Source organism: Emticicia aquatica (assembly GCF_923079645.1).
Classification (GTDB): domain Bacteria; phylum Bacteroidota; class Bacteroidia; order Cytophagales; family Spirosomataceae; genus Emticicia; species Emticicia aquatica.
Map to the genome: position 1 here is coordinate 57,672 of NZ_CAKLPY010000004.1, position 115,343 is coordinate 173,014.

The 115,343-nt window shown below is 34.4% G+C and carries 102 protein-coding genes and 1 pseudogene (2 of these 103 cut by a window edge); 60 read left to right on the top strand and 43 right to left on the bottom strand.

The genetic code is table 11. The features are described from left to right. Both lacZ and MJQ71_RS18255 read left to right on the top strand, forming a co-directional pair. On the top strand, positions 1–2,577 hold the 3' portion of the coding sequence (lacZ, locus tag MJQ71_RS18250; RefSeq protein ID WP_238808322.1) for a beta-galactosidase, LacZ type. Its footprint begins 603 nt before the window's first position; 2,577 of the gene's 3,180 nt are visible here — the last part of the coding sequence; its start codon lies off the left edge, out of view; its stop codon occupies positions 2,575–2,577. 54 nt (positions 2,578–2,631) lie between these two features. Beyond that, on the top strand, positions 2,632–4,263 hold the full coding sequence (locus MJQ71_RS18255; RefSeq protein ID WP_238808324.1) for a glycerol-3-phosphate dehydrogenase/oxidase: 1,632 nt from the start codon (positions 2,632–2,634) through the stop codon (positions 4,261–4,263). A gap of 49 nt (positions 4,264–4,312) precedes the next feature. Here MJQ71_RS18255 and MJQ71_RS18260 read toward each other — a convergent pair whose 3' ends face one another. The 10 genes from MJQ71_RS18260 to nusB form a co-directional block, all read right to left on the bottom strand. Continuing rightward, entirely contained in the window at positions 4,313–4,828 is a 516-nt protein-coding gene (locus tag MJQ71_RS18260; protein ID WP_238808326.1) for a hypothetical protein, read from the bottom strand. Between the two features lie 318 nt (positions 4,829–5,146). Further along, positions 5,147–7,294, bottom strand: a complete 2,148-nt coding sequence (locus tag MJQ71_RS18265; RefSeq protein WP_238808327.1) for a 3-hydroxyacyl-CoA dehydrogenase NAD-binding domain-containing protein — start codon at positions 7,292–7,294, stop codon at positions 5,147–5,149. A gap of 231 nt (positions 7,295–7,525) precedes the next feature. Then, on the bottom strand, positions 7,526–8,440 hold the full coding sequence (locus tag MJQ71_RS18270) for a S66 peptidase family protein (RefSeq protein ID WP_238808328.1): 915 nt from the start codon (positions 8,438–8,440) through the stop codon (positions 7,526–7,528). Positions 8,441–8,483: 43 nt separating this feature from the next. Then, positions 8,484–9,440 carry an ion channel gene (locus MJQ71_RS18275; protein ID WP_238808330.1) on the bottom strand — a complete coding sequence of 319 codons (957 nt, stop codon included), beginning with the start codon at positions 9,438–9,440 and terminating at the stop codon, positions 8,484–8,486. A 58-nt stretch (positions 9,441–9,498) separates the two neighbouring features. Further along, complete coding sequence (locus tag MJQ71_RS18280) at positions 9,499–9,804, bottom strand: DciA family protein (RefSeq protein WP_238808332.1); 306 nt, start codon at positions 9,802–9,804, stop codon at positions 9,499–9,501. Positions 9,805–9,884: 80 nt separating this feature from the next. Continuing rightward, the gene (locus MJQ71_RS18285; RefSeq protein WP_238808334.1) at positions 9,885–10,538 is read right to left on the bottom strand and encodes a YbbR-like domain-containing protein; all 654 of its coding nucleotides are present in this window, start codon (positions 10,536–10,538) and stop codon (positions 9,885–9,887) included. A 101-nt stretch (positions 10,539–10,639) separates the two neighbouring features. Further along, on the bottom strand, positions 10,640–10,918 hold the full coding sequence (gene yajC / locus MJQ71_RS18290) for a preprotein translocase subunit YajC (RefSeq protein WP_238808338.1): 279 nt from the start codon (positions 10,916–10,918) through the stop codon (positions 10,640–10,642). A gap of 38 nt (positions 10,919–10,956) precedes the next feature. Next, positions 10,957–11,448: a DUF1573 domain-containing protein gene (locus MJQ71_RS18295; protein WP_238808339.1), complete on the bottom strand. Its 492-nt coding sequence runs from the start codon at positions 11,446–11,448 to the stop codon at positions 10,957–10,959. 88 nt (positions 11,449–11,536) lie between these two features. Then, positions 11,537–11,857, bottom strand: coding sequence for a YtxH domain-containing protein (locus MJQ71_RS18300; protein WP_238808341.1), 321 nt, complete (start codon positions 11,855–11,857; stop codon positions 11,537–11,539). Between the two features lie 63 nt (positions 11,858–11,920). Further along, positions 11,921–13,057 carry a transcription antitermination factor NusB gene (nusB, locus tag MJQ71_RS18305; protein WP_238808342.1) on the bottom strand — a complete coding sequence of 379 codons (1,137 nt, stop codon included), beginning with the start codon at positions 13,055–13,057 and terminating at the stop codon, positions 11,921–11,923. A 164-nt stretch (positions 13,058–13,221) separates the two neighbouring features. Here nusB and MJQ71_RS18310 point away from each other — a divergent pair, with 164 nt between their 5' ends. Together MJQ71_RS18310 and MJQ71_RS18315 are read left to right on the top strand one after the other, a co-directional pair. Continuing rightward, complete coding sequence (locus MJQ71_RS18310) at positions 13,222–14,715, top strand: S41 family peptidase (RefSeq protein ID WP_238808345.1); 1,494 nt, start codon at positions 13,222–13,224, stop codon at positions 14,713–14,715. A gap of 29 nt (positions 14,716–14,744) precedes the next feature. Beyond that, the gene (locus MJQ71_RS18315) at positions 14,745–16,202 is read left to right on the top strand and encodes a S41 family peptidase (protein WP_238808346.1); all 1,458 of its coding nucleotides are present in this window, start codon (positions 14,745–14,747) and stop codon (positions 16,200–16,202) included. Between the two features lie 3 nt (positions 16,203–16,205). Here the strand turns inward: MJQ71_RS18315 and MJQ71_RS18320 are convergent, their stop codons facing one another. Both MJQ71_RS18320 and MJQ71_RS18325 read right to left on the bottom strand, forming a co-directional pair. Next, positions 16,206–16,823 (bottom strand): 2OG-Fe(II) oxygenase, encoded by a 618-nt coding sequence (locus MJQ71_RS18320; RefSeq protein WP_238808348.1) that lies wholly within the window; start codon positions 16,821–16,823, stop codon positions 16,206–16,208. Between the two features lie 193 nt (positions 16,824–17,016). Then, on the bottom strand, positions 17,017–17,658 hold the full coding sequence (locus MJQ71_RS18325) for a carbonic anhydrase family protein (protein WP_238808349.1): 642 nt from the start codon (positions 17,656–17,658) through the stop codon (positions 17,017–17,019). Positions 17,659–17,970: 312 nt separating this feature from the next. Here MJQ71_RS18325 and MJQ71_RS18330 point away from each other — a divergent pair, with 312 nt between their 5' ends. The 3 genes from MJQ71_RS18330 (at position 17,971) to MJQ71_RS18340 (ending at position 22,408) form a co-directional block, all read left to right on the top strand. Continuing rightward, complete coding sequence (locus MJQ71_RS18330; protein ID WP_238808351.1) at positions 17,971–20,466, top strand: DEAD/DEAH box helicase; 2,496 nt, start codon at positions 17,971–17,973, stop codon at positions 20,464–20,466. A 124-nt stretch (positions 20,467–20,590) separates the two neighbouring features. Next, entirely contained in the window at positions 20,591–21,886 is a 1,296-nt protein-coding gene (locus tag MJQ71_RS18335; protein WP_238808353.1) for an OmpA family protein, read from the top strand. A gap of 15 nt (positions 21,887–21,901) precedes the next feature. Then, positions 21,902–22,408: a GNAT family N-acetyltransferase gene (locus tag MJQ71_RS18340; RefSeq protein ID WP_238808354.1), complete on the top strand. Its 507-nt coding sequence runs from the start codon at positions 21,902–21,904 to the stop codon at positions 22,406–22,408. A gap of 37 nt (positions 22,409–22,445) precedes the next feature. Here the strand turns inward: MJQ71_RS18340 and MJQ71_RS18345 are convergent, their stop codons facing one another. Beyond that, entirely contained in the window at positions 22,446–23,945 is a 1,500-nt protein-coding gene (locus tag MJQ71_RS18345; RefSeq protein WP_238808355.1) for an aminotransferase-like domain-containing protein, read from the bottom strand. Positions 23,946–24,021: 76 nt separating this feature from the next. On the opposite strand from MJQ71_RS18345, the gene MJQ71_RS18350 reads away from it, so the two are divergent. Both MJQ71_RS18350 and MJQ71_RS18355 read left to right on the top strand, forming a co-directional pair. Next, complete coding sequence (locus tag MJQ71_RS18350; RefSeq protein WP_238808356.1) at positions 24,022–24,441, top strand: GNAT family N-acetyltransferase; 420 nt, start codon at positions 24,022–24,024, stop codon at positions 24,439–24,441. Continuing rightward, a complete protein-coding gene (locus tag MJQ71_RS18355; protein WP_238808357.1) occupies positions 24,438–25,073 on the top strand; it encodes a pyridoxamine 5'-phosphate oxidase family protein in 636 nt (211 codons plus the stop codon). The genes MJQ71_RS18350 and MJQ71_RS18355 overlap by 4 nt, the downstream gene beginning before the upstream one ends. Before the next feature lie 65 nt (positions 25,074–25,138). Here MJQ71_RS18355 and MJQ71_RS18360 read toward each other — a convergent pair whose 3' ends face one another. After that, positions 25,139–26,392 carry an alkaline phosphatase family protein gene (locus MJQ71_RS18360; RefSeq protein WP_238808358.1) on the bottom strand — a complete coding sequence of 418 codons (1,254 nt, stop codon included), beginning with the start codon at positions 26,390–26,392 and terminating at the stop codon, positions 25,139–25,141. Between the two features lie 74 nt (positions 26,393–26,466). Beyond that, on the bottom strand, positions 26,467–27,945 hold the full coding sequence (locus MJQ71_RS18365) for a hypothetical protein (protein ID WP_238808359.1): 1,479 nt from the start codon (positions 27,943–27,945) through the stop codon (positions 26,467–26,469). A 192-nt stretch (positions 27,946–28,137) separates the two neighbouring features. Between MJQ71_RS18365 and MJQ71_RS18370 the strand changes: the two genes are divergently transcribed. The 5 genes from MJQ71_RS18370 (at position 28,138) to MJQ71_RS18390 (ending at position 34,532) form a co-directional block, all read left to right on the top strand. Then, positions 28,138–29,085: a nucleoside hydrolase gene (locus MJQ71_RS18370; protein WP_238808361.1), complete on the top strand. Its 948-nt coding sequence runs from the start codon at positions 28,138–28,140 to the stop codon at positions 29,083–29,085. Then, complete coding sequence (rbsK, locus tag MJQ71_RS18375) at positions 29,082–29,984, top strand: ribokinase (protein ID WP_238808363.1); 903 nt, start codon at positions 29,082–29,084, stop codon at positions 29,982–29,984. The genes MJQ71_RS18370 and rbsK overlap by 4 nt, the downstream gene beginning before the upstream one ends. Before the next feature lie 42 nt (positions 29,985–30,026). Continuing rightward, positions 30,027–31,589 carry an ADP-ribosylglycohydrolase family protein gene (locus MJQ71_RS18380; protein ID WP_238808364.1) on the top strand — a complete coding sequence of 521 codons (1,563 nt, stop codon included), beginning with the start codon at positions 30,027–30,029 and terminating at the stop codon, positions 31,587–31,589. A gap of 67 nt (positions 31,590–31,656) precedes the next feature. Continuing rightward, entirely contained in the window at positions 31,657–32,652 is a 996-nt protein-coding gene (locus MJQ71_RS18385; RefSeq protein WP_238808365.1) for a GRP family sugar transporter, read from the top strand. Positions 32,653–32,750: 98 nt separating this feature from the next. Next, a complete protein-coding gene (locus MJQ71_RS18390) occupies positions 32,751–34,532 on the top strand; it encodes an ABC transporter ATP-binding protein (RefSeq protein WP_238808367.1) in 1,782 nt (593 codons plus the stop codon). Between the two features lie 81 nt (positions 34,533–34,613). Here the strand turns inward: MJQ71_RS18390 and MJQ71_RS18395 are convergent, their stop codons facing one another. Continuing rightward, positions 34,614–35,075 (bottom strand): hypothetical protein, encoded by a 462-nt coding sequence (locus tag MJQ71_RS18395; protein ID WP_238808369.1) that lies wholly within the window; start codon positions 35,073–35,075, stop codon positions 34,614–34,616. A 264-nt stretch (positions 35,076–35,339) separates the two neighbouring features. On the opposite strand from MJQ71_RS18395, the gene MJQ71_RS18400 reads away from it, so the two are divergent. The 4 genes from MJQ71_RS18400 (at position 35,340) to MJQ71_RS18415 (ending at position 39,695) form a co-directional block, all read left to right on the top strand. Next, the gene (locus MJQ71_RS18400; protein ID WP_238808371.1) at positions 35,340–36,026 is read left to right on the top strand and encodes an ABC transporter ATP-binding protein; all 687 of its coding nucleotides are present in this window, start codon (positions 35,340–35,342) and stop codon (positions 36,024–36,026) included. Between the two features lie 50 nt (positions 36,027–36,076). Then, complete coding sequence (locus tag MJQ71_RS18405; protein ID WP_238808373.1) at positions 36,077–37,024, top strand: HlyD family secretion protein; 948 nt, start codon at positions 36,077–36,079, stop codon at positions 37,022–37,024. Positions 37,025–37,122: 98 nt separating this feature from the next. After that, the gene (locus MJQ71_RS18410) at positions 37,123–38,241 is read left to right on the top strand and encodes an ABC transporter permease (RefSeq protein ID WP_238808375.1); all 1,119 of its coding nucleotides are present in this window, start codon (positions 37,123–37,125) and stop codon (positions 38,239–38,241) included. A gap of 137 nt (positions 38,242–38,378) precedes the next feature. Then, entirely contained in the window at positions 38,379–39,695 is a 1,317-nt protein-coding gene (locus MJQ71_RS18415; RefSeq protein WP_238808376.1) for a TolC family protein, read from the top strand. Positions 39,696–39,747: 52 nt separating this feature from the next. On the opposite strand, the gene MJQ71_RS18420 is transcribed toward MJQ71_RS18415, so the two are convergent. The 4 genes from MJQ71_RS18420 to MJQ71_RS18435 form a co-directional block, all read right to left on the bottom strand. Continuing rightward, positions 39,748–40,905 carry an MFS transporter gene (locus MJQ71_RS18420; RefSeq protein ID WP_238808377.1) on the bottom strand — a complete coding sequence of 386 codons (1,158 nt, stop codon included), beginning with the start codon at positions 40,903–40,905 and terminating at the stop codon, positions 39,748–39,750. A gap of 116 nt (positions 40,906–41,021) precedes the next feature. Next, a complete protein-coding gene (locus MJQ71_RS18425; RefSeq protein ID WP_238808378.1) occupies positions 41,022–41,480 on the bottom strand; it encodes a DUF1569 domain-containing protein in 459 nt (152 codons plus the stop codon). Between the two features lie 175 nt (positions 41,481–41,655). Beyond that, positions 41,656–42,258 carry a T9SS type A sorting domain-containing protein gene (locus MJQ71_RS18430; RefSeq protein ID WP_238808379.1) on the bottom strand — a complete coding sequence of 201 codons (603 nt, stop codon included), beginning with the start codon at positions 42,256–42,258 and terminating at the stop codon, positions 41,656–41,658. A 184-nt stretch (positions 42,259–42,442) separates the two neighbouring features. Continuing rightward, positions 42,443–44,077: an OstA-like protein gene (locus MJQ71_RS18435; RefSeq protein WP_238808380.1), complete on the bottom strand. Its 1,635-nt coding sequence runs from the start codon at positions 44,075–44,077 to the stop codon at positions 42,443–42,445. A gap of 91 nt (positions 44,078–44,168) precedes the next feature. Here MJQ71_RS18435 and tilS point away from each other — a divergent pair, with 91 nt between their 5' ends. The 9 genes from tilS (at position 44,169) to MJQ71_RS18480 (ending at position 55,682) form a co-directional block, all read left to right on the top strand. Then, the gene (gene tilS, locus MJQ71_RS18440; protein WP_238808381.1) at positions 44,169–45,539 is read left to right on the top strand and encodes a tRNA lysidine(34) synthetase TilS; all 1,371 of its coding nucleotides are present in this window, start codon (positions 44,169–44,171) and stop codon (positions 45,537–45,539) included. Positions 45,540–45,727: 188 nt separating this feature from the next. After that, positions 45,728–48,049, top strand: a complete 2,322-nt coding sequence (locus MJQ71_RS18445; RefSeq protein ID WP_238808382.1) for an OmpA family protein — start codon at positions 45,728–45,730, stop codon at positions 48,047–48,049. 247 nt (positions 48,050–48,296) lie between these two features. Next, positions 48,297–49,367 carry a M42 family metallopeptidase gene (locus MJQ71_RS18450; protein ID WP_238808384.1) on the top strand — a complete coding sequence of 357 codons (1,071 nt, stop codon included), beginning with the start codon at positions 48,297–48,299 and terminating at the stop codon, positions 49,365–49,367. A 95-nt stretch (positions 49,368–49,462) separates the two neighbouring features. Then, positions 49,463–50,593, top strand: coding sequence for a glycoside hydrolase family 26 protein (locus MJQ71_RS18455; RefSeq protein ID WP_238808386.1), 1,131 nt, complete (start codon positions 49,463–49,465; stop codon positions 50,591–50,593). A gap of 17 nt (positions 50,594–50,610) precedes the next feature. Beyond that, complete coding sequence (locus MJQ71_RS18460) at positions 50,611–52,809, top strand: B12-binding domain-containing radical SAM protein (RefSeq protein WP_238808388.1); 2,199 nt, start codon at positions 50,611–50,613, stop codon at positions 52,807–52,809. A gap of 63 nt (positions 52,810–52,872) precedes the next feature. Beyond that, positions 52,873–53,760 (top strand): S1 family serine peptidase, encoded by an 888-nt coding sequence (locus MJQ71_RS18465; RefSeq protein ID WP_238808390.1) that lies wholly within the window; start codon positions 52,873–52,875, stop codon positions 53,758–53,760. Positions 53,761–53,861: 101 nt separating this feature from the next. Further along, positions 53,862–54,206 carry an RNA recognition motif domain-containing protein gene (locus tag MJQ71_RS18470; RefSeq protein ID WP_238808392.1) on the top strand — a complete coding sequence of 115 codons (345 nt, stop codon included), beginning with the start codon at positions 53,862–53,864 and terminating at the stop codon, positions 54,204–54,206. Beyond that, on the top strand, positions 54,203–55,447 hold the full coding sequence (locus MJQ71_RS18475; RefSeq protein WP_238808395.1) for a DEAD/DEAH box helicase: 1,245 nt from the start codon (positions 54,203–54,205) through the stop codon (positions 55,445–55,447). The genes MJQ71_RS18470 and MJQ71_RS18475 overlap by 4 nt, the downstream gene beginning before the upstream one ends. Before the next feature lie 4 nt (positions 55,448–55,451). Next, on the top strand, positions 55,452–55,682 hold the full coding sequence (locus tag MJQ71_RS18480; RefSeq protein ID WP_238808397.1) for a VF530 family protein: 231 nt from the start codon (positions 55,452–55,454) through the stop codon (positions 55,680–55,682). A 53-nt stretch (positions 55,683–55,735) separates the two neighbouring features. Here the strand turns inward: MJQ71_RS18480 and MJQ71_RS18485 are convergent, their stop codons facing one another. Next, positions 55,736–56,683, bottom strand: coding sequence for a WG repeat-containing protein (locus MJQ71_RS18485; protein ID WP_238808398.1), 948 nt, complete (start codon positions 56,681–56,683; stop codon positions 55,736–55,738). Between the two features lie 508 nt (positions 56,684–57,191). On the opposite strand from MJQ71_RS18485, the gene MJQ71_RS18490 reads away from it, so the two are divergent. After that, complete coding sequence (locus MJQ71_RS18490; protein WP_238808399.1) at positions 57,192–57,383, top strand: cold-shock protein; 192 nt, start codon at positions 57,192–57,194, stop codon at positions 57,381–57,383. Between the two features lie 77 nt (positions 57,384–57,460). Here MJQ71_RS18490 and MJQ71_RS18495 read toward each other — a convergent pair whose 3' ends face one another. From MJQ71_RS18495 to MJQ71_RS18505, 3 genes are all read right to left on the bottom strand, one after another. Continuing rightward, positions 57,461–59,788, bottom strand: coding sequence for a WD40/YVTN/BNR-like repeat-containing protein (locus MJQ71_RS18495; protein WP_238808400.1), 2,328 nt, complete (start codon positions 59,786–59,788; stop codon positions 57,461–57,463). A gap of 99 nt (positions 59,789–59,887) precedes the next feature. Further along, positions 59,888–62,038, bottom strand: a complete 2,151-nt coding sequence (locus tag MJQ71_RS18500; RefSeq protein ID WP_238808401.1) for a glycoside hydrolase family 97 protein — start codon at positions 62,036–62,038, stop codon at positions 59,888–59,890. Positions 62,039–62,085: 47 nt separating this feature from the next. Beyond that, positions 62,086–63,861: an ABC transporter ATP-binding protein gene (locus MJQ71_RS18505; RefSeq protein WP_238808402.1), complete on the bottom strand. Its 1,776-nt coding sequence runs from the start codon at positions 63,859–63,861 to the stop codon at positions 62,086–62,088. A 125-nt stretch (positions 63,862–63,986) separates the two neighbouring features. On the opposite strand from MJQ71_RS18505, the gene MJQ71_RS18510 reads away from it, so the two are divergent. From MJQ71_RS18510 to MJQ71_RS18520, 3 genes are all read left to right on the top strand, one after another. Then, on the top strand, positions 63,987–64,553 hold the full coding sequence (locus tag MJQ71_RS18510) for a DUF4126 domain-containing protein (RefSeq protein WP_238808403.1): 567 nt from the start codon (positions 63,987–63,989) through the stop codon (positions 64,551–64,553). Positions 64,554–64,644: 91 nt separating this feature from the next. Then, positions 64,645–65,970 (top strand): spinster family MFS transporter, encoded by a 1,326-nt coding sequence (locus tag MJQ71_RS18515; RefSeq protein WP_238808404.1) that lies wholly within the window; start codon positions 64,645–64,647, stop codon positions 65,968–65,970. Between the two features lie 45 nt (positions 65,971–66,015). Continuing rightward, positions 66,016–66,285, top strand: coding sequence for a hypothetical protein (locus MJQ71_RS18520; protein WP_238808406.1), 270 nt, complete (start codon positions 66,016–66,018; stop codon positions 66,283–66,285). Here MJQ71_RS18520 and MJQ71_RS18525 read toward each other — a convergent pair. The 6 genes from MJQ71_RS18525 to MJQ71_RS18550 all read right to left on the bottom strand — a co-directional run bounded on the left by MJQ71_RS18525 (position 66,278) and on the right by MJQ71_RS18550 (position 74,811). Further along, complete coding sequence (locus tag MJQ71_RS18525) at positions 66,278–67,231, bottom strand: glycosyltransferase family 2 protein (protein ID WP_238808408.1); 954 nt, start codon at positions 67,229–67,231, stop codon at positions 66,278–66,280. The two genes, MJQ71_RS18520 and MJQ71_RS18525, sit on opposite strands and share 8 nt — an antisense overlap. Before the next feature lie 66 nt (positions 67,232–67,297). Then, positions 67,298–68,584, bottom strand: a complete 1,287-nt coding sequence (gene hemL, locus MJQ71_RS18530) for a glutamate-1-semialdehyde 2,1-aminomutase (protein ID WP_238808410.1) — start codon at positions 68,582–68,584, stop codon at positions 67,298–67,300. Positions 68,585–68,843: 259 nt separating this feature from the next. Next, a complete protein-coding gene (locus MJQ71_RS18535) occupies positions 68,844–71,453 on the bottom strand; it encodes a DUF5686 and carboxypeptidase regulatory-like domain-containing protein (protein WP_238808412.1) in 2,610 nt (869 codons plus the stop codon). A gap of 233 nt (positions 71,454–71,686) precedes the next feature. Further along, positions 71,687–73,822, bottom strand: a complete 2,136-nt coding sequence (gene scpA / locus MJQ71_RS18540; protein WP_238808414.1) for a methylmalonyl-CoA mutase — start codon at positions 73,820–73,822, stop codon at positions 71,687–71,689. Between the two features lie 155 nt (positions 73,823–73,977). Then, positions 73,978–74,256: a helix-turn-helix domain-containing protein gene (locus MJQ71_RS18545; RefSeq protein ID WP_238808415.1), complete on the bottom strand. Its 279-nt coding sequence runs from the start codon at positions 74,254–74,256 to the stop codon at positions 73,978–73,980. A gap of 186 nt (positions 74,257–74,442) precedes the next feature. After that, the gene (locus tag MJQ71_RS18550; RefSeq protein WP_238808417.1) at positions 74,443–74,811 is read right to left on the bottom strand and encodes a winged helix-turn-helix transcriptional regulator; all 369 of its coding nucleotides are present in this window, start codon (positions 74,809–74,811) and stop codon (positions 74,443–74,445) included. A 95-nt stretch (positions 74,812–74,906) separates the two neighbouring features. Here MJQ71_RS18550 and MJQ71_RS18555 point away from each other — a divergent pair, with 95 nt between their 5' ends. Then, the gene (locus MJQ71_RS18555) at positions 74,907–75,173 is read left to right on the top strand and encodes a hypothetical protein (protein WP_238808419.1); all 267 of its coding nucleotides are present in this window, start codon (positions 74,907–74,909) and stop codon (positions 75,171–75,173) included. Positions 75,174–75,270: 97 nt separating this feature from the next. On the opposite strand, the gene MJQ71_RS18560 is transcribed toward MJQ71_RS18555, so the two are convergent. The 5 genes from MJQ71_RS18560 to MJQ71_RS18580 form a co-directional block, all read right to left on the bottom strand. Further along, entirely contained in the window at positions 75,271–75,819 is a 549-nt protein-coding gene (locus tag MJQ71_RS18560) for a toxin-antitoxin system YwqK family antitoxin (RefSeq protein WP_238808421.1), read from the bottom strand. Positions 75,820–75,830: 11 nt separating this feature from the next. Continuing rightward, on the bottom strand, positions 75,831–77,297 hold the full coding sequence (locus tag MJQ71_RS18565; RefSeq protein ID WP_238808422.1) for a multicopper oxidase family protein: 1,467 nt from the start codon (positions 77,295–77,297) through the stop codon (positions 75,831–75,833). A 72-nt stretch (positions 77,298–77,369) separates the two neighbouring features. Continuing rightward, entirely contained in the window at positions 77,370–78,254 is an 885-nt protein-coding gene (locus MJQ71_RS18570; RefSeq protein ID WP_238808424.1) for a serine hydrolase, read from the bottom strand. A gap of 131 nt (positions 78,255–78,385) precedes the next feature. Next, positions 78,386–80,032, bottom strand: a complete 1,647-nt coding sequence (locus tag MJQ71_RS18575) for a lamin tail domain-containing protein (protein WP_238808426.1) — start codon at positions 80,030–80,032, stop codon at positions 78,386–78,388. Between the two features lie 84 nt (positions 80,033–80,116). Continuing rightward, a complete protein-coding gene (locus tag MJQ71_RS18580; protein WP_238808428.1) occupies positions 80,117–80,590 on the bottom strand; it encodes a hypothetical protein in 474 nt (157 codons plus the stop codon). A gap of 192 nt (positions 80,591–80,782) precedes the next feature. On the opposite strand from MJQ71_RS18580, the gene MJQ71_RS18585 reads away from it, so the two are divergent. The 4 genes from MJQ71_RS18585 to MJQ71_RS18600 all read left to right on the top strand — a co-directional run bounded on the left by MJQ71_RS18585 (position 80,783) and on the right by MJQ71_RS18600 (position 82,564). Further along, a complete protein-coding gene (locus MJQ71_RS18585; RefSeq protein WP_238808430.1) occupies positions 80,783–81,424 on the top strand; it encodes an MgtC/SapB family protein in 642 nt (213 codons plus the stop codon). Between the two features lie 55 nt (positions 81,425–81,479). Continuing rightward, on the top strand, positions 81,480–81,872 hold the full coding sequence (locus MJQ71_RS18590; protein ID WP_238808431.1) for a hypothetical protein: 393 nt from the start codon (positions 81,480–81,482) through the stop codon (positions 81,870–81,872). Further along, complete coding sequence (locus MJQ71_RS18595; protein WP_238808433.1) at positions 81,869–82,315, top strand: hypothetical protein; 447 nt, start codon at positions 81,869–81,871, stop codon at positions 82,313–82,315. The genes MJQ71_RS18590 and MJQ71_RS18595 overlap by 4 nt, the downstream gene beginning before the upstream one ends. A gap of 66 nt (positions 82,316–82,381) precedes the next feature. Continuing rightward, on the top strand, positions 82,382–82,564 hold the full coding sequence (locus MJQ71_RS18600) for a hypothetical protein (protein ID WP_238808435.1): 183 nt from the start codon (positions 82,382–82,384) through the stop codon (positions 82,562–82,564). A gap of 51 nt (positions 82,565–82,615) precedes the next feature. Here the strand turns inward: MJQ71_RS18600 and thrC are convergent, their stop codons facing one another. The 5 genes from thrC to MJQ71_RS18625 all read right to left on the bottom strand — a co-directional run bounded on the left by thrC (position 82,616) and on the right by MJQ71_RS18625 (position 87,080). Further along, positions 82,616–83,926, bottom strand: a complete 1,311-nt coding sequence (gene thrC, locus MJQ71_RS18605; protein WP_238808437.1) for a threonine synthase — start codon at positions 83,924–83,926, stop codon at positions 82,616–82,618. A gap of 70 nt (positions 83,927–83,996) precedes the next feature. Further along, the gene (carA, locus tag MJQ71_RS18610; protein WP_238808439.1) at positions 83,997–85,091 is read right to left on the bottom strand and encodes a glutamine-hydrolyzing carbamoyl-phosphate synthase small subunit; all 1,095 of its coding nucleotides are present in this window, start codon (positions 85,089–85,091) and stop codon (positions 83,997–83,999) included. Between the two features lie 232 nt (positions 85,092–85,323). Further along, complete coding sequence (locus tag MJQ71_RS18615) at positions 85,324–86,037, bottom strand: carboxypeptidase-like regulatory domain-containing protein (protein WP_238808441.1); 714 nt, start codon at positions 86,035–86,037, stop codon at positions 85,324–85,326. A gap of 10 nt (positions 86,038–86,047) precedes the next feature. Beyond that, a complete protein-coding gene (locus tag MJQ71_RS18620; RefSeq protein WP_238808443.1) occupies positions 86,048–86,881 on the bottom strand; it encodes a phosphatidate cytidylyltransferase in 834 nt (277 codons plus the stop codon). After that, complete coding sequence (locus MJQ71_RS18625) at positions 86,853–87,080, bottom strand: putative signal transducing protein (RefSeq protein WP_238808444.1); 228 nt, start codon at positions 87,078–87,080, stop codon at positions 86,853–86,855. The genes MJQ71_RS18620 and MJQ71_RS18625 overlap by 29 nt, the downstream gene beginning before the upstream one ends. 138 nt (positions 87,081–87,218) lie before the next feature. Between MJQ71_RS18625 and MJQ71_RS18630 the strand changes: the two genes are divergently transcribed. The 18 genes and pseudogenes from MJQ71_RS18630 (at position 87,219) to MJQ71_RS18710 (ending at position 106,686) form a co-directional block, all read left to right on the top strand. Then, positions 87,219–87,416: a hypothetical protein gene (locus MJQ71_RS18630; RefSeq protein WP_238808445.1), complete on the top strand. Its 198-nt coding sequence runs from the start codon at positions 87,219–87,221 to the stop codon at positions 87,414–87,416. Between the two features lie 278 nt (positions 87,417–87,694). Next, complete coding sequence (locus MJQ71_RS18635; protein ID WP_238808446.1) at positions 87,695–87,841, top strand: hypothetical protein; 147 nt, start codon at positions 87,695–87,697, stop codon at positions 87,839–87,841. A gap of 229 nt (positions 87,842–88,070) precedes the next feature. Beyond that, positions 88,071–88,232: pseudogene (locus MJQ71_RS20980) on the top strand (response regulator transcription factor); the annotation flags it as partial. 254 nt (positions 88,233–88,486) lie between these two features. Further along, a complete protein-coding gene (locus MJQ71_RS18640) occupies positions 88,487–91,051 on the top strand; it encodes a phage tail-like protein (RefSeq protein ID WP_238808447.1) in 2,565 nt (854 codons plus the stop codon). Positions 91,052–91,058: 7 nt separating this feature from the next. Further along, positions 91,059–93,542 carry a WD40/YVTN/BNR-like repeat-containing protein gene (locus tag MJQ71_RS18645; RefSeq protein ID WP_238808448.1) on the top strand — a complete coding sequence of 828 codons (2,484 nt, stop codon included), beginning with the start codon at positions 91,059–91,061 and terminating at the stop codon, positions 93,540–93,542. 17 nt (positions 93,543–93,559) lie between these two features. Next, positions 93,560–93,913 (top strand): LytR/AlgR family response regulator transcription factor, encoded by a 354-nt coding sequence (locus MJQ71_RS18650; protein WP_238808449.1) that lies wholly within the window; start codon positions 93,560–93,562, stop codon positions 93,911–93,913. A 43-nt stretch (positions 93,914–93,956) separates the two neighbouring features. After that, the gene (locus MJQ71_RS18655) at positions 93,957–94,961 is read left to right on the top strand and encodes a Gfo/Idh/MocA family oxidoreductase (RefSeq protein WP_238808450.1); all 1,005 of its coding nucleotides are present in this window, start codon (positions 93,957–93,959) and stop codon (positions 94,959–94,961) included. A gap of 173 nt (positions 94,962–95,134) precedes the next feature. After that, positions 95,135–96,181 (top strand): acetate and sugar kinases/Hsc70/actin family protein, encoded by a 1,047-nt coding sequence (locus MJQ71_RS18660; RefSeq protein WP_238808451.1) that lies wholly within the window; start codon positions 95,135–95,137, stop codon positions 96,179–96,181. Positions 96,182–96,336: 155 nt separating this feature from the next. Next, the gene (locus MJQ71_RS18665; protein ID WP_238808452.1) at positions 96,337–96,912 is read left to right on the top strand and encodes an RNA polymerase sigma factor; all 576 of its coding nucleotides are present in this window, start codon (positions 96,337–96,339) and stop codon (positions 96,910–96,912) included. 4 nt (positions 96,913–96,916) lie between these two features. Then, entirely contained in the window at positions 96,917–97,222 is a 306-nt protein-coding gene (locus tag MJQ71_RS18670) for a hypothetical protein (protein ID WP_238808453.1), read from the top strand. A 4-nt stretch (positions 97,223–97,226) separates the two neighbouring features. Next, positions 97,227–97,751 carry a Spy/CpxP family protein refolding chaperone gene (locus tag MJQ71_RS18675; protein ID WP_238808454.1) on the top strand — a complete coding sequence of 175 codons (525 nt, stop codon included), beginning with the start codon at positions 97,227–97,229 and terminating at the stop codon, positions 97,749–97,751. A gap of 148 nt (positions 97,752–97,899) precedes the next feature. Next, positions 97,900–98,679 carry a YHYH protein gene (locus tag MJQ71_RS18680; RefSeq protein WP_238808455.1) on the top strand — a complete coding sequence of 260 codons (780 nt, stop codon included), beginning with the start codon at positions 97,900–97,902 and terminating at the stop codon, positions 98,677–98,679. Further along, positions 98,651–99,232, top strand: coding sequence for a toxin-antitoxin system YwqK family antitoxin (locus tag MJQ71_RS18685; RefSeq protein ID WP_238808456.1), 582 nt, complete (start codon positions 98,651–98,653; stop codon positions 99,230–99,232). Before MJQ71_RS18680 ends, MJQ71_RS18685 begins: the two co-directional genes overlap by 29 nt. Then, positions 99,229–99,891 (top strand): SCO family protein, encoded by a 663-nt coding sequence (locus MJQ71_RS18690; protein WP_238808457.1) that lies wholly within the window; start codon positions 99,229–99,231, stop codon positions 99,889–99,891. Before MJQ71_RS18685 ends, MJQ71_RS18690 begins: the two co-directional genes overlap by 4 nt. A gap of 62 nt (positions 99,892–99,953) precedes the next feature. After that, positions 99,954–103,163, top strand: coding sequence for a S41 family peptidase (locus MJQ71_RS18695; RefSeq protein ID WP_238808458.1), 3,210 nt, complete (start codon positions 99,954–99,956; stop codon positions 103,161–103,163). A gap of 466 nt (positions 103,164–103,629) precedes the next feature. Beyond that, the gene (nhaD, locus tag MJQ71_RS18700) at positions 103,630–104,892 is read left to right on the top strand and encodes a sodium:proton antiporter NhaD (protein ID WP_238808459.1); all 1,263 of its coding nucleotides are present in this window, start codon (positions 103,630–103,632) and stop codon (positions 104,890–104,892) included. A gap of 156 nt (positions 104,893–105,048) precedes the next feature. After that, the gene (locus MJQ71_RS18705; protein WP_238808460.1) at positions 105,049–105,747 is read left to right on the top strand and encodes a LolA-like protein; all 699 of its coding nucleotides are present in this window, start codon (positions 105,049–105,051) and stop codon (positions 105,745–105,747) included. 123 nt (positions 105,748–105,870) lie between these two features. Further along, a complete protein-coding gene (locus MJQ71_RS18710) occupies positions 105,871–106,686 on the top strand; it encodes an FAD:protein FMN transferase (RefSeq protein ID WP_238808461.1) in 816 nt (271 codons plus the stop codon). Here the strand turns inward: MJQ71_RS18710 and MJQ71_RS18715 are convergent. The 3 genes from MJQ71_RS18715 to MJQ71_RS18725 are packed head-to-tail and all read right to left on the bottom strand — an operon-like array spanning position 106,683 to position 109,526. Then, the gene (locus MJQ71_RS18715) at positions 106,683–108,197 is read right to left on the bottom strand and encodes a hypothetical protein (RefSeq protein WP_238808462.1); all 1,515 of its coding nucleotides are present in this window, start codon (positions 108,195–108,197) and stop codon (positions 106,683–106,685) included. The genes MJQ71_RS18710 and MJQ71_RS18715 overlap by 4 nt on opposite strands. Positions 108,198–108,212: 15 nt before the next feature. Then, complete coding sequence (locus MJQ71_RS18720) at positions 108,213–108,716, bottom strand: metallophosphoesterase family protein (protein WP_238808463.1); 504 nt, start codon at positions 108,714–108,716, stop codon at positions 108,213–108,215. Positions 108,717–108,722: 6 nt separating this feature from the next. After that, on the bottom strand, positions 108,723–109,526 hold the full coding sequence (locus tag MJQ71_RS18725) for a glycosyltransferase family 2 protein (protein ID WP_238808464.1): 804 nt from the start codon (positions 109,524–109,526) through the stop codon (positions 108,723–108,725). 71 nt (positions 109,527–109,597) lie between these two features. On the opposite strand from MJQ71_RS18725, the gene MJQ71_RS18730 reads away from it, so the two are divergent. The 6 genes from MJQ71_RS18730 to MJQ71_RS18755 form a co-directional block, all read left to right on the top strand. Beyond that, positions 109,598–110,383 carry a TatD family hydrolase gene (locus MJQ71_RS18730; protein WP_238808465.1) on the top strand — a complete coding sequence of 262 codons (786 nt, stop codon included), beginning with the start codon at positions 109,598–109,600 and terminating at the stop codon, positions 110,381–110,383. Positions 110,384–110,410: 27 nt separating this feature from the next. Continuing rightward, positions 110,411–111,277, top strand: a complete 867-nt coding sequence (locus tag MJQ71_RS18735; protein WP_238808466.1) for a DMT family transporter — start codon at positions 110,411–110,413, stop codon at positions 111,275–111,277. An 84-nt stretch (positions 111,278–111,361) separates the two neighbouring features. Further along, entirely contained in the window at positions 111,362–112,711 is a 1,350-nt protein-coding gene (locus MJQ71_RS18740) for a monooxygenase (protein ID WP_238808467.1), read from the top strand. A 44-nt stretch (positions 112,712–112,755) separates the two neighbouring features. Then, positions 112,756–113,145, top strand: coding sequence for a DUF7793 family protein (locus tag MJQ71_RS18745; RefSeq protein ID WP_238808468.1), 390 nt, complete (start codon positions 112,756–112,758; stop codon positions 113,143–113,145). 140 nt (positions 113,146–113,285) lie between these two features. Continuing rightward, the gene (locus MJQ71_RS18750; protein ID WP_238808469.1) at positions 113,286–114,650 is read left to right on the top strand and encodes a CotH kinase family protein; all 1,365 of its coding nucleotides are present in this window, start codon (positions 113,286–113,288) and stop codon (positions 114,648–114,650) included. A gap of 107 nt (positions 114,651–114,757) precedes the next feature. Further along, positions 114,758–115,343: the start of a Gfo/Idh/MocA family protein gene (locus MJQ71_RS18755; protein ID WP_238808470.1), read on the top strand. It continues 698 nt past the right edge of the window; 586 of the gene's 1,284 nt are visible here — the first part of the coding sequence; its start codon is at positions 114,758–114,760; the stop codon falls past the right edge of the window.

Below are 115,343 nucleotides of genomic sequence, written 5' to 3' on the forward strand. Positions count from 1 at the left end.
GCTGTTCAGGTTTTGCGTTGGCACGATGGAAGTTATTTGGAAGACCAAGATTTTTGGCGTTTAAGTGGTATTGAGCGAGATGTTTTTTTGTTCGCTCGTAATACAACCGCCATTCAAGATTTTTTCTCAAAAGCTGATTTAGAAAACAACTACAAAGATGGTAAGTTTGGGTTAGTGGTTGATATAAAAACTACAAATAACCCTGCCCCAAATCTCAATGTAGAAGTATGTATTTTTGACAAAAATCATCAGAAGATTTTCACACAAAAGAAAGTACCAACATTAAAAAATGGGTTATACCAAGTAAATTTTGAAGGTTTATTACCAAATATTAACCGTTGGAGTGGCGAAAACCCATATCTGCATACAATGACTGTTGCTTTGTACGACGCAAAAAACCAATTATTGGAAGCAACAGGTGGAAAAATTGGTTTCCGAAAAATAGAAATAAAAAATGGCAGTTTCCTCATCAATGGCGTTCGCAGCTATGTAAAAGGCGTCAATCGCCATGAGCATGACCCAATTGAAGGCCATGTGCCTAATCTAGAATTAATGAAAGAAGATTTGAGATTAATGAAGCAATTTAATATCAATACTTGCCGTAGTTCTCATTATCCGAATGACCCAATGTGGTTGAAACTTTGCGACGAATACGGAATGTATGTCATTGACGAAGCCAATATTGAAAGCCACGGAATGGGTGCCGAATTACAAGGTTGGGTAGATAAAACAAAACACGTCGCCTATTTACCTGAATGGGAAGCCGCACACATTGACCGTACAAAAAGAGTAGTCGAACGAGATAAAAATCATGCTTGCGTAGTTGTATGGTCTCTTGGAAATGAATGCGGAAACGGTCCTGTTTTTTTTAAAAATTATTCTTGGATAAAACAACGTGACGAAAACCGACCTGTACAATCTGAACAAGCAGATGAGGCCGATAATACTGATATCGTAACACCAATGTACCCTACAATAAGTCACATGAAAGAGTATGCTTATGACTGGAAAATAAGCGAAGATGGTACTTTGAGTAGTAAAAGTGGTAAAAGAGGTAAAGCTCGTCCATTTATTATGTGTGAATATTCGCATGCAATGGGTAATAGTAGCGGTAATTTTCAGGAATATTGGGATATCATTTACGACAGTCCTGTGATGCAAGGTGGTTGTATTTGGGATTGGGTTGACCAAGGCATAAAAACGACTGACAAATATGGTCGAATGTTTTATGCTTATGGTGGAGATTTGGGGAGTCAAGACCTTAGAAATGATGAAAATTTTGTTTGCAATGGATTAGTAGCAGCAAATCGTACACCACATCCAGGGCTTTTTGAGGTAAAAAAAGTTTATCAAAATGTTATTTTCAAAAATGAAGATTGGCAAAATGGCAAAATTAATATTACCAATCTATTCGATTTCACCAATCTTAGTGAATATGATTTCCGTTGGGTTTTAACAAAAAATGGCTCAGTTATAGCTGAAAATACTATAAATATTGATTTAGAGCCTCGTCAACAGAAGAGTGTTTCACTCGATTTACCAAAATTCACTGTCAATAATGGTGAAGAATATTTACTCAATATTTTCGCTTATCAACGTCAAGCATCCATAGCAATTCCAGCTGGACATGAACTTGCTAGTGAACAATTTGGGGTAAAGGAGAGCAAATATTTCACACAAAATCTTCCTTCTCAAAATAACCTTAAAATCGAACGTAATGACAATTCGATAAAATTTTCAGCAGGAAATATTAATGGCATTTTCAACACCAATTCTGGACAATTGACTGAATATACCTTCAAAGGTCAATCTATCATTAATCAATTTCCTGAACCATATTTTTGGCGTGCCACCACTGATAACGATTATGGACACGACTTTGCTCGTACTGCAGGCATTTGGCGAGCAGCCCACAGCAATCGAAAAGTAAAAAACATCGTTGTTGGTGAAAAGAAAAATGACGGAATTTCAATAAAAGTAGTTTACAGATTGCCCGATGTAATGTCAGACTATACATTAGATTATACAATTTTGAACGATGGAGCAATAAAAATTGAGGCAAATATTGATATTCAGCACAATGAATTGCCAGAAATGCCACGTTTTGGAATGAGATTGGAATTGGCCAAAGAATTTGATAATCTAAATTATTATGGACGTGGGCCTTTTGAAAACTATAACGATCGTAATTCAGCTTCGTTAATTGGCATTTACAGCGATAAAACCGAAAATCAGTTTACACAAAATTATGTTCGTCCACAAGAAAATGGCTATAAAACCGACACTCGTTGGCTAACACTCACCAATATAAACGGTATAGGATTACAAGTACAAGGTATGCAACCATTGTGTTTTAGTGCAATGCCTTACCTAAATGAGCAATTTGACGAAGGTACAATCAAGAAAAACCGACACCCGATTGACATTATCAAAAAACCATTGGTTTCATTACATATAGACCTCAAGCAAAGAGGCGTTGGTGGTGATAACAGTTGGGGTTATCTCCCTCATGACGAATACCGTTTGATGGCCAAAAAATATACTTATAGTTATATCATTAGAGCGATTGGCAAGTAGTTTTTTGTAAAAAAAGGTTAAATTGCATCTTGAAGATTACAACAAAATTAATCCATGAACAGAATTACAAACCTCGAAAAATTAAATAAAGAAGAATTTGATATTTGCATCATCGGTGGTGGTGCTAGCGGAGCTGGATGTGCTTTAGATGCTACATTGAGAGGTTTCAAAGTTGCTTTAATCGAAAAAGAAGATTTTGCCGCAGAAACTTCTTCAAAATCAACTAAATTGATTCATGGGGGGGTCCGATATTTGGAGCAAGCATTCAAAAACTTAGATTTCGCTCAACTTCGCCAAGTAAAGCATGGTTTAGAAGAACGCCATACTGTAATCAGAAACGCACCACATTTGGCTCATCCATTGGCTTTAATCACACCTGTTTTTAGTTGGTTTGAAGGGTTTTATTTTACAATTGGACTAACAATTTATGGTTTTTTTGCCAAAAATGATTCTATGCCAAAGGCTCAATGGCTTAACAAAAAGGAAACATTTGAGCACATTCCAACCCTCACTCCAAAGTTACATAGTTCGGTTATGTATTATGATGGACAATTAGACGATGCTCGTTATTGTCTGGCATTGGCTCATTCTGCAAATAAAGCAGGTGCTGCAGTCGTAAATCATATTTCGGTTACAGGTTTTGAAAAAGATAAAACTGGTAAGTTGACTGCCGCTATCGTGCAAGATAATTTATCAGGAAAAACTACCAATGTCAAAGCTAAACTTTTTATTAACTGCACAGGTCCGTTTGGCGATAGTATACGACTTTTAGCAAATTCGTCGCTTGAAAAACGACTTAGGCCAAGTAAAGGCGTACATATTATGCTTCCTCCTGAGGTTTTGAAAAGCCAAGATGCCATGTTAATCCCAAAAACAAAAGATGGTCGTGTAGTTTTTGTGATTCCATTTGAAGGAGAAGTGATGGTCGGTACTACGGATGACGAATACAGAGATTTAGAAAAAGAACCAATTTTAATTAGTCAAGAAATTGATTTTTTAATTGATACACTTCGCCCTTATATTGCCAAAGTTCCCGATAAGTCTCAAATTAAATCTGGCTTCGGAGGCTTGCGTCCACTAATTGCATCTTCTGGCTCAAAAGCCACAAAAAAACTTGTCCGTGACCATGAAGTTGAATTTGATGAAACCTCAAATCTTTTAAGTTTACTCGGAGGAAAATGGACAACATACCGATTAATGGCAAAAGATACGATTGATGAAGCTTGTAAATTACTTAACAAAAATGTTGATTGTAAAACTGAATTGCACTATTTGGTAGGAGGAGAAAACTACCATTTTGAGCAATGGAAAACAATTCAAGAAAAATATAATTTAGAAGAAGATATTTGCCAACACTTATTAAAAAAATACGGTTCTGAAGTTGAAAATATCCTCAAAATAATTGAAAATAAAGACCTAAAAAACAGAATTCACCCAGATTATCCATTTATAAAAGCCGAAGTTATATATACTATTAGGCACGAAATGGTTTGTAGCTTACGAGATTTTTTTGCTAGACGTACTCGCCTTGAGTTAATGGATTGGAAAGCTACATCGGGTTCAATCAAAGTTGTGGCTGAATTAATGTCCGAAGAATTAAATTGGTCTTCAGCAGAAATGCAACGAAATATTGCTGGTTATCAAAATTTGGTAAAAAATTTCATGGAAAATGCTGGTATTCAATAGTTTAGAAATCTTAAATCGGATTTTAATTTGGTTTAAGATTTCATATATTTTATAATGAAACGCCTAAACTAACACCTCCACGAAGTTCATATTTTCCAACTGAATAGGAAGGAGTTACATTCAGTCTCAAAAAAACTACCCTTGGATGTGGTGGAATATCAAAAATAACTTGCTGTCTTAAACCCAAAATTCCGAAAACAAAACTCCTAGTATCAGCACTTCGATAAGCCGCTAAAGTATGACCTGCACCTATTTCAGTAAACCATTCTGAAGCAATTTTTGAAGGTGCAGATTTGCATCGAACAGTAACTCGTTTGTTGATTCCTTTACGAAGATTATTAATCAAATAATTGTAAGTAACAGATGTCGGTACAGAAACCCCTCCTCCGTTAGCAATATTTCCAGGCCCAGTATTACTACCGCCAGGCATAAAACCAAAACCTCCACGTAAAGCTAAAAAAGCATGCTGCCATCGAATAGGTAAATACTCCACATTTATCGAACCCAAAGGACTTATGGCAAATGTTTCAGCCATAATTGCTGTTCGATAACGCGTACGATACATTATCTGAGAATGGCTATTCTCAAATAAAAAAAAGGTAAGTATGAGGGCTAGAAGGTATTTCACACAGCTAATAGGATTGCATTAATTAACATTGATAAAAACGTGCCAAAACGCATCCATTTATTTATTTTTTTAGTTTTAGGCTAATTTTGTTCGTTTGAAAACGAATTTTAGTAGGGTAAAATTACATAAACTAATGATTATTCACGTAAAAACATGCAATTTAATAAAAAAAGGTTTTTAGGTAGCTGAAATGAAATTCACAAAAAAAGACGGTAAAATTCCGTCTTTTTTCAAATTACTTTAAAAATCTCAATTTTATAGTGATTTTACTAACTCTTTTTGCTTATCAGTTAATCTGAATCTTTCACCATAAGTATCAGCTAAACGGTCAACTTCTTTCAAGAAAGTCTCCTTTCCGACAAATTCTGGAAAATTGAGCGTTCCACCCGCATACGGAGGAAATCCCCAAGCCAAAATTGAACCGATATTTGCATCCAACTTTGAGATTAAAACTCCTTCATCCATACAACGAATCGTTTCTACGACTTGCCTGTAAAGTAAACGTTTTTTTACTTCTTCAACTTCTGGTTGAACTTCCGAAACAGGGAAATATTGTGACAAACCTTCCCACAAATGTTTCTTTGCTCCATCAGGATATTCATAAAAACCTTTTTTGTTCTTTTTTCCCAGCCTACCCAAATCTTCTACCATTAATTTTGTTGCTTGGTAAGTCGTATCATCTTCGGTCAACGCTCCATCAGCAATAGCTTGTTTCGATATTTTCAGAGCCAAATCTAAAGCAACTTCATCAGAAACCGCCAAAGCACCTACTGGCATTCCTGCATTTTTTCCTGCATTTTCAATCAAAATCGGATTTACGCCATCTTTCAATAAAGCAATTCCTTCGGTTGTGTAAGTTCCAAAACAACGAGAAGTATAAAATCCACGAGAATCATTGACTACAATTGGCGTTTTTCTAATTTTTTTGACGTAATCAACAGCCACAGCCACAGCATAATCTGATGTTTCTTTCCCTCTAATCAATTCAACTAACATCATTTTATCAACTGGTGAAAAGAAATGAATACCTATAAAATTTTCGGGTTTTGAAGAAGCTTTTGCCAAGCCTGTAATTGGCAAAGTCGATGTATTTGAGCCAAAAACGCCTAAATTCTCAACCAACATTGGTTCTGATTCTTTCGTAACATTCGCTTTTAATTCTCTGTTTTCAAAAACAGCTTCAATAATTAAATCACAGCCTTTTAAATCCGCAACATCGGCCGTCGGATGAATCAAACTTAATAATTTTTCACCTTTCTCAGTTGTTGTTTTATTTCTTTCAATGCCTTTCTGCACCAAACTTCTCGAATAATCTTTACCTTTTTCAGCTGCATCCAAAGTAACATCTTTCAAAACAACTTCAATTCCAGCCATTGCAGATACATAAGCAATACCCGCACCCATAAATCCTGCTCCTAAAATTCCAAGTTTTTTAACATCAGTTGCTGGAATATTTTTTGGGCGACTGGCTCCTTTATCAGCATCATTTTTCCCTAAAAACATTACACTAATTAAATTTTTAGCTTCTTTTGATGTTGCCACTTTCACAAAATAACGAGCTTCAATCGGAATTGCTCGGTCAATATTTACTTGTAAACCTTCATAAACACACGACAAAATAGCAATTGGAGCAGGATAATTCCCTTTGGTTTTATCCATTATCATGGCTGTTCCTCCCGCAAAAGTTCTCATTCCTGTTGGAGACTGCACATTTCCTCCTGGTACTTTATAATTTTCACGTGCTTTGATTGCTCCTGTTTTTTTATCAAATTCATCCCACGGCTGAATCGCTCTTGGATTGGCTAATACCCATTTCATGGCTTTTTCCATCATTTCTTCACGAGAAGCAGCCATATCATTAACCATTCCGTAACCTAAAGCTTCTTTGGGAGTAATTCTTTTACCTTCAATCATCAACATTAAAGCTGCTTCCATACCAATCAAACGTGGTAAACGTTGCGTACCACCGCCACCTGGCAACAAACCTAATTGTACTTCTGGCAAGCCGATTTGTGCTTTCGGATTATCCAATGCAATGCGATAATGACACGACAAACAAACTTCATAACCACCACCTAAGGCTGTACCATTCATGGCGGCTACAACTGGCTTACCACAAGTTTCAAGTCGGCGGAAAATATGATTAAAATCCAAAGAAAATTTGTGCATTTCGCTTCGGTCTTTGTCATTATTTCGTAAAATCATTTTTACATCCGCACCCGCAATAAACTCATTCTTTTCGGAAGTTATGATAATTCCTTTCACTTCTGGGTCAGCGTAAGCCGTTTCAAGATGCCCTGCAAATTCGGGAATCGAAATGTCATTCATTACGTTCATTGGCGAAGTTGTCATATTCCAACTGATAATCGCTACGCTGTTCTCTACTTTATAGTTAATTTCCATTAGATGGTTGAATATTTTAGTTTGAAAATAAAGTATGCAAGCATACTATTATGCAAATATAAAAAATTTATGATTTTATTTGTTGAAATGACAATAGTTTTCAATTCTAGATTTAAAAATCAGTTTAAGAACCAAGAAAAAACAAATATTACGAAGAATTAAGGGCAAAATAAAAACCCACTTCTCATAAATTTAGAAATGGGTTTTCAGAGCTAAAATCAATAATAGCAATTATGCTATTACACCAAAATCCAACTTAACTTCTTCATTATCAATATTTAGTGAAGCAAAACGTCCACAAGGAATTGCCCAATTGATGGCTTCATGCCCAACTGGAAAATCATAACAAATCGGATAATTGTATTCGGCGGTATGCTCAGCTATGATTTCGTAGAAGGTTTTTCCAAAAGGCTCGTCGTTTTCTTTAACATCCGAAAAATCTCCTACAATTAAACCCGCCAAGTTTTTTAATTTTCCCGCACGTTTCAGTTGAATCATCATGCGGTCAATATTATATAGATATTCAGAAACATCTTCAATAAAAAGTATTTTTCCATCGGTGTCTAAATCTGAAATTGAACCTATCAGATGAGCTAATAAACATAAATTCCCACCTACAACTTGCCCTTCTCCCCTACCTAATTTGTTGATTGTTTTTGAAGGAATTTTATATGCTAAAGTTTTACCAAAAAGGAAATTTTCAAGTGTTTGAACCGAGTAATAATCACGCATGAAAGTTTTAGGCATCGGAGCATGCAGACTCTGAAATCCCATTGCTTGTACATGGCAATGAACAGCCGTAATATCGGAAAAGCCGATGAGCCATTTAGGGTTTTTCTTGAATTCAGTAAAATCAACACTATCAATTATCCTTGAACTTCCATAACCGCCTCTCGCCGAAAATATTGCTTTAATAGATTGATTATCAAGCTGTTTCTGAAAATCTGCTAGTCGGAGTTCATCAGTTCCAGCGAAATTAAAATAGGCTGAATTGACCGATTCACCAATAATCACCTCCAAACCCCACTGCTCTTGCATGATATTGATTGCTGGTTGAATATCGTTCAAATGAAGTTTACTGGCTAAAGCAACAATAGCGACTTTATCGCCTTTTTTAAGAGCGGGAGGAATAATTAAAGAGTTCAAATTTGATTCTTTTTGGTTAATATTAACTTAAAAAATATTTTTTTCAATTCAAGGCGACTAAATCATAATCATGAATTTTTCTTAAATCCAATATATAACTTTCCTCGCCATCATTTTCTAGCATCGGTTTAAACTTCCCGCCCCACACAAGTTCGTCATGAAAATATGAATGACGTTTATGTACAGCATCCGCAAAAGTATCATCAATTCCTTGCGTTGCTATCATAAATTCGGCATCTGCAGCAGCTAAAGTTTCGGGCGTTTCACCATAAAAAGGGCTATCTTCCGTAATTGCATGAACAATTGTCCAATTTGTAGGGAAGAAATTTACCTTCGAGCGTTCGAGCGTTAGTCCGTAATATTGTCTGTTTCTAACTCCGTTTTTTTCTTCAACCTTTGAAAAAACCAAACTTACTTCCATATTGATGATTTGGTTACTTTTTTCGTTAACCATTCTAAACATCAATGCATTTGTATCTAAATATGGAGCTATGAGTGCATTTTTACTAAATAAAATACGAGGATTGGGTCTAGAAAATCGCCCATAAAGTAAACCTGTAATGATTGCAAACATCATCAAACCCGCCAAAGATTCAAGTCCAGCAACAAAACTAGCGGCAAAGCCTATCGGTGCGATACGTCCATAACCAACAGTAGTGAGTGATTGTGCTGAGAAAAAGAAAGCATCCCAAAACTGAGAATGGGTATTTGTCATATCAACACCCGCCAAATGCTCTACACCAATCAAATAATACAAATAGGCAAAGCTAAGATTTAAGAGAAGATAGACAAAAAGTACTAAAAAGAAGAATTTTATCCATGAAATTGTAATAAGTCGATTATATGTATTAAGCCAAGCATCAAACGATTGCCCTACTCGCTTTACATTGAATTGACCATTTTTAGTGATGAGACGTGTGCGACGGTCGGTCATTTTTGTGCCAAAGCCCAAATCCTGACGATTACGTTCTTTCTCTACAAGGGTATTTTTTTTTTGCATATTGTACCGAAGTCTTCGTTAGTGTTTATGTAACAAGATTTCACCACAAAAAAGTTTATTACAAAAACACCACATCATCAACTACTGACTCACCTACATCTTTATTGATAAGGTCGAGCAATTTGGTTTTTGCCATAAAAAGTTCTTGTCGAAGAGGAGAAGAGTCAATTCGGAGATAAAGTACTCTATTTTTTACGTAGATTTCACGGGTACGAGAAGCAATTGATTTTCCCATCATTCGTTCCCAAAACGCAATAAGATAGGTTTCATTAAACCTTGTTTTTAGGTCAAATGTCTTCAAAAATGCGTCAATTGCATCTTTCAAAGGTGTTGCCTGCGAGCGACGAGAGGTTTCTGATGCCATATTTTATTGACTAATTAATGTTAGGCATTAGGAGACAAAGGCTATTTATATGAGCTAGGTATTAAAACTTCAACCTAACTTTATTTAAGCAATTCTGCTACTTCAAAACTTACTAGAACTTTTTCAGTCGTTGATTTAACCAAACCATTTTGTGGCAAAGGTATAGATATTTTATCATCAAAATTTGTTCCCAAACGTTTGGCTGGTACTTTAATGAAAATTGTATCGTCGTAATTTTTAAGTACTGATTCAGGGCCTTCTAAAATTATTTCCGATGGAGCAATGTTTATTAAACTTGCAACCACAAAATTTTTTTGTAAATCTATGGCTAAACTATCTACTTTTAAAGTTACTTTTTTTCGGTATCTTTTTTCAAAATGTAATGTAGTAGTATCCGAAATTATATAATTAAGTTTAGACTTTTTAAGTACTGAAACTAAAGATTCTACTAATAAAGAATTATCTAATCTACTAATAATCAGTGGATTATGAACTTCATAAACTACTGGATTAACATTTGATGATAAACGCTGTTTCAATAAATCCCAACCTGTACTAGATAAACTAACACTAATTTTTTTTGGCAAAGGTTTAGTAGAAATGTAGAGCGAATCATCGTATTTGATTACTAATGGATAATTGATTTTAGTCGTATATCCTGATTTATTCAAAGAATTTAACAGCCAAAATACAAAGGCTGTCAAAAAGCACAATATTAATGTTTTTAAATTCATCTTTTGAAGTCGATGGGCAATGGTCGATGGTCGATACCAACAAATATTAGTGGTTAAGTTTGAAAACTATCGACAACGGTCATTCGACCATCGACTATTAATTATTTTTTTCTTGCAACTGCAGTTTTGTCAAAAGTCAATCTTGCTCCGCCACCTGCTGAAAGTGTCACAGTTGATTCATCTTTAGCGACAACTTTACCGTGCATTCCTCCGAAAGTAACGATTTCGTCACCTTCTTTTAATTCATCTACCATTTTCTTTTGTTCAGCAGTCTTTTTTTGTTGCGGACGAATCATGAAAAAATAAAATACCGCAATCATTCCGACCATCATTATAATCGAAAACATACCATTTCCGCCTTGAGCTTGTAAAAGAATCATTATTATTAGAGTTTTGGTTTATTATTAAAAGAGATTACTTATAGTTTGGGTATTTTACTTAAAGCTGCTTTTGCTGTATCAGGCATATCTTTTCCATGCACAACTGCCGTAAAAGCAAGCACTGTTTGAGTTGGATTTGCGTTAGAGTAAATCGTAACAAATTTCTTATTTGTACCTACTTTTCCTGTACTATTGAAACGAACTGAAATTTTAGCTGATTGACCCACACCTACTGGATATTCTGGTTTTGAAGCAACTGTACAACCACATTGTACTTGAACATCTGTGATTTGCAAAGCACTTTTACCAACGTTTTTGAATTTAAAATCATGCTGAACAGTATCTCCTTCGGTAAGAACACCAAAATCAAATACTTCTTCATCAAATTCAAGAATTGGAGCATTTGCAACCGCAATCAATGAATCTTCTTTGCTCATGCTCGTTTGATTTTTTGAATCAATCAGGTTACAAGAAAAGTTGAGTCCTGCCAAAATAATTGTTGATGCAAGGGTTAAAAATACTTTTTTCATAAGAATTAGAAAATTACCCATCGACTTAAGCCGATGACATTTTGATTAATTGTTTTAAATTAAAATCTTGTTAATCTTAAAATCCTAATTAGTTTTTTGACTTGATTTGGCTCATCAAAGACTCTACGTCTTCCAATAATTTTTCTGCTTTTTGGCGAGCTTCGCTCACAACTTTTTGTCCCTCAGCTTTTGCCGAGCTATCGCCACCAACTACTTCCATTGCTACTTCATCACCTCTTTCGATAAGGTCATTGATGAATTTTTGAAGTTGCTCACGGTATTTCGACAAACGAAATGAGAGTTTATCACGAGTAACTTCACCTTTATCGGGTGCATACAAAATACCAATGGCAGCTCCTGTTGCTACACCAGCCAAAAATGAAATAAAAGTTCTTGTTGAATTGCTCATAACATCTAAATGAATAAATTATTAATTGAGTGAATAAATTTCTCACCCCTAAATTATGTGTAATTATTTATTATCTAGCATTCCTCGACCACTTTTTCGGAGTTGTCCAGATTCTTTCAAATCCTTAGAAACGCCATCCAAAATACCATTAACAAACTGTCCGCTTTTTGGCGTGCTATAATCTTTGGCAATTTCGATGATTTCATTGATGGTAACTTTTACTGGAATACTCGGATAATTAAGCATTTCAACCAAAGCCATTTTCAACAAAATATAGTCTGTTCCTGAAATTCTATCAATTTCCCAATTTTTCAGTTTCGGAATCAAAATATCTTCCAAATCTTTCGATTCAAGGATACTTTTTTGATACAAAGTTTGCAAAAATTCTTTTCTTTCGTCCCATTCATCATCTAAAAGACTTATTTTTAATTTTCCGTCTTCAACCAATGCCTGAAAAGTATGCGTTACGGCTGCTCTTAGGGTTTCGATATCGTCAATCCAATAAAGGTCTTGTTTCTCAAAATACTCCCATGCAATTTCCTGCTTCAATATTACGTTTTTGAGTAAATATTTCAAAATCGCAAAATCTTCTTCGAGTGTATGATTACTTTTTGAGATGTATTCTTTGTATCTTTCATTGGAACGAATTACTTCACGGTAAAGTTTAGCAACGAATACTTGTTCATTATTTAAACTTACACTTCTGCGGATACATTGTGTTTCAAAAGTTTTTTCAAGTCGAAGGGCTTTAATGATTTGATTTTCTGCAAATTTTGATTTATCCTCATTGCTACCATCTTGATTTGCACGGTCGGCAAGTTCAATAAAAAGCAATAAAATTTGAAGATATAATTCATAAACTCTTTCGGCCTCAATTACCATGCGTGTGGCATAATGCTGAACATCCTTTTTGTTTTTGAGTAGATAATATTCTTTTGCTTTTTCAACCATTCGTAAAACTTCGGGAGGAGAATCAAAAGTTTCAGCATTTTGTCGAGAAAATGCTTCTTGAAAAAGGGTTTGACCTAATTTTTTATATCCTTCTAATTTTTCTTTATCTTGAAATTCCATAGAATTCAAATCTGGAGAAAAATTATCTGCGATAAGGTCTAAAGCTAATTGGAAATTTGCACCCTCTGCTTGCTTATAAGCAAAAAGGGCTTGCATCGCACGTATCCGTATGAGGCGTCTGTTAAGCATAGGCGTTCAAAGAACTGAAGTTTATTAAGATGCAAAATTAATAAAAAAAAGCGTAACCTCTACTCCCTAATCAGGGATTTTGTTTTTATCTAGCTTATTTATTTATAACTTGTGGAGGAAAAAGCTATAAAAATGATGGATGCTAATAGATTGATTGAGTCACAATGAAAAAAAGAACACAATATATCTGCATAATTTTACTGATAGTCAATCAATTATCAGGATTTTCACAATCTTACTCTTCTGAGCAAGTGAAAGAAGACCTCGTCAGTCTTAAAAATGAAATAGAAAGATACCACCCCGACCCTTACAAATATATTTCTAAAGAGAAACTTACGCATTTGCACGATTCCCTGCTTCAAAAAGTTTCGGGAAGGTATTCGCTGCGAGAAGCATATTTTATGTATTTACCTTTTGTGCAGGCTGTTGGATGTGGACATACACACATGAATCCTGACCGTCGTTTGCTTTCAAAAAGTAGTTCTTTTACCGAACGACCTAAGTTTTTCCCATTTAGTGTGCGGTATATCAATAATCAGTTATTGGTTTCACGCAATTATTCAGCCGACCGAAAAATCACACGTGGCACCGAAATTTTAGCAATTGATGGACAACCTGTAAAGAAAGTTTTAGAACATTTAGAAAACATTTCTTATTATAACGGTGACGGTATTAATCCAAATGCAAGAAAATATTATGCTATTCGTGAATTTAGAAAATTGTATTATTTGTGGAAAGGTGAATCAGAAAGTTTCTTGATAACTTATCAAAAACAAGGACAGAACAAACCAAAAACAAGTAAAATTGAAGGGCAAAGTGCTGATTTTATGGAGAAAATGCTTGAAATCCGTTATCCTGATGTTGATGAAGATACCACGGGAATTGTATCTTATCGTGTAATTGATTCGAGTCAAAAAGTAGCAATGGTTGATATTCGCTCGTTTATGTACGATATGAAAAAATTTGGTAAAGGGAATTTTGAAGGCGAAACTCGTAAGATTTTCAGAAAATTGGAAGAAAATAAAATTGAAAACTTGATTCTTGATTTAAGAGGAAATTCGGGAGGAATTATTGATTATTCTATTTTCTTTTTGCGGTATTTCGTCAACCAGCCATTTGATGCTTACAAATTAGGTTTTCGTGATGAAGGCTTACAAAGGCTTAAACAAGATTATAAAAAATACGACTCCTATTTAGCGAAAGAAGCCACTTCCAGAATTAATCGAGAATTTACAATTCGTGACAAAGATGGCTATTTAGAGAGCAAATATCAACAAAAACAACGTCCACACGACGAGTTTCGATACAATAAAAATGTGTATGTTTTGATGAATGGTGGAACATTTTCGGCAGCAGCATTACTTGTCTCTAAACTACATAATTTGGGCGTTGGAACTTTCATCGGCATGACTTGTGGCGGAGCTTATGATGGTTGTTCGGCCGCACAATTTTCGTCCATTAAGCTTCCGAATACTGAATTAGAAATTTCATTACCTTTGGGTAGAATTCTCTACAATGTTGATGCTCAAAAATATGGTCAGCCCATTTTACAACCCGATTTTGAAGTAAATCCAAACCTAGAAGATTTCTTAAAAAACGAAGATACTGTTTTAAAATACACACTAAATTTGATAAAAAATAAGGTTAAAATTCGATGATTTCAACACTAAATCCATTTCATTATTTCATGCAAAAACTGCTCTTCATTTTACTTATTTCATTTTCACTTCAAGCACAAAATCAAAAAAACACTTTTACTGCCGAAGAAATTAAGCGTGATATGGCTTTCTTGAAAAATCGGTTCGAGAAAATTCACCCTGGTATGTATTATTACATCAGCAAAGACGCCTACAATCAAATGTATGATTCGTTGTATAATACTATCAATCAGCCAATTAACTATTTAGAAGCATTCAAAATTCTTTCTAAATTAGTCACTAATGTAAAAGATGGTCATACAAATATTAGGTTTAACAAGAAGAGATTTGACAAGAAAAGCACGAAGCATGTTCCGTTTTATCTGCGAAAAATCAATAATAAATATTATTTAGCGTTGAACTATTCACGAGATTCAACCATTATTAGAGGTTCGGAAGTTTTGCAAATAAATGACGAACCTATTGAGCATTTGATGACTCAACTCAAGGATTTTGTTTCGAGCGATAACGGTAATATCACTACCAAAGATTACTATACAACTGGGGTTTTCCCTAATTATTATTTGAAACTCTATGGCGAGTTAGATTCGATTAAAATCACTTATCGTTTGCCAAAAACTGATGTTATTTACATCAAAAAAGTAGCATGTTTAACAACAGCCGAAATCAATAAAACTTCAGTTAAACGTTATAAATCGCTCACAAGACCTAATTTAGCACTAAAAATAATTGATAGTGTAAATCATATTGCCAAGCTTGATATTACCGAATTTTCAATGACAGGAAAGTTCCTCGATGTCAGTAATCAAAAATTTAAAAGAGTTTTAAAAGCAAGATTTATTGATATAAAAAAGCATAAAATTGAGCATTTAATAGTTGATTTCAGAGGAAATGGCGGCGGTTATATCCCTAATATTACAAGGTTTTTAAAATACTTTTCTCCAAAACCTTTTACTTTGGTTGATTCACTCGCTTTCAAGAAAAAGGCTTATTTTACATTATTTAAACCCCAATGGATTGGGCCGCCGTTAGTTATGTGGGCTGGTTTCATGAAACGTAAAGGTGAGTTTTTATACCATGTAAACACAAAGAATGATAAACAAAAGCCTGAAAAAGAGCTATTATATCAAGGAAAAACCTATTTTATTACTGACCCTGGCTGCTATTCTGCTACTACTTTTACACTTAATTTGGCCAAAGATATGGGAATTCCTGAAAAAATTATTGGACAACAAGTTGGCGGAGCAACATGGGGCAGTTTTGCGGTTAATTGGCAAGATTTTAAGCTCCCAAATACAAAATTCATTATTCACACGCCACTAATGAAAATCAACCATCGTTTACCAAATCAGATAAACAAGGATTTTTTCTTACAACCCGACTACGAGGTAAATCGAAATTTAGACGAATTGCTAAAAAATAATACGAGTGTTACTGATTTTACGGTTGAAATGATTCGCCAAAGTAAGGCTGCAAGATTGCGATAAAAACTACTTCCGATTCAGAAGCCAACCTGTAATACTTAATCGTTCCACGAAAGTTTCAGTTACTTCGTGGTCGAGTTTTTCGCTTTCAAAACAAACCAAACGTCCAGCAATTGGAGCAACAATTACGCTTTTTTCTAAGCCATTTTCTTGTGTATAAATAATTAAATTCCCTCCATTTTCAGGAACCCAATTAGTATTCAAATAATAAATTACAGATAATATTCTGCCTTTTTGAGCTTGAAAAGTGTCTCGATGACGGCGATAAAATTTCCCAATATCATATTTTGCAAAATGAATTTCGGCATCGATAATTCCTAAATAACACGTTTGATTAAGATAATTGACAAATGCTTGGTTTTTATCCAAAAACATTCGTTCAGTTGGGTCAGTTGAGTTGCTTTCGAGCCATAAAATCTCATCGCCTCTCACAAGTGTAGCTTTGTGAACTTCGCTTTGTTTACCGATACTGGCTTCTTTAAATTTGCCTGCTTGGTAGCGAACTGAGAATATTTTTAAGAGATTTTCGACTTCGTCAGGTGCTAAAAAATCATCACAAATTGCATAACCGTTTGTCACAACTCCTTCAATTAGTTGCTCAAACTTTTGTTCTTGTGTAGTCATTTACAAAAAAAACCTTGTAATTCTTGCAGAATTACAAGGTTTTTTGGGTTTGCAATAAAGGTAGTCAATTCTTCAATGCCTTTTATTTCTTTAGTATATTTTTTCTAATAACTACAAAATATCCTCATAAACTAACCGTGAATTTAAGGGCTGTGCTGGTCTTGCATAATGGTCATATTTGGCCTTAAATTTGTCAAGCTGTGTACTTGAAGCTTCCATTTTTTACCCCTTGCGAGCAAGGTGGCGTAGTGAGCGAACCAATGTAGGTATAATATTTTCTATCGGTTGGCAAAATTGTATTCATATCAATGGTTGTACTTGTGATTATTTCTTTTTCAGCAGTCCAATTGGTCAAAACTGCATCAAACAATGGATTATTTGCTCCGTTTGTCATAAAAAAACCAACAACTAATAAAGCTCCAGAAGTAGCATTTTGGTGAACTAAGTGAACTTCCATATCAGAAGCAGTTCGATCCAATTTATGTTCGCTGTGATAATAAAATTGATTAAAATCGTATTTAATACCATTATAAGTTACACTATTTGTGCCGTTGTTTACCACTTGCAAAGTGTGGCCATTGTCAACGATTTTCATTTGAAATGGACTATAAGAAAAAGTTAAATTGGGTAAATCAGTCTTGATTGTATTCGAAGTAATAATATCGACTGGTGATTGAATTGTACCTGCACATTCAGAATAGCCTTCGTTTACCCAGTCAGTATTTTCATAGTCCCAATGTGCAGATTGTGGTTCAATTTCTTCAGTTTTAGAACACGAGAAAATAAATAATGGAACAGCAATACCAATTGCCTTTAATGGTAGTTGTATTTTCACTTTTTGAGTAATCTAGGTTAGTAAAAAATTATAAAAAACTCTGTTTTAAGCCTTAATACAGAGTTAAAATCAAAATTAAAAACTCTTTTCTTCTTCTAAAATATATTATACATATTTGTCAGCAAATTCTTTCAACGATTACCTATTTTTTCAAGCAAAAAAGTTAAATCAAACAAAAAAATCATAACTAATCTTCTCCCTTTTTCATGAATATCTGCTTCTTTAAAAACTATGAATTCATGCAAAACTTTTCAAATCACGAAAAATTCGTAAATTCGGGCAGTTTTTTAGATACTCGCAAAAAACATCCCAATGGCAACCCAAAAATCTTCCAAAAGCAAATCTGCTAAGAAAAAAAAAGTAGAAACGCCTAAGAAAATCCCATATTACCGAAAACCAGACGAACTAACGCTCGACCAATGGCAAATTGCTCTCAGAAAACAGTTTGGGCAAGATAACGAGTTTGTGATTAATAATATTGGGACAGAAAAGTTTTTTTCGGATTTTCAGGTCACCAATAATGCCACCAACAATTCCTACAAAGTTGCTATCAGAAGTGCCGATGATTCTCAAAATTTTTGCGAATGCCTAGATTTTAAAACAAATCGTTTGGGGGTTTGTAAACACATAAGTGCAACAATGCTTTATCTAAGTCGGATTCATGGCTCAAAAAAAGCATTTAAAGATGGTGGATTTCAACCTCATTATTCTTCTGTTTACCTTGATTACCGTAACGGACGGCAAATTAAAATTCGGATTGGCTCCGAAAATCAAGAAGCTTATCTTTCTTTAGCAAAAACATATTTTGACCAAAACTTTGTTCTGAAACCAGCTTCTTTTAGTGTTTTTGAGCTTTTTTTGGAAGAAGCAAATAAATTAGGCGAAAGCTTTAGATGTTATCCTGATGCCCTTGATTTCGTGATTGGCGAGCGAGATAAAATTCGCCGACGTGATTATTTATGGCGAATTATGCCTGATGGAGAAGAAGACAAAGCATTCAACGGTCTCGTAAAAACTGAACTTTTCCCTTATCAAAAAAAAGGGGTGTTTTTTGCTGCATTGGCAGGTCGAAGCCTCATTGCTGACGAAATGGGTCTTGGTAAAACACTCCAAGCCATCGCCACAGCCGAACTTTATAGAAAAGAATTGGGTATCAATCAAGTGCTAATTGTTTGCCCGACTTCACTAAAATATCAATGGAAATCTGAAATTGAAAAATTTACAGATAGCAATGTTCATGTCATTGAAGGCACGCTACTTAAACGAAAAGCTCAGTACGAATTTGTGGATGCATTTTACGTCATTGTTAGTTACCATACAATGACAAATGACCTTGATTTGCTCAACAAAATGGAAGCAGATTTGGTCATTTTAGATGAAGCCCAACGTATCAAAAACTGGAAAACGAAGGTTTCGCAGCAAATAAAAAAACTCATCACTCCTTATGCAATTGTATTAACTGGTACACCGTTGGAAAATAAGTTGGAGGAATTATATTCAATTACCCAATTTATTGATGTCTTCCGAATGGGGCCAATTTATAGATTCCTGAATCAATATCAAACAACTGATGATGCAGGAAAAGTAGTTGGCTACAAAAATTTGCACGAAATTTCAAAATTGCTGGCAGATATACTTATTCGGAGAACGAAAAAAGAGGTTTTGTCGCAATTACCGAAACGAATGGATAAAAATTTGTTTGTGCCAATGACACAAGAACAGATGGATATTCATAACGAATTGGGCGATAATGTAGCAAAATTGGTTAATAAATGGCGTCGATATGGCTTTTTGAATGAAACAGACCGCAAACGTTTGATTCTTTCGTTGAGTCAGATGAGAATGGTTTGCGATAGTTCTTATATCCTCGACCAAAAAACCCGTCATGATACAAAAATTGATGAAGTAATGAATATTTTGGACGAGTTTTTTGAAAATTCGGACGAAAAAGTAGTTATTTTCAGTCAATGGGAACGAATGACCCGATTGGTTGCTCAAGAATTGGATAACCGCGGTGTTAAATTTGAAAATTTACACGGCGGAGTAGAAAGTTCTAAGCGAAAAGATTTGTTAGAAAATTTCAGAAATGACCCAAAAAGTAGGGTTTTTCTTTCGACTGATGCAGGTGGTGTCGGACTAAATTTGCAATCGGCCTCGTTATTAATTAACCTTGATATTCCTTGGAATCCAGCGGTTTTGGAGCAACGAATTGCCCGAATTTATCGCCTCGGACAAGAGCGAAATGTCTCCATTATCAACTTAGTTTCGACTGGCACAATTGAGCATAAAATGCTTGATGTCTTGAAATTTAAAGGTGCAATGGCTGAAGGCGTGCTGGATGGCGGTGAAGATACTATCTTCATGGGTGACGACAGATTTAAGCAATTTATGAGTTCGGTTGAGAACTTAACTGACGCCCCTCAAGAAGAAAACACGATTATTGATGTTATTGAAGAGCATGAAATTGAAGAGCAAGAATTTGTGAATGCTTTCGATAGTTCATCGACAGAAATACCTGAAAATAACGCAACATTTTTCGGTGATGATGATGTAAATGAAGAAGAAATATCGACAAATACACCAACTGTAAACCAAAATGATGCATTGATTCAAAGTGGTGTTCAGTTTTTTACACAATTAGCCCAAACATTGAAAAGCCCAGAAGAAACAAAAATTTTGATTGAACATCTCGTTCAAAGAGACGATTCTGGCAAACTTTACCTAAAAATTCCTATCGAAAATGAAGAAGTCGTGGCAGAAGCTTTACAAAGTTTAGGAGCTATATTTGGTGCATTTTTAAAATCATAAAACACAATTTAAGCCAATAAAAAATACTTTAATCAAACGTTATTACCCATATAATACACTAACCCCATTTATGAAAAGTTGTTCTCTGATATTAATTTTACTTACCATAATAAACACCTTGGCGATGAGCCAAGAAACCAAAAAAGTAACTTTAAAAGGAATAGTAAAAGACCAAAAAAGCAAAATGCCATTAGCGGCTCAAATCAAAATTATTTATAAAGATGTTCAACTCGGAATGCAAGAAGTAACAGCAAAAGCTGATGGAAGTTTTGAGGTTAGTACACTTCAGAAATCGTTGATTTTACAAGCGAGAGTAAGTGGTTATATTGTTTCAAATATTATGATGAACCTCGAAAATATCAATATTCCAAGTATTATTGCTGAAATCCCTTTGGTATTTAATGGAAGAGCTAAACGAAACCAACTTCTACTAGAATTTGCCGCTCAAAAAAAAGAATCTGAAAATAATGAGCCAATAAATAAACAAGTTTTTCAAGCAACTGATGCCATAGATGGTAGCAGTATTGCTGCAAAATTTCGCTTTATTGATACAAATAATAAAGAATTTTTAACACATAAAACCAGTCTTGAAACACCCGTTTTTGAGCATAATTTTGTAAAAAAAGAAAACTTTACGGTTGAGGTTACGGCCAATGGTTTTCAAAAATTTTTGAGTGATATTTCCATAGAAACATTTGATGCAACGATTCATGAAAACACAGCAAAACTCATAAAAAACATTTCTTTCCTTAATTTAATCGTTCAAAATGAAGCAGAATTACAGAATATTAATTTATTTCAAATTACTGACTTAGGACGAAAATCTGTGCTTTTGACTAAAAATAGTGATACATATTATGGCTCGCTTGTTGAAGGAGCAACTTACAGAGTTACTTTAAATACACATGTAGGCGAAGAAATTTCAAAAGAATTTGTTGCGTTTGAAGGGATTAATCAAGTTGTTATTGCTCTTCAACCAAAAAAACCAAAACCAACAAACACCGAGATTTCAAACAATAACCAATCAGTTGAAACGAAAGTTGTGCAAGTTCAGAAGCAAACATATCTAGTTGAAAATAAAACTGCAAATTTGGCTGCTCAAACCATTTTTTTCGACCAAAGTAGCTGCTCATTGAACAAAGAATCGAAAATATTATTGGAAGAAATCAGTAAAAAAATGTTGGAATCGCCAGAACTGACCGTAGAAATCACAGGACATACCGACAATATAGGCGACTTTCGACAAAACCAATATTTGTCTGAGTTTAGAGCAAAAGTAATTTCGAGTTTTTTGTTCAATAAAGGCATAAAAGACAGTCGAATAAAGCTAAAAGGGAATGGTAGCAATGACCCAAATAGCAGCAATGACAATGAAGAAAATCGTCAAAAAAATAGACGAGCTGAATTACGATTTTATTGATTTAATGATTGGAAAATGGAAATTATTCTCGAAATAGAAAGGTTAATTTTACGAAAATTCACACTTGACGATGCTACATTTGTAATTGAGTTATTGAATACGCCAACTTGGTTACAATATATCGGCGATAGAGGAGTTCATACGATCGAAGATGCAGAAAATTATCTATTAAATGGCAGCTTAAAAAGTTACCAAGAAAACGGCTTTGGGTTTTATGTTGTAATTGAAAAAGATAGTGGTTCATCTATCGGAATGTGTGGATTAATCAAAAGAGATACATTAGATGATATTGATATTGGCTTTGCTTTTTTGCCAAATTTATTGAGCAAAGGTTACGGTTTTGAAGCAGCATCAGCTACGCTAAAATATGCCCATGAAACGCTTAAAATACAGCGAATAATTGCTATCGTGAATCCAGATAATCATCGGTCAATTGGGTTAATTAAGAAAATTGGTCTAAAATTTGAAAAAATGATTCTTTTTCCACCCAAAAATGAAGAATTAATGCTTTTCGGAAATTGACCTTGTTTTCAGTCAAAACCAATTGTTAATCAACTATTTATGTGTTTTTTACTAGGCTTTTTTTCAATATATTAACACATTTTTCTAACTCATTAATGGTCGAAGAAGCAAAACCTAAACGAGTGGCATTGGCATTTCTATCTCTCAAATTATGCTGCAAACCATTAGAAAAATAAAGACCATATTTTAGTGCATTTTCTGCCGTTTTCACTAAATCAATTTGATTATCAAATTTTGTCCAAACTGCCATTCCTCCTTCAGGAATTTGAAAACTAACTTCATTTTTAAGGTCATTTTGTAATAATTCACAAAAAAAATCTCGTCTTTCTCTGTATTCTCGCAATGATTTCCGTAAATGCTTTTGAATAATTCCGTTCTGTAAAAGTTCGGCAATCGTATTTTCAAGAATTAAATCTCCTTGACGGTCAATAATTCGTCGAAAATGAGATAAATGCTCAACTATTTCTTCAGGGGCAATCAAATATCCTACCCTAAAAGCAGGTGAAATACTTTTGGTAAAAGAGCCTGAATACAACACAACGCCTGCTTTATCAGCACTAGCAAGTGGTAAAAGTGGTTTACTTAAATAATGAAAATCGTAGTCGTAATCATCCTCAAAAACTATAAAACGGTATTTTTGAGCCAAGTTAAGTAACTTTATGCGTCTGTCAGCTTTTAAAGTGACCGTTGTCGGATAATCATGGTGTGACGTTATGTAAATCAATCTGATGGTTTGTTGTTTGCAAATTTCTTCCAATAAATCAACTCTCATGCCATTTTCATCGCTTGGAATCGTCAAAATATTAGCTCCTGCGTGCTGAAAATTAATCTTTGCACTCGACCAACTCATTTCTCCAAGAACAACAAAATCACCTTTTTTTATAAAAGCCGTTGTGAGTAAATACATTGCCATCATTGTACCTCGTACAATCAAAATATTATTTTCTGTAATGCTTAACCCACGGCTTTCATTAAGGTATTTTGCCAATTCTTGACGCAGCCAATTTGACCCTTTCGTATCGCCATAACCTAACTTGACATACGAATTTCCATGAATTAAATTACTCCGATAAGCCCTTGACAAATCAAGTAAAGGAGCTAAACGAGGGTCAGGAAAACCATCATCCAAATGTAATTTATCAGAAGCTTTTATGACTTCTCTCTGTAAAACTGGTTTCGATTCAAAACTAAAACCTGCTTTTTTTACCGAAAAATATTCCGTCGAAGAGAGTTCCGTTTCTTTCAATCTTTGTGGTTTTATTTCTGGCAAATTATTGGCTACAAATGTGCCACTTCCTTGCTTAGTTTCGAGCCAACCTTGAGCCAATAAATCGTCTAAAACAACAACAATTGTTTTTCGATGTACGCCAAGCATTTCACTGAATTGTCTTGAACTTAATATTTTTTGACCCGATTTTAAAGTGCCATTCCGAATCAAATGAATTAATTGATTGCTTATTTGCTGATAAATCGGCATTTTAAGACTTTTATCAATCGATAAAAGTGATTTAAAAGGAATTAAAATTGGACTACTCATTTTCTATAAATTGGCTGATTATTTCCATCCAGTAAAAGTATAATTTTGTTTAATAATTATCAAAACAAAAGATTTTATGGAAATAAAAATCGCTCAAACCGAAGAACAATTTTCAAAATGTTTTAAAGTAATGCAAGCGTTACGTCCACATCTGACAAAAGCGTTGTTTTTGGAATTATTACCAAAAATGTACGCCGAAAACTATACTTTGATTTACATTGAAGAAAACAATGAAGCTATTTCTGCTTGCGGATTTCGGTATCTCACTTCATTATTTGATGAACGCTACATTTATATTGATGACCTTTCTACTTTGTCAGAAGCACGTGGAAAAGGACATGCAGGGAAATTGTTTGATTATGTAGTTGAAAAAGCAAAAAATGAAGGTTTGAAGGCCGTTCATTTAGATTCAGGGCATCAACGATATGATGCTCATCGTTTATATTTAAACAAAAAAATGAAAATTGTTTATCACCATTTTAGATTGGAATTATGATACAGCAAACTCCACGTACGACCACGAGCAGAATGCCTAAGCGTACAAATTATGATGAAACCTTAATCTATTCAATTTTAGATGAGGCTTTATTCTGCACAATCAGCTATTCGGTTGATAATCAGCCTTTTTCTATCCCAACTGCTTTTGTTCGTAAAGAAAACAAACTTTATATTCACGGGTCGGTTGGAAGTCATTTTTTAAGAGAAATCGAAAAAGGAATTCCTGTTTGTATGACTGTCATGCTAACCGATGCACTGGTTGTGGCAAAATCAGCTTTTAGCCATTCGGTTAATTATCGCTCTGTGATAGTTTTTTCAAATGCTGTTAGAATTGATGATTTTGATAAAAAATACGCTTTTTTCAAGGAATTAACCGAAAAAATAGTTCCAAATAGTTGGGAATATCTGCGACCAATGAAAGCCACTGAAGTGAATAAAACAATGCTTTTGGAATTTGACATTTCGGAGGCTTCGGCTAGAACTCGAAGTGGAATGCCAAACGATGAAGAAGAAGATAAAATATTGCCAATTTGGTCAGGAATTATTCCGATTCCAAGTAAAAGACTAACTCCAATTGCCGATGAATTGAGTGAAAAAATTGCTTTGCCCGAACATCTGAAAAATGGATAATCTCTCAAATTCACATCAAATGCAGTAAGCTATTTGTAACTACATTTGATGTGAATTATTAACGATTATTTTTTCAAAATTCCTTCTAAAACTTTAATATCTCCGTCAATTTTAGGCGGTGTAATTCCTAAAATTGCGGTTACAAAAGGATAAACGTGTATATTTTCAAATGTTGGAATCTTTTTGCCTTTCTTAATATTTGGGCCATTCGCATAGAATATTGCTCCCATTTCGGTCGTAATATATGGGTCAAAACCATGAACGCCCCAAACTTTGCGGGATTCTGGTTTTTTTGCCAAAGTTTCTTTTGAATAAAAACTGTAGCCTGGTTCGGCTATAAAAAACAAATCTCCAATGCGTGGATGCTCATTGAAGTGTAAATTTTCGGGAATGTCAGCTTTTTTATATATCTTAAAATGAATTTGTTTGGCAGCAATGGCATTGAAAACTTCCTTTTCTTTTGCTTTATTTTTCATGAAAATATTGGCGTGCGTACCATTATTTACAAAAATAAAATCGTTTTTCGACAAACCTTCAAGCAAGTCTTCTTGAAAAATAAAATACTCAAGTTTGTTTTGCATTTCGTACATTCCATGGTCAGAAACCAAGATTACATTTACTGGTAAATCCATTTTTTTCAAGCCATTCATCAACAATCCTACCAAACTATCGGCTTCCATAACTGCTTCTTTGGTTTTATCGCTGTTCGGGCCATATTCGTGACCTTGAGTATCAACCATTGAGAAATAAATCGTAATTAAATGAGGACGATCAACTTCGGGTAATTTTAGCCAATCGAAAACAGCATTTACTCGTTTTGTATGTGGTACCGTATCATCAAATCTGTGGTAATAACTCGGAAAAACGCCACCAATCGGCGTTTCAGAACCTACCCAAAAAAACGAAGCCGATTTCATGCCGTTCTGTTGAACCAATTGCCAAAGAGGTAACCCACCATAATAATAAGGGTCTTCTACTTTTTCACGCTGACGAATGGAATAAAATGTATCTCTACCTTTATCATAAAAAGTATTATCAACCAGGCCATGATGACTAGGGTAAAGCCCCGTTACTAAAGTATAATGATTTGGAAATGTTTTACTCGGAAATGAAGGCAACATTTTCTCGGCTGCTGCCCCTTTTTTGATAAATTTCTTAATATTTTTAGCATTGTACTTTTCAACATAATCATGCCTAAAACCATCAAAAGAAACCATTACAACATAAGGTACATTTTTGGTGATTTTTTGAGCGAAAGTTGCTAAAGAAAATAAAGAAAAAAATAAAATGGGTAATATTCTTTTAGAGATGAAGTGCATAACTTTTTTGATAAAATGACAATAAACTTCAAAATTAGAGTAAATAATTCTATTTGATAAAAATCCAATGTTATTTAATCAGTCAAATTTGCATTTATTATTTTCTTTTTCATCCATTGCTCAATTTGAAGAGATTTTAATAACTTATGTTGACTTGAAGAATCATTTAATTCATGAATTTTTTCTAAATAGCTCTCAAAAATACGCAATGGATTTATGGTTTTCTGAGTTACTTTTTTCAAAAAATCAAATAATAGATTTTCGAGAAAACCTTCTTGTTTATCAGCTTTTAGTTTTCGCTCAAATGAACGAATTTCATAGCGTAAATAATCAAAATTTGTTAATTCGTATTGCGTTATTAAAAACAAAAGTCTTGACTGAACGTAAATCTGATAAGAAAACGTACTTCGATAATTGTTGAGCATAAAATTCAAAAAACGCAAAGTTTCTTTGTAGTTTTCGCTCCAAAAATAAGTTATCGCAATGGTCAAACACAATTGTGCTTGCGAATTAAATGGCGTATTGCCGATAAGTTTTCCAATAGTTTGTTGCTGAGTTTCTAAAAATTTGGTGGCATTATCAAACTGATTTGTGTGGTTAAAAATCGTCAATTGATGATATGAAGTCAGAAGTTCAATTTGCAAATTCAAATCTTGCGAATCGGATGGAATATTTCTCAAACGATTAACAAAAAAAGGCATTTCAACATAGCGTTCCATGGCACATAAATCAGTCAAAATTCCATCTAACAAATAAATATAATAAGTCGGAGAATCGACCCAATGTTGTGCATTCTTCTGAAAAAGTGTATCTAATTCATAAAATATTTTCAAACTTCCTTCATGGTCTCCAATCATCATAAAATACGCTGATTGAAAATTAAGGTGAAGCTTTTGTGATTCAAATGAACGATAATTTCGGTTGTTTAAAATATTGTATTCCTCTAGTAATAAGTCGTTTAGCTTTGTTTTATCCTTTAAATTGTTCACTGTTCCTGTTCGCCAATATCGAATCAATAATATTTCATGCAAACTCGAATGACGATGAACTTGCATTTCGTGTTCTAGAATTTCTTCTATTTTTCGTTGTTTTTTTATCAATTCAAATTCATCCAAACCTGCCAACTGTAAGCGTGTCAAAAACTGCAATTCTAACTTTGCTGCCATCAAAAAATAAGTATATAATTCATTATCTAAAGCGGTTTGTTTTATTTTAGACAAATACTCGATACTTTCTTTTATGAAGCCTTTTCGGTGCAAAATTTGGGCATTTTTCAAGTCATTTATCAAACGATTTTCAAGATTTTTGTCATTTTCAACTTGTCTAAGGGCTTTCAAAAGATTATAAGTCAAGTGTTTTCGGGCAGCTTCCAAACCATGTTTTGTGAATGTTTTTTCGAGATTTCCAGCATCAATATTTTTCGTGGTCAACAAATATTCATACAATTTCAAGTACTTTTTATCACCTTCGTGCAAACTAGTCAATTGAGTAAAATATTTTTTTTCTGCCTTAGATAGGGTCTGAATGAGGTTTTGTAATATTAATATGTTCATCGAAAGGCAGTCTTTTTTAACTTTAGCTAATTATTATTACTAAACAATTAATTATCAATCTTTTAATTCAATTAAACTTATTTTACAATTAGCCAAATTTATATAATATTGGCTAATTTAATATTATTAAACAATGAAAAAATTGTATTTAATTTGAGTAGAATTTCAAACTCAGCAATCGTCTTCTTAACTATGAAAAAAATATTTTTAATTATTTTCCTTTACTTGACATTTTTCTCTTTACAAGCACAAAAGCAAAAGGTGATTCTAGACTGCGATTTAGGCGACGACATTGACGATGCATACGCCGTAGCTTTAATGCTTTCGAGTACCGATAAATTTGATATTTTAGGTATTACAACTTGCTATGGGCGAACCAATGATAGAGCCGAAATGGCCTGTAAAATGCTTTACGAAACAGGTTTGGAGAAGATTCCCGTAGCAATCGGACGAAATACTTCCAATAAAAATGAGCGAGCAAATTGGTATGCCGACCAATTTTATTGGTCAAAAGGCTTTGATAAAATCAAGCCGATTCAGCAATCTGGAGCAGATTTTATAATTGAACAACTCCATAAATATCCGAATGAAATCATTTTGTTTTCGGTTGGGCCTGTTACCAACATGAAAGACATTATTGAAAAAGACCCACAAGCCTTGAAATTGGCAAAGAAAGTGATTGCAATGTTTGGTTCATTTTATATTGGTTATAATGGAAGTCCAACCATTAACGCCGAATGGAATGTTGTGGTTGATGTTGAAGCCTCCAAAAAATTTGTCAATTCTGGAGCAAATATTGTTTATGCTGGATTGGATATTACGGCTTTTGTAAAATGGAATAAGGCAAATCAAGAACGGTTATTGTATCGTCAAAGTACTTTGACAAACACACTTTGTGGCCTCACTACACTATGGTCAAATAATGCAACCCCTACACTTTTTGATGCAGTGGCTATCGGAATGGCTCTTTATCCCGAGCTTTTCAAAACCGAAAAAGTATTTATAGAAGTGGATGATAAGGGCTTTACCCGAATTGATAAAACTAAAACCCCCAATGCCGAAATTGGCGTTAGTATCAATACCGAAGAGTTTTTAAAACGAATAATGGAAGTTTATTTAAGACAAAATTTAGGTCGATGAAACAAAAAATATTTATAATCGGTAGTTCTAACACCGATATGGTTATAAAATCACAGAAACTTCCAGCTCCTGGAGAAACTATCATTGGTGGTACATTTTTGATGAATCCAGGTGGAAAAGGTGCAAATCAAGCTGTTGCTGCAGCCAAATTGGGTGCAACCGTTACATTTATTAGTAAAACTGGAAACGACATTTTTGGAAAGCAAGCAATTCAGGGATTTCAAAGAGAAGGAATAAATACGGATTTTGTTTTTACTGACCTCGAAAACCCCTCGGGCGTTGCATTAATTTTGGTCGATGCTAAGGGCGAAAATAGTATTGCGGTTGCATCTGGTGCAAACGCAAATCTACAAATAACCGAAGTTGAAACGGCAATTCAACAAATTACTGCAGATGACACTGTTTTGTTGCAATTAGAAATACCTATTCCTACGGTTGAGTTTTCAATTAAAAAATGTTTTGAAAAAGGGGCAAAAGTTATTTTAAATCCTGCTCCCGCTCAAGTTTTAGACGAGTCTGTTTTTAAATACCTCGACATCATCACACCTAATGAAACTGAAGCCGAATTATTAACGGGAATTAAAGTTACCGACTTATCAACTGCCGAACAAGCTGCACTGAAATTCCATGAAAAAGGCGTTAAAAATGTTATTATTACTTTGGGTTCGCGTGGAGCATATTTGCACAATGAAAACGTTAATCGCCTAATTCCTTCACCGATTGTTGATGCAATGGACACTACGGCGGCTGGCGATGTTTTCAATGGAGCATTGGCAGTAGCTTTGTCTGAAGGACAAGATTTAGAACAATCTATAAGTTTTGCTTGTCGAGCAGCGGCAATTTCGGTTACTCGTATGGGAGCTCAGGCCTCTGCTCCTTTGCGAAGTGAGGTAAATTAATTTCATCAAAATAAAAACCCATTCACAAAAATAAATTTTACTATGAAAAACAGAATCTTACTTATTGTTTTCTTCTTACTACCTACTCTTGCAAATGCTCAAAAAATGATTAACATGAGCAAAGAACAACTTAAAGATAAAATTAAAGGTGGCTGGGCTGGGCAAACCATCGGTGTTACTTTTGGCGGGCCAGTTGAATTCAAATTTAACGGAACAATGATAAATGATTATCAAAAACTTCCGTGGTATGATGGTTTATTGAAAAAAGCAATGGTTAATAATCCTGGTCTTTATGATGACCTTTATATGGATTTAACTTTTGTGGAAGTTTTTGAGCGTGAAGGCCTCGACGCTCCTGTCGAATCACATGCAAAAGCTTATGCTAATGCTGGATATATGCTTTGGCACGCCAATCAAGCGGGAAGATATAATATTTTGCAAGGCATCATGCCGCCAGCTTCTGGTCATTGGCTCAACAACCCTCATGCGGATTGCATTGACTATCAAATTGAAGCTGACTTTGCGGGTTTGATGTCTCCAGGAATGCCCAATACAGCGTCCAAAATTTCAGATAAAATTGGACATATCATGAATTATGGCGACGGTTGGTATGGTGGCGTTTATATCGGAGCAATGTATTCGTTGGCTATGACTTCCAACAATATTAACTACGTGGTAAATGAAGCATTAAAAACCATTCCGAAGCAATCGCAATATTATAAATGTATGTCAGATGTTATCAAATGGCATAAAATGTATCCTGATAATTGGAAAAAAACTTGGTTTGAATTACAACAAAAATGGACAAATGATATTGGTTGCCCTGATGGCGTTTTTGCTCCATTTAATATTGATGCCACCATTAATTCGGCTTATGTAGTACTAGGTTTGCTTTATGGAAATGGCGATTTTACTCAAACGATGGAAATCACAACTCGCTGCGGACAAGATGCAGACTGTAATCCTTCGTCGGCAGGTGGAATTTTAGGATCAATGTTGGGCTATAAAGCTATTCCTGAGTATTGGAAATTAGGATTGAAAGACATCGAAGATTTGGATTTCAAATATACTTCCACTTCGCTCAATGATGTGTATGAAATTGGTACTAAACATGCTTTACAGAACATCGAACACAACGGTGGAAAAATTTCAGGCAATAACATTTCAATTAAAACTCAATTGCCTGCTACTGTTCGTTTTGAACAAAGCTTTGAAGGACATTATCCATTAGATAAAAAATGGATTGGTAAAAATCTAGAAGATGAAATTGAACTCGATTTTGATGGAAACGGCTTTGTAATTAAAGGAGAAAGTAAACCAAAAGGTGGTAGTTCGTGGGATTCAAAAAGTGAAAAATCTGCTGTCGTTGAAGTTTATATTGATGGAAAATTGAATGAAACCGTTAAACTTCCAGCCAAATTTACTACTCGTCGCCACGAAATTTGCTGGAAATATCAACTTTCTGACTCAAACCACAAAATACGACTAAAACTGATAAACCCAGACCCCGAAATCAACTGTTATTTGTCCGAATTGATTTGGTATTCGAGCAAACCACAACAGCAAATGACAATCGGCACATTTGGCCCATATAAGAAAAAATGATAAAATTTGATTGATTTTATTTGATTCAACACTTGTTTTCGTAAAAACCCTAACCTTATTTTTAACTATGTTCATCATTCAAGATTATACACTCGCTGTTGCTTTTACTGTCGTAACGATGCTCTGTTGGGGTTCGTGGGCAAATATGCAAAAATTAGCTTCAAAAGATTGGCGTTTTGAAACTTTTTACTGGGATTATGTACTCGGAATCTTACTCATGTCGCTCGTTTTTGCTTTTACTTTTGGAAATATCGGCGAAGGCGGTCGAGGCTTCATAGCCGACATTCAACAAGCTGATAATCAAAGCATTCAATCAGCAATTATTGGCGGTGTCATCTTCAATGCAGCTAATATTTTGCTAGTTGCTGCCATCACCATTGCAGGTATGTCGGTTGCATTTCCAGTAGGTATTGGTTTGGCACTTGTGATAGGTATAATTGTCAATTATCTTGACAATCCAGTTGGTGATAAAACTTTACTTTTCGGTGGAATGGCTCTTATTGTTTTGGCTATTTTATTGAATGCTAACGCTTATCGAAAAATGCAAAGTGGGCAAGGAAGCGTTTCAACCAAAGGCTTGGTTTTATCTGTTGTGGCGGGTATTTTGATGGGATATTTTTATAAATATGTTGCCGCATCAATGTTTCCCGACTTTAACACGCCCGAAGTTGGCAAATTAAGCCCTTATACCGCTGTTTTCTTTTTTGCGATTGGTGTTTTATTGAGCAATTTCTTGTTCAACACTTTACTTATGAAACGACCTTTTGAAGGAAAACCCGTCAGTTACAGCGATTACTTTAAGGGTTCATTCAAAAACCATTTGATGGGAATATTGGGTGGAATGATTTGGTGCAAAGGAATGTCCTTTAATATCATCGCATCTGGAAAAGCGGGGCCAGCCATTTCATACGGTTTAGGACAAGGAGCAACAATTGTAGCCGCTATTTGGGGAATTTATATTTGGAAAGAATTCCGAAATGCTCCAAAAGGCACTTCAATGATTTTAAATCTGATGTTACTTTGCTATATTATTGGTTTAGGAATGATTATCGCAGCGAGATGATTTGAAATTTTGAGGAAAAACTCAATTCTTGCAACAATTTTCAAAAAATCGTTGTTAAAAATTAAGAGTAGTAGCTAACCAATAACATATCATTCAGTTTGAAACACCTCGCTTATCTCAACAAATACTTTCTAAAATATAAATGGTACTTAATTTTGGGTATCATTTTCACAATCGTTTCCAACCTTTTTGGCATTTTACCCGCCCAAATTGTGCGTCATGCTCTTGATTTGGTAAAGGAAACGATTGATATTTATTTTCTTTTTGATAATTCGCAGACACAAAAAAACATGTACGATGTCTTTACAACAAGCATCGGCATTTACGGTTTGTTGATTTTGGCAATGGCAATTTTGAAAGGAATTTTCCTTTTCGCCGTTCGTCAAACCATTATTGTCATGTCTCGCCACATCGAATTTGATTTAAAAAACGAAATTTATGCTCATTATCAAAGCCTTCCGTTGAGCTTTTATCGCCAAAATAACACTGGCGATTTAATGGCTAGAATTTCGGAAGATGTTGGAAAAGTAAGGATGTACGTCGGGCCATCGCTCATGTATTTGATGAATATGTTTGTGTTGGTCGTTTTGGTTTTAAGCTATATGTTTTCGGTCAATACTCGTCTTACTTGGTGGGTTTTGCTACCAATGCCTGTGCTTTCAGCAAGTATTTTTATGGTAAGTACAACCATGAATAAACGTTCTGAAGAAATTCAAAAAAGCCTCTCAAATCTTTCTACTTTTGTGCAGGAAGCATTTTCGGGAATTCGGGTTTTGAAGGCCTTCGCACGTGAAGATGATTCAGCAAAACGTTTTACAACTGAAAGTGATGTATATAAATCAAAATCGTTGGCTTTGACACGGGTTGATTCGCTTTTTTCTCCAACAACTGCTTTATTGATTGGTTTGAGTACAGTTTTGTGCGTTTACGTTGGTGGACAAGAAATTATCGCTGGCCGATTGACTCCTGGAAACGTGACCGAATTTATTATGTATGTTTTTATGCTTACTTGGCCGCTCATTGCTCTTGGTTGGACTTCGAGTCAAATACAGCGAGCAGCAGCTTCACAAAAACGTATCAATGAGTTCTTAAATATTAAATCAGAAATTGTATCCAAGAAAAATATTATCCAAGAAATTGAAGGTAATATTAGCTTCCAAAACATTAATTTTGTTTACCCTGACTCGGGTATTCAAGCCCTTAAAAACTTCAATCTTGAGATAAAAGCTGGTGAATCAGTAGCGATTCTCGGTACAACTGGGTCAGGGAAAAGTACAATTGCGAATCTCATAGTAAGAATGTATGATACCACTAGTGGAGATATTTTATTTGATGGAACTTCGATAAAAGATTACAATGTTCAATACCTCCGTAGTCAAATGGGTTATGTTCCGCAAGAAGTATTTTTATTCTCGGATTCCATTATGAATAATGCCAAATTTGGCTCGCCAAATTTATCCGAAGAGCAAATCATTCAAGCTACAAAAGATGCCGATTTGTACGACAATATCATGAGTTTTCCTGATAAATTTCAAACAAAGCTTGGAGAAAGAGGTATCACACTTTCGGGTGGTCAAAAGCAAAGACTCTCGATTGCCCGTGCGATTGCCCGTGAACCAAAGATTTTAATTTTGGACGATTGTCTTTCAGCCGTTGATACAAATACTGAAAACATTATTTTAAATAATTTGCAAAGAATTATGCAAAACCGTACTTCGGTTATTATTTCTCACCGAGTTTCATCAGCAAAATTGGCAGACAAAATCTTGGTTTTAGACAATGGAGAAGTAGTGGAAGAAGGCACACATGATGTTCTTTATGAAAAAGGTGGAAGTTACCGTGAGCTTTACGAAAAACAACTACAAACGGAAGAAGTTTAGTTTATTTCGATTAATCAATAAAAAAAGCTTGCATGATTGAGTAATCATGCAAGCTTTTTACTTTTTTATCCAAAACAAAGATTAATATCTTCTACCATAACGGTCATCATAGCGTCCATTGTCACGGTGTCCTCGACTGAAATCATCATAAGATACACGGTCACCATCACGTTTTTCACGATTTATCCAACGATTCAAAACCGTTAAATCTTCTATCAAATCTTTACGTTCACGAGGATCAAGCACACCATCACGTTTGTAACGATTTTCTTTGTACTCAATTTGCTCTACTTCACGCAATAATCGCTTTGATTCACGAGAAGTAATACGACCTGTTTCGATTCCAAAAGCAATTTGACGACGGGCTTCACGTTGATAACTATCAATTTTATCATAGCCACCTCTACCATAATTATCGTTTCTATCGTAGCGTCCATTATCGTTACCACGTCGTCCATAAGCATCATCACGGTCATTTCCTCTTTGTGCGTTGGCCACGGCAGCACTTGCTACCAACATTGCCACAATCATTAGTTTTCTCATAGTTTTGGGCGGCGACCCGCTAGTTTTGGTTTTCTAATATTAAAGTTTCCTATTTATTGAAATTTAATACTTAGATATAAATCCTTATGAAAAGGTTTACTCCTCATTTTGTTAATGATTGTTAATGAGAAAAAATCCTAAAACTATGGATATTTAATAATACTATTCAATCTCATAATAATGACTATATTTATAAGTTACATTTGAGAATAAAATTAACAATTACGCTCAAAAGCAGTTTTATATAAAAAGGTTTCTAAAATAATGATTGCAGAACTAAAAGGTGCTGGAAAACAATACCAAACTGGCGACCAAACCATTGTAGCACTTCAGGCAACAACTTTAAAACTCAACGAAGGCGAATTGATGCTTATCATTGGCCCTTCTGGTTCGGGTAAAACAACACTTCTTTCCTTGTTGGGTTGTGTTATTTATCCTTCTTTCGGTGATTTATGGGTTGATGGAAAACATATCAACGACCTTAAAACCAATGATTTAGCCAAACTTCGCCTCAATACAATCGGTTTTGTATTTCAAAGTTTCAATTTATTAGCTCCACTTAATGCCGAAGATAATGTAGGTTTACCGCTAAAACTTCAAGGTGTGTCGAGTTCAGAAATAAAAAAAAGAGTGCAAAAAGCCTTAGAAATTGTTGATATGACCGACCGTCGCAAAAATTTACCAAAAGAACTTTCAGGAGGACAACAACAACGCATCGCTATTGCAAGAGCTTTGGTGACCAATCCAAAACTAATTCTTTGTGACGAACCAACTGCTTCGCTCGACAAAGACTCTTTGAGTATTGTTATGAACGAACTCCGTAACCTAGCTAGACAAGGAAAATCAGTCGCAGTTGTAACCCATGACCCACGTTTGCAAGAATATGCCGACAGAGTTGTAGAAGTTAAAAATGGTTTTGCAGCTGAAATTTTTAAACAACAAGCACATTAAAAAATAAAAAAACTTTCGTTCCCGTAATGGGAATAATCGACATTAATTTTATGAAAAAATATCTTTTATTATTCGTAACTATCACATTATTAGCTTCTTGTAATAAAAAAGAGAAAGAAGATGCTGAAAAAGTAAAGGCTGATTCGCTCGCAAAATTACCTACAACTAACAATCAAATTTTAGGTGTTGCCCGCATCGAGCCAGAAGATGGAATCTTGAATTTGACTGCTGGAACCAATGGAAAAGTACTGGCGGTTTTAATCAAAGAAAATCAAATTGTGCAAAAAGGACAAAGTTTATTAACCATTGAAAACAACCTTGAAAATGCTCAATTAGCTCAATCAGAAAGTAAAATCGGCACACAAAAAGCTGCTATTGCAGTAAGTCAAGCAAATTTGGAAGCTGCTAAAACTAACCTTAAAAATGCTCGTGAAACCTACGAACGAAACCTTAGTTTGTATGAAGGAAATGCTCAAACTAAACAAACCCTCGATGATAGCAAAGCCACTGTTGATAAACTAGCGAAAGATGTTGAAACGGCTGTTGCAAGTATTGAGCAATCAAAAAGTAAAATCAATGAACTTGAAGCCGATATTAGTTATTTCCGAACAGTAGTAAATCAGAAAAAAGTCAATTCGTTAGTTTCAGGAAAAGTGCTAAAAGTATCAGTCAAAACGGGCGATTATGTCAACAACACTTCACAAATAGCCGAATTTGCACCAAATGGCTCGCTCATTGCAAAAACAGAAGTTGATGAACTATATGCCGAAAAAATACAATTAGGACAAAAAGCCTTCATTATTTCACAAACAACAGGTGATACGCTCGCTCGTGGCTCAGTTAGTTATGCAGCCGATTATTTGAAGCAAAAGTCGCTTTTCAAAGACCAATCAACTGAACAAGAAGACCGCCGTGTACGAGATGTTTCTATTCGCTTAGAATCGGGCAAGATGCCGCTTATTGGCAGTAGAGTTGATTGTGTAATTTTGTTAAAATAAACATCATTTTCTGCTATTTACATTGAGACATTCGTTAAAAAAGTATTTTAATGTCAGTAGTCAAAAGCAAATCTTTATAGGCTAAAAGCATAATATTTATGTTAAAAGAAGCATTCAAATTCATGTGGTACGACAAAGCCAAAATGTTTGGTATTTTGTTTGGTATCATTTTGTCCGTTTTCCTGATTGGACAGCAACTCGGCATTTGTTTTTCACTCCTCAATAGTACTATTTCTTTAGCAAAGTTCAACCAAAACTATATTTGGGTAGTTAGCGATAAAAGTCAGCAGGTCAGTGACTTACCGCTACTTGATATGCGTATTTACCGAGAGTTAATGAGTATTACAGGCATTAAAAAAGTTAATCAGTTGATTGTTGGTGGAGGAAGTGCCAAATTTAGTAATGGTACAAAAACTAGTATTACAATGATAGGTACACAAGCTCCTTCTTATGCTGGCGGCCCTTGGAATTTTGCCATTGGAAACCTACAAGATTTATTGCAAGAAGGAGCGGTTATCACAGATTCTTATGATGCTATTTTAAAGAAAAACATAAAAATGGGCGACCATTTCGAGTATAATGGAAATCGAGTTGTGATGGTTGGGCAAACCAAAGGAGCAAAAGGATTAGGTGTAGCTTATGGTTTCACAACCGTTGAAAGAGCCAGGAAACTTTGTAAAGTACCAACAACTAAAGCCTCTGCATTTTTGGTCGAATGGCAAAATGGAGCATCAGTCGAGCAGGTAATTAAAGCTATTAATAAAGAAATTCCTGGAGTTAAAGCCCGTGATGGGAAAACTTATACCGACGAAAGTCTCAAATATTTTGCTCTAAATAGTGGAATTGTGGCATCATTTGGACTTTTGGTAGTTTTTGCTATCATTACAGGTTTTGCTATTGTTGGACTTACTATGTTTTCGGCTGTCAATGACCGTATCAAAGATTACGGAACTATCAAAGCAATTGGCGGTACAAACGGTGTAATTAGAAAATTAATTCTTTGGCAAGCAACTATCTATTCTATCGTTGGCTTTATTGTGGCTTATTTTTTACTTTTTGGCTTTGTACAGGCTACCAAAACCAGTCTAAATATTCAAGTTACTATTGGTTTGGTTGTTTTTTTGATAGGCGTGACCTTATTTATCGCTATTTTGGGTAGTCTTTTGGCGATGAGAAAAATCACAAAACTCGAACCTGCGGCTGTGTTTAGAACTTAGGAATTGAGTAAAAAATTGATTTTACTTGAATTTTAACATCAAAACTTCACAGTTTTATGGTGTATTTTTTCCGTTTTAGCTAGAAAAAAACAATTCATCCAAATAAGATTTTTAGATTTGAGAAAATATAGAGAAATATGAAAAAAGTAATTTCCAAAACTGTTATATATACTACTTTTTGCCTGCAAGGATTTAATATTTTTGCACAAAAAATCACGCTTAATGAAGCGATTCAAAAAGGAATTGACAACCGTATTGAGTTAAAAACTCAAGCATTAAATATACAGATTGCGAATAGCGAAAATAATAAAATTAAGGCAAAATGGCTTCCCCAAGTCAATGCAAGTGGTGATGTACGCTGGAATACGCAATTACAAACGACAGTTTTGCCTTTTGCTTTGCCTGGTTCAACTGAGTCTCAAACCACGGTTCAGTTAGGGAGACCTTTCAATAATACTTTTACTTTACAAGCGGAGCAAAAAGTTTATGATGCCAATAAAAAAATCGACCGTTTGGTAAATGATACACAAACGGACGCTCAAAAAAACACACTTGAACAACAAAAAATAAACTTAAAACAAAGTATAACAGAAACCTATTTTTCGGCTATTTTCAGCAAAGAAAAATTACATTTATCACAAATTGCCTTGCAAAGAGCCAACGCATATTTAGATGCCGCACAAGTGAAATTTGAGCAAGGAACGATTCTAAAAAATGATTTAGACAAATTTTCTCTTGACGTAAGTAATGCAAAATTGGCTCAAACGAAAAATATACAAGATTATGAATTAAGTTTGGTAACGCTCCAATATCAGTTGAATACAAACGATAAAATCGAGCCGTCAGAAGACCTATCTTCCATTCTAAATTACTCACAAATCACTGAAAATCAACTTAATACAGAAAAAAGAACTGAAATAAAAGCTGAAGAATTAAACTTACGTCTCAATGAGTTAAATGTTCAAAAACAGAAAAGTCGAAATCTGCCAACCATTTCGGCCTATGGAAATTATTCATTTTTCCAACTTTCCGAAACCTTTAATCCATTTGCCAATGGAACTTGGTTTCCATCAAATTACATTGGTATTCGTGCGAATATTCCGATTTTTGATGGCAAACAAGCAAAACTTTCAAGCCACGATTTTGTGATTCGTCAGAAAATCAATCAGTTAAATATGGAGCGTTTGAAAAACGACTTCAATTATGAATCAAAAAGTACTTGGAATACTTTACAGCAATCAAAACTCAATTTGGAAGAAGCGAAGAAAAACATCATCCTTGCCCAACAAATTTTAGAAACCGATAAATTCAGATTCGAGAAAGGTGTAATAGTGATTTCAGACCTAAAAAACTCAGAATATTCATTACAAAACGCTGAAAATCAATATCTTAGTAGTATTTATAGTTTTTTGGTTGCAAGCGTAAGGTATAAAAAAGCAAGTGGAAATCTATAAAAGAATATGGAGGTAAAAGTTAATTTTACCTCCATTTTGTTTTATGTTTATCTTATTTCTTTCTCAAAATAAATAACAAAATTCCAGCCATCAACACAAACAAAAATAGCACAAAACCTAAACCTACTCGCAAACCGAAAGCTTCAGCCAAATAACCTATTGTTGGTGGACCGATAAAAAAACCTGTATATCCAATGGATGTAGCCATCGAAATACCAGCTGATGGACTGATATTTTTAAGATTTCCTGCAGACGAAAATACAATAGGTACAATTGTAGAAAGTCCTAAACCAACCAAAAAGAAGCCTACGAATGTACTCCAAACTGAAACAAAAACGATTGTAATTCCTAGTCCTAAAATTGCCAGAATTGCATCAATTAGCATGAGTTTTTGTTTTCCTAGGTTAAGTGTAAAATAATCACCAAATATTCGTCCAATTGTCATGGCAACACCAAAAGTACCAAATGCCCATGCACTTAAAACCTCACTTTCCCCGATTACTTTATTCATAAAAATAGCTGACCAATCTACCATAGCCCCTTCACCAGTCATACAACAGAAAGCAATAATTCCAAATGGTAAAATTGTTTTTAAAGCTAAGAGTTTATCTGTTTTTTCTTCCGAAACAACTATTTCGGTTTCCATCGGAATATCTTTTATTAATTTTGTGGACGCCCAAAGAACAAGCAAAACACCAAAAAAGCCTATTATAACCAAGTGCGATATTAATGAAATTTGAAAGTTCGAAAAAATGCCACCCGTAGCAGCTCCGATTGCCATGCCAATACTAAAAATACCATGAAATGACGAGAAAATAATTTTCCCCCACAAACGTTCTACCAAAACAGCTTGCCCATTCATTGTAACATCCATCGAACCAGAAGTGGCTCCTAAAAAGAAAAAGCAAAGTCGAATAACCCATTCATTTTGTGAGATAGCAACCAACGGAATAGCCACACAAAATAATAGCGAAGCAATTTTAACAATATTATCAGAGCCGAATTTACTTCCTAGCCAACCAGCAAACGGCATTGCAGCCATTGAACCTAACGCAATACAAAACAATACCGAACCTAATTGGGCATTATTTAGACCAAAAAACCGTTGTAATTCTGGCAAACGCGAAGTCCAATTTGCATACAAAAAACCATTTACAAAAAAGAAAGTTGAAACTGCTACTCGGTTGATTAGTAAAGTTTTATTAGCCATATTCAAAAAAAATAAATGCCAAATTGTTTGAATTTCAAATTTCAGAATTTGGCCAAATCATGAGAAAAAAAGCGTACCGAATTTCAGTACGCTTTCATAAAAAAACATATTTTATTTTAAACTCCAAACTGAGTCAAGTGATGATTGAGATGTTTGTAAAACAAATTATTCCACTCGGTTTTATTCAATTTTCCAAACGAATGAGATTCCTTTTCATCAAAATATTCTTCACCTAGTTCTTGAGTTTTTTTGATATAATTTATCAAACGCTCCTTTTCAGCTTCAAAATTTTTGCTTTCATTTATAATAAATTGTGGGGCTGTTCTGGTATCATATTTATAAGGAACTTCATTCACAACCGTATTTTTGACCAACATTTTCAAAATAAATCTCATAAAAGCATTCGGTCTTTGATGAATACCATCATAAACCAATTCATAAGATACGCAGCAATGAGCTAACATTTGGTCAACACTCATTTTACCCCATTTGGATTGAGTAGCCGGAGTTAGTTGGTTAATTCTCTGAATAATTGTATCAGAAACTGTCTTTGTAAAGATATTTGGTAGTGACATTGTATTCTTTTTTATATAATATTATTACATTTTATTATGTTTCTTATTCTAAATTGAAACTTTTTATTTGAAAAATAAAATTTCATACGCATAATGTAGATTGCAATAAACAAAAAAAATCGGATAAATACTTGTTTATCAAGCACTTATCCGATTTTATTATATTATTAAATTATCAGTTATGTCTTACTAATAATTTTTTTGTAACTACTTTTTTACCATCAATTACTAATTGATAAAGGTAAATTCCCGAATCCCAAGATGTTGTTTGAACTTTCAGTTTTCGGTCATTTTTATCTAATTCGTAAGCTGCAACTTCGTGTCCTAATAAGTTATAAAACGACATACTCGCTTCATTTACATTCCCAGTGATATTATAATCAATTGTTGCATAATCATTCGCAGGATTCGGATAAATATTCGAAACCGTTATCTTTTCACTTGAATATAATTTGTCGCTATTTTCAACACCAACATTTTTATCATAGTTGGTTGCAACTTCACTGTTAGATGTTTTTGAAATAATCGGTTTTGATGAACCGCTCAACAAGGCATTTCTGAAGTACTGATTGACCACCAAAGGTTTGTTTAACTTCACCTCCGAAGGCATCGGTTTACTCACAAATGCCATTTTTTGAAGTGGAGTTTTAACAGCCGTAGTTGGCTTCTTCCCAATATCCAAACGAGACCGACCCTTCTCAACTTGAGCGAAGGCGGCATTGGATAAAACGACGATTCCAATGAGTACTGATAAATATTTTTGTAAATTTTTAACCATAGAAAGAGCTTAATATCTTTATATTCTGCACGTATATTTTTAGGAATGCTACAAATATACATTAAGTTTAATAAAATCCAAATTATTTTATATTATTAAGACTGTTTTTTTGTTCAAATGGTTGCAATAAAAAGAAACTTTTTTTCGTTCGACATCAATTCTTCTTATAAAAGTATTTTTCACACTATTTCCCTTCGGTTTTTGAAGCAAATTTCACGCCAAGAACTTCTTCTTTCGTAGGTTTTTCTTTTAATCGCCAATTAAATCCTTCTAAACGATTGGTGTCATTGGTAAGTTCGGTTGGCGGAACTAATTTAGCATCGGGTTTTCCGAGAAATGATATTCGATTGACTTGATTTTCTTTGAACCTCATATTCATTTTACTACATTCGACTCTATTTACACCAATTAGTTTATTTTTATCATCCAAAGCATAGTAAATACTTTCGCCATTACCTTCAACTACCACTTGTTCAATACGAGTTTCTGTGTTAAAAAAGGCTGTAATTTTTCTACCTTTGATTTGGTTAAAGTTCTGAGCGGTATCCTTGGCAATTACAAAACCTTGATTAATCATGTACATTCGACTGACTCTACTGTTTTTCATATATACGTGAATCGTGTCAGCTTCAGATTGATTTTGAACACTCCAAATGATAGGTTTTGTAAAAAAATGAATAACAGAATCTTTCAAATCATACAAAAGCGAGTCACATCGACTTTGCATATCCGAACGATAAACTTTTACATGACCAAAAGCAATCAATTTTTCCATTTTTGCGGCTGTACTTTGCGACGCTTGCGATTTCTTCAAAGTATCAGTTTTTGCCACAAGTGAGTCCTTTCTTTCGTAAGCATAAAGCGTGTCTGCACTCAAATAAAGGGTGTCTCGTTCGGCAGTATTCCGCATGAGAGCATTGCCTAAGATTTTCGTAAAACCTGTTTTTCCATCCCGAACACCTACTTTTCCAGTTAAAATAACTTTGTCTTTTTTTGAAACTAACTCAACATTTCCTTTGGCAAAACCTGATTCTGTTTTTTGGTCGAAATTCAGTGTATCACCTGTTAACGTATAATCTTCATTGACAATTTTTGAGCGTCCCTTAAAATTTGATTGTTGGGTTTGCGTATTATAAGTACTTCCTGCATTTGCAACAATATCTCCGTCCTTACTTTTGATGAGTGTTGGTGCTTTAAAAAGAGCCATTTTGGTACGGGCATTATATTGCAAACTATCCGACGTGATGGTATATTTTGGATTAACAATTTCGACGTTTTCTTTATAATTAAAAATTTTACTTCTGGTATTATAAAATCCTTTTTCGCTTCGTAAAATGCTCGAATCCTGCACAATAACGCCTCTTACAGGATAATAAGCTCGATTTCGTTGAATATCATATTCAACAACTCTTGTCGTAAGCGTTACTTTTTTATCTGTTAAAACCACTTTTTTGCCCAAAACACGAGCAAATCTTGTATTTCCATCGTAATACAGTGTATCACCTGTAATAGTTAACGTATCTCCTTGCACAATTTTAATTTTCCCATAAGCTTCGAGCGTATTGGTCGTTTCATTTTGCGTAGCACTTTGACAATATAAAATGGCTCCTCGATGCTGAAATGATACATTTCCCAAAAACTGACGAGTATAATACGGCAACTGATTGATGCCAACTAAACTATCAGAACTCAACAAATTAATGCGTGAGCCAGTTGGCGGCGGCGGTGGTGGATTAAGCGGTTTTTGGGCAAAAGTTAGGGAGGAAATAAAAATCAGCACAAGTCCCATCAACTTTCCTAGCAGATGTTTTGTGTTCATTTTTTTGCTCAAAAAGCACTTTTTTGAAAATATATTAATCATCTTCGATTGAAAATTCTAAATTTGTTCACAAAATTACGCAATTGCTTTGATGCTTCATGCCTTCTTAACATATATTAACGAGCAAAAATTATTTAAGTCAACGGATAAAATCTTGCTTACGGTCAGTGGAGGTAAAGATTCCATGACAATGCTCGACCTTTTTTGTCAGGCAAACAACCACAATCAAAGCTTTCGGTTTGCAGTTGCTCACTGCAATTTTCAATTGAGAGGACAAGATTCTGAGGAAGATAAAATCTTTGTCGAACAATGGTGCAAAACAAAAAACATCGAATTTTATTCTAAAAAGTTTGAGACCAAGGTATTTTCTGAAGCAAATCATATTTCTATCGAAATGGCGGCTAGAAAACTACGCTACGAATGGTTTGAAACCTTGCGAAAAGAATTAAAATATGACTTTATTGCAACTGCACATCACCTCAACGATAGCATCGAAACTGTTTTGCTGAATCTAACAAAAGGTACTGGAATTTCGGGTTTAAAGGGCATTTTGTCAAAAAAAGAAAGAATCATTCGGCCACTTTTGTTTGCATCTCGTCAAGAAATTGAACGATATGCAGCAGAAAATAAATTGACTTGGCGAGAAGATAGTTCCAATGCTTCCAATGAGTACCAACGAAATTTAATTCGCAACCAAGTTGTGCCATTATTAAAACAAATCAACCCAAATTTTGATGAAACTTTTGCTCGAAATTTAGACCGATTTCAGGCTATTGAAAATGACTTTCGTAAAAATCTCGTCAACTTCAAGCAACAAATTATTAGAGAAGAAAATGGCATTTTATACTTGAAAATTTCAGAAATAAAACATTGGCAATCAGCACATTATTATTTGGAAGAATTACTCAAAGAATTTGGCTTTAATTATTTTCAATCAAAAGAAATTTATCAATCTATTGATGGTCTTTCGGGAAAAATGTTTCTTTCTGGAACACATACGCTTCTAAAAGATAGAGAAGAATTGGTGATAAAAATTTTGGAAAATGATGTAAAAGAAGAACATACAATTATTATAAAAGACAGTGATAAAATAGTAAAATTTGAAGGTGGAAATTTGGAAATTTCAATCATTGACATTTCAGAAATAAGCACTAATTTTGACAAAAAAAACACCACTCTTTTTGTGGATTTTGACAAAATATCATTCCCGATTACACTTAGAAAATGGCAAGAAGGAGATTGGTTTATTCCACTTGGAATGAGCGGAAAAAAGAAAATTTCAGACTTTTTAATTGATAATAAAATAGCTATTCATCTTAAAAAAAACATATTTTTACTCACTTCAAACAACCATATTTTTTGGGTTATTAAACATCGTCCTGATGATAGATTTAAAATTACTTCAACAACTAAAAAAGTGCTAAAAATTATATTTTTCGATTCTTTATCTCAAAACAAATAAGCAAAAACTGTATTAATTTACTATAATTTAAGCTATTGCTAATACTTTTCTCTATATATCAGCCTTTTTCCTACCCTTCCTTAAAACAAGCGAATTTTATTTGGCACGAGTTTTGACAATTATAATGTAAGACCCAAAATATTTTACATAACACCCATAATATGTTAAACATTATAAGTGCTTCATCCATGAAAAAATACAATATTGGATTGTTGGCATTGCTTTTCCTGATTGCCCAACAAACTTACGCTCAAAGTGGAAAATTAAAGGCTGCCAATCGCAGTTTTGATAACATGAGCTATATCGAAGCTATTCGTAATTACGAAGATTATCTACGCACTGCTAAAACGGGAACTCCCGAAATGAAAGAAGCTTTAACAAAGCTTGGATACAGCTACAGAAAAGTACAAGATACACAAAATGCCGAACGAACTTATGCCGAATTGATTGAGCGTTATAGTAAAGAAGTTGACAGTGAAATTTTTCTATACTTTGCACAAGCACTCGCCAATAACGGAAAATATAAAGAATCTCAAAAAATGTATAGCCGCTACGGTCAAGAGCAAACAACCGACATGCGGGGGCGAAAATTTACGGTGGCATACATGGATAATAGCCACTTTTATCAGGATTCGGCAACTTACAAAGTTGATTATTTATATGCTCTAAACTCTCGTCAATCGGACTTTAGTCCAATGTTTTACAAAAATGGTTTGGTGTTCGTTTCAGCAAGAGAAGAAGGTGGAGCAATTAAGCGAGTTTTCATGCAAAACCAAACACCTTTTCTTGATTTATTTATGTTTCCTGATACGGCTGAATTACGCAAAGACAACATCGTTGCGATGAAACAAGTAACAAGCGGTTTAGGTGGTGGAAACGCAACTTTCAGTTCATCTGAAAAGTTAGAAGCAGTAATAGCAGAAGAAAATGACAAACCGCTCTCAAAAATTGAGCAATTCAGTAAAACTCTCAATAGTAAATATCATGAAGGGCCTGTTACATTTTTCAAAGATTATAAGAAATTAATTTTCACCAGAAATAATTATAGTAAAGGCCGAAGCCGCACAAGTTCTGACGGAATCAATAAACTCAAACTCTACATGGCTTCGGAAAATGGAAAATATTGGGGCAACGTTAGTGAACTGCCTTTCAATAGTGATAATTATTCATGCGGACATCCTGCACTTTCGCCTGATGATACCAAATTATATTTTGTATCGGATATGCCTGGCGGTTTTGGTGGAACTGATATTTATGTAGTTGAGTACCGTGAAGGACAGTGGAGTTCACCTGTAAATTTAGGTCGAGAAATTAACACTGAAGGCAACGAAATGTTTCCTTATATGGATGAATTTGGTAATTTGTATTTTTCATCAGATGGCCACGAAGGATTGGGCGGATTAGATGTTTTCTATGTTGAAATGAGAGAAGCAATTCCGATAAGTGATATTAAAAATTTGGGAGCTCCAATTAATTCCGAAAAAGATGATTTTGGATTTATCACAAACGGCACTCGTTCGAGCGGTTATTTTAGTTCAAATCGCAAACGTGGCTACGGCGATGACAATCTTTATTCGTTCCGTCATGGTTGCCGCCAATTAAACATTTTGGTTTATGATGCAGAAAGCAAAAAACCATTAGAAAGTGTTGATGTCAGAATGTTGAAAAATGGCGAAAATAAAGAATTATTCGTAACAGGTTCGGATGGAAAAATAACTGTTTGTCTGGAAACTGGCACTGATTTTGAGTTTAAAGCTTTAAAAGAAGGTTATGAGTCAAATGGTGTTTCTTATGGCACTTTTGCTTCTTCTCTTAAAAATAGAACGTCAATAACCATTTATTTAGAAAAATCTAAAGCACCAATTATTAAGGGTACGATTGTTGCAGAAGTTAATCAAAGACCGATTCAAGGAGCGACTGTTACACTTCAAAATGACAAAGATGGGTCACAAGAAAAAATTATTACAGGAGAAGACGGAAAATACGAGTTTCAACCAAAAAAAGAAGGAGAATATTCGGTTTCGGCAAGAAAAGAACGTTACGCTGTTAATACTGAAAATTTAGGAAAAGTAAAACAATCGAAAAAAGGGCCTAAAACCGTTGAGCAAAACTTAGGTTTGGTTGGTCAAGGAGATATTTTTAGGTTAGATAATATTTATTACGATTATGGTCAGTTTTTCATCAGACCCGATGCAGCAAAAGAATTAGAAGCGAAATTAGTGCCTTTATTGAAAAAGTATCCTGAAATCCGTATAGAAGTACGTTCGCATACAGATAGCCGTTCGAGCGATGCTTATAACGCAAAATTATCAGATAATAGAGCAAGAGCAGTACTTGATTATTTGGCCGCTCGTGGCATCAATACAAAAAGAATTGAAGCAAAAGGTTATGGAGAAAGTGAATTGTTGAATAACTGCGACGACAGCACAAATTGTACAGAATCACAACACCAAGCTAATCGACGTACAGAATTTAAAATTTTGGATATATCAGCAGTCAGTATGAATTAGTAACGTTGAGTAATTTTTCAAGAAAAGAACCAATCACATTATCAAAAATAAGTAGAAAATTTTTTTCATAGTTTAGGGTTAGGGTTTATTATTTATGAAAAGCATCGCCAATTTGAGCGATGCTTTTATAATTTTAAGACATTTGAATTCTTTCAGTTTTTCAAAAAAAACAAGGTTTTTTCGTCTCATAAGTTTACTTTTGAAGAAAAATAGATTAATACAATAATTATAGAAAATAGATAGGAAAATGGCAGAAAAAAACATTGAATTTCTTTACAAGTACCTTAATAATGCATCTCCAACAGGTTTTGAAGCACCAGGACAGCAAATATGGTTGGACTATATTAAACCTTATATTGACGAGCAAATAGTTGATGTTTACGGAACGGCCGTTGGGGTTATCAATCCAGGACAGCCTTATAAAGTTGTCATTGAAGCTCATTCAGACGAAATTTCTTGGTTTGTCAATTATATTACTGAAGATGGCTACATTTATGTACGTCGCAATGGTGGTTCTGACCATCAAATTGCTCCTTCAAAAAGAGTGAATATTCATACAAAAAAAGGCATTGTTAAAGGTATTTTTGGATGGCCAGCCATTCACGTTCGTGAAGCAGCAACCGAAGAAAAACCAACTTTAAAAAATATTTTTATTGACGTTGGTGCAGCAAAAAAATCAGAAGTTGAAGAAATGGGAATACACGTTGGTTGTGTGATTACATTTGAAGATACGTTGATGGAACTCAATAGCAAATTTTATGTTGGACGTGCTTTAGATAACCGTATCGGAGGTTATATTATTGCGGAAGTTGCTCGCAGACTCAAAGAAAACAACGTTACTTTGCCGTTTACACTTTATGTTGTAAATGCAGTTCAAGAAGAAATTGGCTTGCGTGGAGCAGAAATGATTTCTCGTCGATTGAAACCAGATTTAGCAATTTGTTGTGATGTCATCCATGACACACAGTCGCCGATGTATAATAAAAAAACAGACGGAGATTTGGCTTGTGGACGTGGTCCAGTTTTGACTTATGGCCCAGCGGTACAAAACAATCTATTGAATTTTATGATTGATGTAGCCACAGAAAAAGCTATTCCATTCCAAAGAGCGGCAGCCAGTCGTTCAACTGGAACTGATACAGATTCGTTTGCATATTCATCGGAGGGAGTTGCATCGGCATTGATTTCATTGCCACAAAAATATATGCACACTACCGTAGAAATGTGCCACAAAGACGATATTCAAGCTTGTATTGATATGTATTACGAAATCTTATTAAGTTTAGAAGCGGGACAAGATTTTCGTTATATCAAATAGTTATTGACTTTAAGCATAGAAATTTGCTAATACCTTGGCTAATTTCTATGCTTAAATATTAGTTTAATGAACCAAAATAATAGCCCAAAACTAAAATGCCTCACAAGAAAATATTATTTTTGAGTATCATTACTCTTCTTTTTCATTTAAAAAGCAATGCACAAAGTCTTTTTATTGGGCAAGATGAAGCAGCAATCTATGATTATTTTCACATCGAAAAAAATGATGACTGTCTGACTTATCGCAGTTTTCCTCTTCCAGTTGGTTTTACTCAATACATTGATATCTTTAAATTAAATGGGCTTAAATCTTCTATTGATAATGGAGCTGGTTCTAATTGTGTAAAAAACATTTTGGATGATGTTTGCCTAAAACGATACGGAAAAAATGTTCCGTTTGATATGGCAATCGGCATTTCGATGAACAACGAAGTTGAACTTACCAAATTAGTTGACGGAGTTTACGACTCAAAAATTAATGAATTAGCCGATTTTTTGAAGACTTACCCAAAAGTAAAGTTTTATTTAAGAATCGGTTACGAATTTGATGGGCAATGGAATAAAGCTTACAACGACCGTCGTAGATATATTGTTGCTTTTCAGCGAATCCATGACCTTTTGAGGGTAAATTATGAAAAAAACAAAACGCCCAAAAACTGGGTTTCTATTTGGCAAGCTTGCACTTCACCGATTGATGATATTATGGAAAATAAAATCGAGAATCTTGGAGATTGGTATCCAGGCGATAAATATGTCGATTTTTGTGGTCTTTCGTGGTTTTTGTCAGGAACAAAAATTTCCCCCAAATACACCAATAGCACCAATATTAACTATAAACGTAGCCAAAGAAGTCTCGCAAATGAAATGATTTATTTCGCTAATAGCAAAAATAAACCTGCCATGATTTGTGAAGCTGCTCCTCAAGGATATAATTTAAGTGGTCTTTACCGCAAAAATATTAGCCCCTTTTGGGACGGAACGAGTGGAGAAAATCTTGTAAAACTTACCCCCCTTCAAATTTGGAACGAATGGTACAAACCTTTCTTTGAATTCATCGAAAAAAATAAACAAACAATAAAAGTTGTTGCCTATATCAACCAAAATTGGGATGCTCAACCTATGTGGGCTTTGCCAAAATCTGAAGTTTATTGGGGAGATTCCCGCATTCAAGCCAATGATAAAATCAGTCAATGGTGGACAGAAATGATTTCAAATACTTGGAAATAGCATTAATCAATAAAAACTTGAACAAGACAGTTTTTGCCCTAACTCCCCCATTTACACAACTGAATACTCCGTATCCAGCTACTGCCTATATCAAAGGTTTTCTGAATACAAAAAACATTACTTGTTATCATGCTGATTTAGGTATTGAAGTAATTTTGGCATTGTTTTCTCAATCAGGTTTAAAAGATTTATTTGAATTTATCAATAAAAAAGAGGCAGTTTTTTCTGAAAATTCACAACGAATCATTGCTTTGCAAGACGATTACATTCAGACAATTGATGCAGTAATATTGTTTTTACAAGGCAAAAATCCAACTTTATCACTCGTTATCTGTCAAGACAATTTCTTACCTGAAGCTTCTCGCTTTGCACAACTTGACGACCTTGATTGGGCTTTTGGCTCAATGGGAATGCAAGATAAAGCAAAACATTTGGCCACTCTTTTCCTAGAAGATATTTCAGATTTAATCATGGAATGCGTTGACCCTAATTTCGGATTTAGTAGATATGCCGAACGATTGGGGCGTTCGGCCAACAGTTTTGACGAATTGTACAGCATATTACAACAAGAATATTCTTACATTGATAAACTTTTGATATCTATTCTTGAAAAAAGAATGCAAGAAGTTTCTCCTAAAATGGTGGCGATTTCTGTGCCTTTTCCAGGCAATTTATACAGTGCTTTTCGAATCGGGCAATGGATAAAGAAATACTTCCCTCATGTAAAAGTTGCCATGGGAGGAGGTTTTGCTAATACCGAACTCCGCTCCCTTTCTGATGTTCGTGTTTTTGAGTTTTTTGATTTTATTACACTCGATGATGGTGAAGCTCCCATTGAAAACTTAGTTCAACACATTGAAGGAAATCGTACCGTTGAACAACTAAAACGTACTTTCACTTTAATTGACAACAAGGTAGCTTACATCAATAATAGTTTGACCAAAGACTACAAACAGTCTGAGGTTGGAACACCCGATTACAGCGATTTATTATTGGATAAATATATTTCTGTTATTGAAATTGTCAATCCAATGCACCGAATGTGGAGTGATGGACGATGGAATAAACTCACGATGGCTCATGGCTGTTATTGGGGAAAATGTACTTTTTGCGATATTTCTCTAGATTATATCAAAATTTACGAACCAATTGCCGCTAATTTGCTCTGCAATCGCATGGAAGAAATGATTGCACAAACTGGCGAAAATGGTTTTCATTTTGTGGACGAAGCAGCTCCACCAGCATTGATGCGGGCTTTAGCTCTGGAAATTATACGCCGAAAATTGACCGTAACTTGGTGGACTAATATTCGATTTGAAAAAAGTTTCAGTCGAGATTTATGTTTACTACTCAGAGCTTCGGGCTGTATTGCCGTTTCGGGAGGGCTTGAAGTTGCCTCAGACCGATTGTTAGAATTGATTCAAAAAGGCGTCACGGTTGCTCAAGTAGCACAAGTTACACGAAATTTCACTGAGGCAGGCATCATGGTTCACGCATATTTGATGTATGGTTTTCCAACTCAAACAGCACAAGAAACCGTTGATTCGCTAGAAATGGTGCGTCAAATGTTTGAAATTGGCACTTTACAATCAGGTTTTTGGCATCAATTTGCCATGACCGCTCATAGTCCTGTTGGCCTTTATCCCGAACAATTTGGTGTTTTGAAAGAAAATAACAACATCGGAACTTTTGCCAACAACGACATTGTACATATAGACCCAAAAGGAGCTAACCATGAGGCGTTTAGCTATGGTTTGAAGAAATCTCTACTCAATTTTATGCACGGAATATGCTTCGATTATCCGCTGCAAGAATGGTTCGACTTCAAAATTCCACGCACTAAAGTTCCTAAAAATTATATTGAAAACGCACTTTTAGAAGAAGAGGATTTTATTTTAAAACCAAGCTCAAAAATAGTTTGGTTAGGAAAAAAACCACTGGTCAACTACTCAAATTCTACCAAAAAAGGACAAAGTTTTACTCACGCAAACCTAGTTTTTCACGACAAAAAAGAAGTTTTTAATCTCAAACTTAACCAAATTCAAGGAGACTGGCTGGTTGATATTTTGGATAAAATATCAACCAAAAATGAAAAAGTTTATACACTTCAAGAAATCAAAAATAATTATGAAGCTGCTGGCTTAGAGGATTTTGAGCTTTTTTGGTACAATAAACCAGTCATTTCGCTGCGAGACTATGGACTTTTAGCACTGTAATTAAAATTAAAGTCTCAGCTTGTTTACCATTCTTTTGAGAAAATTTATCATAAAATTCACTTTATGTTTGTTGATGCTATTGAAGATGTAGGTCGTTTTACTCGACCAATTCAGTTTATTTCTAGAAATTATAACGAAAAAATTGTTTCACCAGGTGCTGCGACAATGTTTTTTGTAAACGAATTTTCGTGTGCAATCACCTGTAAACACGTGATTGATTTAATTGGTAATCGAACTAATATTAACCAAAATTATGCAAATTTTCGTCGAGAAAAAGCAACTTTAATTAAAGACAATCAGTACCAAAAAGCACTAAAAGAGCTTGAACTAAAATATAATTATGGTTCAGAAACAATGATTGAGTTGAACGAACGCTTTTTGGACTGTACCGCCGACCCAAATGTAAGATTTCGCTGGATAAATCACCCTAAATTTGACTTAGCCATCATCGTTTTCGAACAATTCCAACAACCACTTTATCAATCTTACGCACGATTTTTGAAAGATGGTTCTCAGCTAAAGCAAGGAAAATCATTGTGCCGTTTGGGCTATCCATTTCCAGAATTTACAAATTTCAAATACAATGAGCATTCTGATGAAATTGAATGGACAAACGATGGAATTATTGGTACACCAAGGTTTCCGATTGATGGAATGTTAACAAGGCATTTGGTTGAAAATGGAACACTTTTTGGCGTAGAACTCAGCACTCCTGGTTTGCGAGGGCAAAGTGGCGGGCCGCTTTTTGATAAAAATGGTTTGATTTGCGGTATGCAAAGCAAAACCAACGCACTTCATTTGGGCTTTGATATGAGAGATGCCGAGCATAATGTTAATGGAAAAGTTATCAAAGTCAATAATCAGCCGTTTTTACATGTAGGGCATTGCATTCATGTCGATATTATCAAATCATTTCTTGCCCAAAATGGTATTAAGTTTTATGAAGAATAACAAATTAAAGTTATTTTTTGCATGGTTTTTCGCCCAATTTGCCTCAATTCCAAAATTTGATATAAAATTCCGTACTTTTGTAAAAAATTAAGAAACAAACAATGGATATTTTTGTAGGAAGTCTTCCTTTTAAGTTAAAGGAAAAAGAATTAAAAGAACTTTTTGAGAAATTTGGTGAGGTTACTTCTGCCAAAATTGTCAAAAGTAAATCTACACGCCAAAATAAAGGCTTTGGATTTGTGGAAATGCCTAATGAAGATGATGTCCGTAAAGCAATTTTTGAACTCAATGGAAGCGAGTTAATGGGAAGAACACTTGAGGTGAGTATTTCGGAGAAAAAAGATAAAGCTAAAGCCGCTAAAGTACCAAAATTAAACTCTCAAGGTAAATTGGCGAGTAATTTTAGAGGCATTGGCAAAGGATATGATAAACGTGGCAAACGATGAAATTTGACGATTATAGTATTTCAAACGAAATCAAGCAAAATTTAACAAATTTAGGCTTTAAACGTCCAACTGATATTCAGTTTAAATCAATTCCGCCAATTTTGAAAGGAGAAGATGTATTGGCTATTGCTCAAACAGGAACTGGAAAAACTGCTGCATTTGCCATACCGATTATCAGTATTTTGCAAGAAATGAAATATTCGGTGAGGTATCAAGAAGGACTAAAATGTATCGTCATGGTGCCAACCCGTGAGTTGGCTATTCAGATAACCGAAGTATTTCAGAAGCTTGGTAAAGGCACAAAAGTTGAGTCATTATGCCTTTTTGGTGGTGTTGACCAAACTCCCCAAGTTGATAAAATTGAAAAAGGAATTGATATTTTGATTGCAACTCCTGGACGAATGTTTGATTTGATTTATCAAAAACACCTAAAAATAACAGGCGTAGAAATATTAGTACTTGATGAAGCCGACCACATGCTGGATTTGGGTTTTATAAAAGACATTCAGGATGTAAAAAAGTTTCTTCCGAAACAACACCAAACACTTTTTTTCTCGGCAACTATCAATGAGCAAATCAAAAAAGTTGCTTATTCTTTGGTCAGAAATCCTATCAGAATTCAAGTTTCGCCTAAAGACCCAGTTGCTAAAAACATTACGCATTCGGTAGTTTTTGTGGAAATGGACGACAAACGTTTTTTCTTGGAAAGAGTAATAAATGAAAATCCTGAAAGTAAAATTTTGGTTTTTGTCCGTACAAAAGTGCGTGCAGAACGTGTAAAAGCTGCTATGGAACGTGTCGGAATTGCGAGTGAAACCATTCATGGTGACAAAGAACAGCTTGATAGATTGGAAGTGATGACTAAGTTTCGAGCTGGCGACGTAAAAATATTGATTGCAACTGATGTAAGTGCTAGAGGAATTGATATTGCAAATGTAGATTATGTAGTAAATTATGATTTACCTGATGTTCCAGAAAACTATGTTCATCGAGTTGGTCGAACTGGTAGAGGAACGCAAAAGGGCTTGGCGGTTTCGTTTTGTGCCACGGAAGAAAAACCTATTTTGGCAGAAATTGAAGGTTTCATGGGAAAAGCCATTCGTGTGCTAGAAATTGACAAAAATGAATATACAGAAACCATTGATTTTTCAAAAGACACAACAAATTATGATATAAAAGCATTGTTGGCTGAGGCTGAAAAAATGGAAGAAAAACGTAAAAAGGGAAAAAAGAAAAAGTAAAAAGATGAGTCAAGAGCAAGTAAATAACCCACTTCATGGCATCACACTTGAAAGAATTGTGAAAGAATTACACGATTATTATGGTTGGGACCAATTGGCCTATCATATAAATATCAATTGTTTTTCCAATAATCCAACTATCAAATCAAGTTTAAAATTTCTCAGAAAAACCGATTGGGCAAGAAAAAAAGTGGAGAAATTGTATTTAAGAATGATAGAAGAAATGAAAGGATAAACAAAAAACCTGTCTTATATGACAGGTTTTTTGTTTGTTTTCTAGCGAAAACTTTATTTGGAAGCCAAAATCAATTTACTTTGTTTTTCGCTAGAAGTTGAAAGTTCTTTTCCAGTTTTATAAATATAACCTAATCTACTTCCTTGTTTAAACATAGCAACTCCACTTGTAAAAGAGTCGAGCATATCAAATTGCGGAATGATTAATTCTTTGCCATTTTGATTAATAATACCGTATTTTTCTTCTCGTGAAACAATCGCCAACCCATCATTAAATCCTTGAATATCATCATATTTGGCTGCAACAACAAGTTTGCCTGCTTTATTGATAACACCATATTTCTCACCAATTTTTACAGCTGCTAAATCTTCTTCAAAAGCACTCGCCATTGCGTATTTTAGAGCAATTACTTCTTTGCCAAGTTTATCAACGTAACCATATTTTCCATCTTTCATTACAACCGCTAATCCGCCAGAAAAAGGTAATGAAAAATCATATTCAGGAGTAATTATTTGTTCACCTTTCTTATTTATGTATCCATTTTTTCCATTAACTATCACAACCGCCAAACCTTCATTAAAGCCCATCGCAAATTGATATTTTGGTGAAATCATTTCTTCCCCAACTTCATTAATAAAACCAAATTTTGAACCTTCTTTTACCAATGCCATTCCATCCGAAAAAGACTCACACATATCATATTTACAAGCCACCAATGTAGAACCATCTTTGCGGATAATTCCATATTTTTTTCCTTCTCTAACTACCGCAAAACCATTCTTAAAATCGTTTACGTAATCATAAACACACGGAACCTCAATTTTACCAGTTTGATTTATAAAGCCAAATTTGCCTTGAGTTGTGACTTTTGCAAATCCTTCCTGAAAATGTAGCGATTCATTCTGTCCAAAAACAAAAGCGTAGGTAAAAAAAAGAAAGATAAAAAGCAAAATTGTCTTTTTATAATTGGCAAGTGAAATGAAAAGTAAATGAGTATTCATGATTAATAGACTATTTAAAGGTAAAGTCATTAACTATTAACCCAAACTGTGTGCCAAAAAACAAAGAATTTTGTTTGAATGTCGGTTTTTAAACTATTTTATTGGTCAATAAATTAAAAACAATAAAAAACATACTTTTTTAACCTATTTTCCAAATTTTCAACGTAAATATTTATTTCAAAATTGTTATTTAGATACGCTTGATTATTTTTCAACAAAATAATGCGTCATTTTTCTAAAAAAAATATCTTAGCATAGTTTTTGATTACAGCTTTTTTGCTTCAAAATCTATTTTTAGACTAACATTAATTTGATAAAGTATAAGTCAAAATTGTATCAAATAGCTGATTCTGAAAATATTTAAAACCAGCTTTTCTACAAAATAAACCACTAAATCAATATATTCTAACTTATTTTGTATCAAAATAGCAGAAAAAGATAATTAATGTTTGATTACAAATTAATTTAGTTACATTTGTGCTTTTAAAGTACTAATACAAATTACAAAATGTCTAACGGAACAGTAAAGTTTTTCAATGAAACCAAAGGATTTGGTTTTATCAAAGTAAATGGCTCAAACCAAGAAGTATTCGTTCATGTGTCTGAATTAAAAGACCAAATCCGTCAGGATGATGAAGTTACTTTCGACGTCCAAGAAGGAAAAAGAGGTTTGAACGCAGTTAATGTGAAATTAGCATAATTATATCAAATATATATAATTAGCACAAAAGCCCCCGTTTGGTCGAGGGCTTTTTTTTGTGCTTAGTAAATTGTTTTCTAACGTTGAAGCAATGTTAAATCTTCTAAAACCCAAACTCCTCTTCCATAAGTTGCAATGACCATTTTGTTGTCTCGTGGATGGACAAATAAATCTTGCACCGACACGCTACTAGGCAAATTCGCTTGTATAGAAGACCAGTTTTTACCAGCATTTTTTGAAATGCAAATTCCTAAGTCAGTTCCACAATAGAGAATTGAAGTATTTTTAGGGTCTTCACGAATAACATTTACTGGCGAAAATGGCAAATCACCTGCCATACTAATCCAATTTTTTCCAAAATCTGTAGATTTGTAAATATATGGTTTGATGTTATCTTCTCTACGGTCGCTCAAAGTAATATAAACAGTTCCATCCTGAATTTTGGAAGCTTCGAGCCTAGAAACATGTACATTGGATGGCAAACCTTTCATAATTTTTGTCCAACTTTTACCATCATCAGTTGTTACCTGAACGTTTCCATCATCGGTACCAATGTATAAAACTCCTTGCTTAAAAGGTGATTCGGCAAGAGCTGTAATAGCCTGATGAGCAACAGCGTAAGGCAATTTCCCCATACAATTTTTGTCATTAGTACTTAAATCTGGACTGATGCGTTGCCAAGTTTCGCCCATATCAGTAGATTTGAATAAATACTGCATGCCATGATATATTGTTTTATTATCAAAATTGGAAATATGGGTATATGCCAACCATTCTCCTCTATGGCTATCTTCGTCGTTTGCTTTTTTAATCGTGATATTTTTAATCCGCTCTTTTCCCTCTTTTGATAAATCGCCTCGTTGGATTCTTCCATAAAATGCACTTGAATAAGTAATATTGGGATTAGTCGGGTCAATTGCAATGATGCTCCCTTCTCCACCAGGCACAAAATGCCAGCCATTCTTTTTGTCAACAATGTTATTCCAAGGTTGCCACGATACATTTGCCCCCATCGAACCCTCATCTTGAACTGAACCATGTATATTAAAAGGTGTAGCCATATCGTATGTTACATTATAGAATTGAGTAGTCGGAATTTCCTTAAAAAAGTTTTTCCAAGTTTTTCCCCCATCATAAGTTACAACTACGCCACCATCATTAGCATTTAATATGTAATTGGAATCCGAAGGGTCAATCCACATTCCATGATTATCACCATGAATTCGGGTATCGGGTGAGTTTCCGCCAGGTATATTTTTCCAAGTTTTACCACCATCTTCCGATTCTGCAATATTCAAACCCATAATAAATATTTTATTTTCGTTGTTTGGGTCAACCCTGATTTGACTAAAAACCCAACCATAAGTTCCGCCAAAACTTTCCATTTGCTTGTCATTTTCACTCATTTTTATCCATGACTCGCCTTTATCTGTGCTTTTATAAACTTCTGCTCCTAAAATAACCAATTCTTTCGGGCGGCCATAAGAATCTAATTCTCCTTCGTTTCCTTGTCTTTTTGGCGTATGATTATCAACATAAGCATACAAAATATTTGGCTTTGAAGCACACATTGCCAAGCCAATTCTACCAGTATTTTTTGTATCAGGCAAACCATTATTGATAATTTTCCAAGTTTTCCCTGCATCAATTGATTTATAAATATAATCTCCATCCTCAGGAATTGGGTCACTCCAACGTTTACGAATCCGATTCCACATCGAAGCATAAAGCGTATTAGGTTCTAAAGGGTCAATCAATAAATCTATACAACCCGTTTTTTCATTTTGATATAATACTTTCTGCCACGTTTTACCACCGTCTATTGTTTTATAAACACCTCTCTCTGCGTTATAGCTCCATTCGTTGCCACTTGCCGCTACATAGACAATATTTGGATTGGTTGGATGAACAACCACACGAGCGATTGTACTTGTATTTTCGAGGCCAAGATGTTGCCACGTTTTGCCAGCATCAGTCGATTTATACATTCCTAAACCAGGCAAAGAAGCTCGAAAGATATTTGCTTCACCAGTACCAACATAAATTATATTTGGATTCGATTTTGAAATGGCAAAATTCCCGATTGCTTGTGTACCTTCTTTGTCCATTAATGAATGCCACGTTTTGCCAGCATCTTCGGTTTTCCAAAAACCACCAGTAGCAAAACTTGCGTAAATAATGTTTTTATTACCTTCAATTCCCCAAACATCGGTACTTCTTCCGCTGGTATTATCAGGGCCAAGTAATCGCCAATTTAGATTTTTATAAGGCGTTTTTTTTATTAACTCGACCTGTTTTTTGAATGCATTTTTACGTTCAATTCCCGATGAAACTCGGTTATTATTGCTTTGTGCGAAGCCTACTTGGTAAACAAAAACTGTTAAAAAAAGGAGTAATCTTTTCATGTTCAAAATAGTTTGTTAGGATGAAGAATTAAAATTCAAAATTTACCAACAATGAAGCAAATTATTCTACATAAAAATCAAATAAAAACTAGAGGCAAATCAAAAATTCCCACATCCATCAATGTACGCCTTAAAAACTGAGCCGTTCTGCACATTAAATCCTGGAAGTAAAATAATTGATTTTCCTGCATCAAAAGTTACTTTTGCAGGAATGGTAATGGTATTGCTTGCCTGAATACTTTCAGATGCTTCATATTTTAAGGTTGTATTGATAGAGTTTGTAAAATTGAAAGTAGTTTGACAAACTGCTCTTTTTAAAACCATCAAAAAACCGCCATAAGGCTGCATGGTTTGTGAAATCATATTTCCAGATTGAATGAGAAAAGCTATTTCAGAAGTATTTATATCTTGTGGGGTTACGCCATCGCTCAATAATTGTTTGGTATAATCTCCTGAAGCAACAAATGGCAATGAAAATGAAAGATTTCTAATCTGATTTTCACCATTAATGCCTGAAATATACCAATTCTCCCCTTTTCTACGAGCCATTACGACATGTGTACCTGGAAAACCCTCAACCAAATGGGTTTCATCCCAAGTTGTTGGAAGATTAGTAATGATTGTTTTAGCTAAAACTGGCAATCCAGTATAGCTTTGAACCCTGTCAACAAGGTGCGTAACACCCGATTCAAACGTATTTAACAAAGCTATTTCGTGGACATCGGTTGTTAGATGCTCCACTCCCCTCCCATTTCCAATGATGGTTGGTGTGAAATCCATCGGGCCAATAACATTTCTTGTAAATGGCAAAATAGTATGATGAGCTGGAACATTTGGTCGGAAATTATCACCATCAAAAATATAAGCTTCCGAACCTTTTACTGCTTCCATAGCAACCAGATTTGGATATGTTCGAGACCAACCCTTCGGCACAATACAACCATGAAAATTGACCATCAATTCATAATCAGCCGCATCTTTCAGAATATCAATGTAAAGTTTTATTAGTTCTTGTTTATCACTCTGGAAGTAATCTATTTTTACACCCTTAATTCCCAACGCTTTGATACGAGCAAATTCTTGCCGACGAATCGCTTGTGTATTCATTAAATCTCGGGGTTGTTCATTAAAATCATTTGATGGCCCACCTGAATTGTACCACAACCAAAGTTTCACATTTTTAGTTGTAGCATAATTAATCAAATCATTGATATTTCCGCCATTTCCCATCAAATTCCAGTTGGCATCAACCAAAGAATAAGGTAAATTAAAGTCAGCAGCAAAATCAATAAACGATTTCATTTTAACAAAATCAGTTGGACTATCAAGACTCGACCACCAACTCCAAGTTGAAACTCCTGGTAAAACCCAAGAAGGATTGATAATTTGCGACGCTTTGCTTACATGATTTACTAAGTTAGATTCAACAATTTCGCTTAATTGCTTACCAATCATAATTACACGCCACGGCATTGTCCACGGTAAAGTTGAGTTTGCAAAATATTGGTATCCATTGCCATCATCGCTACTCGGAGCAGCCAATGAATAAGTGCCGTTTCCTTGATATTGAGCTAGATGAGAAGCATAAAAATTGTCATCCAAATCTGCTTCTGTTAGAAGAATCCAAGCATTTTGGGTTTGAAAAAGGCTCGGAAAAGCCAAGCCATTGAATTGTGACAGAGATTGATTCATTCCTACCCCATTTTGATACAATTTTTCGTAAACTGGTCGAAAATTATCATATCCTTGCACCCAAGATTTACCATCAGTTATCGGCAACTGAAAAGTAGTTTTATCTTCAGTTACATAAAAAGTGCTATTTGATGTTTCAGGAAATCGGTATCGAAATGCAACGCCATCATTATAAACTCTAAAAATAATCTGAAGTTTATGATTATCAGCATTATGAAAATTTAGGGTAATTTCATTGGCATTATTGTGAAGTTGTAGCTGTTTACCAATCAACATCGAATAATTTTCATCAATCGAAACATTGCTCAAATTTTCAAAAACAAAACCATCCGAAAAAGTCTGGTCAATTCGTGATAAGCCTAATTTTGATGTTTCAACAATTGTTTGCGTTTGGCTATTTTCGATGTACTCAACAAAATACCTTAGACTTCCGTCACCTTCAATTCTTTGAATTGTAGCTCGAATTTTAGTATTTGGAGAACTCACTTGCCAATTTTGTGCAAATAAGTCAGTTATAATCAAAAAAATGCTTAAAAATGTGTAGATAATGGATTTCATATATGCTAGATTAATGTTCTTTTACCAAAAGTAATGAACATTTAATCCTAAACAAACATCTCTTTGTACTGCATTTGATACAAATTAGCATAAAACCCATCAAGTTTCAGCAACTCATCGTGGTTACCTTCTTCCATGATTTGTCCTTTATCCAAAACAATGATTTTATTGGCTTTTTGAATCGTGCTCAAACGATGGGCAATTACGATTGAGGTTCGTCCTCGCATCAGTTTATCAATGGCACTTTGAATCAATTCTTCGGTTTCGGTATCAACCGACGATGTAGCTTCATCTAAAACTATAATTTTAGGTTCGTGAACCATTGCTCTTACAAACGAAATCAATTGGCGTTGTCCCACCGAAAGTGTTGCTCCACGTTCCTGAACGTTATAATCATAGCCATTTGGTAGTTGCATAATGAAATCATGAACGCCAACCAACTTTGCTGCTTCCACAATTTTTTCTCTAGAAATACTTTCATCTCCAAGTGTAATATTCTTTTCGATGGTATCCGAGAACAAAAATACATCCTGCAAAACGACACCAATTTGTTCACGCAAATTTCGCAACTCGTATTCTTTCACATCATGGTTATCAATCAATATTTCACCTTTATTTATATCATAAAATCTTGACAGTAAATTAATTATCGAAGATTTTCCTGCCCCAGTTGCTCCTACAAAGGCGACAGTTTCACCCTGTTTCACATTGAATGAAATATTTTTCAGCACATAATTTTCGTTGTTATAAGCAAACCAAACATTCTTAAATGCTACTTCACCATTTAAGTTTGCTTTCTTTGAACCATCATTGGTTGTATAATCTTCACTGTCCAATAATTTCAAAATTCGGTCAGTGCTAACAATTCCCATTTGAAGCGTATTCATTCTATCAGCAATCATCCGAATTGGGCGAAAGAAAATATTAATAAACATTATAAATGCCGTAACAGTACCATAAGTTACTTCAGCATTTAGCATTTGTTTTGCCCCAAACCAAACAACCAACCCCGTACCCAAAGCCGCAATTACTTCGGCAACTGGGTAATAAATTGAGTAATACATAATCGATTTGATATTTTCATCTCGATGCTTTACATTGATTTGATGAAATTTATCAAATTCAATTTTTTCCGAATTAAAAATCTGAACGATATTCATTCCAGTAATATGCTCTTGCACAAATGAATTGAGATTTGCCACAGCATTACGTACTTCATTGAATGATTTTTTAACTTTTTCTTTGAAAACATACGTACTTACCAACATAAAAGGAATCGTGCATAGACTAATGAGTGAAAGTCTCCAATCGGTATAAAACATCACCGAAATAATCAAAACCAATTGTAAAATATCACCTGCAATGGCAGCTATTCCGTCGCTAAAAACGTCAGCTAAAGTTTCAATATCAGATATTGTACGAGTTACGAGTCGCCCGATTGGTGTATCATCAAAGAATTTTAGGCGTAAATGCAAGATTTTATGGTACAATTGTACCCTTATATCTCGAATAATATTTTGTCCTAACCAACCTGCCAAATAAGTATTTGTAAATTGTATAAGTGACTGAACAATTAGAATTGTAATCATTATCGCCATCATTTTGGCAAGGCCGTTATAGTTTCCTGCCGAAACTGGGCCATCAATCGTTTGACGAATCAATAATGGCAAAACTGGAGCCAACGAAGCTCCAAGCATTATTGTCAGCACAAGGCTGTAAAATTTCAAATTATAGGGCTTGATGAATTGAAAAAGTCGTTTCAGAATTTCCAAATCGAAGATTTTGCCAGAGGGTGAAGTTTCGTTTTTTTGTATTTCCGCCACAGAACTTATATTTTTGTTGAGATTAACATATATTTAACTGAAATTACATTTCAATAGTTTCAAAAATATTATTTGATGCTTGAATTTACGACTTACGAAAAAAAACTTCAAATATTTAATCACAAATGACCGAAATATTCATCAGCCTAGCCGTCGGAATTGCCTTGAGTGCTTGTTCAGGTTTTCGAGTTTTTGTACCAATGTTGGTCGCAAATCTCGCTACTCGGTTTGATTTATTTCATTTATCAAATGGTTTTGAATGGTTAAGTAGTTCAAGTGCCACTTATATTTTGGCTGCTGCAACTGTTGGAGAAATTTTGGCTTATTATATTCCTATTATTGATAATTTGCTGGATACAATCGCTATGCCTGCTTCTTTTGTAGCGGGTACAATTCTCACTACATCATTCTTAAAAATAGATTCACCCGCACTCCAATGGACACTCGGAATATTGGCAGGTGGTGGCATTGCAAGCACGATTCAAACAGGAACTGGGCTTCTGCGGTTGGCTTCAACAAAATTTACAGGCGGTTTTGGAAACGCATTTTTTGCTACTTTTGAAAATAGCATTTCTATCGTTTTTTCTCTTCTTACACTTTGGCTACCAATTGTTGTAGCCATTCTTAGTATTTTTCTTTTTGTATTTCTTCTAAAAAAAGTTTTGAGAAGATTGCAAACAAAGAAAAAGTAAAATTTTTTATTGAAATAATCATAAATTATCTTCAAAAAAAAAACTAACTTTCCTACAAATCTAAACCCTACCTTTTCATCAACCATCTTCAATGAAAACTAAACCATCGTTACGCTATGCGTGGTACGTTGTGGGCGTACTATTGCTTGCCTATATTTCTTCTTTTATTGACCGACAGATTTTGGCACTTTTAGTAAAGCCAATCAAAGCTTCTTTTGGTATTACTGATACCCAAATGGGAATGTTGATGGGTCTTAGTTTTGCAGTACTTTACACACTTTTGGGTATTCCGATTGGATTAATGGCCGACCGCATGAATCGCAAAAAAATCATTGGCTGGGGTATTATGACATGGAGTATTATGACCGTTTTTTGTGGAATGGCAGGCAGTTACTCCTTATTTTTTCTTGCAAGAGTTGGTGTTGGCATTGGCGAAGCTGCTCTTTCTCCTGCTGCCTATTCAATCATTTCAGATTATTTTCCTAAGAAAAAACTTGCCACAGCCATGAGTGTTTATAATATGGGGGTATTTTTAGGTTCGGGATTATCCATATTAATTGGTGCGGCTTTGCGGTCAATGATTGGTCAAGAAAATATTCAAATACCATTCATTGGAGAAATTTTTTCTTGGCAGGTCATTTTCTTTTACATTGGCTTGCCTGGTGTTCTAATTGTACTATTGCTACAAACAGTTAAAGAACCAAAAAGAGTTGAATTTGATTCTGATAAAGAAATAATCGAAAAAACGGATTTCAAAGAAATCATTACTTATTTAAAAGCCAATCGTTTAACATTTTTATGCTTAAATTTCGGTATGGCATTCATGGCTTTTGCAACGTATGCTGGTACTTACTGGATTCCGACAATGCTAAACAGAGTTCATGGTTGGGCAGATACAAAAGCAGGTTTGACATTCGGTATTTTAGTGACTATTTTTTCAACATTAGGTGTTGTTTCTGGTGGGCGTTATGCCGATTATTTATCTAAAAAAGGAATCGTCCAAGCAAAGATGCTAGCTGGCTTTCGAGGGATGTTCATCGCAATGTGTTGTACGTTTGGTTTCTTGGCTACCAATCCTAATATAATTTTGGTCTTTATTGCTGCTTTTTGCTTCTTTTCGTCCTTCCCTTATGGTTCGGCCACCGCTGCAATTCAAGAAATTGTACCCAACAAAATGAGGGCAATATTCTCAGCTATTTTTTTATTAGTTGTCAATATTGTTGGATTTGGGCCACTCAGCGTTGGATTACTAAATGATTTAATTTTCGACGACCCCAATAAAATCAATTATTCGCTTTTCATTACTCAGTTTATTGGTTGTTTGATTTCATTTTCTCTATTATACTTAGGGTTAAAACCTTTTATAAGAAGTGTCGATTATCTAAAAAAATACTTGACCATTACAAACCAAAATTGATAGTTTTGTGTTGTGAATCAAAAGAATTTAGTCTTAATTAAAAACATGAGTGAAATAAAAATTTGTTGCCCAAAATGTAAATGGGAACCCGATGGCGGAGAATATTGGCAATGTGATTGCGGACATATTTGGAACACATTTGAAACAATTGCTCGCTGCCCAGCTTGTCATAAACAGCACGAATTTACCGCCTGCGTACCACACGCTGGTGGCTGCAAATCAACCTCTCCACACCTTGATTGGTACGAAGGTTTGGATAAAATTATCGAAGATTTGAAAGAAGAAGTACTTGAGAATCAGGAAGTATTTATTTAAAAAACTTTTCCTGCATAAAACCAAATCCATAGCCGATTAATTGAATAAAACAGGCAACGATACTCAAAAAACCAACTTTCAAGCTTTTATTACTGATTGACGAATCAATAAAAATCATTGAAATGTAAAGTAAAAACACAAAAACTGCTAAAAAATAAAGTGGTTTTGAAACAAAAAACAACAATGGAATTGAAAAACATCCAAGTGTAAAAACCATTGGAAAATAATGTACTAACTTCAATTCTGAAGGAAACATACGAGCAAGATTGATTCGTCCTCGACCAAAAAAATGCAATTGTTTGAAGAACTGACCAAAGTCAGTTCTTCTTTTATGATAAATATAGGCATCTTCAATCAACCCAACTTTAAAGCCTTTCGATAAAATACGAATACTAAATTCAATATCTTCGGCCATTCGAGTCATGGTATAACCTTGGGTTTCTTCCCAAACTTTTCGAGAAATACCAAAATTAAAACTTCTCGGATGAAATTGGCCGCCAGCATTTTTATTCTTACCCCTAATTCCACCAGTTGTAAAAACAGATGTCATCGAATAATTGATTGCTTTCTGAATATCAGTAAAATTTTCGTGTGCAGCATCAGGCCCACCGTAAGCATCTAACCAATTGATTTTCAATGAATTATCAACGATTTCAAAATACTTTTCAGGAATAACCGCATCAGAATCTAGCTGAACAAAATAATCACCAGTTGCTCGTTCAAACCCATAATTTCGAGAATAACCTTGTCCAGAATTAGGCTTGTAGAAATATTTTAAGTCCAGTTTTTCTTGAAAACTGGCACAAACTTCTTCACATTTTGAGGTAGAACCATCTTCAATAATGATTACCTCAAAGTTTTTGAAAGTCTGTTTGCTTAAACTTTCTAATAATTCTCGTACTTCCTCAGGACGATTGTAAACAGGTGTTATTACTGAATATTTCATTGTATAAAAATCTATCGCCTCGACTAAAAAAGCTTGCAAACAACATTGAATGACATAAGTTGGGCATTAAATCTCACATAAAGTTTTCTCATTCGCTGCCAAAACCTCCGCAACTAAATCTGGTGTAAGAGCCGTTGAAAGGAATAAAGCTTCATATTGTGATGGAGCGAGATAAACGCCTCTATCAAGCATTCCGTGAAAATATTTACCAAACTTCGCAGTATCTGAGGTTTTCGCAGTTTCAAAATCAACAACAGGCGTATTTGTAAAAAACAAACTATACATCGAACCTATATGATTGATTTGATAATTGAGATTTAGTTTCTTCAAAATATCACGAATACCTCCAACTATGTGATTACCAGTATTTTCTAATTGTTCATAAATTTCTGGATGGTCGTTTAAGTGATGTAACATCGTCAATCCCGCTGCCATTGCAATCGGATTTCCAGACAATGTTCCTGCTTGATAAACGGGGCCTTGCGGCGATACACAGTTCATGATTTCGGCTTTTCCACCATAAGCTCCTACGGGCATACCTCCACCAATGATTTTACCCAAAGTAGTCATATCTGGTATCACACCAAAACGTTCTTGAGCTCCACCTTTTGCCAATCGAAAGCCCGTCATTACCTCATCAAAAATCAAAACAATGCCTTCTTTTGTACAAATATCACGCAAGCCTTGTAAGTAACCTTCTTTGGGTAAAACGCAACCCATATTACCAACGACTGGCTCTAAAATCAAGGCAGCAATTTGTCCTTTATTAGCATCGCAAAGCGTTTGAACAGCCTCCAAATTATTATATGGAGCGGTCAAAGTATCATTTGCAACACCTTTCGTAACACCCGGGCTGTCGGGAACACCCATTGTGACCGCTCCACTTCCTGCTGCAATCAAAAATGAATCACCATGACCATGATAACACCCCTCAAACTTAATGATTTTATCTCGACCTGTATAACCACGTGCAACACGAACAGCCGCCATAGTTGCTTCTGTTCCCGAATTGACCATTCTAACTTTTTCAATTGAAGGCACCATTGAAATAATCAATTCGGCCATTTCTACCTCTCTTCGGGTTGGAGCTCCAAAAGAGAATGAGTTTTTAATCGCTTCGCTTACTGCTTTTTCAACTGGCTCGAAGGCGTGACCCAAAATCATTGGCCCCCAAGAATTAATTAACTCAATGTATTGGTTATCATCTTCGTCGAAAATATAAGCTCCTTTCGCTTTTTTAATAAAAATCGGATTTCCGCCTACCGAACGGAACGCTCTCACAGGTGAATTTACACCTCCAGGAATAAAGTTTTTTGCTTTTGCGAAAAGTTCTTCGCTAGTATTTGTAGTCATTATTTAGTTTAATTATAAAGGATTTTACCTCAAAATGAAGAAATATGAATTTAGACACTCATACTTAATATAACGAATTTTAAGACATTATGGATGACGAAACCACGATTTTAATCATAACTTCCTTTCCTAAAATTTTTGTCAAAGGTAAATATTAAAGTGCTATCTAACAATGAAGAACTACTTTTATCCATATAAAAAGCACGAAGGCTTCATTCAAATCCTTCGTGCTTTTTACATTTTTTCAATAAATATTATTTTAAAAACCAAAGACTGATTTTAAAGGTAAATAAATCCTAAATCCAGTATGAGAATATTTATTTTGGTTGAAAACATTATAAACCTCAGCGTTCAACAAACCGAAAAGTCCAGAAATTCCATAGCCAAATTCATAATGTTTCAACTGATTAGTTACAAGTGCATTGAAATAAACCCTTTCTTCCCAACCTTTTCGCTGTAAATAAGGAATATTAGTCAGCAATAGTCGTTTAAAATTAACCTTACTAAAAAATTGGGCATAACTACCCGCTGTACTATACTTATAAAAAGGCAAATCTCTGAAATCTTGATGCGTTTGAATAAAAGTTTCATTTCCATTAAAATGCTTATAATCAAGAAAGTACGTTGGTTTGTTTCCGTAGAAAGTTCCCATTTCTGTTCTTAGCGAAATCGTTTGTAATTTCCATTTGAATTGATGATTTACACCTAATTCAACCCTATTAAAGCCTTGATTTCCAAATGCAGAAGTATTTTCTAACTTAAAAGTTGGGCCAAAATTTTGTACCCACCGATTCCCATTATATATTCGAACCCTAGAAAATGGTCGATAAGTTAACATCCCATGAAACTGCATTTGCGTGTGTGTTTCAAAAGCAGTTGTATTAAAATCTGAGTGAATCGGGTCGTTTGGCTGATAAAATCGTTCGTTTTTTTTCCACAAACCTTGATTCAAAATATTAATCAAATGATACCGTTCGGCCAATTGTAAAGACGTAGTAAGCGTAAAATACTCATCAATGCGTGGACTAAAATTTAGCTTTAAATAGCGTTGTTCGTAAAATTTGCCGAAGTTACTATTATCGAATAATGCAAAAAATGAATTGACCGAATTTCTGAAAGGCTCTTCATTATTAATTTGAAGCACTTTTCTTCCTCCTTCCACGCCAAGACCAAAAAACTTTTGATTGTAATCTACTGATATTGAACCATTTAATCGTTCTCTTTGTACAGAATAATGTGGTTTTACGCTAAAACTAAACAAACTCAAGGAATCAATTTTACGCCGATACATCAGTTTTGGAAAACCAATATTGACTCCTTCAACTGCATTATAGCGTGTGTCTTCGAGCCAGCCTCCAACCGAAAAATTATCTCTATATCCTTTGCTTTTATCTTTTAAATCGATTGGTTTATATGAATATGAATGACCTGTAATTAAATGATTCACTTTGAATTTTGCTGGACGAGAACGCCCAATAGAATCTTCTTTTAACTTAATATTTATCTTTTTTGCCTCAACCACATAAATACTGTCGGCTTGTTTATAGCCTTTCGTTTCGATTTCTGTCAATGGGACTTGGCGTTCGACCAACCAAAACTCTTCAGTATGTTTACGAGCCATTGAATCTTCCGAACGTGAGAAATTTGATGAAATAATTTCTTCCTTTTTCTCTTTTTTATCCTTAACATCTTCTTTTTCGAGATTTTTTGAAAGTTGCTTAAGTTGTTTCAATGTTATTTCTTTCTGCTCGGCTATCGTTTTTGTGTTTAGTTTTTGTCTGTTTAAATCTTTTGCTTCCGATTTGAAAATTTTATCATCTAATACTTGTGGCTTAATGGTGGCATATTTTGGATTTTTGACTAATTGATAATTCTTAAAAGAAGTTACTATTCGAGCCGAACCTTCCACACCAAAAGCATCAATTTTACTCAACACATCTGCTTGAACTGGCATCCAAATATCGTCAATTGGCGAAAAAATTACCTTCATTTTAATATTTCCAACTTCTTCTTGCCAATTCAAATCTACGCTGTGTAAGCTCCAAGTTCCATCAATAATATTAATTGTACCATTATAAAGACCTGGTGATTTAACTTTCGGAATTAATCGTATTTTATTGATATACAAGCCTTTATCTTGAAAAAAACCTTCGTAAATATATTTATAATGAATAGCTCCTTTGGCTGTAATTGGTGATTCGTTGTTATTGGGATTATAAAAATTGATGCGACTGAATGAAATTCCTTCTGCTCCTTTTAGTGTTGGAGGAATATTTGAGCGAACCGAAATGACTTTTTCTGATAAAGTATTGGGTTGCTTAAATTTAATTTCATTCACTGATTCCATCACATAAACTTGTCCTTTTTTTAGGAAATTTTCTTTCAACATTTTCTCAAAAAGAAAAGGAACATCATCAATCTTAAATGAACCTCGCACGTAATTTCGCAGTGAATAACTTTCAACTTCTTTATGATGAATTGGCGACATTCCAATGATTTTACGCATGATCGTGAGGGCGGGGTCTTCTTTGTTATTGGAAACTTTCACACCGCCAAGTTCGATACTAATTTCTTTCATCAAAATATTGATTACTTGCAAAGTTTCGCCAACATCAACTTTTTTGATAACTGCCTGATAGCCAACATATTGAAAAAAAACTTCATATTGACCGCTTTTGAGTTTTACTTCGTAAGCTCCTTCTTCATTCGCCATCGTACCAATATCTGTACCTTTGACCAAAACAGAAGCAAAAGGCATCACTTCACCTTTTTCGTTTTTAATTATACCTTTAATTCCGCCAAGCGAAACTTTGCCAATTGCAAGTAAATTTTGGGAAATAAATAATAGAAAAAGTAGTTTTTTGAACATAAATATTCATTAAAAAGTGTGAATGCTTAATATACTACGTTGGGCTTCTGCTAATATTGTGTAGATGCAAAATGAGCTATTTTAGTTGCACCTTGACCACAGAAAGCATTCACTGAAAGTTTTGCAATGTTCGGATACCTATTTTTATTTAAATGACCAATAAAAAACACTAAGCTTTATTTCTCTAAAATATAGAAAATAAAACTTAGTGTCGGTTAATTATTTGAAAAGAGTCAAACTTCACTCATCAACTCTTTCAATATCTTTTGAGCTGCTACCGAAATGACTGTTCCTGGACCAAAAACTCCTTTTACTCCTGCATCATATAAATATTGATAATCTTGTGCAGGAATTACCCCGCCAGCAATCACCATAATATCTTCCCGACCGAGCTTTTTTAATTCTTCAATCAATTGAGGGACTAAGGTTTTATGCCCTGCTGCCAAACTTGATGCACCAACAATATGCACATCGTTTTCGGCTGCTTGTTGGGCTGTTTCTTCGGGAGTTTGGAATAATGGGCCAATATCTACGTCAAAGCCCAAATCTGCAAAACTAGTTGCAATAACTTTTGCTCCACGATCGTGGCCATCTTGTCCCATTTTGGCAACCATTATTCTTGGACGGCGGCCTTCAATTTCAGCAAAACGGTCAGCCATTTCTTTGGCTAGTTTAAAATTTTCATCATCAGAAACCTCCGCTTGATACACTCCCGAAATCGAACGGATAACAGCCTTGTGTCGGCCAGAAACTTTCTCCATTGCGTATGATATTTCACCTAAAGTAGCTCTTTTTCGAGCAGCGTCAACTGCTAAAGCTAAAAGATTTTCTTTCCCAGATGCCGCTGCCGCTGTAATTCTATCCAAAATTATCTGAACTTCTTCTCCGTTTCGTTCGGCTTTTATTTTTTCTAACTTTTCAATCTGTTTTCTCCTAACCTCCTGATTATCAATATCTAAAACATCAATAATTGTTTCTGTATCAGTACGATATTTATTTACACCAACAATAATATCTTTCCCTGAATCAATTCTAGCTTGCTTTCTTGCAGCGGCTTCTTCGATTCTCATTTTTGGTAAACCAGTTTCTATTGCTTTGGTCATTCCGCCCAAAGTTTCTACTTCCTCGATTAATTCCCATGCTTTTTCAACCAACTCTTTTGTCAAATATTCTACATAATACGACCCGCCCCACGGGTCAACAACTCGACAAATTTCGGTTTCGTGTTGAATATATAATTGCGTATTTCGGGCTATTCGAGCTGAAAAATCTGTCGGCAAAGCCATTGCTTCATCCAGCGAATTTGTATGTAATGATTGCGTATGTCCTAAAGCTGCCGCCATTGCTTCTATGGTCGTTCGGGCAACATTATTGAACGGGTCTTGCTCGGTAAGCGACCAGCCCGATGTTTGACAATGTGTACGTAAAGCCAGAGATTTAGCACTTTTGGGATTAAATTTCTTAACAATTTTTGACCAAAGTAAACGTCCTGCACGCATTTTGGCAATTTCCATGAAATGATTCATGCCAATTCCCCAAAAGAAAGATAGCCTTGGAGCAAAACTATCAATATCCATTCCTGCTGCGATGCCTGTACGAATATATTCTAAACCATCTGCAAGTGTATATGCTAATTCCAAATGTGCGGGAGCTCCAGCTTCGTGAATATGATAACCTGAAATCGAAATAGAATTGAATTTTGGCATATTCTGTGCCGTAAAAGCAAAAATATCTCCTACAATTTTCATCGAAAACTCAGGTGGATAAATATATGTATTTCGCACCATGAACTCCTTCAAAATATCATTTTGGATAGTTCCAGAAAGTTTTTCTGGTGAAACACCTTGCTCTTCGGCAGCCACGATATAAAATGCCATAATTGGTAATACGGCTCCATTCATAGTCATTGAAACTGACATTTCATCCAACGGAATTTGGTCGAATAAAATCTTCATATCCTCTACCGAATCAATCGCAACGCCTGCTTTTCCAACATCACCCGTTACACGTGGATGGTCGGAATCATAGCCTCGGTGTGTTGCTAAATCAAAAGCAACAGACAATCCTTTTTGACCCGCGGCTAAGTTTCTACGATAAAAGGCATTCGATTCTTCAGCCGTTGAAAAACCAGCATATTGCCGAATTGTCCAAGGTTGCATCACATACATTGTGCTGTACGGCCCACGCAAAAATGGTGGAATTCCAGCCGAAAAATGCAAATGCTCGGCCGAAACGATGTCTTGAGCAGTAAATCGAGTTTTTAAATTGATTCCTTCAGCTGTTTTAAATGAATTGCCTGAAGCATCCATTGGTTTTATCGGCTGATGGGTATCAAAGTCAATGTCAATTTTAGAAAAATCTGGTTTCATTGAGGATGTTGATTACCTAAAGCAAATTTACCTAAGAAATCAGTTTAGTCTAATAAATTCTTGCTAAATTAAAATAGTTGAGTATTAAACAAAAAAAAAGTTTGTCACTAACAGCAACAAACTTTCTGGTAAAAAGTAGATTTGTTTCAAAAGTTTTAGTTATACATCAAAGGTTTTTCGCTTAAAGTATTAGAATTCAATTGTTTTGGCAAATCTTTCAAGCCAAAAACGCCACGGTCTTCCCAAGCGTCAAGCCAATTGGTAATCGTTCCTCTGCTCACCTCAAAAATATCAGACAATACGGTTACATTGTAACCTTTGTAACTTAATAAAATAGCCTTTGCACGTTCTCTTTCACGATAATTTCGACTTCGACGAGATACTTCTCTTAAATGTTCAACTTGTTCTTCGGTTATCTTTCTTACGTAACGCATTTTTATCAAGTTATTAAGTACGTTTTATCACATTTTTGCTGTCATTTTACTGTACAATTACTAAGACGAGCAAATGTTTACAAACGCTGTGAGATAATTTATTTATTTACACAGATACGTTTCATTTTGAGCGAAGGTTGAATTTTTGACATAAAAAAACGAATAGACAACTATCAGATTGGGTATTTATTTCTCTTCACAATAGCCTTTTTGGTCTGTTGGCATATATTGCCTGCCCCATTTGTACATACTATCAATTATTGGTAATATACTACTGCCATAAGGCGTAATTTTGTATTCAACACGTGGTGGAATTTCAGGATAAATGATTCTTTCGATAATGCCGTCGGCCTCTAATTCTCGTAACTGATTGGTCAAAGTTTGTTTGCTAATTTCTGTTATATTTTTAAGCAAAATACTGTACCTATTTCTATCAGTCCGTATCATGTGAATAATACTGGGTTTCCATTTTCCACCAATAATATTCATACAATACACCACTGGACAATTCCCTGGTGTAAAATCTTTTGTCTTTCTAATTACTGTATTTTCCATTAGTCTAAAATTTTAGCCTATACACATAATTCTTATATATGCTGTATTAATAGTCAAAGATAATAATTTTGCTAAGAAATTAATTTACTAATAAAATGAAAAGAATTACGGTATTAATCACGATGCACTTTGATAACTCAAAAGGTAATTTTGAAGAATTAAGACAGCAAGAAATAGCTCATATTATGCAGTGGAAAGGGGCTGGTATTTTAGAAAATTTCTATATTAAATCTGAAAAAGATGGTGCAATGCTCATTTTTAAAGATACAGAAATGCAAGAAATTGTTAAAAACATTGAAAATTTACCACTATTTCCTTTCATGGAAAAGGTAGAGTATTTGAATTTTGATAAAATGTTCTAATTCTAAATACAGCTTGAAAGCATAAACTATTTGATTCAAGATTCTATTTTAACGCTTTCAAGCTGCATCTATTTAATTGAATTTATTAAGTATTATATCAATGGCCATCCACAGGAATACAACTTTTAACGGAAACGACTCCAAAAATTCTTTTATTTTTGATAACATAGTTTGAAATCAATTTACTATTTTCATCCCAAACTCGTTGCGTTCCTTCTTTCTCACCCGTTAAATAATTGCTTTCTTCTCGTACTTTTCCATTAGGAAAATAAACCAATTGTTTTCCATCAAATTGGTCATTTTTATAGTGAAACAAATATCTTAGCTTTCCATTTGGCCACCATTGTTGAAATTTTCCTTCTTTTTTACCATTAATAAAGATACGTTCCAAAAGTTTTTCTCCAGAATTATACCATCCTTTTGCTAAACCTTGCTCTCGACCTTCAGAAATAGGTAATTGATACACCACTCTATTTTCTTCTTTTTCAAGCATATAACCCGAAAAAGGCTGCCCTTTATAAAGCCAGCCTCTATCCGTTTTTTTTAGGTTATTATCAATATTTAAAACATTACTTTTTGCTTTTCTTTCATGACATGACCAAATAAGGAAAGTGAAAAGAAGGCTTGTTAAGGGCTTAAGATTCAAGATAAAAATAATTATTGAGTTACTAAAAACTGTCCCATTAATCCAGCATCTTCATGGTTTGGAAAATGGCAATGATACATAAATGGATTGGTGCTACTTGCAAAATCGTCATATTTTGCCACGACCGAAACTGTTTCACCAGTTCTGATATAAAAAGTGTCTTTCCAACCCGATTCATAATTGGCAATTGCTCCTGAACTTCGAGAAACAATCTTAAATTGAATATCATGGATATGAAATGAATGCCCAAAGATATTATTATTTACAATCGTCCATTTTTCGATTGCATCTAGTTTTACAGTTTGATTGATTGTTGTGAAACCGTAAGTATTATTATCAAATGTGAAAGCCGACCCAGCTTGTCCACCAGTTATTTTAATAGTTCGGACAGTAGTTGCGTCTGATTCTTTCCAATAAGTATTTGTGGTCAATTTCGTAGGCACGGCCACAATCGCATTTGAAGTAGCTCCTTTTACATTAATATGTAATACATTAAAATCTTTGTTGTTCAACAAGCTTCCAAATTGGCCAGTAGTTTGTGGTTCGCTACCACCAAAACCAAATTCTTGGTTGGCATTATAGGCTTTCATATCTAAACTTGACCCAACTTCATCTTTACTCAAATCAACAACAATCTCAACTCGTTCTCCAACAGCCAATTTTACACGAGTAACTGAAACAGGGGCATCGAGTAAACCGCCATCATTGGAAATGACATAGAAACTTCGGTTATCACTAAAACCAAGGTTATATCCACGTTCAGTTTCTGCATTTAAAATTCTAAAACGAACCAATTGTTTTGGTAAACTTATCTGTGCATCGTGGGTGCCATTCGCCATGGCATAATCGCCATAAGCGTGTTCGGTTGTGGTAAACGAATTATCAGAATTGTATCTTCTGCTGGTTAAGACCAATGGAATATCATCAGTACCATAAGTTCGGGGTAATGCTAAAGCCGACTCAATTGGGTCTTTGATGATGATTAGTCCGCCTGCTCCGTAGGTTAATTGTTCAAATGTTTTTTCATGCAAATGTGGGTGATACCAATATGTACCCGCATTATTTTTTATTTCAAAAGATGGTTTCCAAGTGCTGTTAGGTTCAATCATTTGATGTGGTCCTCCATCCATAATAGCAGGAATATGAAAACCATGCCAATGCGTAGTCGTAGTTTCAGAAAGATTATTGGTAACATTCATCTGAATAAAATCGCCTTTATTCATAATCAAAGTTGGTCCCCAAAATTCTGAACCATTATAACCATAAGTGGCCGTTTTGGCACCAGAACGAAGTTGTTTACTTGATTTCGCTAAAGTTAAATCAAAAGATTTCCCCGTAATTGTAGGCGGAATCCAGAGGTCATTGTAGGTTAAACTCGTGGTTGTGGTACTTGGCGTAACTGTTATATCATCTGATTTATTGCAACCATAAATAACGATAAAAATAAGTGAGGCTAAAAAAAGTGATATTTTGGTCATAAAGTTTTTCTTTAAATTTATTTATCCTTATTGGATGCCAAAAACTTTATAAACTTGCACAATTATTAAAATTTATTTTACTACCCCATAAATCATCTCCGAAACTTCGGACAAAACCTCCACACCAGCATCCGCATTCTTAAGTTTTTTAGAAAGGAGTATTAAAATATATTTTCTACCATCAGGTAAAAAGATAATTCCAGAATCGTGCTGAACGCCAGTAATTGAACCAGTTTTATGGGCAACTTTTACATCTTTTGGAAGCTTGGCAGGAATGACTGTATTAAATTTTTGGTCGAACAAAATTTTGAGCATTTCATCGCATGATTTCTTGTCAATGACTTTATTTTGAGCTATTTTTTCAAAAATAAGCAGTAAATCAAAAGCAGTCACCGAATTATTAAGTCCTTTTTCAAAGGCTTTTTTATCTTCAACTCCACGTAAAACAGCAATATCATTTGCACCTAATTTTCTCATCGACGCTTGAGCTTTTTTAGCATCAACCAAATCAATCAAAATATTGGTTGCCAAGTTGCTACTCACAATTATCATCTGATAAGTAAGATCATAAATCGTCATTCTCTTGCCAATCCGTTTATACATATCGTCGGCACTATCATCGCTAATATCAAGTCCAAAGATGCTTCCATCAACAATACTTTTAAACTCGTTTTTCACTAAAATAGAATCTGTAAGTTTAAATTTTCCAGCTTTTGCCTGTTTAAAAACTTCAATCATTACAGGTGTTTTCATGGTACTGGCAGCATGAAAGTTTTCTTTTTCATTAATAAACAATGTTTTTCCTGTCTGTAAATCTTTGAAAGCAACGGCAAATTCACCTTCAACTCCTTTTAATTTGCTTTCAATCAAGGTTTTAGTATTGTCCAACGAGTTTTTTTGGGCAAAATTATCCATTATAATTAATGAGAAAATAAGTGTAAAAAGTAGGTTTTTCATTGGTTAGTTGGTTTGAGGAAAGATTGTTCACAAAATAAATAGAAATTTGTAAACTAAATATCGAAAATTAAGGAAGTGTTTTCAGACTTATACCAAATTGGTTTTTTATGAGTTTCTTTGGCAAGTAAATATTAAAATCTACTTCCAACAACGACTTTTCCTCTAAACTCTTTTTTCTCACCATTAGGATTAAAAAGTTCGGCTAAAAAAATGTAATAGCCCGCAGGAACAACTTGATTTTGGCTGTTTTTCCCATCCCACTCTATGCTTGTATTTACACCAAGTAATTGATTTTGAGCGATTTGTTTAACCAAACGCCCGTCAATATCAAAAACCTGAACATTGGCAATGAAGGCATTTGGGTAAAGTTTAAATGTCAGATTTGTCACTTCATTTTGTCCATCTCCATCGGGTGTAAAAACTGCTGGTTCAACCTTAAAAACTGTTTCTTGAATATCGACAATTCCTTGCGAATTAGCATATCCTGGCGTACCAAATCCTTCGGACGATGCGGCCGATTGCCAATTTGAAACAATATTTGATGCAAAATTATAATTGACTTTCTCGAGTGAAACGCCAGATTTATCATCAATCAGCGGATGATGCATTTTATCAGAATAATCAAAACGATCAAATATTTTTTGAGATTCATTCATTAAAACTACCGAACCAGCTTCATCAGGAAAAGAAGGTAATGACGAAATTTCTAAAAAATTAGTTTTTACAGCCTTAAAATATTGGTTTTGTACAACTTTTACATTTCTCGTTATAACCAAAAATTGCTTCGGCAGTAAAATAAAATCTGTTGTAGCGATTGTTTTAAAATTAGCTATTTTTCCGTTTTCATCTACGTTTGCCAAAGACCAATTTTTCAAAGAAATTATTTTATCGGAGCGATTATAAATTTCGACAAAATCTTCTCCATTCATTTTAGGATTGAATAAAACTTCGTTCAAAACCACATTTCCTGAATCTGCAGGTTTAATGTTACCTAAACTAGCTTCACTCAAAAGCAATACATTTCCTGAGCAATCAGCAATATTTTTGACTGAAAGTTTATAAATTGTATTCTCTGCTAAAGAAGTATTAAGCGTTAGGTTTACATTTTTATTTTGTGGGCTTTCAACACTTATCTGTTTGATTGTCAATGATTTATCAAAACTATACGCATTCACACTCAATGCAGAAAGACTATCTAATTTTTCTGAAAATATTAATTTTACATTGGTTGTTCCCGAAAATTCTAAACGAGTTAAAATTGGCGGTGATAAATCTGGTTTTGACATTTTAGCTGCATTTTCTTTCGCAGGAGAACCTTGCAAGTCAGCCGAACTTGAAATCCAATTTCCCTCCTCTACACATGGAAAATCAGTATCAATCATTTCAAGCGAAAAACCTTGATTTTTTCCTTTTTCATACCATTTATCTGAATAGGTAACCGAAAAAATAGTCTTATTTTGAGGATTTTTCAAAACCAAAGTTGTGCCAGTATTCAGCAATGAAAAACTGTTTAAGCCAATGACATCTCCATAAATTTGAAAATCTTTTTCATTAGCTTTACTCGAAACCAAAACATAGTTTTTAGATTTTAATAAAAAACTTGGAAAAGTTACGGTAGTTGTATTGTAGGTAAGTCGAAATTTATTGAGTTCAATCGGTTTATCAGAACGATTATAAAGTTCGATAAATTCTTTTTCAGGCAAACCCTTTGAAGGAGTTGGGTCAGCCATTATCTCACTGATAATAAGGTCATTAAAGTTTTGTGCAGAACAAAACATCGAGCAAAAAACAAAGAAAATGGTGCAAGTAAATGCCGCTAAATTTCTAAAAAAAACAAACCTACACCATTTTCTTATCATCGATTATTTAATTTCAGTTTCTACTTTCACCACTTTTGCTGGTGCAACTGGTTTCGGCTTTTTAGGTGCAGATTTAGTTGCTGACGCAGCGGGTTTTGTTACTGTTGGTTTTGGCGTTGCTGGCACGACTGGAGCCTCAACAACAGTTACTTTCTCTGTTTTACTGGCTTTTTTATCAGCTTTCTTTTCAGATTTTTTCTCTGATTTTTTTATTGCTTTTTTAGCAATTTTCTTTGCTTCTTTTTCAGCCTTTTTTTCTGCCTTTTTCAAAGCTTTTTTAATTTCTTCTTCTACTTTTTTGGCTTCTTTTTTTGCTTTTTTCTCAGTTTCTTCCTTGATTTTAGCAACATCTTTTGCTAATTTTTCAGCAGATTTTTCAATTGCTTTCTTAATCTTTTTATTATTTGTATCACCACTCACAACAGTAGCAAGTGCTGAAGCAATTTCTGTGGCTTTTTGTTTTATTTCAGATTTCATTCTTTTCAAACGTTTAATATTATCTTTATGTTAATTTATTGTTATTTAATTATTACGCAAAGACACTAAACATTAAACAAAAAAACAAAATATTCGTGTTAAGTTTTTCAAAAGTTATTAAAACTTAATATTAAAAAAATCAATTTCAAAATAAGTTATACATTTGGTTTTGAAATTATAAAACAAAAGAAAATGAACTTTATTACCGAAGACATAATTAAACTGGTTATTTCGGCTGGAACTGGGGCAATTATTGGGCTAGAACGAGAATATCATAGCAAATCAGCAGGTTTGCGAACCATGATTTTGATTTGTTTGGGTTCTACATTATTTACAATTATTTCGATCAAACTTGGCTCTGACCCTGCTCGCATTGCAGCCAATATAGTTACTGGAATCGGTTTTGTTGGTGGTGGAATTATTTTTAGAGATAATTCAAACGGACGAATTACAGGTATTACAACCGCTGCGGCTGCGTGGGTAACTGCTGCACTCGGCATGTGTGTAGGTTTTGGTGATGGACTCTATGAAACGGGTTTTGTGGCAATGATATTTGTTGTTTTTGCTCTGTATTCTCTTGTTCCGATTCAACAAGTCATAAAACGAAAAAATACAATTCGTACTTATCGCATCGTTTGTAAATTTAAAAGTAAATCATTGAAACATTATGAAGAAAAATTTGAGCAATTTGGGTTAGAAGCTGAGCGTGGAACACAAAGTAAAACCAGCGAATATATCAGTGGTATTTGGATTGTTAAAGGTCCAGAAAAAAACCATGAAAAAGCCATTAAAAACTTAATGAATGATGATGAAATTGTAGAATTTGATTTCTAATTCCAACCTTTCCATCAAATTCAGTATCTTATCTAAAAATGGAAGGAAGCTATTTATGAAATTAATCATTCTAATATTTACTGTTGTTTTTATTTCGGCATGTACCACCAACGATACTCCTAATAATAGTAGTTTCATTATTGATGCTGATGCTATTTTGTTTAACAATAATTTGCCAGTCGATGGTTGTTCCGAACGAATTACGATAGTTGATACAAAAGGTGATGAAGTAAAAACAGTGCTTCCTACTGATGCAACAAAGTTACTGTTTAAGAATTTACTTGATGGCGAAATTGAAAAAATTCCCGAAGGAACTTATTCAGGAAATCTTCAAATTCCAGTAAAATTAAAATATAAAGAAACTAAAGAAAAAGGCGAATTAATTTGTGGGTGGAATCAAAAATCAACAGTTGAACAAATCGACATAATTTCAATTACAAAGAAATGAAAAAGACTTTTTTTGCAACAATTATGGTTGCTTTATTGGTAAGTTGTCAAATTGAAACAACACAAGAAAACATCATTCCAGCATACTCAAAATTAGCTGGAAAATGGAAGCTTTATAAAATTGTTCTAGGCTATCCGATGCTAAATGGGCCTTCAGAAATCAAAAATACGTATGAAGAAATTCTTGAATTTAATGCCACAAGTAAGACTTTTTCAAGAATAGTTGATGGAAAAACAACAGAAACAAGCAACTTTGATGTCAAACCACTAACAAATGGTTTGAACGAAACAAATCCTCGTGATGCTATTGTCTTTACCAAAACTAATACATATTCATACCTTTCTTTCGACGAAAAAACATCTTCGTTGATTTTATCACAAAGTACGCCAATCGGTGCAGTTTTAGCTGATGGAAATAGCTTTTATTATCAGAAAGTTCAGTAAAATTTTCTATTTTGAAGCATATTTAATAAATTGCGGGCAGAATCAAAAAAACTAATAAAATATATTATGGCAAATCATTCTAGCTCACAACGTCTTCCAGACTGGCTCATGTTGGTTATCTTCTTAGTTATCATGACAGTTCTTTGGATTTTCGGTGACGTTTTCACTTTTGTAATTGGTTTTTTTGTAATGATTGGCATTTTTGCTAACGGTTATAATAATAATCCTGCAAATCACGAACATCATTAAAAACATTACTTCAAAACAAAAACGGCTCGTTGTACAACGAGCCGTTTTTGTTTATAAATTATTCATTAGCCAAGCCTTGAAATCCGCAAACTCGGTTGTCATTGCTGTTGCTTGTTTTTCTTTACTAAGTAAAACCTCCAATCGTTCTGGAATAGACTGTTTGCCAACAACTTCCTCCACTACATCCAAAAACTTAGCATAATGTGCCGTCGAAAAGAAAACGCCATTTACTTGTTTTGTTAGTGTATTTGTGTAAGCTTTTAAGCCTAAATAGGCAACTGCTGTATGAGGACACATCACATAACCAGTGCGGTCAAACACATCTTTCATTGCTATTTTAGTGGTTTCATCATCATAAAAATACCCAACTACCAACGCTCGTAAAGTTTCTAAGTCATTATCTAGCAATGCTTTCATTCGAGGAAAATTACTCGGATTCCCAACATCCATCGCATTAGAAATCGTTGATAATGAAGGACTTATAGGTTCGTAAATGCCACTTTTCAAATATGCAGGAACAACATTATTTACGTTTGTAGCGGCAATAAATTTATCAACAGGCAAGCCTAATTTCCATGCAATGATTCCTGCACTTAAATTGCCAAAATTTCCGCTCGGAACAGCCATGATAACAGGTAAGTCCGAGCCTTGTTTTTTTAGTTGTGCGTACGCATTTACATAATAAAATGCTTGTGGAATAAGGCGAGCGATATTAATTGAATTGGCCGAAGCTAAATCAAATTTAGCTGTTAATTCTTTATCTAAAAATGCTTGTTTAACTAATTTTTGGCAATCATCGAAAGTACCGTTTACTTCTAATGCACGTACATTTTCGCCAAGCGTAGTTAATTGTTTTTCTTGAATATCACTCACTTTTCCACTTGGATAAAGAATTGTAACATCAATATTAGAAGTTTTATAAAAACCTTGAGCAACCGCACCACCAGTATCGCCTGATGTGGCAACTAAAATATGAATTTGTTTCTGCGATTTTTGGAGAAAATACGACATTAATGCTGCCATAAATCTGGCTCCAAAATCTTTGAAAGCCATTGAAGGGCCATGAAAAAGTTCTAAACAATAAGTATTTGTCTCAACTTCAACAATGGGTGCGGGAAAGTCAATAGCATTATTGACCAGCCGACGTAGGTCTTCGCTCGGTACATCTGCACCAATAAGTGCATGAGAAACTTCAAAAGCAATTTCTTGCAAACTGAGGTTATGTACATTATCCCAAAAAGATTGAGGCAACTTTGTAAACTCGGTTGGCATATAAAGACCATTGTCGGGCGGAAGTCCACGAAAAACAGCTTCGGCTAAATCAACATCAGGGCTTTGGTGATTGGTGCTATATAATTTCATAAATAATTGTCTTAATAAAAAAACCTGTAAAGCCTGCTGTCAGACCTTACAGGTTTAAGAATTTCTTCATTTAGAGCATCTTCACGAAATCATCGAATAGATAACGTGAGTCGTGTGGGCCAGGTGAAGCTTCAGGGTGATATTGTACCGAGAAAGCAGGTTTATCTTTTCTACGAATTCCTTCAATTGTATTATCGTTGAGGTTTACGTGCGTCAATTCAATATTTTCTACGCTAGAAACATGCTCTGGTTTTACGGCAAAACCATGGTTTTGAGAAGTAATTTCGCAAAGACCAGTTCTAAGATTTTTTACAGGATGATTCAAGCCACGATGCCCATTTTTCATCTTGTAGGTTTCAATTCCGCTCGCTAAAGCCAATAATTGATGACCTAAACAAATGCCAAAAACAGGCTTATTTGTTTCAATAATTTGCTTAATAGTTTCGACTGCATAAGGCATTGCCGATGGGTCGCCTGGGCCATTTGACAAGAAGTAACCATCAGGATTGAAAGCAGTAATTTCTTCAAAACTAGCTTTAGCATTGAATACTTTGCAATAACAATCTCTCTCAACAAAATTATTTAAGATACTTTTCTTTACACCAAAGTCTAAAACTGCTACCCGATATTTAGCATCTTCGCTACCTAAATAATAGGCTTCTTTGGTACTCACTATCGAAGAAAGTTCCAATCCATCCATTGACGGTACTTTCTTTAACTCTTGTGCTAAAGCAATTGGGTCAAGAATTTCGGAAGAAATAATGCAGTTCATCACGCCCGCATCACGGATATGGCGAACAATTTGGCGTGTATCAACATCACAAATACCAACGATATTTGCTCGCTCAAAATATTCTTGCAACGAAAAATCAGCAGTTGCACGTGAGTAATAATGATTAGCGTAAGCATTACAAACCATACCGCTAATTTTCACGCTCGAAGATTCTTGTTCGTCTGAGACAACACCGTAGTTTCCAATATGAGAAGTAGTGTTTATAACTACTTGCCCAAAATATGAAGGGTCGGTATAAATTTCTTGGTAGCCAGTCATTCCTGTGTTAAAGCAGATTTCGCCAGCCGAAGTACCAATTTTGCCGAGTGCTTTTCCTTTGAAAAAAGTGCCGTCTTCAAGGAGTAGAAGGGCATCAGAGGGTTTTTGATTCATTGAAGAATTATAAAAGAGTCCGAAAAAACTTGTTGTTATCGGAGAACAAAGGTAGTGAAAAATATTTACGTACAGTAATAATGTACAAAATAAGCTATATTTTCTTGTAAAAATACAAATTCACGTTCGACGATTATTCAATTAGGCAATCTCGCACAAAAAATTCGTAACATTCAATTTTAGTGCATTATATCTTAAACTATCCAAGAAAATGTATTTTCAATATGTCTAGTTAATCTTTCTTAGTACTATTCCTAAAGAATTGGTCACGAGTAACATTGTCTCTTGGAGCAGCGTTCGCACCTGCTTTCCAAGATTGGTCTCTCCAAGAGCCACTTTTTACAGCTTTTACAAAATTCACCCAAGCAAAAGGATTGAGAAGCGGGTTAGTAGTTATTTGTCCTCGACTTTCTATTTGTTTCAAAAATTGACTATTCGAATACCGATAATTGGCATCAGAACTCATTCCATGAACAGAAGCCATTTTGGCAATATTTTCGGGGCTATATGTTTCTTCTAAAATCCTTCTTTCACGGTCGTCTGGAAGTTTCATGTCAACGAGTGCTTGCTTAAATTCTTCTTCCGTGCTAAAAGGATAAACTTTAACTTCTTTTAACATTTTCGAGTCAACTTGTAGCTCTACGAATACCGAATAATCAATTTCAGCTTTTTTTGGAATGACATGAAATTGCTTTTTAAATCCTAAATAACTAAAAATTACGGTATCGCCTGGGAAAACGCCAAGTACAAAATATCCTTTACTATTGGAAAGTGTACCACGGCCTGCTCTTGGAATTGTTATATATGCACCAGGAAGCGGCTCTTTGGTTTGGCTATCAATAACCAACCCTGAGAAGGTAATATATTTAATTTCTCCTTGACTAAAAGCTAAAGTACTTATAATCAAAGACATAAAAACCAAAAGAAATGTAATTCTATTTTTCATCGTGAACTTTTCATCCGAAAATTTTCAGAAATGTAACAATAAATGGCATTGAAAGCAATAGTCCATCAAATCTATCCATAAAACCACCGTGTCCTGGAATCATATTTCCCGAATCTTTGATGGCAATGCTCCTCTTAAAAAGCGATTCGACTAAATCTCCGAGCGTTCCTGTAATAAAAATAATGACCGCAACTCCATACCATTGCCAACTTAACAAACTATCAAAATACTTTGTTAGAATAAACGCTATGATTAATGAAGTTATTGCACCGCCAAAAAAGCCTTCCCACGTTTTTTTGGGTGAAACTCGCTCGAAAAGTTTACGTTTTCCAAGAAATCTTCCTGCAAAATACGCTCCTGTATCATTCGCCCAAAGAATAAATAAACAACCCAAAATCAGTTGCGGTGCGTAACCCTTATCTGTCAAAACCATTTCATTTATTAGTGCAAAAGGAACAGCTACGTAGATAATACCCAAAAAAGTATAACCTAAATTAGCAAACGGTTTGGTGTCTTTTTTACGGTACAACTTTATAAAAAAAGTAGTGGTCAATAAAGGTACAATCAGGTAGTAATATTTGAATGACAACAGTTCTTTTTCGATAAAAAACGTCAGTGTATTCAAAACGAGGCCACACATTAAACCATAAAAACTAAGTGGATGATTTTCGTCGAGTTTGAGTAATTTATAAAATTCTCGTTGTGTAAGTGTACTAATGGCTAAAAAAAGTATCCAAAAAGTCCATTCGTTATAAAGTACGCCACCCACTATAATAGATACGCCAATAACGGCCGCAATGGCTCTTTGAGAAAGGTTAGAAAGTTGATTCAGTTTCGAGGTCATTTTGATTAAATATGTCGATTACTACTTTTGCTATAGATTCTTGTTCATCTGGCACTTGGATTTCATAATAGCCAATCAGATAGTTACTATCTTGTTTATTCAAAACTACTGCCATAATTTCATGCGTTAGCAGTTCATTTTTTAATAATTCGGCTTTAAAACTATTTTTAGTTTCAAAAACTTTTACCCAGTTTGCCATTTTGTTGTTTTGGAATTTGGTTCAAAGATAGGAGTAAAATATTTTCCTTGCTAAATTGTTTGCAAAAGAATAGTTTCTGTTTTGACGAAAAATAACTTATTTGCAATGCTACTCTTGATTTTCTCAATATATTAAGCCATGAAAAAAACACTTTTGACTGTTCTATTTTCGCTTTCTGTTTTTTCTATCTATTCACAAATACCCAAGCCATTTGATTCACTGAAACCATTTCAAATATTCATTAATCAAATGAAAACGCTATCTGCAAAGCTTGACTATGGCACTGGTTTTTATGAAATAACCAATATGCAAGGCGTGGTAGAATATAGCAGATAAAATCCACAAAAGGCACTTGAGTATTTCAAACAATGTAATGAGATTATTAATGCATTTTAACTACTAAAGAATTACGGAGAAAAAACAAAACTAAAAGAAGAAACAAGAAATTGTAATTTTAGCCAAAAATTACGCAACCGAATTGCCGCTGATTTGCTTGATGAAATCTGAAGTACTTTGAACAGTATTTTGCTTATTGGTTGATTATCAAATCAGCAAAATCAAATTAAAAAAACAATAAGGTATAATATATAATAAATTTTGATTCGAAACATGTAATGAATAAGGTAGATGAAATTATTTGGTCAGTTAGTCCAATCAATGATTCTGTTCAAGGAATTTTACTAAGTTTACGAGAATATGCTCAACCTTTGGCTGAATCAAAAAATATTGCTTTTGATTTTAAAGTTGATGAAAATCTATAAAAAATGGTTTTACCAATGGTAATTTATCGAACATTTATATTATATTGTCAAAGAAGCCATCTTTGAATCTAGTAAAATTTTCGAAAGCCAGCTAAAAAACATAAAAAGTATCATTCAAGTGTATATTGGCGATGGAGCTATGAGTCCATCAGTTGCTTCAAAAGGTTTGAATTCATTTCAAATACCAAAGTAAAATCCTGATGAATTGACGAGTTGAGAAGTTAACGTTCTTACAAGATTAGTTGATGGTTTATGCTATAAACTAATCGGTTTTCATTTTGGCATCAGCATTAATACTGTTGAAAAACATATTTTGCATATTTATCAAAAACTCCACGTCAATTCCAAAGGAGAAGCAATCACAAAAGCTTTGCGAAATAAATTGGTTTAGTATTCCTTCTCTCATTTCTTTTTAAAAGGATATTTTCCACACCACCTATTTTTCTAAAAACTGACATTTACATGCTATCATTACGGTTTTCCGTAATTGATGGTGGTAGTTTTATATACAACCTTTGTTAAAATATTATTTATCAAAACCATATATTTATCCGATTGACAAACACCTTATTATTTAAGAATATTTGTATTAAAAATAAAACCGCATTTTAATTCTCAAAAACGCTATTTAAAAAAATATTAGCTATGAAAAAAAGTATATTCTTATTATTATTTATAAGTATTAATATTTTTGGGCAATCAATTACAATTTCCCCAAATGGTAGTGCTTCGCTATTAGATGTACAAAGTACAACTAATGGAATCTTAGTTCCGAGAATGAGCCAAGATGAACGTTTGGCGATTGTCAATCCATCTATGGGTTTAATGGTATTTCAGACAGATAATACAGCTGGTTTTTTTGTCAATAAAAGTAGTATTCCTGCTATTCCAAATTGGTCGAGATTAGCCGAAGGGACTGCCTGGTCAACTGGTTTTTCGAGTATCAATGATATTTTTTCGCCTAATTCGGGTAGAGTTGGTATTGGAACTGCCAATCCTGCAGCTAAATTAGATATTTTTACTAACACCGACGATCATCTCAATTTAACTAATCAATCCTCTCCAGCCTTAGATATAAAAAGTACATTAAATTTTAAAAATAGCATTTATTATACTGCTAAAATTTTGACCATTGGTTTGAGTGCAAACAATGCTAGACTTGGTTTTTTTACTGGCGTTAATTTGACAAGTACTAATTTGCAAGAAAATATGACCATTGCTAACAATGGTTTTGTGGGAATAAAAAACATTAATCCTGAAGCGGTTCTACACGTTGGAGGGACGGATTCTGAGAAATTAAGGCTTCATAATACAAGCACTCTAGCAGCCAATATTAGTAGTGAACTATTTTTTAAAACTGGAGGCATTTTTACTGGTGCGTTAAAAACTATCGGTCAATCGAATGCAAACGCTCGATTAGGTTTATTTACATCCGCAGGACTAAATACTTCCGATTTACTAGAAAGATTATCTATTTTAGATGATGGCAAAGTAGGTATTGGTACTGTTTCACCAGCTGCTCAACTAACCGTTTTTGGTCCAAATGGCATCAATGGAATAGCACACACAAATGGTACAACAACTTTAGCTACGAGCTTAGATGCAAGTGCAGGTTGGTTTGGTACAACGACAACACATTCTTTAAAATTAACAACAAATAATAGTGCGAAAGTAACTATTTTATCAACAGGTGAAGTTGGTATTGGTACAGCTTCTCCATCAACCTATATTTTAGATATCAATGGTCGAGCCAGAATTCGACATAATAGTGCCACTGCTGGTTTATGGTTTAATAAATCTGATAATACAGAAGGTGCATTTACTGGAATGTTCGATAATGACACTTATGGTTTCTTTGGAATGGGTGCAGTAGCAAACTGGCGATTTGGTTTTGATTTGACAAATACTAGAATGGGAATCGGAACAATGACTCCAAAACATCCATTAACATTTCCAAATTCTGTGGGTGACAAAATTTCATTTTGGGGAGGCAATACGCTCAATACAGATAATCATTATGGCATTGGCATTCAAGGTTCAGTATTACAATTTTATGTGCCAACTACCTCTGAAAATTTAGTTTTCGGTATAGGAAGAAGTGGAGCATTTACTGAAAAAATGCGAATCTCTGGTGGCGGAAATGTTGGAATTGGTTCTACTAATCCTGCACTCGCAGGTTTGATTGTTGATAAAGCTGTAGGAAATGCGAATGCTATTTTTGGAAGCAATACTTCAGGAGTTTCGATAGAAAGTAATTTCCCTGGAGTAAGTTTAAATGGTTATTACAGCGGTGGCAGAAAACCAATTTCAACTGGTTTTGTAGGTGGAATCAGCATGAATCCGACTAATGGATTAATAAGTATTTACAACTCAACAGCTAGTGGAATTGCAGGAAGTATTGTTACCGCAACCGATAAGTTTTTCATCAATAATCAAGGCAACGTCGGAATTGGCACAAGCACCCCAAATGCCTCATTAAGTGTAATCAGAGGTACAGGCGTTGATGGGACAGCCGCCTTTTTTGGCACAACTTGGGCTTCTCATTTTAATTATTCAACTTCTGAAGATACATATATAAGAGGCGGAAAATCAGGTTCTAAAGTAATCATTAATGATATATCAGGCTTAGGGAATGTGGGTATTGGTACTTCAAATCCCGGTTATAAATTACAAGTAAACACAACTGGTGACAGTCCTGGTATTGTACATGCCAATAATGTCGGTATTCAAGTGGGTACATATCTAGGTTCAAATGCAGGTTGGTTGGGTACATTTTCAAATCATCCACTCTATTTCTTTGTAAACAATGGTGGATCGGCTGTTACAATCACCACATCAGAGCAATTGCAAGTTGGCAGCAGTGCAACACCTGTTGGCTACAAAATGAGTGTTGATGGTAAAGTTATCTGTACAGAATTAGAAGTTTTAACAACTCCATGGCCAGATTATGTATTTAAGCCTACATACAAATTGAAACCATTGAATGAAGTTGAAAATTTTATTCAACAAAATGGGCATTTACCAAATATTCCAAAAGCTGAAGACATTGAAAACAAATCTCTCGCTTTAGGAAATATGAGTAAATTACAAATGGAAAAAATTGAAGAATTAACACTTTATTTGATTGAAATCAATAAAAGATTGAAAAAAGTAGAAGATGAAAATGAAGTTTTGAAAAAAGAATTAAAATCTATTAAATCTCAAAACTAACATCGCTATGAAAAAACAAATATTGATTTTCATCTCTTTATTTCTTCTTTTTTTCGACACAAAAGCTCAAGAAAACCAAGATAATCAACTACTTAGAGCCGAATTTGAGGCAAGAATTACGATGCCTTTTGATGGAAAATTTCCCTATAAAGCATTTGATGCCGCCAATAGAAAGGTTGATGCTCTGCTGCAAGAAAAAAAGAATGCAAGACCAAATACGGCTGTTCCTGATATTACTTGGAGTGAAAGAGGCCCTTATAATATTGGTGGCCGTACCCGCACAATTATGTATGAATCTAGTATTTCTAATAAAGTTTGGGCTGGAAGTGTTTCTGGTGGCCTTTGGTATAATAATGACATTACAAACAGTGCTTCTGTTTGGCAAAAAGTAAACGATTTTTGGGAAAATTTGTCCGTTACAAGCATTGCTAAAGCAAATAGTCAAATTTTTTACGTTGGAACAGGAGAAAGAAGAAAAGGTGGTGGCCCAGCCTCAAGAGGTGGTGGAATATGGAAAACAGTCGATGCAGGAGCAACATGGTTTCAGTTACCCAACACGGTTCCAAGCCTTGATACTGCTTTTCAATTTATCCAAAAAATAGTTGTTTCAGGTACTGGTAAAATTTACGCAGCCACTTCACGTGGTTTAAAGACATCTGTTGATGGAGGAAATACTTGGAACGTAATTGCTAATGGTTTTTTTGAGGATGCCGAAATGGCTCCTTTCAATATCGTTTATGCTTGTAGAAGAAATAATGGTCATTCCGAAATTTTAAAATTCTCCGAAACCGATATTCTCACAAATATCACACCCGCTTACGCAGGAAATGGCCAAAGAATAGAATTAGCAATAGCCCCTTCAACAGCAGGAAATCTATTGACAATTTATGCCATTTGTATCGATGGAAACCCTAGCTCAAATAGCGATATTTTATGGTTTAAAAAATCTACGAATGCAGGTAGTAACTGGACAAATGTTACGATTCCGTTTTATCAAATCAATGGTAGCACTGGCCCTTTTTTTTCGTTTACTAACAACGGCGGTGGCAATCAAGGTGACTACGATTTAGCCATGGCTGTTCATCCAACTAATCCAAACTTAGTTATCGTGGGCGGAGCTACCGATGCTCGTACAACAGATGGCGGTTCTACATGGACGGTAGCGAGATATGGTGGAAATGTTCATCCAGATAATCATACCGTTGTGTTTTCTCCTGTCAACTCAAATCAAGTCTTAATCGGAAATGATGGCGGTGTATATTATTCATCTGACTATGGTGATGCAACTGATAATAATTTAACATTTGCATCTCGAAATACAGGGTTTAGAGTTACTGAGTTTTATAAATCGGCAATAAAAAACATTACCGATGATTTCTATACTTTAGCAGGAGCCCAAGATAATGGTACGATACAAATGCTTGAAAGTAATACTTTTAGCAATGGAACAGATATTACAGGAGCTGATGGAATGAATTGTTACATCGACCAAGACCAACCTTCCATCCAAATTGTTTCGACCCAAAACTGTAGTCATTTCTTATACAATCCAACAACTGGCGTCAATACAAATTTATTAGTAAAACCAAACGGACATGGTTTCTTAAATCCATCCGATTATGATTCTCAAAATAATGTATTTTGGGCTTATTACCAGTCTGATACTACTTTTAAAAGAACTCATTTTTTTAAAGTTAGTGGTATCGGCGGAACGATAACCATCGATAGTTTTGTGGTTGAAAGATATATAGAACCATCTTTTATCAAAGCGGGAAGAGCTGCAAATACTATTTTTGTTGGAGGAAACTATGGTAAACTCTATAAATTAGTTGTCAACCCTGCTACGAATAGTAGTACTTATACTGCCATTCATCCGCCATCTATTGACAATTATAATTGGCAAGGAGAATCTTTATTCTCTTTAGATATTGGAGCAACTGATAATGAATTAATTGCAATAAAAAGTAATTACGATTTGGAATCTGTTTTTTATTCTACCAATGGTGGTACAAATTGGATTTCTAAAGACTTAACCAGTCATGGATTACCTAATATGCCTATTTTTGCAGCTTTATTCAATCCTATTGATAGAAATCAAGTGCTATTAGCAACAGAACTTGGTGTTTGGTCAACCAAAAATATATCCAACGCAAACCCAAACTGGGAGCCAACAGATGCTGCATTAGCTCACGTTAGGTGTATGTCGCTGGAATACCGTAGTGCCGACCATTCTGTTGCCGTAGCTACATTTGGGAGAGGCGTATTTACAACAAAACTTAATAAACCTTGTTTAGCAACCAGAAATATATTTTTCCATCCACTTGGTTCTGTTCATTATGAAGCTAGTTCAAGTATATCATCATCGGCGGTACTTCCAACAGGTGTTATTTCGTATGATTCTGGTGGAAACGTAAGACTTACTAATGGTTTTAAAGTAAAATCAGGTACACATTTCAAAGCATACATTGATGGCTGTGGAGGAACAAGATAATTTTAACCAAAATTACCATGAAAGCTAATACTAACATAAAAAGCCTTAATACCGAAATGCTGTGGTTTAATCACCGTAAAAAAAGTGTATTTCTTGAAGAAGTCGTTTATCTCAAAAGTTTTGAGAATTATACCCGATTTTATTTGAAGAGCGGGCAAAACTTTCTTACTTCTTTCACCATGAAAAAGTATGAACAACAACTTACAAATAAAGGAGGTTTTACTAGAATTCATCGTGGAACGCTACTAAACCTAAAATATTTACTGGGTTTTGAAAAAACCAATGATGGACATCAAGCTTGCCTTTCGACAGGAGAAAAAATTGGCATTTCAAGACGAAAAATGAAAAAATTTGAGTTGTTATCGGAATAAAAAATCCCTATTTTAGCGGTTTAAAATCTTAATTTTAAACAACATGCTCAACGTCGCTATTATCGGTTTTGGACTTTCAGGAAGATATTTACAAGCTCCTTTTTTTCTTGCTAATCCCAATTTCAACCTTAAAACCATTGTTTCTGCCTCACAAAATCCGCAAGAAATTTATCCGAGTGTTCAAGTCGCTCGTAGCATTGATGAGATTTTGGCCAATGATGAAATTGATTTGGTTAGTATTGCTTCGCCAAATGGCACGCACTACGATTTCGCTCGTCGCTGTCTTTTAGCAGGAAAACATGTTTTGGTCGAAAAACCTTTTACTTCAACCGTTGCCGAAGCCGAAGAAGTTATTCAACTCGCAAAAACACAAGGAAAAGTACTTTCTGTTTTCCAAAATCGTAGATTTGATAGCGATTTTATGACCGTCAAAAAAGTAGTCGAAAACAAACTTTTAGGTGATTTACTAAGTTTTGAAATTCATTTTGACCGACATAAACCGATTTTAAATCCCAAAAAATGGAAAGAAGAAACTGGCCCAGGAAGTGGTATTATTTATGATTTAGGCTCTCACATCATTGACCAAACACTCGTTCTTTTCGGTAGTCCAAAAGCGGTTGCTGGCGAAACATTTATCCAAAGAGAAGGTTCAACTATTGATGATGCGTTTAATATTCGTCTGGATTATGGCAAACTAAAAGTTGTCTTGAAATCTAGTCTTTTAGTACGTGAAGAAGGCCCAAGATATATTTTACACGGCACAAAAGGGTCATTTGTGAAATATGGCTTGGATGTTCAAGAAGACCACTTAAAAGCTGGCTTAATGCCACGAATGACAGGATTTGGAATAGAATCAGTCGAAAAATGGGGCATTTTGAATACTGAGATTAATGGTCAACATTTCAGAGGTCACCTCGAAACTGAAGTTGGTAACTGGGATTTATTATTCCAAAATCTATTTGAAGCAATTACCGAAGGAAAAGAATTATTGGTAAAACCTGAACAAATTGTTGAACAAATAAAGATTATTGAAGAAGTAAAGAAATGATTTTTTAAAACATTTCGCTCAATTATTTATATTTATTCTGTGGTTCATCAATATTTTACAAGGAATCATCAAGCCCTGTAACCACTCATTCAAAAAAATAATTGAGCAGATGAAACTAATTATCTATTTTTGCTTCAACAGTATCATAATTTACCAAATAAACCTTTAAAAAAATGACAAAATTAACCCCCTTTGCGAGATTTCTCATCATGCTTGCCATTCTCGGAGCAATCTTTTTTGGTGGAAAGTATGTCCTTGAAAATACATCTTGGGGCAAAGATATGCTCAGTAAAAGTGCTACAAAAGTCGATTCTGATACAAAAGCACCCGAAAATGGCCCCGCAAATGATGTTGCTTCCAATGAAAGTTCGAGTTCTTCATCATCTTCCGACACTGAGGCGACTGCCATTGGTAATTCTTCGTTCAGTTACGTTGCTCCTGAGCCAATCAATGGCAAATTAAAAGGTGTTGTAGAATTAGGAGCAAGTGGTTTTAATTCGTTCATTGTTAGAATTGATAAAAGCAAAAACTGGAAACTAGAAAAAGCTGATTTTGGCAATAGCTTAGTTACAGAAAATATGGCAACTGACGAAGATATTCGTGCTGGATTAAAGCAATATATCGGTAAAATGCTTGATTTTGGGGTAAGTGGAAAAGATATTCACTTCGTAGTAAGTTCGGGTGCTGTAAAAGCCGAAGTAACTCAAAAAATCATCAAAAATTTGAAAGCACTCAATTATTTTGTCAACACAGTTTCGGCAGAGCAAGAAGGAGCTTTAGCATTGAAATGTGTACTTCCGAAAGATTTTGAAGATGAGGCTTTCGTAGCGGATATTGGTTCAGGAAATACCAAAATTTCTTGGTTAAATGGTGGCGGAGTTTCGGCAGTTGAAACTTATGGAGCAAAATATTTCCAAAATGGTGATGATGATGGAAAAGTTTATGATGAAGTAAAAGCAAAATGTAGCGGAATTCCGAGTATGAAACGCAAAACTTGCTTCATAATCGGTGGAGCTCCTTTTTCGATGGCAAAACAAGTGCGTGAAGGCAAAGAGCGTTATACAATCTTGAAAGCCCCAAAAGATTATAAAATGGATGATGCTAAAGGAAAAGCAGGAGTAAATATTTATAAAGCAATTAAAGATGCAACGGGCTGCGAACAATTTGTTTTCGACTGGGACGCAAACTTTACAATTGGTTTTTTATTGAATTTGCCTTAAAAACTAGCAATCAGTAAGACATATTTTAAAGCCTTTCAGAATTTCAAGTTTTGAAAGGCTTTTTTATTTTTACTTTTTTTCAAAAAAACACAAATTACCCGCAAGTTTTCTTTAGATTAAGCATCTAATTATTTGTAAACCAAAAACTTTGTTGTTTGGACGAAAAACAGCTTATCACCGACCTACAAAATGGCTCTGAAAACGCCTTTCGTTGCCTTGTTGAATTATTTCAAAACAAGGTTTACAATACGGTTTTGTCAATTGTGCAACATTCGGAAGAAGCTGAAGATATTTCGCAGGAAGTATTTATTGAAGTTTACGAATCAGTAAAAAAATTTAGAGGCGATTCAAAATTATCTACATGGATTTACCGAATTTCAACTACCAAAGCACTTGAAGCTCATCGAAAAAGAAAGGCTTCAAAACGCTTTGCGTTTTTGACAAGTTTATTTGGTGAAAATGATGAAATTATTCATCATCCCACCACATTTGAGCATCCTGGCATTTTATTAGAAAACAAAGAACGAGCAAAATTATTATTCAAACATATTGACCAATTGCCTGATAATCAAAAGATTGCCTTTACGCTTTGTAACATAGAAGGTTTAAGTTACCAAGAAATTACCGAAATCATGCAGCTTTCACTTTCATCGGTAGAATCATTGCTTTTTCGGGCAAAAACAAATTTAAGAAAATCATTGAAAGACTTTTACATGAATCAAGATTTATAAAAACATGGAAAATTCGGATAAAATAACACAAGAAATCAATCAAACGCTGGCTTCAATTGAGAGCATCGAACGAGCTAGCCCTCGAGCATTTTTTTATACTCGACTTGAGGCAAAAATGCAAGAAAAATATAATCCTTTGCCCAAAATTATGCTACGTCCAGCATTTATTTGGTCATTTTTGGCATTAATTGTCGTGCTAAATATCAGTGTTATCGTGCGTTATTCTCAAAAAACAAAGATTTCAAATGAGCAAAATGCCCGTTCATTTGCCAAAGAATATGGACTTGATGGTTTTGAAATAAATTTATAAAGCAATGAAAGAGAACAATAAATACCGATTCATTTGGGCAGCAATTGGTTTACTTTTGGTACTCAATATTGGTTTACTGGCTTGGATTATGTTTTTTTCTGCCAATGGTTTTTTCCCTCCGAAAAGACTTTTTTTGGAAAATGAATTAAAATTTGACCAAAAACAATCCGATGCGTATAGAATACTGCGTCAGCAACACGCTGCTCAAGTTAGAGCATTGAGAGAAACCGTAAAATCAATGAAAACTGAGTTTTACGAAGAGCTTTCTCAAGAAAATATCTCAGATTCAACAATTAAGTCCAAGGCTATAAATATTGAAACTAAAATGGCCGAAGTAGATTTGATTACTTTTAAACATTTTCAGCAAGTTCGGCGAATGTGTACGCCTCAACAACAAAAGCGTTTTGACGAATTAATCATGGATTTAATTCGTACAATTGACCGCCCTAGTGGTGGCCCACCGCCAAGAAATGCCAGACCTCCATTCGATGGTCCTCGACCTAGCAATATGCCACCACCTAACGAATGATAAAAATAATTTTATTGCAACCGCAAGTTTTTTTCTAAGATTACATCTAACCCCTTATTAACTGAAAACCAAGAGATATTCTATGAATTGATTTTTACAAGTAAAACTTTTTCACCTTTTCAATGAACACTTTTAAATATCAATTCTTATGAAAAAATTAGGCAAAACTACAAGTGTTGTCGCCCTTTTGCTAACAATAGTTTTTATAGCTTGTACTAAAAACGAAACAACACCAGCCGACGATTCGACAATAACTAATACCTCAAATGTATCCACATCTCTCGAAATTTTCAAGAAAATTTATGGGGCATCCGAGGTTTATATTGAGGGCAATTACGCTATTATTAAAACAAACGGCTTGCCTGACCACAAAACACCTTATTACAAAGATACGCAGTGGGCAGGTACGCAATATGAGGCTTATAACGGTACAAACAATAAATTTGCCTTGAATCCAAATCGAATTTCTTCACAAAGTTTGGTTTTCAAAATTCCAATTAACCCAGTAAAAGCTAGTAAATCAAGTGCTACTCCACTCGGTCCAATTGGTGTTTCGTTGAATGGCGTGCCTTTTTTTAATCAATATGCCGCCATGAACGCTCCTTTAACCAATGAAGTAAATGGTTTCGATCAATATAATGGACATCCGCAGCAGCAAGGGCAATATCACTACCATATTGAACCAACTTACCTAACCACTAAAAAAGGCAAAGATGCCCTACTTGGCTTTTTGCTAGATGGATTTCCTGTCTATGGCCCGCTTGAAAAAGGTAAGTCCGTGACGAATAGCGATTTAGATGGCTATCATGGACATTCGCATGCAACTACTGAATATCCCGACGGTATTTATCACTATCACATTACAGACGCAGACCCTTATATCAATGGAAATGGCTTCTATGGCACGACTGGTACTGTTTCTAAGTAGTATTTTATGGTTTTTTGCTACTTATCAGCCAAAAAACACCCAAATTCCTGCTAGAAAAGTATTAGAAAATGATGCAAATTTCTCGCACAATCAAGGTATTTTACTTTTCCAAAATCAGCCTTTTTCTGGTTTCCAATATGCTACTTTTTCCAATGGAAGCACCGCTAAAATAGCTTCTTTTTTGAATGGTAAAGCTGAAGGATGGTCCAAAGTTTGGTACGAAAATAAAACTTTATCAGAAGAACGTTATTTTGAAAAAGGCAAAAAAGAAGGCGTTCATAAAGCTTGGTGGCCAAATGGAAAGCCTAGATTTTTATATTATTTCAAAAATGACGAACACGATGGCTTACAGCAAGATTGGTTTCCGAACGGAAAACTTGCCGAAGTTTTTAATTATAAAAACGGTCACGAAGAAGGGTATCAACAAATGTGGTTTGATGACGGTTCTTTAAAAGCTAATTATATAATAAAAAATGGTCGAAGATTCGGACTTCCTGGAGTAAAAAACTGCGTTTCAGTTGTTGAAAATAACACCTTTCGAGCAAAAAAATGATTAAATCCAATTCAAAAAAAATATTTTTCAGCTTTATCTTATTCGGTTTTTTAATACTTTTTGAAGCATGTAAAACTGAAAAAAAAGAAGATTTACCTTACTATAATTCAGCTGACTTTACGCCAAATTGGTACGAAAAGGAGCAACTAGACACTTTGAAATTACATAAAATTGCTCCTTTCAAATTGATTGACCAAGACGGCATCGAAATTTCAAACGAAACAGTAAAAGGTAAAATTTATGTGGCAAATTTCTTTTTTACGATTTGTCCGAGTATTTGTCCAACCATGACTCAACATTTGGCTATGGTTCAAAAAGCATACAAGAATGACGCCGAAATTATGCTTCTTTCTCATTCAGTAATGCCTGCAACAGATAGCGTGGCTCAATTAAAAAAGTACGCCAATCATTGGAAAATTGATTCTCAAAAATGGCATTTGCTCACAGGAAATAAAGAGCAGATTTATAAGTTGGCTCGTCAAGCATATTTTGCCGAAAAAGAGATTGGTTTACAAAAAGAAAAAAATGAATTTCTTCATACTGAAAATGCTTTCTTGATTGACAAACAAGGCTACATTCGCGGGGTTTATAACGCTACATTACCGCTTGATGTCGAAAACTTGGTAAAAGACATTGAGGTCTTAAAATCTTTTCAGTAAAAATCATAACTTTGTTAGTTATAAATAAAGCCTTTTTGAGCTTATCAACAAACTAACAATGTATGAAAAAAATAGTTTTAATTGGAGCAATTATCTTGTGTTCAAGCTTTTTTTTGCAAGCACAAAATACACTTTTACTACGACAACCCGCCATTAACCAAAACGGCTCGGTGGTTGCATTTTCTTTTCAAGGCGATATTTGGACAGTACCCAGTTCGGGTGGAAAAGCGGTCCGTTTGACCATTCATGAAGCCTATGAAAGTAATCCAATATTTAGTCCTGATGGTTCTCAAATTGCATTCTCAGGAGCAAGATTCGGTAATAACGATATTTTTGTGATGTCAACCGAAGGCGGAATGCCTAAACGATTGACTTTTCATTCGGGAGCGGATAATATTGCAAGTTGGACACAAACCGATAAGATTTTGTTTTCTACTAACAGAGAATTTAAGCAAATCGAACGTCCAAGCGAAGTTTATTCGATAAGTCCAAATGGTGGTACTGAATCAAGGTTTTTAGATGCAGTAGGCCACGACCCAATTCTTTCTCCAAATGGGCGTTTCTTAGCTTTCGTTCGGGGCGATATTAATCCAGTTGCTCGCCAAGATTACAAAGGAAGCTCCGACCGTGATTTATGGATTTATGACACAAAAAATAAAACGTACCAACAACTTCCGAGTTTTGAAACCAATGATATTTTACCACAATGGGGTGGAAATAATATGCTTTATTTTTTAAGCAGTATTGAGGGAGCATATAATATTTATCGGTTAAAAATTGATGAAAATGGAAAATCTACTGAGAAACCAGAAAAATTAACCAATTTCAAAGATGAGTCAATTCGAGCATTCAATGTTTCGGCAGATGGTTCTTCAATTGTTTTCGAGAAAGATATGAATCTTTATACGCTGAAAACTTCAGGTGGTTCTGCTCAAAAATTGACCATTCAAATCAATGCTGATGACCGCCTTGATGCAACCGAACAAAAAACATTAACTACAGGTGCAAACGAATATGCAGTTTCGCCAAATGGCAAATTTTTAGCTTACTCTATTCGTGGTGAAATATTCATAAAAGAAGCTGATAAAGAAAAATATCGAAGCATTAATGTATCGGAGCATCCATTTAGAGATGTTGAGCCAACTTGGTTGAACGATTCAACGCTACTTTTTAGTAGCGACCGAGCTAATGGGAATTTTGATATTTTTATGGTTCGTTCGGCCGACACTACGCAACGGAATATTTTCAAAACTCTAAAACATGAACTTTTACAAATTACAAACACTGCGGGTGATGAAACAGATTTGACGGTTTCATCTGACGGTAAAAAAATTGCTTATGTGCGTGGTCGTGGAACTTTTGTAGTAGCTGACATCGGTGCTGATGGAAAATTATCGAACGAAAAAATATTAAGCGATACTTGGACGTCTCCTAGCGGTATTGCATGGAGCCCTGATAATAAATGGTTAGCTTATGCTATTAGCGATTTATATTTTAATCAGGAAGTTTTCATTCAAGCAGCCGATAATTCTAGCAAAGCTGTCAATGTAACCATGCACCCACGCACTGATAGTCGCCCATTTTGGAGTGCTGATGGTTCAAAATTAGGCTTTATTTCTGGTCGAAATGCAAGTCGAAGTAATGATGTTTGGTTTGTTTGGCTAAAAAAAGAAGATTGGGAAAAAGAAACCCAAGATTGGCAAGAAAGAGAAGTACCCGCAACCGATAACGCTCCTGCAAAAGGTGATAAAAAAACAAGCAAACCAATAAAAATTGATTTTGATAAAATACATGAACGAATTGTACAAGTAACCAATTTCCCTGGCGATGAAAGTGACCTCGTTATTTCAAAAGATGGCGAAACCTTTTATTATACAACTACAAGCAGCAACGCTAAAGGAAGAGATTTGTATAGTATAAAATGGGATGGAAAAGATTTGAAAGAAATCACCAAAGGCGGCACAAATTTAAGTAGTGTCCAAATGGATAAAGATGGTAAATATTTATATTATGCCAAACAAGGCTCTTTAGGTCGAATTGACTTAAAAACCAGTAATTCTGAAAACTTACCATTCATTTCTAAAATAAAAATTGATTATAATGGCGAGCGAACACAAGTTTTTGAAGAAGCATGGCGTACAATTCGTGATGGTTTTTATGACCCAAAATTTCATGGAAATGATTGGGTAAAACTACACGACAAATACAAAGAACGCTGCATCAATGCAAGTACGAGCAATGATTTTAGAGACATGTTTAACCTCCTTTTGGGTGAACTCAACTCTAGCCACATGGGTTTAACCGTTACTGAGCGTGCTGATACCCAGAAAGAAGCAACGGGTTTATTAGGGGCAGAGTTAATACCTACGAATAGTGGCGTAAAAGTTAATCATATTGTGCCTGAAACTCCTGCCGATAAAGAAAAAAGTAAACTCAACGAAGGTGATATTATTACAGCTGTAAACGGTGAAAGTGTCAATGACACCGAAAATTTTTATCAATTACTTAATGGTTTGGTCAACGAAAAAGTTTTATTAACTGTAAAAAGTACTGATGGAAAAATCAGAGAAACTGCCATTCGCCTAACTGCAAGTATTGCTACAAATTTGTATGATGAATGGGTTGAAAATCGTAAAAAATTAGTTGAAAAATATTCAAATGGACGTTTGGGTTATATCCATATTAAAGGAATGGATTTCCCAAGTTTTGAAGTGGTTGAAAGAGAATTTACTGCTGCAGGATATGGAAAAGAAGGCTTAATTATTGACGTTCGTTACAACGGCGGCGGCTCAACGACCGACTATTTAATGACAATTTTGAACTATAAACAACACGCTTACACTATTCCGAGAGGAGCTAGCAACGATTTAGAAAAGGATAAATTGAAGTTTAAAGAATATTATCCAATTGGCGAGCGATTAGTTTATGCTGCTTGGACAAAACCATCTATTGCACTTTGTAACGAAGGCAGTTATTCCAATGCCGAAATTTTCTCGCATGCTTACAAAACTTTAGGAATTGGCAAATTAGTGGGCGTTCCAACCAATGGTTCGGTTATTTCAACAGGAGGAAAAAGTTTAATGGATGGTTCTTTTGTCAGATTACCTAGCCGAGGTTGGTTTACCAAAGCAACTGATAAAAACCAAGAACTTGGCCCTGCAATTCCTGATATTATTGTTGAAAATCAACCTGATTGGATTGCAAAAGGAATTGACCAACAACTTAAAACCGCTGTTGAAGAACTACTAAAAGAAATAAATAATAAGAAATAAATCGTTTCAAAGTCCTCTCAAAAATGAGAGGACTTTTTTCATAATCTTCAGAAAGTGGTTATTTAACAAATACTTTTTAAATAGTTTGTTCTTGCTACGAAAGTTGTCTTTAATCATTTTCACCTATTTTTTGTATCTATTCGTGTAGCTTTTTGGGTTAGTAAATTACTCAAAATTGATAACTACAACTTTTGCTGCAACCAACTATTATTCGGGTTTTACCTATACAATTAATAAAAAAATTTACCATTTTATACTGTCCAAAGTAATCTAAATTAAGAACATTTGAAAGGAAGTTGAAAAGCATTATTTAATTAACAAAATCACAAAAAGGCATCAATAAGTTAAGCTTTTTTCTTGAGTAAAAACATTATTATAAAGTGTTTTTTGTAATATTGTCCTGCAAATAGCCAAAATATATTTCATTCTATGATTCGCCTTTCCGAATCTTTTATCTCTTTTTCACATGCTGATTACACTCATTTTCATCCTTGGCTATGCCGCCATTGCATTTGAACATCCAATCAAAATTAACAAAACGGCTTCTGCCCTACTCGTGGGTACGCTTTGTTGGACAATTTATGCTTTCCAAAATCATGAATCTGCCAATATTCACGACCAACTCTCACATCATTTATCAGCAATTGCAGAGATTCTTTTTTTCCTTTTTGGTGCAATGACCATCGTTGAGCTGATTGATGCTCATCAAGGTTTTAAAATAATAACTGACCAAATTTCGAGCAAAAATACTGTTATTTTACTTTGGACTATTGGGTTAATAGCTTTTTTCCTTTCTGCTGTTCTTGATAACCTGACGGCTTCTATCGTAATGGTTTCATTATTGCGAAAAATCATTTCTGACAGTAATCAACGTAAGTTTTTTGCAGGAATCGTAATTATTGCAGCAAATTCTGGTGGTGCGTGGTCGCCAATTGGAGATGTAACAACCACAATGCTTTGGATTGGTGGACAAATTTCTGCCATCAATATAATGACAAGATTATTTATTCCTAGTTTGGTTTCTCTAGTTGTTCCGCTCATTTATTTAAGTTTCAAAATGAAAGGGCAAACCGTTAATAATCAGCCAGTTGAAGACGAAAACTTCCTCGAAACAACTGCAAAAGAACGCAATATTATGTTTTTTGTTGGTCTTGGAACATTGCTATTTGTACCAATTTTCAAAACGCTTACACATTTGCCACCTTATATGGGAATGATGTTTGGGCTTGGATTGGTTTGGGTTGTTGGTGAAATTCTCCATAGCAAAAAAGATGAAGATGAACGAAAACCTTTTACAGCTTCCTACGCATTAAGCCGTATTGATTCGAGTAGTATTTTGTTTTTTTTAGGAATATTATTAGCCATAGGTTGTTTAGAATCAACTGGATTACTGCAAGATTTAGCTAAAACCATGAATGAAAGCATTGGAAATCAAGATATCATCATTCTGTTGATTGGTTTAGCTTCTTCAATAGTCGATAATGTGCCGTTAGTGGCAGCCGCAATGGGAATGTATGACCTAACTTCTTTCCCTGCTGACCATAAAATTTGGGAATTTTTAGCTTATTGTGCTGGAACGGGCGGTAGTATCTTAATCATTGGCTCAGCGGCAGGAGTTGCAGTAATGGGCATGGAAAAAATAGACTTTTTGTGGTATTTAAAACGCATATCTTTACTTGCATTATTAGGTTATTTTGCTGGAGCTGGAATGTATTTATTAGCTTTTTAAAAAAAATGTGTTTTGAAACGTTGAACCATAAAACCAAATTGCATAATTACACCCTTCCAAAACATAAAAACACCAATTATCACAATTTTATTTGGAATATATTCGGGGGTTTTACACCTTTGTCGCAGTTTTAAAATCTAAATTATTAAAAACACAATGAAAAAAATTAGTTTTGTACTATCAGCACTATTAATAAGCACTTTAACCTTCGCACAAACAGCAGAAGAAGTGGTAGCAAACTATGTGAAAGCAGTTGGCGGAAAAGATGCCATTGCACAAATCAAAGACTTGACCATGAACATGACTGGCGAAGTACAAGGACAATCATTAGAAATTTTATATCAGAAAAAACCTGCTAATAAATTTATTCAAACCGTAAGCATTGCCGGAATGGGCGAAGTTTCAAAAACAGTTTGCGATGGAACTAAAGCACAAGTTGGAGGAATGCAAGGTTCACAAGATATAACTGATGCTGAAAAAGTAAAAGCTATTTCAATGCAAGGGTTAATTGTTCCAGAAGCAAGTTATGGCGAAATGGGTGCAAAACTTACTTACATCGGCAAAGAAAAAGTTGGTGAAGTAGAAGCTCACAAAATTGAAGTAACTGTTGGCGAAACAAAAATGCTCGAATTTTATGATGTAGCAACTGGTCTTAAAATTCGTCAAATAATTTCTGCTGAAACGCCAATGGGCAAGCAAGATGTAACTTCAGATTTCTCTGATTATAAAGATGTAAGTGGCGTTAAGATCGCTCATAAAATCAGTCAAGATTTAGGTATGATGCAATTGGCTTTAACAGCAACAAAAATTCAAGCGAATACAAACTTAGCTGATGCTTTATTTACAATTAACTAAGTAATGGCTTATATTTTTAATCACTTCAAAAGGAGTAATAGCATTTTATGGCTATTACTCCTTTTGTGTTTTTCAACTTCTGCACAAAAACGCTTTGAATTTTCTCACCCTCAAATGGGAACAATGTTTAGAATAATTCTTTACGCCCATGATTCAAGCACAGCCATAAACGCTTCACAAAAAGCTTTTATCAAACTCGATGAATTAAATCTCGCTCTAAGCGATTATCGTGAAGATAGCGAAATCAATCGTTTATGTCAGAAATCTGGAACGGGCGAATTTATCAAAGTAAGTAACGATTTGTGGCAAATTTTAAAAGAATCAGTTAAAGCTGAAAAATTATCTAAAGGATATTTTGATATAACAATTGGCCCGATGACACAACTTTGGCGACGAATGAAACGCCAAAAGCAATTACCAAGTCAGCATCAAATTGATGAAGCACGTGCTAAAATTGGCATCAAGAATATTATATTTAACAGTAAAAATCAATCAATTCAATTGACAAAAAAAGGAATGAGAATTGATTTTGGTGGAATTGGAAAAGGTTTCGCTGAAGATGAAATGATGAAAATTTTGGAACAAAATGGCGTAAAATCAGCAATGATTGAAGCTGGAGGAAATATCTTGATTTCAGATTCGCCAACCGACACTCCAAAAGGTTGGGAAATAATCATTAAAAAACAGAAATTTTATCTAAAAAATTGTGGTGTATCAACTTCAGGTGATGCCTTTCAATTCGTTGAAATTGATGGCAATAAATATGCACACATTCTCGACCCAAAAACAGGTCTTGGTTTTAGTCAACCACATCAAATTAGCGTAATTGCTACTAATGGAACTACTTCAGATTGGCTTTCTACGGCTTTGTATTTAATGAATAAAAAAGAAGGAGAAAAACTAGCTAAACAACTTAGAATCAAGGTTTTAGTTGATTAATTTTTATTTTCTTCCTTAAAATTATAAGTGAGTTTAGTAATATAAAAAACATCGTTATTCAAAATTTCATTATTCTTTCTCACACTCTGATACCCATAAGCCAAGAAACTATGGCCATACCAGGCAGCTAAATTTGTTCGTTCCGTATCGACTATTTTTTCAGTTTCAGAATTTGTTTTGAGGTCGAAATTCTCTAGGTTTTTCACTTTTTCATTACCTTTTATCACAACAGTTCGGATTAAACTTTCATCAGGATACGCCAAAATTTGATAATCATCTTGTAGTGTAATTTGTACTTTGGCGTTCAATTCGCTGCTTTCGATGTCTTTTAAAGACACACTATTATCCCAAATAAGTTTAGCATTTTTATCAAACCCACAAATGATAGCGTGTGAATAGCGGAAATTATTATAAACATCATTTCCGATTCGATAATTACGCCAATTGTTCCAACCTGTACTACTTGGTGTGGTTTTATATTCGGGATAAAAAACTTCTGCAACCATCACCCAACCATCATTTGTTTGAATAATATCATGTAAAAGTAACCGATAACGTAATTTTATATCTTTGCCTTTCTGCTTTTTTTGCTTGATTCTAAGTTTAATCTTCTCTTCACGCTTTGGATTCATAAAACTGAAGAAATGATTCAAATCAGCAAAATTGATATATTGAATATTAGAGTCATCATTCAAATGTTTTAAGTAAAAGCCCAATGCAAACAACGAACAACCTTCAGCATAATTTCCCATCAAAATCGGATGCTGGTCTTCGGTATCTTTATCAAGATTCAATATTTCACCCGAAATTGGCGTAAGCTGCTTATCACCCAATGCTAAAGCACTAATTGCTTTTCCTTCATAAGAATACTTTTTCAAAATAAACTGACAATTACGGTCGTTTTTCAACATTAAATACAAGAAATTACCCTTTTCGTCAACATCTAACTCATTGATAACTAAGTTATTACTATGAACTTCTGGCAAAACTTTTGATGTTTTATCGAAAAAGCTAAACATCACCACCACGGGTCTATCATTAAATTTTCCGCCAATAAAAGCCTTACTTTGTAAAACAACAAAATGTTCAATTTCCATGTTGGTAAGCAAATTTCCTTCTACATAAGTCTTGTCACCAGTTTCTAAATCAATACGTAAAACACCAATGTCAATTTTATCCGATTTTCTGAATAAAACGTAGAAAAAATGCTCGTTTTTAAATGTTTTGAGTAAATCCAATTCTGGTTCGGGAACAAAAGAATTTCTCCAAATTTGGGTCAAAGTACTATCATATTTATAAAAATCAATTATGAATTTTCTACGAAATGGTTCTATTTTTGATTGCATTAACAACACACCATTTTCTTGCATTGGAATCAACAAATTTTCCTCATCAATATCGGTACGTCGTTCAAATTCAATTCGCTTGCCTTGCGTCAATTGAGCTGAAACTGAGAAAGACAGCAATAAAAAAAACAGAATAAATAGTTTATTTGAATAGCTTTTCATCATATTTGTTCAAAATAATCACTTCCCACGAAGACCTAACTCAACAATTTCCAAGTTAGCCATTTTTCGATTATCAAGTGTAAATCTAAGCAAAGTTTTCATTTTATGAAAACCTTCTTTCCCAGCCGCACCAGGATTTAAAAAAATCATATTATTGAGTTTTTCATCTCGCATTGCCTTTAAAATATGTGAATGTCCACAGACAAAAATATCGGGTATTTGTTCTTTCAATTTCTTTTTTACTACAGGATTATAATTAGGCGGAGTTCCTCCAATATGTGTCATCCAAACATCAAATCCTTCAATGGTAAAATATTGATTTTCAGGCACTTCCCACTGAATTTCTTTTGCATCAATATTCCCAAAAACAAACCTTGTTGGCTTAAAATCTTGCAGTTTATCAATTATTTCAACTGAACCAATATCTCCCGCATGCCAAATTTCGTCGCAATCTTTAAAATGCTCAAACACCGTTGAATCAAGGAATCCATGTGTATCTGATATCAGTCCAATTTTGGTCATTGATTATTAATTTACGTTTAATTCCTTTAACTTCAAATACTTCATAGTAGCATAAACTGCTTGGGAAAATGCCCAAACAAAGCCACGATATCCGTTCAAAAAATTAAGTCTAACAAGGTATTCTGTCAAAAAAGTTATAGGAAATTTCGTGATGATTTTCAACAAAGACGCTTTCTTTCCTCGTTTGTACAATTCACTCGCTCCTCTGGTTGAATAATTGTTCATTTTCTGAAAAACCTCTGCTAAATTGGCATAACTATAATGCAAAACATGGTTTTTCAGTACTGCAATTTTACCGTTTAAAACCACGTCTTCATGTACTTCACGGTCGTTATAATTACCAAATTTCTTATTAAAAAGGCGTAAATGAGGCATTTTATATTCTCGTCCATATCGCATAATTCCACCCAAAAAAACCAATGTGTTTGGAATCATATAACCCTGATAATCAGCACTTTGTAATACAATATCAATTTCATCTTTCAATTCTTTTGTCACTACTTCGTCTGCATCAACAATAAATATCCAATCGTTTTTTGCTTGTTCAACAGCAAAATATTTTTGAGTACCAAAACCATCAAATTTGCGGTACATGGTTTTGCATCCAAACTCATTAGCTACATTAATTGTTTCATCGGTACTACCGCTATCTACAATCAAAATTTCATCAGCCCACCCAACAATGGCTGCCAAAACTGCTCTAATTGTTCGATTATTATTGAGTGTGATAATTACAACAGAAACTTTCATTTTAACTGGTTTTATTGTCAAAGTTAAGGTTTTTGATTTTTTCAATCGTATTTTTGCCATAATTATTTAATTAAAAAAAACAGAATCTAGATTGGCTTTCTTGAAGTCCATTTGAAAAAATTATATTAAAAATGATAGAAACCCACGCACATATTTATGATGAGCAATTTAACGAAGACCGTGACTCGATGCTCGAAAGAGCTTTTGGGGCTGAGGTAAAACAAATTTGGATGCCTAATTGCGACCACGAAACCATTGAAGGGATGTTGACGTTGGAGAACCAATATCCCAATATTTGTCATGCAATGATGGGCGTGCATCCATGTTATGTAAAAGAAAATTTTGAAGATGAATTAGCGATAGTTGAGCAATGGCTTGAAAAAAGGAAATTTATCATGATTGGTGAAATCGGCATTGATTTCTATTGGGATTTAACGTTTGTAGCTCAACAAGAAGAGGTTTTTTTGCGACAATTAGCGTTAGCCAAAAAGTATAATTTGCCAATTTGTATCCATTCTCGCAATTCAAAAAATAACGAACACAATGCCATTCTTCGTTGTATTGAACTTATAAAAGCATTTGGTTGGAGCGAATTAAGAGGTATTTTTCACTGTTTTTCAGGAAATTTGGAGGAAGCCCAACAAATAATTTCAATCAATTTTTTATTGGGTATTGGCGGTGTTGCAACCTTCAAAAATGGAGGAATGGACAATATTTTACCTTTCATTGATTTGAAAAACATTGTTCTTGAAACCGATTCTCCTTACCTTGCTCCTGTGCCTCATCGAGGTAAACGAAATGAGGTTTTGTATATTGAATTAGTAGCCAAACGAATTGCCGAAATCAAACAAATTCAGTTGAGTGACGTAATAAAACAAACCACTCAGAATGCAATTGACTTAATCACAAATAATTGATTATCAGGTATTTAAATAAATAATAAATTGAACTTAAAAACCATCTTTCTCGGAATAATATTTGCCGCACTTTGGGCTTCAGCTTCGGCAGCAGCAAAAATTGGACTACGTTCGGTTGAACCTTTGGTACTTTTCCAAGTTAGATTTTTGGTAGCAGGCATTGGTATGCTCGTTTATTCTTATTTTATTCAAAAAGACAGGCTTCCGAAAGGAAAAGAATGGAAAGAATTGGCCATTTTTGGCTTACTGAATGTAACGCTTTATTTGAGTTTTTTTGTGTTAGGCGTAAAAGAAGTTGCTGCAGGAATTGGTAGTCTTTCGACGGCAACTAATCCGTTGTTTATCAGTGTATTATCTGCTTTTTGGTTAGGGCGAAATATAAAATTTTCAGAGTGGTTTGCTGTACTTTTAGGGATGATTGGTGTTGGCATTGCTTGTTTTCCATTGATTCAAAACAGTTATGCAACGCCTGTTGGGCTACTTTACATGTTTTTATGTATGCTTTCCTATTCTGTTGGAACGATTTATTATTCTAACATCGACTGGAAACTTACTCGAACGGCTATTAACGGTTGGCAAGTTTTTTTAGGTGGAATTTTGATGCTTCCTCTTACTTTTTTGATGCACAATTCACCCAATAATTATGATTTAACTTTCTTACTATCAGAAATTTGGTTGATTGTTCCTGTGTCAATAATCGCAGTGAATCTTTGGTTATATTTGTTAAAAGTAGATGCTGTAAAAGCTTCTTTTTTCCTTTTTCTTTGTCCAATATTTGGGTTTACTTATTCCTATTTTTTACTCAACGAACCTATTACTTATCATACTTTTTTGGGGACAGCATTGGTAATTGTTGGACTTTACGTTGGACAACGTGAAAAATTGAGCAAGTAGTTAAACCAATTGATTAGGTTTTAGTCAAAATCAATATTTTCTCAGTATTTTCGTTTAAACTTTCAAACGATTTTAAGGACATTTATGAAATATTCGCTATTGGCTTCGCTTTCGACAGCTCTAATTTTGACTTCAATTTTGATAAATTCTTGCACAAAACAAGAACAAATCTCGGCGAATTCAGCAAGTTTCGATTTGTTACAAGAAAAAATTCTTACCAAAAGTTGTGCAATAACAGGCTGCCACGCTTCTGAGTCTGACGGAACTTATCCGCAACATGGTTTGGTTTTGGCAAAAGGAAAGGCCTACAAAAATTTGTTTGAAATCGACCCAAAACATATTGGAGCAAAACAAGACGGTTTGAAACGAGTAAAAGCGTTTAAATCACTCGAAAGTTTGTTATATCACAAGCTATTTTATGATGTAAATCATCACGGTGGCAAAAGCTACGGTGCGATTATGCCTTTGGGAGGCGACTTACTTTCGGTTGGACAAATAGAATTTATTAGACGTTGGATTGAGGCGGGAGCTCCCGAAAAAGGAAGTGTTGCAGATGCTTCATTGCTGAATGACACAACGCCTAGCACTGAAACATTTGTGGGTTTACCTGCCCCTGCTATCGGAACTGGTTATCAAATGACTTTGGATAAATTTGATGTAACACCTAATTTTGAACGTGAATTTTTTGTCAGAAAACCGCTCGGCAATACCGAAACGGTTTATGTCAATCGCGTACAAATTAGTATGCGTCCAGGAAGTCATCATTTTATTCTTTATGGATTTAGAAATAATTTGAACCTTGCCCCCATCAATCAAGTACGTGATTTGAGAAATAGCGATGGCACTTATAACCTAGTAACATTTACCCAAATGGGTAATCATATTTTCAATTTTGGAGGAAGCGAAGTAAATTCAGATTATACTTTTCCTACAGGAACAGCCGTTGAAGTGCCTGCCAATGCAACATTTGATATGAACTCGCACTATTACAACAAAGGCACTAAACCCATTCCAGGCGAAGTTGATATTAATCTTTTTACAACAAAAAAAGAGAATGTCAAAAATGTTTTGAAAGTTATTGATTTTGGCAATCAAAACTTAAATATTCCAGCCAAACAACGTGTTGTAATTTCAAAAGATTTTACTTTCGATACCAATGTGAAAATTGTAATGCTATTTTCGCACACACATAAATTTGGAGAAAAATTTGAAATTTTGATTAAAGGTGGTGCAAGAAACGGCGAAATCGTATATACTTCTACGAACTGGGAACATCCCGAAAAAATTGATTATTTACCTAATATATCTCTTAAAAAAGGCGAAGGTTTAACTTCAAGAATTACATACAATAATACTTCTGACAAAAACATCAAATTTGGTCTTACAACTGAAGACGAAATGGGAATTATTTTTGGTTATTATCATGAAGAATAGCTTGCTGACAAGTATTATAATTGCAACATTTTGGCAGAATTCCCATGTTAAAAAACGACAATTTTGAATTAATTAAAGGCGAAATTGCCGATTATTATTTGGATAATGACGGCATCCTTTTTTCATTTTCTAAAAACCCAAAAAGGACTGTTAAAAATATTTCTGAAAACATTGCCTTGGTAAAAAAAATAACTAATAATAAAGCTGTTCCGTTACTTATTTACTTATGCGATTCGCCCATTCCTGATAAGCAAACTCGCAAGTTTTCTACAGAACAACTTCCCAACGTTTATAAAGCAATGGCAATGGTTTCAAAACCAGGACTATCGCAATTGATTATGAGTATTTTGTTCAAATTTCAGCAACCGCCCATCCCAATAAAATCATTTACAAATGACAAAAAAGCCAAAGAATGGTTAATGCAATTTTTGTAAATTTTTATTGTTTTTTCGAATCAAAAGAAAATATTTAGCAGATTTAAAAGCGAACCAAATAGTAGATTATTTGCTTCGCTTTTTTTTGTGATTTAGCAATAAATCTAATAAATTACTTCCAAATTGAAAAAGCTATAAAAATGAAATTTATCTTAACTATCAACGCATTACTTGTGTTGTGTTTGCTAACTTGTAATTGTTCGAGTAAGAGCAATTATACACTCAAAACTCCACGAAATAGTCATATTCCGTATATGATTATCAAATCTTCCGACGAAATAGTTGATTCCCCAAAAAGAAAGGCGAGCATGAGCATCGTTTTGAGAGACAGCACTATTTTTAGTTCAAACATCGGAATTGAACTGCGAGGAGCAATTTCTCAAATGTTTTATGATAAAAAATCTTATGGTTTTGAACTCAGAAATGATAAAGATGAATCATTGCCAGCAGCTATTTTAGGGTTACCGAAAAACACTACTTGGATTCTGCACGGCCCTTATGGCGACAAAACATTGCTAAGAAATACGGTTGCTTACAAAATTTCAAATGACATTGGTCGCTATACTGCTCGAACGAAGTTTATAGAATTGGAAATTAACGGCGAATATCTTGGATTTTATGTTTTGATGGAAAAATTGAAACAAGACAATGACCGAATAAATATTGCCAAATTGAGTAAAAACGATACTTCCGCTGAGAAAATTACGGGCGGGTATATCTTGAAAATTGATAAAACTGTCGGCAATGATAACGACGAAACCAATTATACGAGTGAAAATTCTTTTCCATCTCGCTTTGACACCAAAGGTCGGCTCACCAAGCGAACTGTTACACACTTTTTGTATGAATATCCGAAACCTAAGAATATTTCTCCAATTCAAGCAAATTATATTCAAAATTACATAGCATCATTTGAAAATGCTTTAGCCTCCGAAAATTTTAAGGATGAACAAAATGGTTATCAACACTACATTGATGTCGATAGCTTTATTGATTTTTTTATTTTGACCGAACTCATGCAAAACCACGACGGATATCGACTTAGTACTTTTTTACAAAAAGACCGTGGCAAAAAACTCCAAATGGGGCCAATCTGGGATTTTGACATTGCTTTTGGTTCGGATAATGGTTTTTGTGATGGCATGAATCGCCACGCTTGGGTATTTCAATATAATCAATATTGTTCTTCTGATAATTGGTTGGTTCATTTTTGGTGGAAACGTTTGATTTCGGATGATGTATTCAAACGCAAATTAATTTTGCGATGGAAAAAACTTCGAGAGTTACAACTATCTGATAATCAATTAGATAAAACGATTGACAATTTCGTAAAAGAAATTACTGAAAGCGGAATGGTTGCTAGAAATTTTGAAAGATGGGATATACTTGATGAAAGAATTACGCCAAATTCGACAAAAGGTTCACATGAAAAAGAAATTGCACGAATGAAATCTTGGCTAAAAGCACATGCCCAATGGATTGATATAAATATTGAAAAACTGTAAGATGGATAAAAAACTATGTCATACAAATAAGTGTTAAAACTCCATTAAGTATTTTATTTTTTCTAAATTGCTTCACTTATTCAACGCCTAAAACCTCATTCAACCAAATGCAAAATCAATTAAATCGCCGTGATTTTATTCGTCAAAGTAGCTTTGCTGCTCTTGGGCTTGCTTTTACGCCAAATTTCATAAAAAAGGTTGCTCCAAGTGACCGTCTCAGAGTTGCTCATATTGGCATAAATGGTATGGGAACGCAACATTTAAGATGGTTTTCGGCTTTGCCCGAAGTAGAAGTTGTTGGACTTTGCGATTTAGATAAAAATCATTTAGCAAAAGCACAAAAACTACTCACAGAACTAAATCCTGGCACTAAAGCACAAACTTATGACGATTTTAGGTATCTTTTAGAACGTAAAGATATTGACGCCATTACTTGTGCTACGCCTGACCATTGGCATTCGCAAGTTGCCATTATGGCTTTTCAAGCAGGAAAAGATGTGTATGGCGAAAAACCGCTCTCGTACAATGTTCGTGAAGGCCAGCAAATGTTGAAAGCCATGAAAAAACACGACCGTATTTTTCAATTAGGTACGCAAATTCATGCTGGAGAAAATTATCATCGAGTAGCCGAAATTATCCAATCGGGAGCAATCGGAAAAGTAAAAACAGTTAGGTTATGGAAAACAGGTTTTC

Coding starts and splice junctions, on each gene's coding strand:
- MJQ71_RS18435 (WP_238808380.1), bottom strand. CDS start 44,077: ATGAACACAAAACATCTGCTAGGAAAGTTGATGGGACTTGTGCTGATT.
- scpA (WP_238808414.1), bottom strand. CDS start 73,822: ATGAAACCAGATTTTTCTAAAATTGACATTGACTTTGATACCCATCAG.
- MJQ71_RS18670 (WP_238808453.1), top strand. CDS start 96,917: ATGGAAAATTCGGATAAAATAACACAAGAAATCAATCAAACGCTGGCT.
- MJQ71_RS18330 (WP_238808351.1), top strand. CDS start 17,971: ATGGCAACCCAAAAATCTTCCAAAAGCAAATCTGCTAAGAAAAAAAAA.
- MJQ71_RS18740 (WP_238808467.1), top strand. CDS start 111,362: ATGAAATATTCGCTATTGGCTTCGCTTTCGACAGCTCTAATTTTGACT.
- MJQ71_RS18720 (WP_238808463.1), bottom strand. CDS start 108,716: ATGACCAAAATTGGACTGATATCAGATACACATGGATTCCTTGATTCA.
- MJQ71_RS18465 (WP_238808390.1), top strand. CDS start 52,873: ATGTTTGTTGATGCTATTGAAGATGTAGGTCGTTTTACTCGACCAATT.
- MJQ71_RS18485 (WP_238808398.1), bottom strand. CDS start 56,683: ATGAATACTCATTTACTTTTCATTTCACTTGCCAATTATAAAAAGACA.
- MJQ71_RS18730 (WP_238808465.1), top strand. CDS start 109,598: ATGATAGAAACCCACGCACATATTTATGATGAGCAATTTAACGAAGAC.
- MJQ71_RS18650 (WP_238808449.1), top strand. CDS start 93,560: ATGAAAGCTAATACTAACATAAAAAGCCTTAATACCGAAATGCTGTGG.
- MJQ71_RS18660 (WP_238808451.1), top strand. CDS start 95,135: ATGACAAAATTAACCCCCTTTGCGAGATTTCTCATCATGCTTGCCATT.
- nusB (WP_238808342.1), bottom strand. CDS start 13,057: ATGCTTAACAGACGCCTCATACGGATACGTGCGATGCAAGCCCTTTTT.
- MJQ71_RS18495 (WP_238808400.1), bottom strand. CDS start 59,788: ATGAAAAGATTACTCCTTTTTTTAACAGTTTTTGTTTACCAAGTAGGC.
- MJQ71_RS18345 (WP_238808355.1), bottom strand. CDS start 23,945: ATGAGTAGTCCAATTTTAATTCCTTTTAAATCACTTTTATCGATTGAT.
- MJQ71_RS18275 (WP_238808330.1), bottom strand. CDS start 9,440: ATGCAAAAAAAAAATACCCTTGTAGAGAAAGAACGTAATCGTCAGGAT.
- MJQ71_RS18625 (WP_238808444.1), bottom strand. CDS start 87,080: ATGGCAAACTGGGTAAAAGTTTTTGAAACTAAAAATAGTTTTAAAGCC.
- MJQ71_RS18370 (WP_238808361.1), top strand. CDS start 28,138: ATGAAAAAAATATTTTTAATTATTTTCCTTTACTTGACATTTTTCTCT.
- MJQ71_RS18525 (WP_238808408.1), bottom strand. CDS start 67,231: ATGAAATATTCAGTAATAACACCTGTTTACAATCGTCCTGAGGAAGTA.
- MJQ71_RS18285 (WP_238808334.1), bottom strand. CDS start 10,538: ATGAATTTAAAAACATTAATATTGTGCTTTTTGACAGCCTTTGTATTT.
- MJQ71_RS18545 (WP_238808415.1), bottom strand. CDS start 74,256: ATGCGTTACGTAAGAAAGATAACCGAAGAACAAGTTGAACATTTAAGA.
- rbsK (WP_238808363.1), top strand. CDS start 29,082: ATGAAACAAAAAATATTTATAATCGGTAGTTCTAACACCGATATGGTT.
- MJQ71_RS18715 (WP_238808462.1), bottom strand. CDS start 108,197: ATGATGAAAAGCTATTCAAATAAACTATTTATTCTGTTTTTTTTATTG.
- MJQ71_RS18405 (WP_238808373.1), top strand. CDS start 36,077: ATGAAAAAATATCTTTTATTATTCGTAACTATCACATTATTAGCTTCT.
- MJQ71_RS18255 (WP_238808324.1), top strand. CDS start 2,632: ATGAACAGAATTACAAACCTCGAAAAATTAAATAAAGAAGAATTTGAT.
- MJQ71_RS18480 (WP_238808397.1), top strand. CDS start 55,452: ATGAGTCAAGAGCAAGTAAATAACCCACTTCATGGCATCACACTTGAA.
- MJQ71_RS18360 (WP_238808358.1), bottom strand. CDS start 26,392: ATGCACTTCATCTCTAAAAGAATATTACCCATTTTATTTTTTTCTTTA.
- MJQ71_RS18685 (WP_238808456.1), top strand. CDS start 98,651: ATGGCACGACTGGTACTGTTTCTAAGTAGTATTTTATGGTTTTTTGCT.
- MJQ71_RS18550 (WP_238808417.1), bottom strand. CDS start 74,811: ATGGAAAATACAGTAATTAGAAAGACAAAAGATTTTACACCAGGGAAT.
- MJQ71_RS18515 (WP_238808404.1), top strand. CDS start 64,645: ATGAAAACTAAACCATCGTTACGCTATGCGTGGTACGTTGTGGGCGTA.
- MJQ71_RS18590 (WP_238808431.1), top strand. CDS start 81,480: ATGAAATTAATCATTCTAATATTTACTGTTGTTTTTATTTCGGCATGT.
- MJQ71_RS18320 (WP_238808348.1), bottom strand. CDS start 16,823: ATGACTACACAAGAACAAAAGTTTGAGCAACTAATTGAAGGAGTTGTG.
- MJQ71_RS18580 (WP_238808428.1), bottom strand. CDS start 80,590: ATGAAATCTGAAATAAAACAAAAAGCCACAGAAATTGCTTCAGCACTT.
- MJQ71_RS18490 (WP_238808399.1), top strand. CDS start 57,192: ATGTCTAACGGAACAGTAAAGTTTTTCAATGAAACCAAAGGATTTGGT.
- MJQ71_RS18295 (WP_238808339.1), bottom strand. CDS start 11,448: ATGAAAAAAGTATTTTTAACCCTTGCATCAACAATTATTTTGGCAGGA.
- hemL (WP_238808410.1), bottom strand. CDS start 68,584: ATGACTACAAATACTAGCGAAGAACTTTTCGCAAAAGCAAAAAACTTT.
- MJQ71_RS18690 (WP_238808457.1), top strand. CDS start 99,229: ATGATTAAATCCAATTCAAAAAAAATATTTTTCAGCTTTATCTTATTC.
- MJQ71_RS18400 (WP_238808371.1), top strand. CDS start 35,340: ATGATTGCAGAACTAAAAGGTGCTGGAAAACAATACCAAACTGGCGAC.
- MJQ71_RS18745 (WP_238808468.1), top strand. CDS start 112,756: ATGTTAAAAAACGACAATTTTGAATTAATTAAAGGCGAAATTGCCGAT.
- MJQ71_RS18680 (WP_238808455.1), top strand. CDS start 97,900: ATGAAAAAATTAGGCAAAACTACAAGTGTTGTCGCCCTTTTGCTAACA.
- MJQ71_RS18455 (WP_238808386.1), top strand. CDS start 49,463: ATGCCTCACAAGAAAATATTATTTTTGAGTATCATTACTCTTCTTTTT.
- MJQ71_RS18645 (WP_238808448.1), top strand. CDS start 91,059: ATGAAAAAACAAATATTGATTTTCATCTCTTTATTTCTTCTTTTTTTC.
- MJQ71_RS18620 (WP_238808443.1), bottom strand. CDS start 86,881: ATGACCTCGAAACTGAATCAACTTTCTAACCTTTCTCAAAGAGCCATT.
- MJQ71_RS18470 (WP_238808392.1), top strand. CDS start 53,862: ATGGATATTTTTGTAGGAAGTCTTCCTTTTAAGTTAAAGGAAAAAGAA.
- MJQ71_RS18725 (WP_238808464.1), bottom strand. CDS start 109,526: ATGGCAAAAATACGATTGAAAAAATCAAAAACCTTAACTTTGACAATA.
- MJQ71_RS18310 (WP_238808345.1), top strand. CDS start 13,222: ATGAAAAAAAGAACACAATATATCTGCATAATTTTACTGATAGTCAAT.
- MJQ71_RS18350 (WP_238808356.1), top strand. CDS start 24,022: ATGGAAATAAAAATCGCTCAAACCGAAGAACAATTTTCAAAATGTTTT.
- MJQ71_RS18300 (WP_238808341.1), bottom strand. CDS start 11,857: ATGAGCAATTCAACAAGAACTTTTATTTCATTTTTGGCTGGTGTAGCA.
- nhaD (WP_238808459.1), top strand. CDS start 103,630: ATGCTGATTACACTCATTTTCATCCTTGGCTATGCCGCCATTGCATTT.
- MJQ71_RS18265 (WP_238808327.1), bottom strand. CDS start 7,294: ATGGAAATTAACTATAAAGTAGAGAACAGCGTAGCGATTATCAGTTGG.
- MJQ71_RS18655 (WP_238808450.1), top strand. CDS start 93,957: ATGCTCAACGTCGCTATTATCGGTTTTGGACTTTCAGGAAGATATTTA.
- MJQ71_RS18335 (WP_238808353.1), top strand. CDS start 20,591: ATGAGCCAAGAAACCAAAAAAGTAACTTTAAAAGGAATAGTAAAAGAC.
- MJQ71_RS18395 (WP_238808369.1), bottom strand. CDS start 35,075: ATGAGAAAACTAATGATTGTGGCAATGTTGGTAGCAAGTGCTGCCGTG.
- MJQ71_RS18520 (WP_238808406.1), top strand. CDS start 66,016: ATGAGTGAAATAAAAATTTGTTGCCCAAAATGTAAATGGGAACCCGAT.
- MJQ71_RS18585 (WP_238808430.1), top strand. CDS start 80,783: ATGAACTTTATTACCGAAGACATAATTAAACTGGTTATTTCGGCTGGA.
- MJQ71_RS18430 (WP_238808379.1), bottom strand. CDS start 42,258: ATGGTTAAAAATTTACAAAAATATTTATCAGTACTCATTGGAATCGTC.
- MJQ71_RS18595 (WP_238808433.1), top strand. CDS start 81,869: ATGAAAAAGACTTTTTTTGCAACAATTATGGTTGCTTTATTGGTAAGT.
- MJQ71_RS18315 (WP_238808346.1), top strand. CDS start 14,745: ATGCAAAAACTGCTCTTCATTTTACTTATTTCATTTTCACTTCAAGCA.
- MJQ71_RS18260 (WP_238808326.1), bottom strand. CDS start 4,828: ATGTATCGTACGCGTTATCGAACAGCAATTATGGCTGAAACATTTGCC.
- thrC (WP_238808437.1), bottom strand. CDS start 83,926: ATGAAATTATATAGCACCAATCACCAAAGCCCTGATGTTGATTTAGCC.
- MJQ71_RS18365 (WP_238808359.1), bottom strand. CDS start 27,945: ATGAACATATTAATATTACAAAACCTCATTCAGACCCTATCTAAGGCA.
- carA (WP_238808439.1), bottom strand. CDS start 85,091: ATGAATCAAAAACCCTCTGATGCCCTTCTACTCCTTGAAGACGGCACT.
- MJQ71_RS18340 (WP_238808354.1), top strand. CDS start 21,902: ATGGAAATTATTCTCGAAATAGAAAGGTTAATTTTACGAAAATTCACA.
- MJQ71_RS18355 (WP_238808357.1), top strand. CDS start 24,438: ATGATACAGCAAACTCCACGTACGACCACGAGCAGAATGCCTAAGCGT.
- MJQ71_RS18415 (WP_238808376.1), top strand. CDS start 38,379: ATGAAAAAAGTAATTTCCAAAACTGTTATATATACTACTTTTTGCCTG.
- MJQ71_RS18640 (WP_238808447.1), top strand. CDS start 88,487: ATGAAAAAAAGTATATTCTTATTATTATTTATAAGTATTAATATTTTT.
- MJQ71_RS18600 (WP_238808435.1), top strand. CDS start 82,382: ATGGCAAATCATTCTAGCTCACAACGTCTTCCAGACTGGCTCATGTTG.
- MJQ71_RS18450 (WP_238808384.1), top strand. CDS start 48,297: ATGGCAGAAAAAAACATTGAATTTCTTTACAAGTACCTTAATAATGCA.
- MJQ71_RS18710 (WP_238808461.1), top strand. CDS start 105,871: ATGTTTAGAATAATTCTTTACGCCCATGATTCAAGCACAGCCATAAAC.
- MJQ71_RS18385 (WP_238808365.1), top strand. CDS start 31,657: ATGTTCATCATTCAAGATTATACACTCGCTGTTGCTTTTACTGTCGTA.
- MJQ71_RS18425 (WP_238808378.1), bottom strand. CDS start 41,480: ATGTCACTACCAAATATCTTTACAAAGACAGTTTCTGATACAATTATT.
- MJQ71_RS18410 (WP_238808375.1), top strand. CDS start 37,123: ATGTTAAAAGAAGCATTCAAATTCATGTGGTACGACAAAGCCAAAATG.
- MJQ71_RS18570 (WP_238808424.1), bottom strand. CDS start 78,254: ATGAAAAACCTACTTTTTACACTTATTTTCTCATTAATTATAATGGAT.
- MJQ71_RS18280 (WP_238808332.1), bottom strand. CDS start 9,804: ATGGCATCAGAAACCTCTCGTCGCTCGCAGGCAACACCTTTGAAAGAT.
- MJQ71_RS18750 (WP_238808469.1), top strand. CDS start 113,286: ATGAAATTTATCTTAACTATCAACGCATTACTTGTGTTGTGTTTGCTA.
- MJQ71_RS18445 (WP_238808382.1), top strand. CDS start 45,728: ATGAAAAAATACAATATTGGATTGTTGGCATTGCTTTTCCTGATTGCC.
- MJQ71_RS18675 (WP_238808454.1), top strand. CDS start 97,227: ATGAAAGAGAACAATAAATACCGATTCATTTGGGCAGCAATTGGTTTA.
- MJQ71_RS18510 (WP_238808403.1), top strand. CDS start 63,987: ATGACCGAAATATTCATCAGCCTAGCCGTCGGAATTGCCTTGAGTGCT.
- MJQ71_RS18380 (WP_238808364.1), top strand. CDS start 30,027: ATGAAAAACAGAATCTTACTTATTGTTTTCTTCTTACTACCTACTCTT.
- MJQ71_RS18500 (WP_238808401.1), bottom strand. CDS start 62,038: ATGAAATCCATTATCTACACATTTTTAAGCATTTTTTTGATTATAACT.
- MJQ71_RS18420 (WP_238808377.1), bottom strand. CDS start 40,905: ATGGCTAATAAAACTTTACTAATCAACCGAGTAGCAGTTTCAACTTTC.
- MJQ71_RS18535 (WP_238808412.1), bottom strand. CDS start 71,453: ATGTTCAAAAAACTACTTTTTCTATTATTTATTTCCCAAAATTTACTT.
- MJQ71_RS18635 (WP_238808446.1), top strand. CDS start 87,695: ATGAATAAGGTAGATGAAATTATTTGGTCAGTTAGTCCAATCAATGAT.
- yajC (WP_238808338.1), bottom strand. CDS start 10,918: ATGATTCTTTTACAAGCTCAAGGCGGAAATGGTATGTTTTCGATTATA.
- MJQ71_RS18555 (WP_238808419.1), top strand. CDS start 74,907: ATGAAAAGAATTACGGTATTAATCACGATGCACTTTGATAACTCAAAA.
- MJQ71_RS18630 (WP_238808445.1), top strand. CDS start 87,219: ATGAAAAAAACACTTTTGACTGTTCTATTTTCGCTTTCTGTTTTTTCT.
- tilS (WP_238808381.1), top strand. CDS start 44,169: ATGCTTCATGCCTTCTTAACATATATTAACGAGCAAAAATTATTTAAG.
- MJQ71_RS18615 (WP_238808441.1), bottom strand. CDS start 86,037: ATGAAAAATAGAATTACATTTCTTTTGGTTTTTATGTCTTTGATTATA.
- MJQ71_RS18475 (WP_238808395.1), top strand. CDS start 54,203: ATGAAATTTGACGATTATAGTATTTCAAACGAAATCAAGCAAAATTTA.
- MJQ71_RS18695 (WP_238808458.1), top strand. CDS start 99,954: ATGAAAAAAATAGTTTTAATTGGAGCAATTATCTTGTGTTCAAGCTTT.
- MJQ71_RS18565 (WP_238808422.1), bottom strand. CDS start 77,297: ATGACCAAAATATCACTTTTTTTAGCCTCACTTATTTTTATCGTTATT.
- MJQ71_RS18705 (WP_238808460.1), top strand. CDS start 105,049: ATGAAAAAAATTAGTTTTGTACTATCAGCACTATTAATAAGCACTTTA.
- MJQ71_RS18575 (WP_238808426.1), bottom strand. CDS start 80,032: ATGTTTTGTTCTGCACAAAACTTTAATGACCTTATTATCAGTGAGATA.